At 39.2% G+C, this 115,343-nt stretch carries 100 protein-coding genes (1 of these 100 running past the window's edge); 44 read left to right on the top strand and 56 right to left on the bottom strand.

Annotated elements, in window-relative coordinates; translation table 11 throughout:
- The 4 genes from BGP15_RS00890 to BGP15_RS00875 all read right to left on the bottom strand — a co-directional run.
- Window positions 1–1,971: the 5' portion of a RagB/SusD family nutrient uptake outer membrane protein gene (locus tag BGP15_RS00890; RefSeq protein WP_286768461.1), read on the bottom strand. 27 nt of this gene lie to the left of the window's left edge; 1,971 of the gene's 1,998 nt are visible here — the first part of the coding sequence; the start codon lies at window positions 1,969–1,971; its stop codon lies off the left edge, out of view.
- An 11-nt stretch (window positions 1,972–1,982) separates the two neighbouring features.
- On the bottom strand, window positions 1,983–5,183 hold the full coding sequence (locus tag BGP15_RS00885; protein ID WP_286768460.1) for a SusC/RagA family TonB-linked outer membrane protein: 3,201 nt from the start codon (window positions 5,181–5,183) through the stop codon (window positions 1,983–1,985).
- Between the two features lie 727 nt (window positions 5,184–5,910).
- Window positions 5,911–7,125: a porin family protein gene (locus tag BGP15_RS00880; protein ID WP_286768459.1), complete on the bottom strand. Its 1,215-nt coding sequence runs from the start codon at window positions 7,123–7,125 to the stop codon at window positions 5,911–5,913.
- Entirely contained in the window at window positions 7,122–7,700 is a 579-nt protein-coding gene (locus BGP15_RS00875; RefSeq protein ID WP_236586116.1) for an RNA polymerase sigma factor, read from the bottom strand. The genes BGP15_RS00880 and BGP15_RS00875 overlap by 4 nt, the downstream gene beginning before the upstream one ends.
- A gap of 162 nt (window positions 7,701–7,862) precedes the next feature.
- Between BGP15_RS00875 and BGP15_RS00870 the strand changes: the two genes are divergently transcribed.
- Genes BGP15_RS00870 through BGP15_RS00855 form a run of 4 tightly spaced genes read left to right on the top strand, consistent with a single transcriptional unit; the run spans window position 7,863 to window position 10,658 of the window.
- Window positions 7,863–8,720 (top strand): hypothetical protein, encoded by an 858-nt coding sequence (locus BGP15_RS00870; RefSeq protein WP_286752542.1) that lies wholly within the window; start codon window positions 7,863–7,865, stop codon window positions 8,718–8,720.
- Window positions 8,721–8,742: 22 nt separating this feature from the next.
- Complete coding sequence (locus BGP15_RS00865; protein WP_286768458.1) at window positions 8,743–9,150, top strand: c-type cytochrome; 408 nt, start codon at window positions 8,743–8,745, stop codon at window positions 9,148–9,150.
- A 10-nt stretch (window positions 9,151–9,160) separates the two neighbouring features.
- Window positions 9,161–9,712, top strand: a complete 552-nt coding sequence (locus BGP15_RS00860; RefSeq protein ID WP_286768457.1) for a YceI family protein — start codon at window positions 9,161–9,163, stop codon at window positions 9,710–9,712.
- A gap of 16 nt (window positions 9,713–9,728) precedes the next feature.
- Entirely contained in the window at window positions 9,729–10,658 is a 930-nt protein-coding gene (locus BGP15_RS00855) for a DUF5777 family beta-barrel protein (RefSeq protein WP_115050753.1), read from the top strand.
- Window positions 10,659–10,810: 152 nt separating this feature from the next.
- Here the strand turns inward: BGP15_RS00855 and BGP15_RS00850 are convergent, their stop codons facing one another.
- Both BGP15_RS00850 and BGP15_RS00845 read right to left on the bottom strand, forming a co-directional pair.
- Complete coding sequence (locus BGP15_RS00850; RefSeq protein WP_046672091.1) at window positions 10,811–10,996, bottom strand: CsbD family protein; 186 nt, start codon at window positions 10,994–10,996, stop codon at window positions 10,811–10,813.
- A gap of 127 nt (window positions 10,997–11,123) precedes the next feature.
- Entirely contained in the window at window positions 11,124–11,519 is a 396-nt protein-coding gene (locus BGP15_RS00845; RefSeq protein WP_070565238.1) for a hypothetical protein, read from the bottom strand.
- A gap of 302 nt (window positions 11,520–11,821) precedes the next feature.
- Here BGP15_RS00845 and BGP15_RS00840 point away from each other — a divergent pair, with 302 nt between their 5' ends.
- From BGP15_RS00840 to BGP15_RS00825, 4 genes are read left to right on the top strand one after another with little or no spacing between them, the layout of a single operon-like run.
- Window positions 11,822–12,352, top strand: coding sequence for a sigma-70 family RNA polymerase sigma factor (locus tag BGP15_RS00840; RefSeq protein ID WP_286752538.1), 531 nt, complete (start codon window positions 11,822–11,824; stop codon window positions 12,350–12,352).
- A gap of 42 nt (window positions 12,353–12,394) precedes the next feature.
- Window positions 12,395–13,420 (top strand): FecR family protein, encoded by a 1,026-nt coding sequence (locus BGP15_RS00835; protein WP_286768456.1) that lies wholly within the window; start codon window positions 12,395–12,397, stop codon window positions 13,418–13,420.
- A gap of 25 nt (window positions 13,421–13,445) precedes the next feature.
- Window positions 13,446–16,802, top strand: a complete 3,357-nt coding sequence (locus BGP15_RS00830; protein ID WP_286768455.1) for a SusC/RagA family TonB-linked outer membrane protein — start codon at window positions 13,446–13,448, stop codon at window positions 16,800–16,802.
- 10 nt (window positions 16,803–16,812) lie between these two features.
- A complete protein-coding gene (locus tag BGP15_RS00825; RefSeq protein WP_286768454.1) occupies window positions 16,813–18,312 on the top strand; it encodes a SusD/RagB family nutrient-binding outer membrane lipoprotein in 1,500 nt (499 codons plus the stop codon).
- 225 nt (window positions 18,313–18,537) lie between these two features.
- Here the strand turns inward: BGP15_RS00825 and BGP15_RS00820 are convergent, their stop codons facing one another.
- Window positions 18,538–19,428, bottom strand: a complete 891-nt coding sequence (locus tag BGP15_RS00820) for a DUF6694 family lipoprotein (RefSeq protein WP_286768453.1) — start codon at window positions 19,426–19,428, stop codon at window positions 18,538–18,540.
- Window positions 19,429–19,517: 89 nt separating this feature from the next.
- Window positions 19,518–20,072 carry a hypothetical protein gene (locus BGP15_RS00815; protein ID WP_286768452.1) on the bottom strand — a complete coding sequence of 185 codons (555 nt, stop codon included), beginning with the start codon at window positions 20,070–20,072 and terminating at the stop codon, window positions 19,518–19,520.
- Between the two features lie 302 nt (window positions 20,073–20,374).
- Between BGP15_RS00815 and BGP15_RS00810 the strand changes: the two genes are divergently transcribed.
- The 6 genes from BGP15_RS00810 to BGP15_RS00785 all read left to right on the top strand — a co-directional run bounded on the left by BGP15_RS00810 (window position 20,375) and on the right by BGP15_RS00785 (window position 30,952).
- On the top strand, window positions 20,375–20,962 hold the full coding sequence (locus BGP15_RS00810) for an RNA polymerase sigma factor (protein WP_046672100.1): 588 nt from the start codon (window positions 20,375–20,377) through the stop codon (window positions 20,960–20,962).
- A gap of 56 nt (window positions 20,963–21,018) precedes the next feature.
- Complete coding sequence (locus BGP15_RS00805) at window positions 21,019–22,122, top strand: FecR family protein (protein ID WP_286768451.1); 1,104 nt, start codon at window positions 21,019–21,021, stop codon at window positions 22,120–22,122.
- A 180-nt stretch (window positions 22,123–22,302) separates the two neighbouring features.
- Window positions 22,303–25,785 (top strand): TonB-dependent receptor, encoded by a 3,483-nt coding sequence (locus tag BGP15_RS00800; RefSeq protein ID WP_286768450.1) that lies wholly within the window; start codon window positions 22,303–22,305, stop codon window positions 25,783–25,785.
- Between the two features lie 24 nt (window positions 25,786–25,809).
- A complete protein-coding gene (locus BGP15_RS00795; protein ID WP_286768449.1) occupies window positions 25,810–27,477 on the top strand; it encodes a RagB/SusD family nutrient uptake outer membrane protein in 1,668 nt (555 codons plus the stop codon).
- Window positions 27,478–27,488: 11 nt separating this feature from the next.
- Window positions 27,489–28,835: an alpha-L-fucosidase gene (locus tag BGP15_RS00790; protein ID WP_286768448.1), complete on the top strand. Its 1,347-nt coding sequence runs from the start codon at window positions 27,489–27,491 to the stop codon at window positions 28,833–28,835.
- Between the two features lie 353 nt (window positions 28,836–29,188).
- Window positions 29,189–30,952, top strand: coding sequence for an LVIVD repeat-containing protein (locus tag BGP15_RS00785; protein ID WP_286768447.1), 1,764 nt, complete (start codon window positions 29,189–29,191; stop codon window positions 30,950–30,952).
- A gap of 69 nt (window positions 30,953–31,021) precedes the next feature.
- Here BGP15_RS00785 and BGP15_RS00780 read toward each other — a convergent pair whose 3' ends face one another.
- From BGP15_RS00780 to BGP15_RS00765, 4 genes are all read right to left on the bottom strand, one after another.
- The gene (locus BGP15_RS00780; RefSeq protein ID WP_286752527.1) at window positions 31,022–33,436 is read right to left on the bottom strand and encodes a TonB-dependent receptor; all 2,415 of its coding nucleotides are present in this window, start codon (window positions 33,434–33,436) and stop codon (window positions 31,022–31,024) included.
- A 134-nt stretch (window positions 33,437–33,570) separates the two neighbouring features.
- Entirely contained in the window at window positions 33,571–34,686 is a 1,116-nt protein-coding gene (locus BGP15_RS00775) for a DUF4374 domain-containing protein (protein WP_286768446.1), read from the bottom strand.
- A gap of 94 nt (window positions 34,687–34,780) precedes the next feature.
- Complete coding sequence (locus tag BGP15_RS00770) at window positions 34,781–35,383, bottom strand: hypothetical protein (RefSeq protein WP_286752525.1); 603 nt, start codon at window positions 35,381–35,383, stop codon at window positions 34,781–34,783.
- A gap of 132 nt (window positions 35,384–35,515) precedes the next feature.
- Window positions 35,516–36,049 carry a sigma-70 family RNA polymerase sigma factor gene (locus BGP15_RS00765; protein ID WP_286768445.1) on the bottom strand — a complete coding sequence of 178 codons (534 nt, stop codon included), beginning with the start codon at window positions 36,047–36,049 and terminating at the stop codon, window positions 35,516–35,518.
- 155 nt (window positions 36,050–36,204) lie between these two features.
- On the opposite strand from BGP15_RS00765, the gene BGP15_RS26890 reads away from it, so the two are divergent.
- On the top strand, window positions 36,205–36,396 hold the full coding sequence (locus tag BGP15_RS26890; protein ID WP_353681971.1) for a GtrA family protein: 192 nt from the start codon (window positions 36,205–36,207) through the stop codon (window positions 36,394–36,396).
- A 97-nt stretch (window positions 36,397–36,493) separates the two neighbouring features.
- Here BGP15_RS26890 and BGP15_RS00760 read toward each other — a convergent pair whose 3' ends face one another.
- Window positions 36,494–37,429, bottom strand: coding sequence for a hypothetical protein (locus BGP15_RS00760; RefSeq protein WP_286768444.1), 936 nt, complete (start codon window positions 37,427–37,429; stop codon window positions 36,494–36,496).
- Window positions 37,430–37,679: 250 nt separating this feature from the next.
- On the opposite strand from BGP15_RS00760, the gene BGP15_RS00755 reads away from it, so the two are divergent.
- From BGP15_RS00755 to BGP15_RS00745, 3 genes are all read left to right on the top strand, one after another.
- On the top strand, window positions 37,680–38,276 hold the full coding sequence (locus BGP15_RS00755) for a porin family protein (RefSeq protein ID WP_201665801.1): 597 nt from the start codon (window positions 37,680–37,682) through the stop codon (window positions 38,274–38,276).
- A 72-nt stretch (window positions 38,277–38,348) separates the two neighbouring features.
- Window positions 38,349–39,386, top strand: coding sequence for a sensor histidine kinase (locus tag BGP15_RS00750; RefSeq protein WP_286768443.1), 1,038 nt, complete (start codon window positions 38,349–38,351; stop codon window positions 39,384–39,386).
- 9 nt (window positions 39,387–39,395) lie between these two features.
- Entirely contained in the window at window positions 39,396–40,124 is a 729-nt protein-coding gene (locus tag BGP15_RS00745) for a LytR/AlgR family response regulator transcription factor (protein ID WP_286768442.1), read from the top strand.
- On the opposite strand, the gene BGP15_RS00740 is transcribed toward BGP15_RS00745, so the two are convergent.
- The 10 genes from BGP15_RS00740 to BGP15_RS00695 form a co-directional block, all read right to left on the bottom strand.
- Window positions 40,125–41,033 (bottom strand): DUF6268 family outer membrane beta-barrel protein, encoded by a 909-nt coding sequence (locus tag BGP15_RS00740; protein ID WP_286768441.1) that lies wholly within the window; start codon window positions 41,031–41,033, stop codon window positions 40,125–40,127.
- 138 nt (window positions 41,034–41,171) lie between these two features.
- Window positions 41,172–41,933, bottom strand: a complete 762-nt coding sequence (locus BGP15_RS00735; RefSeq protein ID WP_286768440.1) for an SDR family NAD(P)-dependent oxidoreductase — start codon at window positions 41,931–41,933, stop codon at window positions 41,172–41,174.
- A 36-nt stretch (window positions 41,934–41,969) separates the two neighbouring features.
- A complete protein-coding gene (locus BGP15_RS00730; protein ID WP_286768439.1) occupies window positions 41,970–42,818 on the bottom strand; it encodes a TraB/GumN family protein in 849 nt (282 codons plus the stop codon).
- An 80-nt stretch (window positions 42,819–42,898) separates the two neighbouring features.
- Window positions 42,899–43,111, bottom strand: a complete 213-nt coding sequence (locus tag BGP15_RS00725; protein ID WP_201665811.1) for a hypothetical protein — start codon at window positions 43,109–43,111, stop codon at window positions 42,899–42,901.
- Between the two features lie 582 nt (window positions 43,112–43,693).
- On the bottom strand, window positions 43,694–44,137 hold the full coding sequence (locus BGP15_RS00720) for an SRPBCC family protein (RefSeq protein WP_286768438.1): 444 nt from the start codon (window positions 44,135–44,137) through the stop codon (window positions 43,694–43,696).
- 277 nt (window positions 44,138–44,414) lie between these two features.
- Window positions 44,415–45,320 (bottom strand): AraC family transcriptional regulator, encoded by a 906-nt coding sequence (locus BGP15_RS00715; RefSeq protein WP_070565230.1) that lies wholly within the window; start codon window positions 45,318–45,320, stop codon window positions 44,415–44,417.
- 201 nt (window positions 45,321–45,521) lie between these two features.
- The gene (locus BGP15_RS00710; protein WP_070565228.1) at window positions 45,522–46,511 is read right to left on the bottom strand and encodes a DUF5007 domain-containing protein; all 990 of its coding nucleotides are present in this window, start codon (window positions 46,509–46,511) and stop codon (window positions 45,522–45,524) included.
- Window positions 46,512–46,519: 8 nt separating this feature from the next.
- Window positions 46,520–47,203 (bottom strand): hypothetical protein, encoded by a 684-nt coding sequence (locus tag BGP15_RS00705; protein ID WP_286768437.1) that lies wholly within the window; start codon window positions 47,201–47,203, stop codon window positions 46,520–46,522.
- A gap of 17 nt (window positions 47,204–47,220) precedes the next feature.
- Entirely contained in the window at window positions 47,221–48,834 is a 1,614-nt protein-coding gene (locus tag BGP15_RS00700) for a RagB/SusD family nutrient uptake outer membrane protein (RefSeq protein ID WP_046671676.1), read from the bottom strand.
- 4 nt (window positions 48,835–48,838) lie between these two features.
- Window positions 48,839–51,976: a SusC/RagA family TonB-linked outer membrane protein gene (locus BGP15_RS00695; RefSeq protein WP_046671675.1), complete on the bottom strand. Its 3,138-nt coding sequence runs from the start codon at window positions 51,974–51,976 to the stop codon at window positions 48,839–48,841.
- A gap of 239 nt (window positions 51,977–52,215) precedes the next feature.
- On the opposite strand from BGP15_RS00695, the gene BGP15_RS00690 reads away from it, so the two are divergent.
- Both BGP15_RS00690 and BGP15_RS00685 read left to right on the top strand, forming a co-directional pair.
- The gene (locus tag BGP15_RS00690; RefSeq protein ID WP_286768436.1) at window positions 52,216–53,382 is read left to right on the top strand and encodes a purple acid phosphatase family protein; all 1,167 of its coding nucleotides are present in this window, start codon (window positions 52,216–52,218) and stop codon (window positions 53,380–53,382) included.
- A gap of 47 nt (window positions 53,383–53,429) precedes the next feature.
- On the top strand, window positions 53,430–53,966 hold the full coding sequence (locus BGP15_RS00685) for a GNAT family N-acetyltransferase (RefSeq protein ID WP_286768435.1): 537 nt from the start codon (window positions 53,430–53,432) through the stop codon (window positions 53,964–53,966).
- A 25-nt stretch (window positions 53,967–53,991) separates the two neighbouring features.
- Here the strand turns inward: BGP15_RS00685 and BGP15_RS00680 are convergent, their stop codons facing one another.
- The 4 genes from BGP15_RS00680 to BGP15_RS00665 form a co-directional block, all read right to left on the bottom strand.
- Entirely contained in the window at window positions 53,992–54,834 is an 843-nt protein-coding gene (locus BGP15_RS00680; protein WP_286768434.1) for an alpha/beta hydrolase, read from the bottom strand.
- A 187-nt stretch (window positions 54,835–55,021) separates the two neighbouring features.
- Window positions 55,022–55,243 carry a methyltransferase type 11 gene (locus tag BGP15_RS00675; protein WP_070565219.1) on the bottom strand — a complete coding sequence of 74 codons (222 nt, stop codon included), beginning with the start codon at window positions 55,241–55,243 and terminating at the stop codon, window positions 55,022–55,024.
- Between the two features lie 157 nt (window positions 55,244–55,400).
- Complete coding sequence (locus BGP15_RS00670; protein ID WP_256602545.1) at window positions 55,401–55,529, bottom strand: hypothetical protein; 129 nt, start codon at window positions 55,527–55,529, stop codon at window positions 55,401–55,403.
- Between the two features lie 214 nt (window positions 55,530–55,743).
- Entirely contained in the window at window positions 55,744–55,959 is a 216-nt protein-coding gene (locus BGP15_RS00665) for a hypothetical protein (protein ID WP_070565216.1), read from the bottom strand.
- A 321-nt stretch (window positions 55,960–56,280) separates the two neighbouring features.
- Here BGP15_RS00665 and BGP15_RS00660 point away from each other — a divergent pair, with 321 nt between their 5' ends.
- Together BGP15_RS00660 and BGP15_RS00655 are read left to right on the top strand one after the other, a co-directional pair.
- Complete coding sequence (locus BGP15_RS00660; protein WP_286768433.1) at window positions 56,281–57,186, top strand: YncE family protein; 906 nt, start codon at window positions 56,281–56,283, stop codon at window positions 57,184–57,186.
- An 81-nt stretch (window positions 57,187–57,267) separates the two neighbouring features.
- Window positions 57,268–58,740, top strand: a complete 1,473-nt coding sequence (locus BGP15_RS00655; RefSeq protein ID WP_286768432.1) for an alkaline phosphatase family protein — start codon at window positions 57,268–57,270, stop codon at window positions 58,738–58,740.
- Window positions 58,741–58,811: 71 nt separating this feature from the next.
- Here the strand turns inward: BGP15_RS00655 and BGP15_RS00650 are convergent, their stop codons facing one another.
- Window positions 58,812–59,408, bottom strand: coding sequence for an HD domain-containing protein (locus BGP15_RS00650; RefSeq protein ID WP_286768431.1), 597 nt, complete (start codon window positions 59,406–59,408; stop codon window positions 58,812–58,814).
- 181 nt (window positions 59,409–59,589) lie between these two features.
- On the opposite strand from BGP15_RS00650, the gene BGP15_RS00645 reads away from it, so the two are divergent.
- The 6 genes from BGP15_RS00645 (at window position 59,590) to BGP15_RS00620 (ending at window position 65,287) form a co-directional block, all read left to right on the top strand.
- Window positions 59,590–60,612 (top strand): LLM class flavin-dependent oxidoreductase, encoded by a 1,023-nt coding sequence (locus tag BGP15_RS00645; protein WP_286768430.1) that lies wholly within the window; start codon window positions 59,590–59,592, stop codon window positions 60,610–60,612.
- A gap of 12 nt (window positions 60,613–60,624) precedes the next feature.
- A complete protein-coding gene (locus BGP15_RS00640; protein ID WP_112373586.1) occupies window positions 60,625–61,746 on the top strand; it encodes an NAD(P)-binding domain-containing protein in 1,122 nt (373 codons plus the stop codon).
- A gap of 159 nt (window positions 61,747–61,905) precedes the next feature.
- Window positions 61,906–62,817: a hypothetical protein gene (locus BGP15_RS00635; protein ID WP_286768429.1), complete on the top strand. Its 912-nt coding sequence runs from the start codon at window positions 61,906–61,908 to the stop codon at window positions 62,815–62,817.
- 146 nt (window positions 62,818–62,963) lie between these two features.
- Entirely contained in the window at window positions 62,964–63,737 is a 774-nt protein-coding gene (locus BGP15_RS00630) for a helix-turn-helix domain-containing protein (protein WP_286768428.1), read from the top strand.
- Between the two features lie 176 nt (window positions 63,738–63,913).
- A complete protein-coding gene (locus BGP15_RS00625) occupies window positions 63,914–64,435 on the top strand; it encodes an anthrone oxygenase family protein (protein WP_286768427.1) in 522 nt (173 codons plus the stop codon).
- A 348-nt stretch (window positions 64,436–64,783) separates the two neighbouring features.
- A complete protein-coding gene (locus BGP15_RS00620) occupies window positions 64,784–65,287 on the top strand; it encodes a hypothetical protein (RefSeq protein ID WP_286767663.1) in 504 nt (167 codons plus the stop codon).
- A gap of 526 nt (window positions 65,288–65,813) precedes the next feature.
- Here BGP15_RS00620 and BGP15_RS00615 read toward each other — a convergent pair.
- Complete coding sequence (locus BGP15_RS00615; protein WP_286768426.1) at window positions 65,814–66,620, bottom strand: hypothetical protein; 807 nt, start codon at window positions 66,618–66,620, stop codon at window positions 65,814–65,816.
- A 338-nt stretch (window positions 66,621–66,958) separates the two neighbouring features.
- On the opposite strand from BGP15_RS00615, the gene BGP15_RS00610 reads away from it, so the two are divergent.
- Window positions 66,959–67,531, top strand: a complete 573-nt coding sequence (locus BGP15_RS00610) for a hypothetical protein (RefSeq protein ID WP_286768425.1) — start codon at window positions 66,959–66,961, stop codon at window positions 67,529–67,531.
- Window positions 67,532–67,681: 150 nt separating this feature from the next.
- On the opposite strand, the gene BGP15_RS00605 is transcribed toward BGP15_RS00610, so the two are convergent.
- The 3 genes from BGP15_RS00605 to BGP15_RS00595 are packed head-to-tail and all read right to left on the bottom strand — an operon-like array spanning window position 67,682 to window position 69,012.
- On the bottom strand, window positions 67,682–68,197 hold the full coding sequence (locus BGP15_RS00605; RefSeq protein ID WP_115049766.1) for a hypothetical protein: 516 nt from the start codon (window positions 68,195–68,197) through the stop codon (window positions 67,682–67,684).
- Window positions 68,154–68,531: a hypothetical protein gene (locus tag BGP15_RS00600; RefSeq protein ID WP_286768424.1), complete on the bottom strand. Its 378-nt coding sequence runs from the start codon at window positions 68,529–68,531 to the stop codon at window positions 68,154–68,156. The genes BGP15_RS00605 and BGP15_RS00600 overlap by 44 nt, the downstream gene beginning before the upstream one ends.
- Window positions 68,518–69,012, bottom strand: coding sequence for an N-acetylmuramoyl-L-alanine amidase (locus BGP15_RS00595; protein WP_286768423.1), 495 nt, complete (start codon window positions 69,010–69,012; stop codon window positions 68,518–68,520). Before BGP15_RS00595 ends, BGP15_RS00600 begins: the two co-directional genes overlap by 14 nt.
- A gap of 727 nt (window positions 69,013–69,739) precedes the next feature.
- Here BGP15_RS00595 and BGP15_RS00590 point away from each other — a divergent pair.
- The 4 genes from BGP15_RS00590 to nudK all read left to right on the top strand — a co-directional run bounded on the left by BGP15_RS00590 (window position 69,740) and on the right by nudK (window position 74,282).
- Window positions 69,740–70,630, top strand: a complete 891-nt coding sequence (locus BGP15_RS00590; protein ID WP_286768422.1) for an SIR2 family protein — start codon at window positions 69,740–69,742, stop codon at window positions 70,628–70,630.
- Between the two features lie 503 nt (window positions 70,631–71,133).
- Complete coding sequence (locus BGP15_RS00585) at window positions 71,134–72,363, top strand: hypothetical protein (RefSeq protein WP_286768421.1); 1,230 nt, start codon at window positions 71,134–71,136, stop codon at window positions 72,361–72,363.
- A gap of 31 nt (window positions 72,364–72,394) precedes the next feature.
- The gene (locus BGP15_RS00580; protein WP_286768420.1) at window positions 72,395–73,234 is read left to right on the top strand and encodes a helix-turn-helix domain-containing protein; all 840 of its coding nucleotides are present in this window, start codon (window positions 72,395–72,397) and stop codon (window positions 73,232–73,234) included.
- A 466-nt stretch (window positions 73,235–73,700) separates the two neighbouring features.
- On the top strand, window positions 73,701–74,282 hold the full coding sequence (nudK, locus tag BGP15_RS00575; RefSeq protein WP_115049759.1) for a GDP-mannose pyrophosphatase NudK: 582 nt from the start codon (window positions 73,701–73,703) through the stop codon (window positions 74,280–74,282).
- A gap of 24 nt (window positions 74,283–74,306) precedes the next feature.
- On the opposite strand, the gene BGP15_RS00570 is transcribed toward nudK, so the two are convergent.
- The 7 genes from BGP15_RS00570 to BGP15_RS00540 form a co-directional block, all read right to left on the bottom strand.
- Window positions 74,307–74,639 (bottom strand): hypothetical protein, encoded by a 333-nt coding sequence (locus BGP15_RS00570; RefSeq protein WP_286768419.1) that lies wholly within the window; start codon window positions 74,637–74,639, stop codon window positions 74,307–74,309.
- A 232-nt stretch (window positions 74,640–74,871) separates the two neighbouring features.
- Window positions 74,872–75,132: an Ada metal-binding domain-containing protein gene (locus BGP15_RS00565; protein WP_112373595.1), complete on the bottom strand. Its 261-nt coding sequence runs from the start codon at window positions 75,130–75,132 to the stop codon at window positions 74,872–74,874.
- 10 nt (window positions 75,133–75,142) lie between these two features.
- Window positions 75,143–75,856, bottom strand: coding sequence for a 2OG-Fe(II) oxygenase (locus tag BGP15_RS00560; protein WP_286768418.1), 714 nt, complete (start codon window positions 75,854–75,856; stop codon window positions 75,143–75,145).
- Window positions 75,857–76,025: 169 nt separating this feature from the next.
- Window positions 76,026–76,457, bottom strand: a complete 432-nt coding sequence (locus tag BGP15_RS00555; RefSeq protein WP_112373596.1) for a MarR family winged helix-turn-helix transcriptional regulator — start codon at window positions 76,455–76,457, stop codon at window positions 76,026–76,028.
- Between the two features lie 48 nt (window positions 76,458–76,505).
- The gene (locus BGP15_RS00550; RefSeq protein WP_046671708.1) at window positions 76,506–77,141 is read right to left on the bottom strand and encodes a nitroreductase family protein; all 636 of its coding nucleotides are present in this window, start codon (window positions 77,139–77,141) and stop codon (window positions 76,506–76,508) included.
- A 12-nt stretch (window positions 77,142–77,153) separates the two neighbouring features.
- Window positions 77,154–77,522: a DUF1304 domain-containing protein gene (locus BGP15_RS00545; protein ID WP_286768417.1), complete on the bottom strand. Its 369-nt coding sequence runs from the start codon at window positions 77,520–77,522 to the stop codon at window positions 77,154–77,156.
- Window positions 77,523–77,525: 3 nt separating this feature from the next.
- The gene (locus BGP15_RS00540) at window positions 77,526–77,951 is read right to left on the bottom strand and encodes an organic hydroperoxide resistance protein (protein ID WP_046671710.1); all 426 of its coding nucleotides are present in this window, start codon (window positions 77,949–77,951) and stop codon (window positions 77,526–77,528) included.
- A gap of 166 nt (window positions 77,952–78,117) precedes the next feature.
- Between BGP15_RS00540 and BGP15_RS00535 the strand changes: the two genes are divergently transcribed.
- From BGP15_RS00535 to BGP15_RS00525, 3 genes are all read left to right on the top strand, one after another.
- Window positions 78,118–79,032: a helix-turn-helix domain-containing protein gene (locus tag BGP15_RS00535; RefSeq protein WP_070565164.1), complete on the top strand. Its 915-nt coding sequence runs from the start codon at window positions 78,118–78,120 to the stop codon at window positions 79,030–79,032.
- A 93-nt stretch (window positions 79,033–79,125) separates the two neighbouring features.
- Window positions 79,126–79,887, top strand: coding sequence for an SDR family NAD(P)-dependent oxidoreductase (locus BGP15_RS00530; protein WP_046671712.1), 762 nt, complete (start codon window positions 79,126–79,128; stop codon window positions 79,885–79,887).
- A 192-nt stretch (window positions 79,888–80,079) separates the two neighbouring features.
- Window positions 80,080–80,817, top strand: a complete 738-nt coding sequence (locus BGP15_RS00525; protein WP_286768416.1) for a metallophosphoesterase family protein — start codon at window positions 80,080–80,082, stop codon at window positions 80,815–80,817.
- Between the two features lie 110 nt (window positions 80,818–80,927).
- Here the strand turns inward: BGP15_RS00525 and BGP15_RS00520 are convergent, their stop codons facing one another.
- The 10 genes from BGP15_RS00520 to BGP15_RS00475 all read right to left on the bottom strand — a co-directional run bounded on the left by BGP15_RS00520 (window position 80,928) and on the right by BGP15_RS00475 (window position 98,385).
- Window positions 80,928–83,084 carry an IPT/TIG domain-containing protein gene (locus tag BGP15_RS00520; RefSeq protein WP_286768415.1) on the bottom strand — a complete coding sequence of 719 codons (2,157 nt, stop codon included), beginning with the start codon at window positions 83,082–83,084 and terminating at the stop codon, window positions 80,928–80,930.
- Window positions 83,085–83,145: 61 nt separating this feature from the next.
- The gene (locus tag BGP15_RS00515; protein WP_312745637.1) at window positions 83,146–86,397 is read right to left on the bottom strand and encodes a TonB-dependent receptor; all 3,252 of its coding nucleotides are present in this window, start codon (window positions 86,395–86,397) and stop codon (window positions 83,146–83,148) included.
- Window positions 86,398–86,497: 100 nt separating this feature from the next.
- Entirely contained in the window at window positions 86,498–87,496 is a 999-nt protein-coding gene (locus tag BGP15_RS00510; RefSeq protein WP_286768413.1) for a fasciclin domain-containing protein, read from the bottom strand.
- Window positions 87,497–87,499: 3 nt separating this feature from the next.
- Entirely contained in the window at window positions 87,500–88,843 is a 1,344-nt protein-coding gene (locus BGP15_RS00505) for a fasciclin domain-containing protein (protein WP_286768412.1), read from the bottom strand.
- Window positions 88,833–89,954, bottom strand: coding sequence for a fasciclin domain-containing protein (locus BGP15_RS00500; RefSeq protein WP_286768411.1), 1,122 nt, complete (start codon window positions 89,952–89,954; stop codon window positions 88,833–88,835). The genes BGP15_RS00505 and BGP15_RS00500 overlap by 11 nt, the downstream gene beginning before the upstream one ends.
- Window positions 89,955–89,965: 11 nt before the next feature.
- A complete protein-coding gene (locus tag BGP15_RS00495; protein ID WP_115049744.1) occupies window positions 89,966–91,171 on the bottom strand; it encodes a hypothetical protein in 1,206 nt (401 codons plus the stop codon).
- Entirely contained in the window at window positions 91,171–92,805 is a 1,635-nt protein-coding gene (locus BGP15_RS00490; protein ID WP_286768410.1) for a DUF4397 domain-containing protein, read from the bottom strand. Before BGP15_RS00490 ends, BGP15_RS00495 begins: the two co-directional genes overlap by 1 nt.
- Window positions 92,806–92,908: 103 nt before the next feature.
- Window positions 92,909–96,373, bottom strand: coding sequence for a TonB-dependent receptor (locus tag BGP15_RS00485; protein WP_286768409.1), 3,465 nt, complete (start codon window positions 96,371–96,373; stop codon window positions 92,909–92,911).
- Between the two features lie 131 nt (window positions 96,374–96,504).
- Window positions 96,505–97,704: a FecR family protein gene (locus BGP15_RS00480; protein WP_286768408.1), complete on the bottom strand. Its 1,200-nt coding sequence runs from the start codon at window positions 97,702–97,704 to the stop codon at window positions 96,505–96,507.
- A gap of 60 nt (window positions 97,705–97,764) precedes the next feature.
- The gene (locus BGP15_RS00475) at window positions 97,765–98,385 is read right to left on the bottom strand and encodes an RNA polymerase sigma factor (RefSeq protein WP_286768407.1); all 621 of its coding nucleotides are present in this window, start codon (window positions 98,383–98,385) and stop codon (window positions 97,765–97,767) included.
- A gap of 198 nt (window positions 98,386–98,583) precedes the next feature.
- On the opposite strand from BGP15_RS00475, the gene BGP15_RS00470 reads away from it, so the two are divergent.
- Window positions 98,584–99,057, top strand: a complete 474-nt coding sequence (locus tag BGP15_RS00470; protein WP_286768406.1) for a DinB family protein — start codon at window positions 98,584–98,586, stop codon at window positions 99,055–99,057.
- A gap of 4 nt (window positions 99,058–99,061) precedes the next feature.
- On the opposite strand, the gene BGP15_RS00465 is transcribed toward BGP15_RS00470, so the two are convergent.
- Complete coding sequence (locus BGP15_RS00465; RefSeq protein ID WP_112374037.1) at window positions 99,062–99,448, bottom strand: winged helix-turn-helix transcriptional regulator; 387 nt, start codon at window positions 99,446–99,448, stop codon at window positions 99,062–99,064.
- Between the two features lie 167 nt (window positions 99,449–99,615).
- Here BGP15_RS00465 and BGP15_RS00460 point away from each other — a divergent pair, with 167 nt between their 5' ends.
- The 6 genes from BGP15_RS00460 (at window position 99,616) to BGP15_RS00435 (ending at window position 104,357) form a co-directional block, all read left to right on the top strand.
- Window positions 99,616–100,608: a quinone oxidoreductase family protein gene (locus BGP15_RS00460; RefSeq protein WP_286768405.1), complete on the top strand. Its 993-nt coding sequence runs from the start codon at window positions 99,616–99,618 to the stop codon at window positions 100,606–100,608.
- On the top strand, window positions 100,605–101,072 hold the full coding sequence (locus BGP15_RS00455) for a cupin domain-containing protein (protein ID WP_286768404.1): 468 nt from the start codon (window positions 100,605–100,607) through the stop codon (window positions 101,070–101,072). Before BGP15_RS00460 ends, BGP15_RS00455 begins: the two co-directional genes overlap by 4 nt.
- Window positions 101,073–101,174: 102 nt before the next feature.
- Window positions 101,175–101,741 (top strand): Crp/Fnr family transcriptional regulator, encoded by a 567-nt coding sequence (locus tag BGP15_RS00450; RefSeq protein WP_286768403.1) that lies wholly within the window; start codon window positions 101,175–101,177, stop codon window positions 101,739–101,741.
- 58 nt (window positions 101,742–101,799) lie between these two features.
- Window positions 101,800–102,381: an NAD(P)H-dependent oxidoreductase gene (locus BGP15_RS00445; protein WP_112373617.1), complete on the top strand. Its 582-nt coding sequence runs from the start codon at window positions 101,800–101,802 to the stop codon at window positions 102,379–102,381.
- A 122-nt stretch (window positions 102,382–102,503) separates the two neighbouring features.
- Window positions 102,504–103,778 (top strand): adenylosuccinate synthase, encoded by a 1,275-nt coding sequence (locus BGP15_RS00440; RefSeq protein WP_112373618.1) that lies wholly within the window; start codon window positions 102,504–102,506, stop codon window positions 103,776–103,778.
- 12 nt (window positions 103,779–103,790) lie between these two features.
- Complete coding sequence (locus BGP15_RS00435) at window positions 103,791–104,357, top strand: Crp/Fnr family transcriptional regulator (RefSeq protein ID WP_286768402.1); 567 nt, start codon at window positions 103,791–103,793, stop codon at window positions 104,355–104,357.
- Window positions 104,358–104,470: 113 nt separating this feature from the next.
- On the opposite strand, the gene BGP15_RS00430 is transcribed toward BGP15_RS00435, so the two are convergent.
- From BGP15_RS00430 to BGP15_RS00420, 3 genes are all read right to left on the bottom strand, one after another.
- Complete coding sequence (locus tag BGP15_RS00430; protein ID WP_286768401.1) at window positions 104,471–105,706, bottom strand: porin; 1,236 nt, start codon at window positions 105,704–105,706, stop codon at window positions 104,471–104,473.
- Between the two features lie 302 nt (window positions 105,707–106,008).
- Window positions 106,009–107,544 carry a RagB/SusD family nutrient uptake outer membrane protein gene (locus tag BGP15_RS00425; RefSeq protein WP_286768400.1) on the bottom strand — a complete coding sequence of 512 codons (1,536 nt, stop codon included), beginning with the start codon at window positions 107,542–107,544 and terminating at the stop codon, window positions 106,009–106,011.
- Window positions 107,545–107,555: 11 nt separating this feature from the next.
- Window positions 107,556–110,798 carry a SusC/RagA family TonB-linked outer membrane protein gene (locus tag BGP15_RS00420; RefSeq protein ID WP_286768399.1) on the bottom strand — a complete coding sequence of 1,081 codons (3,243 nt, stop codon included), beginning with the start codon at window positions 110,796–110,798 and terminating at the stop codon, window positions 107,556–107,558.
- 464 nt (window positions 110,799–111,262) lie between these two features.
- Between BGP15_RS00420 and BGP15_RS00415 the strand changes: the two genes are divergently transcribed.
- Window positions 111,263–111,571, top strand: coding sequence for a VOC family protein (locus tag BGP15_RS00415; protein ID WP_286768398.1), 309 nt, complete (start codon window positions 111,263–111,265; stop codon window positions 111,569–111,571).
- 103 nt (window positions 111,572–111,674) lie between these two features.
- Here the strand turns inward: BGP15_RS00415 and BGP15_RS00410 are convergent, their stop codons facing one another.
- From BGP15_RS00410 to BGP15_RS00400, 3 genes are all read right to left on the bottom strand, one after another.
- Window positions 111,675–112,367, bottom strand: a complete 693-nt coding sequence (locus tag BGP15_RS00410) for a TonB family protein (protein ID WP_286768397.1) — start codon at window positions 112,365–112,367, stop codon at window positions 111,675–111,677.
- 68 nt (window positions 112,368–112,435) lie between these two features.
- Entirely contained in the window at window positions 112,436–113,299 is an 864-nt protein-coding gene (locus BGP15_RS00405; protein WP_070565131.1) for a DUF1735 domain-containing protein, read from the bottom strand.
- Between the two features lie 12 nt (window positions 113,300–113,311).
- Window positions 113,312–114,886 carry a SusD/RagB family nutrient-binding outer membrane lipoprotein gene (locus tag BGP15_RS00400; RefSeq protein WP_286768396.1) on the bottom strand — a complete coding sequence of 525 codons (1,575 nt, stop codon included), beginning with the start codon at window positions 114,884–114,886 and terminating at the stop codon, window positions 113,312–113,314.
- Window positions 114,887–115,343: the final 457 nt, after the last annotated feature.

Genomic DNA, 115,343 nt, shown 5'->3' with positions numbered 1-115,343 from the left:
GATCAGTGACCATCCTGGATTTTGATAAATAACAGAGTTTTCTGCTGTTCCGTCATCCGAAGCCAACTGGAGATGCTCTGTGGCAATGGGTGCGAGGTAATGCGCCATGGCAAATTTTACACCGGTATAAGACAGGGCATTGCTTCGGATCTCCAATGGTCTGAGGTATTCACTCCGTGCGGGATCTGAAACGACAGATTTGTCATTGGTAGCACCATAAATCAATTGTTCGGGTGTATACCAATCTTTCATCGGCCCCCAGAGTTTAAAGCCTTCAAAATGGTCTGCTGTTGTAATCAGTTGATCCATAGCCCGCCAGCGCTTGAGATCCATCCAACGTAGACCTTCCGCCATGAGTTCGCTTCTGCGTTCGCGACGTATATTGTACAATGTAGGTGATATAAACTGTCCTGCAGAATACGCGCCCCAATCTTTCTTCTCTTTCTCCATTTGTGTTGCAGCAATGGTTGCATTGAAATCTTGGTCGACCTTAGCACGTGTACGCAATGAGCGCCAATAGGCCTGCGCCTTCGTATCTAAATTTTGATTCTTTTCGAAACAGGCCTCCATATAATTGAGGTAAGCTTCGGTAGCTCGGAAGGTAATACTACCCGTAAATCCCTGTCCGTTTAGCGTTTGTAAACCGTCGTATGAAATGCCTTTACGAATTGTATAACCTGTTGTGTAACGTCGTTCCCAATCGGTATCGTATACAGTCGGGGTGGGCTCTATGAGCGTGTAGTGAGTACCTTGTCCAATATTGACCAATACATTCTTTTGGCCTGGCTCTTTTAAAAACAATTGTAAACGACCATCGCGATTTTTCCGAACATCTGTGATGTAATCATCGCCCGCATAACCGCTGCCCGCGGCGTAAATAGGCAGTCCATTGGACATCAGGAAGCTTTCAACAAGGCCGCGTGTCAAACCAACCGCATAATTGCCACGCTGTGCATATACCGGTACATTGTGTGTCACCAAACTCTGGTTGTATTGTCGCCACAAAAGTACTTCGCCATAGCTGGACATATCCACGGCACCAAACATACTGAAGTAAGGATTCTCATTGTTGGCAGATTCTATTATTCCAGTGTTGCTCACCAGCGGCACATTGTCAGCAACCGCAGCTGCCGATTCCATGGCCTGCGTTAAAAAGTAGTCGATCTCTCCGGCAATACTTCCCGTCGGAAATGCATAATTGCTATTGTATGATTTTGCCGCACCAGGCCATCCTGGTCCTTTAGGGACGAATGCGGTTCCGCTAAAGTATTTGAGCCAGGTACCTTCGTACAAAGCTACTCGGGACTTGAACAGCTGAGCGACATTTTTTGAGATCCGCTGTTTCTTGCCATCGGGAGAACTTTGGCTCAGCAAGGTAATGGCCGAATCCAAGTCTGAAAGTATAAAACGCGCGACTTCATTTCTTGGTGAACGCTTGCTCGCTTCCACTAAAATACTCTTATCCTTATCCGACATCACATTGCGAATAATCGGAAAATCGCCCAAGGCCTGCAATTTCCCAAAGTAAACATAAGCGCGTAAAAAATAGGCTTCACCGATATAATGTGCTATGTTACTGGAATTTCCGAGAATACGATTTTCCTTCCATTTGGGAACCACCGTATTGATAAAATAATTCATCTGATAAATACTTGAAAAATCCCAGTCACCGCCGTTCGATCCAACGCGCCATTGGCCTGGAATAAACTTATTATCGAGTGTTGGAGTAGCCATATTGTCTGTATTTCCGTCGATGCCGAACGTGCCAAAGGACCAGTTGCCATGCGAAGGAAACAGTCCAGCATATTGATTTACGGTATAAGCAGCAAGTTGTGATTCCTCATCCAGATACGCTTCAGGTATGATGGACGAAGGGGGTGCAATATCCAAATATTTATTGCAGGAAGCTAGGCCTACCAAAGCGACAAGGCCCAATTGCATCAATCTAAAAATAGTACTATTGAATTTCATAATGAATCGACTTAAAATGTAACACTTAAACCTGCAGACCATACTTTTGTCAATGGATAAACCGTTCCGTTGCTTCCGCCATCAATAGTTTCGGGATCAAACATTCCCGCTACACTTGAGCCGGTCCAGATATTTTCTCCGGAAACGTATACACGCAAGCGCTCCACACCAAAACGTTTGGTTGTTTCTTTCGGTAAGGTATAGCCTAGCTGAATATTTTTTATGCGGATATAGGCTGCATTTTGCAAAAAGCGCGTCTGCGTCTGTTGATTTTTGGAGGTTCCAAAAACAGGACGTGCGTAATACGCATCAAGATTTTCGCCCAGGGGATTATCTGCAGTACGGAAATAATCAAGATGATCGACCAAGCCCGTTGACCACCATTTTGAAGTTGCTCCCCAAAAATAATAGCCACCTTGCCAATAGTCGCGTTTCATGACACCTTGCATGAAAACACTAAAATCAAAATTTTTGTAATCCGCATTCAGATTCAATCCAAAGGAGTAACGCGGCGTGCTGTTTCCAATCACACGACGATCACCAGGATCGGCCTCTGTATTGCTTCCACCATCTATTTTTCCGTCGCCATTCAAATCCGCATACATGATATCGCCTGCCCCCCATTGTGTTCCTAATGCATTTTGTCCACCATTGGGCAAGCTCGCCAGATGTTGACTCATCTGTTCCTCTGTCTTTGCGATACCAAGGGTTTGATATCCCCATATTTCACCTAACTTTTGGCCTTCCCGATAGTTTGATAATGACCCTATTGCGTTTGGATAGCGTGTTACTGTTGTGGTATAATCCGACAGGAGAAACTTTGCTCCATATGCGAAACCACTGGCTGTACGGTCATTCCAGCCCAGTGTAGCTTCAAACCCTCTTGTTTTTAAGTCGGTATTATTTGTTTGAGGAACCTGGGTTCCTAATGTATTAGGCAACTGTGGAGCTGGGCCGACCATATTAAATGTTTTCCGTTCGAAGACCTCAAAAGACCCAGAAAGACGGCTATTTAAAAAAGCAAAATCGACGCCTAAGTTTTTGGTATTGATGGATTCCCAGGTCAATAAGGCACTTACCAAGCCTGGAGCCGAAGCAGAATTTGGTCGAGCATTATTAATTAGCCAAGCGCCATTGGCTGTACCCGTTGGTTGCGTGACATAAGTCGGATACCAGACATCGGTATTTTGATTACCCAGTTCTCCGTAGGAAGCTCTTAATTTCAGCATATTAATAAATGGTGCCGACTCTGCAATAAAGTTTTCTTTGGCGATGTTCCATCCTGCAGAAACTGAAGGAAACCAGCCCCAGCGGCTATCGCTGCGGAAGCGTGATGAACCGTCATAACGCAAATTAGCTTCCAATAGGTATTTTTCTGCATAATTGTAATTCAATCGGCCGAAGAAACCCGCTGTTGCCCATTTTTGATATTCGCCAGATACAGAAGGCACTACTGCTTTTCCATTGATGTCTGTGCCGGAGGTCAGATTCAATACCGGTTGATCCGGGATAATGATTCCGTCGCGTTGCACACCGAGATTGCGATAGGCCGTGTGTTCAATCTGACCACCGACCATAACTTTAACATGATGGTCGCCCCAGCTCTTATCGTAATCAGAAAAGATATTAATGTTATAGTAGTTTTCCTTTAAACCAAATTCGTACACATTGGATGAGTTTTTATACAGATACGGATCACCATTCACGTCATGGTTGTAAAGACGCTGCGAGTCCCAATGACGAAATTGAGTTGTGGTTCTATAGTTAAAATTACCAGTTGTACGCCATCCTTTAATAGGTTCGAGGATGAGTTGTAACTGTTGGTAAATGTAATCCTTACTTGATTTATCCTGTCCGCCTTCTTTCATGGCAAGTGCAGGTGAGGGAGAACTGAACAAGTATCCATTTGGATCATACAGAGGCAGCGTTGGCCAGCCCTGTCTGCCTAAATCATCATAAAAACTATTGGTCAATGCAGCCGGACGGTCGTAGTCTTCACGCACCAACCTAGCGTTGTAATTTACCTGAAAGATGTCAGATACTTTAGAATTGATTTTAGCCGCAACAGAGTAACGGTCGTAATGATCCGTATTGAAGGCCATCAACCCTTGTTGTTTCATAATATTACCTGAAAGGTAATAAGTTGTTTTTTCGGTTCCACCATTGAGGCTTAGGTTGTGCTCCTGAGCAAAAGCCTGATCCCGATACATGACATCGAACCAATCGTTGTTGTCGTTACCATAGGCATATCCTTCAGCCCAATACAATTTATTGTTTGGATCGACTATCGTCGAATTTTTCAGGCTTCCGTTTTGATAATCCAGGATGCGCTGCAGATGCTCCGCGGAGAAATGTGGTGAACCACCTGCGTTGACTTCGGCCTGATTAAAGTATTGAGCAAAAGTGTAAGAGTCCATCATCTTCGGCATTAATGTTGGGGCATTCATACGAAAGCTATTATTATAATTTACCGATGTACGTCCAGCCTTTCCAGATTTTGTAGTAACTAAAATAACCCCAAAGGCAGCTCTAGAGCCGTAAATTGAAGCCGCTCCAGCATCTTTTAATACAGATACGCTTTCAATATCCTGTGGATTTAGTGCCGCCAAAGACCCTTCAGAACCATCGATTAAAATCAGTGGTGCCGAAGAAGAGGTTCCGATGGTGCCCGTCCCCCGGATATTAATGGATGGATTGGTTTCCATCGTTCCCGAGTTTTGGGAAATATTTAGTCCTGGTGCCAGTCCTTGCAGTGCCTGGATCGCATTTCTTACCGGCCTATTTTCTAGTTGCTTGGCATCCACCACCGCAACCGAACCGGTCAGGTTTGTTTTTTTCTGCGAACCGAAACCGACCACCACCACTTCATCCAAAACATCTCCTTCGGAAGCATCAAGTTGCACGTTAAGCTCGTAGTTCCCTTGGCTGATCTGTTTGAGCTGACTGAATTCAAAGCGCTGTTTCGCATAGCCTAGAAAGGTAAATTCTAATGCCGTGACTGTGGCAGCACTGATCGTATATTTTCCCTGTGTATCTGTTTGTGCTTGCACTGTGGAACCGATATTTTTGACGGTCACTCCGGCCAGTGGCCTATTATTTTCGGTAACCTGGCCCCGTACAGTTATTGACTGCGCATAAGTCTGCTGTAAGCTTAAAAGTAAAAAGCAGATACAACAAAGCCAGCACGGTGTGAATACTATTTTTCTTTTCATAAGTAAAACTGTTTAGTAATTAAAATATTTTGATGAAGCGTAGTACGGCAATATGAGGTAGCATTATTGCGTTTCATTGGGAATTCAAGGATCAAACAATCCACTTTTGATTAGTAAATTCATCATAATTAAACTTGGTTATTTAGCTGTTTTTGAGTTTTAGCCAGCTTACTTTTCCTACACCTATTTTTTATATGATTTGGAGCGGGTATTCAGCTAATCAGGCAAACACTCTTGGTTATTTAATATTGCCAACACCATAAAATGTCGTATTGACACTTGCAATATTATCAAAAACGTTACAACGGAAGGGGGGTAAAATCTTCTTATTTTAAGGGGCAAATTCGTCAAATCAGGCTTTTTGCCCTCAAAAAAAAGCCGCATCCCCCGACGCGGCTAAACAACCTATATATTTAATTATAGTGAATGACTAAAATGAAAATTGAACTTCAAAATGCATAAAGAACATAAGATCAATTTTGTTAGCTCCGTGCCAAATACCATACCATAGGGTCCTCTAGTTCATTTATACCTTCTGAAGCGCATTATAGCCTAATTTAGGATCTGCTTCAAAAAATGAAATGTACGTATGCGAACAGTTATTATTCGAATTGTTCACATACGAACAGCACATTAGAAATGAAATAGAAGATTAGTACGCCCAGAGGCGCTCCCTGATGCGAAGCTGTACCGAACATGCCCCAAACGAAAGCCGAGCGATTCCGCATTACAAACTCATTCCCAAGGTAAACGCGACGCCTTTAGATTCCAGATCTACATTTCCGTAACCTATCCCTGTCAAAGGCATTTTAACAAAAGGTTTTACGCCAATATTAATTTTATCGTTAATTTTCTTCTCAATGGAGATCGAGAAATCGGCAACACCAAAGATATGCTGGTTCTCTCCATTCACTTCATAGACGGCACTTTTCTGAGATCCGCCATAGCTACCTCCACCTTCGTAGTCGAAGGTATATTTTTCCTTTAGCATAAAATAGCTCGAAAGTCCCGCACTAACATTGAACTTGACTTTTTTACTTTTCAAAACCGTATAACTCGCTGTCAGTGGTACATCAAGAACATCACATACAGCGCTCACATTGCTCGGCAATTGTGCCATTTCCGGTGGATTTGATGGCGCATAAAATTTATACGCTGACGTATAATTCTTTTTAGCGTAGGTAGCACCCACAGACACACGCAGTGCTTTTGTGAGAGGATAGGAATAGGCCAAACCGATATTTTCACTAAGGGAGGATTTACCTGCCCCCCGCACGCTTGTCAGATCTGGCCCGGCCAAGAAACTAACAACCGACCGCTCTCTTTCCTGCGCATTGGATCCCATACTTTCTTTAGGCTGATAAATGGCTGCCAGACGCTCCCCTGTCCCTTCAACCGGTTCTTCTCTTAAGTTGAAATGAGGCAATCTTTGATTGTTATATTCCATGCTTGGAATTGTGAATACAGTATTTAGTTTTCTTTCTTGCCCGATTATCGGATTTGAATCGGCTATCTTCCCCAAGCGGATATCTTGCAGTACGATGGTTTCATTTGAAATCTGGAACACATTATTCGCACGTTTGTTCGGCTGAAATGCAATCCAATCTTGATCCCGTTTGGTTTCGTCTGGCGAATACTCCTTAGGTTGAACAGTTTTGTTCTCCGGAACCTCCTTTTCAGGCGAAATACCTGCTGTATTTATTTCACCTGGTAAATTATTGGTTTTAAATAACGCGCTATTCCAAACAAAAAAGATCGTTAAAACTGCTGCAAGTGTAGCTACCAAGCTCGTTAAGACGACGATCTTTCGTCTCTTTACACGCCTTTCATTGTCCAATCGCGATTCTATATCTTGCCAATTTGATTCATCAAAGTCAAAGTTAGCATCACTTAAGCCCGACTTAAATAGCTCATCAATCTTATTCTTATCCTTTTCCATCATCTTTTCTCCTCCGTTTTACCAAATTTTACCCCTTGAACTTCCACCATTTCCGCCAGTCTACCACGTGCTTTATGCAGATTAGATTTTGATGTTCCAATGGCAATTCCCAGCATGCCACTAATTTCTTCGTGTCCATAACCATCGATCGCATAGAGATTGAACACTGTCCTGTAGGCAGGTGGAAGCTGCTGTACCATCGCCAATAAATCTTCATAGTTTAACTTTTGACTGATGCTATCATCCTCAATAATGGTATGCTCATACATGGATACATCTACCAAGATGCCCTGTTTAATCTTTGCCCGATAAAAATCAATTGCAGTATTTGTCATGATTTTTTTGATCCATATGGAAAAAGGCTTCTGAAAATCATATTTGTTGATATTTTTAAAAACCTTGAAAAAGCCTTCATTTAAAATACTGATAGCATCTTCCCTGTTATTAGCGTAGCGCAGACATATCCCTAAAGACATAGCGTAGTAGATGGTGTAAAGATCTTTCTGGGCCCTGCGGTCCTCATCAATACATCCTTTAATAATATGGATAGATTTTTCGTCAACTTCTGTTATCGCCACTCGATATTGCTTCTTTCTTTTGATAAATATAGTATTAAGTCTTATACGAGAGGATAATCGAAAAGGTTGCCTCCAAAAAATATTTTTTTTCGACTCAATTTCCAAGCAACCTTTTCGCTGACCTGATCGTAATATCAAGACATTATTTTAAAACATACCATTATGAAATCAAACCAAAAACAAGTCAAATTAACTTTTATAGGTGGTCTATTGACCTTAACATTGTTTTCTGCATGTTCAAAAAGCGATGGTGAACCTGGCAATGTGGAAAATAAAAACAAGGGCGTGCAAATGTCTGCCAATACCCAATTTGGTAATATTCTGACCGATGCCGACGGTAAAACACTCTATTTCTTTTCGAATGATACAAAAGGAGCTTCGACCTGCAGCGGTAATTGTTTGGCCACTTGGCCGGTTTATTACAGCAGTGAAACAAGCACAGACCTAAAAATTGACAAAAGCCTGATCGGTGAAATAACACGTGAAGATGGCTCGAAACAAAACACATTTAAGGGCTGGCCGCTTTACTATTATGCAGGCGATAGTCAATCCGGTCAGGTGAAAGGAGATGCTGTCAATAAAATATGGTACGTGGCCAAACCTGATTATTTACTCATGGTTGCGAATGCGCAACTTATCGGACACGATACTAAAAACTATTTAGGCGACTATACCGAAGGAACCGGAAAAACAATTTACCTGACCGATGATAAGGGCAGAACGTTGTATGCCTTTAAACCCGACAAATTCAACAAAAACAATTATACTGCTGCAGATTTCAGTAATGATGCGATCTGGCCTATCTTTCAAAAAGAGACTGGAGCTCTGCCTTCGCTTGTTCGTACGGCTGACATCGCTGTCATTACCGTCTATGGAAAGAAACAATTAACGTTCAAAGGATGGCCCTTATATTACTTCGGCCAGGATACACAGCGTGGAGATAATAAAGGGATAAGTTTCCCACGCGTTGGCGTTTGGCCAATCGTAAACGACAACTCTGCCGTTGCCCCTGCTAACTAAACCAAACTAACTATTCAAACTTATGGCACAAAATCTAAAAACCGTAAATCCTTGCCTCAGAGCACATCGTTACTTAGTCATTTTATTCTTTACCTTAACGGTTCTCTCCTTCTCCGCCTGTACCAAAAAGCAGGCGCAAGAACTTACGAACAATCCGGATAACGGCACTGAACCTGTGACGGTACTAAATGTGTGTTACACGAATTTTTCTAAAGCACTCTTTGAAACGAAATGTAGTTCGTGCCACGCGACAGGACGTTCGGCAAGTGAACGATGGACGTTCAGTGGTTATATCTCCGTCAAAGACAATATTGCAAAGATTAATAATGCGGTACTGGTGACCAAATCCATGCCACTAGGCAGCTCACTCTCCGCAAAAGAAATAGAACTGCTGGATGCATGGATCAAAAGGAATTCACCTGAAAACTAATGTTAGGCATATGAAAAAAATCAACATGTACATAGCGCTCTTCATGATGCTCATCGCTATGACGACCTTTGCGCAGCAAAAGGCTTCTTTTGTTTCAAAAGAGACCAGCATCACCTTTTTTAGTAATGCGCCATTGGAAGACATCGAAGCCAAAAGTACCTTAGGCGCTTCGGCGATGAACCTTCAAACCGGAGATATCATCTTTCGGGTAAAAAATACATCTTTTCAATTTGACAAAAAGCTCATGCAGGAGCATTTCAATGAAAATTACATGGAAAGTGATCAATACCCCGTATCAGAATTTAAAGGCAAAGTCGACAACGCGGACAAATTAACAAAAGATGGCAGCTATACGCTGAACGTAAGAGGCACACTTCTGATCCATGGGGTTACTAAACCTTACAGTACAAAGGCAACATTTACTGTTACAGATGGCACGATAAAGGCGGTAGCAAATTTTCAGGTCAGACTTGCGGATCATAAAATTTCTATTCCTTCCATCGTTGGAAAAAAAATTGCTGAAGTAGTCAAAATCACCGTTGATGCGACCTACAAACCATAATACGAATTCATTACAAATGAGAAAAATACTACTTATACTCCTTTGCTTTCCTTTCGCAAAGTCATTTGCGCAGGAAGATCTCGATAAATTAATCCATATCGATGCACCCAAAAATGAAAAAGTCACGGCGACCTTTAAATCCGGCAATTTGATCAATCTTAAGACCACAGAAACAATTCATCGTAATGAAATGGACTTTAGAGTAGATCACCGCTTTGGCGATATCGCGGGCAGCGCGGGTGGAGGTAAAAATTTCTTTGGCCTCGATAATTCGACCGACATCCGAATAGGTTTTGATTATGGTTTATTCGATAACCTGAACATTGGAATCGCCCGCGCCAAGGGCGCAACGGCTGTTCGGCAGCTATTTGAGGGTAATGTGAAATACCGATTTATCGAACAAACCGTCGACAATAGCATACCTGTTTCCGTAGCTTTTTTTGGAAGCACTACCCTATCCGCGATGGAAGCTAGTACGGATAAGTCTTCAGCAGCAAGCTTTGAGAACTTCAATGACCGATTGAGTTATGTAACGCAGCTCATCATCGCCCGAAAATTCAGTTCAGATCTTTCGCTCGTTGTAGTTCCTTCTTATCTTCACCGAAATTATACGGCTTTTAATGATCAGAATGATGTATTCGCTATCGGTATCGGTGGGCGGGCTAAGGTTAGTAATCGAATTGCGCTAGTCGCAGACTATACATTGCCTTTCCGAAAAGCATCGAACAAGAAGTACCGTGAAGAAGTGGGTGGTCAACGTTACTATAATGCTTTGGGTGTCGGTCTAGAAATGGATACCGGAGGCCATATCTTCCACCTCAATTTTACCAATGCGACCGCAATACAAGAATCTCAGTTTATCAGCGAAACAAATAGCTCATGGGGCAAAGGGCAATTTCGCTGGGGATTTAGCATTGCGCGACGATTCAATTTTAACAAAAAATAAAAGGTATTGCGCTGTTGGGGATTTGTAACGAAAACAATCCGTACAAGGCAATAGGAATTCAACAAGCATAAAAGTTCATTGAGGAAATTGCTATCAAATTAAAAAAGCGGATAACAATGCTGTTATCCGCTTTTTATCACACAATACTAAACCTACAAATCGTTCAACCACTTATTTACCTCATCTTGTGTTTTACCGGTCTTCTTTTGAAGCTTACCTACCAATTCGTCTTCTTTGCCCTCAGCATACAATAGATCATCGTCGGTAAGGTCTGCATATTGTTGTTTTACTTTGCCTTTGATTTCGTTCCAACGGCCTTTCCATGTTAATTCGCTCATAATTACTTTGTTTTATTGTTTGTTAATAGAACAGTATCGCTCCGTAAATCGTTTAGAAAATAATGTTATAAAATGTTAAACTCACAACATTCACCTGGCAAACAGGCGCTTTCTATTTTTCGCAAGACTATTTCCGATTACAATTGGCCGTCCATGCCTTGCCGTCTTTTGTATAACCAATTGTCAATTTACCGGCATCAATACGGATAAATCCCGTACCTGCTGAGCCGATATTAACTAAGACGTTATCCTTTTTTTCAAAATCTACTCCATTGAGATTAGGAATGCCATTTCCAAAAGCAAAATTATAGGTATCGCCAACTTTTGTTACAGTAACCGTTCCTTCTCCCGAGGCAACATCGTTATCATTGTTGTTCATGTCATCAAAGCCAATAGTGCCTTCATATTTTCCAACAAAAAGATCGTTATCAGCCGGATCATCATCTTTGCTACATGATGTAAAGCCTACTAATACTGTTAAAATAAGCATACCTAGTCCCAGTGTTTGAATTAATTTTTTCATACGTCGATGTGTTAATGTGAATAATTTATGTATTACAGCAGGGTAAAATTCAAACTTTGTGCCAGTCCAAATACAAGATTCGAAACATACGTATCAAAACGCCCAAGAAGAGGTATAAATACAGTCTAAGGGTATTAATACAATCCGACCAAGACGAAACGCCCAATTGAGAGTCTATAACCGTACATCGAAGATCATTCAGAAAACAAATCTCATCCACTAAGAAAAGAGGCAAAATATTTTTTAAAAAACTTGGAGCGAAAGCGCATTATCGCTAAATTCATTTATTCCAAGCCTACACTATGGAAATCAATTATGCGTCTATTGTCCGAAGATTTGAGGAATACTTTGACCTATGGAGTTCCAAAGTATACCAATATGCGCTCAACAAAACCAAATCTTCTTATCTAGCCGAAGAAACTGTGCAGCGTGTATTTATCAAACTCTGGAAAAATATGCGTGACAAAAATATTGATTCCAGCATAGAATCCCAGATATTCTGTATCACCCGAACAGTAGTGATTGATTTGGTCAAAGCAGAGTATAATCGAAAGAAACTTTTGGATCACGATCAGACAGTTGTCTTGCGGCATAGTCCTCATGATGATTTTTATGCCAAACAACTTTCATCCACACTCCATGAAATTGTCGATAAATTACCAAAGAAACGCAGGGAGATCTTTATGCTAAGCCGGTTTTCCAATCTTTCGCATCAAGAAATTGCTAAAAAGCTAGCCATATCGACGAAAACCGTAGAAAACCAACTAACGCTAGCACTAAAAACCATTCGCAAGGCTTTATTGTTCAGTATACTGGTGCAAATTATTTTTTAATTTCTTTGGGGGCTACCTCATTTTCGATCGTAATCTTATTAGATGAAGATTACAAAAGAATTGATCGACGATTACCTAAGCGGTAAAGCCAATGCGGAAGAAATTGCGGCCATAGAAAACGCGCTAGCTAATAACGAGTTTTATTGGGAGGATCTTATGCCAGAGGCGGAATGGCAAGAATATGAGGTGAATTCGGATTTTAAAAACCAAAAAGAAATAAAAGCGCATATTTTCAAAAAAATAGGGCAAAAAAACAAGGATCGATTTAACTGGTTAAAATATGCTGCCATTATTATCTTCATTGGAATCGGAGCTTGGCTGGGGTTAACCCAAATCGATTCTCCTAAACATACCACCGCATACCGTAGCGCGAAGAAAGTCCAGCCCACATCGCAGGAGCAACCAAGTAATTTATATTATATCAATTCAGGTAATACCATTCAACAAATTGCAGTTCCAGACGGATCTACGATCGAACTATACCCCAATTCTGAAGTAAAATTCTGTTCAGATTTCACATGGATTAGCTCGCGAGAAATTCTATTAAAAGGCAAAGCCAAATTTACTGTGGCAAAGGATAAGACCAAGCCCTTCCGAGTTCATTCGGCAGGTTTGACAACAACGGCACTTGGCACCGTTTTCAGCGTCGACGAAGAGGGTACCGCGATTACGAAGATAAAACTATATGAAGGTCGTATTGAAGTCAAAAGCGATACGAGTTACCGAAATGAACAATCCTTAAATCTGCAGTTTTTACCCAATGAGGAAATCAGCATTGACCGGAAACAGCAACAGATTATTGCTGAGACCCGAATCAATGCTTCTCAATCCAGTAAACGGGGATCTTATCTAAAAACATCGGAACAATTGATCTTTAAAAACCTCCCCTTACAAGATGTGCTTCATATCATCAGCCATAATTATGCAGTGCGGCTGAGTTTTGATCCCAAAGATATTCAAGATAAATATTATAGTGGAACGTATAAAAATACAGCGTCAGCCTACATCAGTATGTTGACTGATATTCAAGCACTTCATAGCATAACCATCCATGTACAAACCGAATAAAATTCACTTAATTAACCCACAAATTATGCACATTTATTTACCTTCCAAGCATAGTATCCTGACTATGCTATTGTTGAGATCCAACATTCGAGCCGACGTAAACTGGGCACTGCGTCTTGGCCTCATGGGGCTTTTGTCAACAAGCTATCTTCTTGCTAATGCCCAACAAAATGCTTCTATTAATGGAGTAATCAAAGATGAAACTGGGAAGCCCATTCCTTCGGCGACGGTTACCATACGTAATGCGACGAGCGGAATGAAAAAAACAACAACCAGCAGGCCTGACGGAACTTTTTCACTCGACCAAATTCCCGCTGGACAGGGCTACCAGATCAGCGTATCGTCTATCGGTTTTAAAAGCAGAGAACTTTTGGATTACACCATTACAGAAAGAGACAAGCTAGCGATCAATATCAGTTTGGAATCGAGTGCGCAAAACCTACAGGAGGTTGTCGTTACAGCGCTTGGTATCAAACGCGAAAAAAAAGCGCTCGGTTATACGGTCGCTGAACTCAAAGGCGACGAGCTGACGCAGGGCAAGGAAACCAATGTGGCGAATGCTCTATCGGGTAAAGTTGCCGGCGTGCAGGTGAGCCGCGCGGCATCCGGTGCCGGAGGTTCATCCAAGGTCGTGATACGTGGTAACAACTCACTTATCGGTAATAGCCAGCCGCTCTATGTTGTTGATGGAGTACCGATTGATAATCAAAACATTTCATCTCCAAACCAATCTGGGGGAACCGATTATGGTGACGGAATCGGAAACATCAATCCCGAAGACATCGAAACCATGTCGGTATTGAAAGGCCCAAACGCTGCAGCCCTCTATGGTCAGCGAGGAAGTAACGGCGTTATCTTGATCACAACTAAATCTGGGAAAGCTGGTAAAACCCGCTTTAGTTATGGTACAGATTTTTCATTGGGCAATGGCTTGGTTTTACCTGATTTTCAGAATGTCTATGGCCAAGGCTTGAATGGTACATTTACACACTTCAGAAAAGATGACGGCACAATTGTCTCCATGAGTGAGGCCCTGAAAAATGGCTACAGTGGTATGCCTAAAATGAGTGCTGGACGTGACCGTACAACACGGGCTAGCTGGGGTGCAAAAATGGAAGGTCAGACTTATGAAGACGCTTATGGCAACATCTTACAGTTAACACCAAAGCCAGATACCTACTCGTCATTTTTTCAAACAGAGAAACAGTTTGTCAACAACCTTAGTATCGATGGCGGAACCGACAAAGTAAACTACCGTTTTTCATTTGCCAATACAGATGTAAAGGGGTATATCCCCACCAATACGTTAAAGAGAAACAATTTCGGTTTACGTACCCAAGCCAAAATAACCGATAAATTTCATATCGACATCAAGGCCAACTATATCGCCCAAAAGGGACAGAACCGGCCTACATTGGCCGATGCTGCAGACAACCCGGCTTACCTATTCATCAGCCAGCCGCGAAGCTTGGGCAACGACATCATGGCCCAGTATAAATGGACCGCACAGGAGATTAGTAGACAGCTCGGATTTTCTGGATTGACGGAAGGATTGGAGAAAACATATGCAACCAATAGTTCTACTGCCAACCCCTTTTGGACCATTCATGAAAACCACAACGAAGACCGGCGGGACCGTATTATAGGCTTGCTCCGTCTAAGTTACGACTTCGCTCCTTGGCTTAAGGTTACAGCGACTGGAGGGACCGACTTCTATACCGATCAACGGTTCCGCTACCGCCCCATTAATACCTACCAGAGTCTAAACCGAAAAGGCGACATCCGAGAAGAGGTCATCAGAGCCCGCGAAGACAATTTTGATGTTTTGGCCAGTTCTAACTTTAAATTGACCGACGATATTAAACTCAGTGCCAACTTAGGGGCCAGCCATCAAAGTAGGTATTTGCGTATGACCGGCAACTCGGGCAATCAATTTATTGTTCCCAATCTCTTTGTAATCAATAACACCACGACAAATAGTTACATATTTGACCTGATCGAGTCCAAGATTAATTCGGCTTATCTATCGGGTCAATTCAGTTACAAAGACTATTGGTTTGTTGATTTCTCCGCCCGTAACGACTGGTCTTCGACTCTTTCAAAGGAAAATAATTCGTTCTTTTATCCTTCGGTAAGCTCCAGTTTGGTCTTATCGGATGCTTTCAAATGGCAGTCTGAAGCCCTGTCTTTTGCTAAAATCAGGGCCTCTTGGGCACAAGCAGGGAGTTCAGGAAACCCTTATCAGCTGACAGGAGCCTATAGTCTCAACCAGTACACCCACGGTGGTGTACCGATGGCTTCGTATACAGAAATTATTCCTGATCCGAATTTGAAAAACGAATTGACCACGTCGATCGAAGCTGGGGCAGATCTGCGATTTCTGAAAAACAGACTTTCGTTCTCTTTTACCTACTATCAGGCCAAGACAAAGAATCAGATTCTGGACGTACCAATCGCCCCTTCCAGTCTCTATGTAAAAAACAGGATCAACGCTGGAGAAATTAGCAACAGAGGTATTGAATTTGTCTTGGGAGCAACACCAATCAAAAGCGAATCGGGTTTTGAATGGAATACCACCTTCAATTACAACCGCAACCGAAATAAAGTAGAATCACTCTATCCCGGGGTAGAAAGCTTCTTGCTTGCTACAGACCGCGGGATAAATGTGGTTGCGGAGGTCGGAAAACCATTTGGCCAGCTCATTGGGACACAATTTGCATGGATCAAAGATGAGCAGGGAAATAGATTGATCGATCCTACGACTGGGCTGCCTTTGCGCTCAGCTGGGCGTGTAGAAACTGATCTTGGCAATGCGCAACCCGACTGGCTGGGAGGTTTTGCCAATACCTTTAAATATAAAGGTTTCAATCTATATGCGCTTGTCGACATCCGCCAGGGCGGTGTGATCTTCTCCCAGTCCAACCGTGAGCAGATTATTTATGGTACTTCTAAAAAGACCTTAGAAGGACGTGATGGCAGCTACATTGCCGAGGGGATCGTGGGACAAAAAGATGGATCAGGCAATTGGACAAGCACAGGAACAAAAAATAGTAAGCAGGTCGCCGCACAAGATTATTGGAACATGGTTGCGAGTGACAAAGAGGTCATGGTATCCGAAGAAATGATCAATGATATGAGCTATATTGCCATGCGCGAAATCAGTCTTTCGTATTCTTTCCCGAAGAAACTGATGCCGCATAAACTCGTCAGCTCGCTAAAATTGGGCGTGTATGGACGTAACCTCTTTTACTTTCAGCGGAAAACGGATGGATTTTCACCAGAAGCTTCTGCTTTCAACGTAAACAATAGCTCCATCGGTATAGAATCAACGTCCCTTCCAATGATGCGCACATTCGGTATTAACCTCACTGTTGGCCTGTAAACCTATTATCATGAAAAAGAAACTATTTAAAAATACATTCATCGTCGGACTTTTTTCTGTGGCTGGACTAGGTTCCTGTACCAAAGATTTCGAACGAATCAACACGCCCCCAACATCTGTCACCACTGTAGATCCTTCCTTACTGATAGCCCGCGTTCTACGTGATGGTACTTTTCAGGAGTCTGGAGAACTACCCAACAACAAGTTCGGCTCTTGGATCCAACATTGGGCGGGGGGGCCGGTAGTACCTGTATCTCGATATTTTGAAGGACCCGAAAATCTTATTTGGTCACAGCATTACACCTTGCTCCGCAATATCGTTCAGATTAAACAGGAATTGAGCGGCAAGGAAGACAATGCAGAAGGCAGGAGTAAACTGGCTATTGCCGAACTTTATGAAGCCTACCTCTATCAACGCCTTACAGACTTGTTTGGGGATATCCCCTACTCCGAGATTACAAAATCCACTAAGGAAATTAACCGTACACCCAAATTTGACAAGCAAGAAGATATCTATCCGGCACTCATTCAAAAAGTCGATGCTGCTATTGCGAGGCTGACCAGCGGAGACCTGTCTTACGGCTCCTCAGATTTCTTTTACAAAGGCAGCATTGACAAATGGAAAAAATTTGGCAATTCGCTCAAATTAAAGCTCGGCATACGCTTGCGGTACGCCAATCCTTCTTTGGCGCAGAAAACGGTTACCGAAGCCATGACCTCCACAGTAGGTCTATTCAGTAGCAACAGTGACAACGCGGCTGTGCCGACTTACAACGATGCTCAAGCTGAAAACCAAAACCCTATCCTGCGTCAAATGACAACAGGAAGTGCCGATCTATGTTATCTTGCCAATACATTAGTCGATAAACTAAAAGAATACAACGACCCTAGGCTTCTACTACTTGCCGAACCAGTCAATGTCAATGGTACGGCAACCTATCAAGGTATTGGGGTCTCGCTGACCGATAATCAACTATCCCAATTGATTCGAGCCAATTATTCAACAGCGAATAAATCAACTTGGTTTAGTCTTAGCTTTGCTCCAATTCCGAGTTATGCTTTTACTTATTCGGATATCTGTTTCTACAAAGCCGAAGCGGCTCTATTAGGCTGGGGAGCTACAAGTGCCAATGCCCAAACATTCTTTACAGAAGGGGTGAAAGCTGCGTTGGCGCTTCCGCCCTACAATATGGCGGCAATTCCAACTTCCTACGAACCTATATTAAGTTTAAACAGTCTGACTGACGAACAGAAGATGGAGAAAATAGCGACACAAAAGTGGATTCACCTATTTGGCAGAGATATGGAAGCATTTGCTGAGTGGCGACGTACGGGATATCCTCGATTAACCCCCGGTCCTAACCCAGGTTCCACCAACGGACAAATACCACGTCGGGCGATTTATTCCAGTGAAGAGGCTGAGCTGAACGCGTCGAATCTCAAGGAAGCTGCGGCACGAATGACAAATGGCGACTCCTTCCTATCGAAAGTTTGGTGGGACAAGAAATAAACGTACACCTGTAATCGGAATTATAAACAAAAGGAGCTGTTTACGATTATTCCGAGAATTACGAATACATAGAGAGCTGATGTTACTATCGGCTCCCTATTTATTTCGTCTAATCTAAAATTCGTCAGGTTGTCAACGTTGACCGAATAACCTATAAATTAAAGGTGCTATCGGATCCTTTTAAATAATTTTCACAGCACAGAATAGGCGACTGGATGATAAAAACTAGGTCAATTGCAGATCGTCAAGGCTAATATTCTCCTTCTTTAATGCGGTGATTTCATCTTCCAATTTCTTTAAATTTTCATTGATCAGCGTTACACTACTTTTTGGAAGAACCGTCTCCCGATCATTGGATTTGATGGATTGTGTTGTCACAATCAATTCCAAATCGTAGTCTGCCAGGTTGATTCCTTTGACGGGATAGTTAGCGAAGTTCCAAAGTTTAGGATACTCTTTTTTTTGCTGATTAAAAACGATCGTGTTGACCCGGGATTCACCTGGCTGGAGTACACTGTCAGATTCGCCAAAAACAGATTGCTCGTCGCTGATAATAGCTTGTGAAGACCGTTTTTTCAGTACATACGAAAAACCTTGACTTCCTGTTAGCGGCTGTTTGCCTATATACTTCATACTTACAATGATTCTTGGGACAGACTCGCCAAAAAAATCTTCGAGATCCAATTCAATAGGTTCCAATTGAAAGACGGCCAGGTCTTTTTTTACCCGTTCAAATTCAGATTTCTGCTTTTGCAAACTATCTATTTCTTGTTGAAGATGCACTATTTTCCGTTCCTGCTGCTTTTGAAGGATATCATCGGCCAGGTCCAATACAGCACCGTAAGATTTGCCATCGATCAGACCTAACGATATATGGTTTATTGATTCTTCATGATACTTTTCAGGTTCATTCATTTTGAGCCACATCGCTTCGGATAATGCCACTCGCAAGGCCTTTTCCAAGTTCGCTTTTTCTTTATCATTCAGCTTTGCTTCTACTTTTTTACGAGAACTATCAAAGGACGATTGATCATTTCCACTTAGTTTCTCGCTACAAGAGCTTAAAGACAATGTCAAGAATAGTCCTATAAATACGATTTTTATTACTTGTTTCATTTTAAACATATGTTATTTTCGGATGAATTTTTACTACCTTATTTTCTTTCACCATCTCAGGATGGTTTCGCTTATTTATTGATGAAATTTTACTTTTTCTTGAGTAAAAGATACAATTTATCGTAATCTTCCCAATCACCGAAACCTGCGAAATTTGGTTTTTCGCTCCATGAAACCATAGCTTTACAATCAAAACAGATCTTAGCGATCCCCATGCATTGCTTATTTTTATAGAACACAAGGATATCTCGAAATTCATAAATACAAGAGGTGTCGACATGATCTGTTCTTGTTTTTAAGAAAAATAGTGAGTCGACAGCACTATAGAGAGATTGATCCAGTGAGCTCCTAACATAGCCTATATTCTTCAAATGAGATAAAAGGGAAAGATCCAACTTATCATCTTCTAATACTGATAACAAAAGACACTCCTTCTCAGATTTATTCTTTTTGTCCTCCAATTCACCTATTTTAAATAAATCAATATCCATAGAATAATACTCCAGTGAATCAAAATTAGATGGTATGGGGACCGAGGACTCTTTTCCCCGCTGTTCTATGGTACCTCCACTATTTATGCAACCTTGCAGATAAATAGCACTGAAAAGTAGGTAGCTAACGGTAAAACATATTATTCTTTGCATACAAATAATTTACAGGCTTTTGAATGGTTTAACTATCTTCAAAATTATCAATTTCATTTTATAATCTAATAATACACATATCGGTATAGAACTGAAATAAACGTTTTTTCTATTCAAGTTATTGGAAAGCGTTAGGAGAAAGCAATAAAAAGCTATCGCAAATATTGACTAGTAGAGAATCATATTAGTCTGTAAATGGGCATTCTTGAAAAACATCAAATATTACGCAATCGTGTGCATGCAAACAAAAACTGAATAGATTTGCTCAACTATGCATTGTTTACTAATATTGTCCATTGATCATGTACAATAAGCAAAAAATAGAAGAAAGGGATCTACTGCAAGAGCTAAAGAATGGGAACTCTCTTGCCTTTCAGAAGCTCTATAACACTTATTTTGCCTTATTATATCTTCACGCAACCAATAAGTTGCAAGATCGCGAAGCCGCTAAGGATATCGTCCATGACTTATTTGCTTCGATTTGGCAAAACAGGTATACGTTGGCTATCCAGGGAGAAATATCTGCCTACCTCCACAGTGCCATACGCTACCGTGTAATAGATCACATCGCCAAAGAACAATCAAAAACTAAGTATTTGGCCTCATTACCTCCTATTACAACACATCATACTGGAGGTACAGACCATTCCCTAAGGGAGAAATTGCTTCAGGAACAAATAGATCGTGTGCTTAATAAGCTTTCCCCACGCGTAAGAGAGGTCTTTGAACTGAGTAGGGAGCACTATCTCAGTCACAAGGATATCGCAAAAAAGCTTAATCTATCAGAACATAGCGTTCGCAGTTATATGAAAGAAGCCCTACGTCTGCTTCGCAGTAAATTAGGAAGCCTGCTTTGGGTAAGCTTACTGTTTTTTTGTAAAATTTTCTAATCCCCCCCCTCTCCCCCCTTCTCATCCGTCATATAGAAGTAACCAACTATATTATCATGATGAACCAAGAGCATGGAAATGGCCCGTCCTTACTTAAGAAATATCTAGAAGGGAAATGTACAACACAAGAACAAGCGCTTGTTGAAGAATGGTATCTTAATCTAGGTGAAGACCAAATTCCATCTGACAAGGAGCTAATTTCGGATGTAATCGAACTACAAAAAAGATTAAAGGGAATCTCTAAAGAGCAGCCTTATAATAATAAAGGGTACATTATAGCAATTGCTGCAATTCTCCTCGCTTTTTTTACAATTGGAACAATACTATATCTACAACGGAATAATAATCAAGAAAGCAAACATGAATTGTTTGTTGATGACATTGCGCCAGGCAAAAACAAAGCGTTATTATCAATAGATGGACAACCAGCAATTGCTCTAGACGGAAAAAATAGCAGCATTATCTCAAAAGAAGGCTCATTGGGATACAATAATGGAACGACGATCATTGAAACGGAGAATGTAAAAACAATCCGGCTTTCAACACCTGCTGCCGGTCAATTTGAAGTCGTGCTGCCTGATGGTACCAAAGCATGGTTGAATGCCTTATCTTCTATCACTTATCCAGCGGCCTTTATTGGTAAAGAAAGACAAATCCAGCTGACAGGTGAAGTCTACCTGGAAGTTACCAAAAATATACACAAACCATTTGTCATACAAACAGCACAACAGCGTATTGAAGTACTGGGGACAAGTTTCAACGTCAATACCTATAATGACAATGGCCGTTCATACACGACACTTGTCAGTGGCAGTCTGCGCATTATGGACACAAAGACTAAACATCAGGCCCTCTTAAGTCCGGGGCAACAGGCAATTGTCAATGGAAAAGATGCTATTGAAATAACAACCAGCGGTATTGAAGATAGTTATGCATGGAAGGACGGTCTTTATGTACTGCATGAGGAGCCTTTGAGCCAATATGCACGCAAGATCGAACGTTGGTATGACGTTGAAGTCGAGATGGGCCCCTATGGCGATCGTAAGTTTTCAGCCATTATCCCAAGGGACGCCAAATTATCTGAAGTGTTGCAGGCTATTGAGTTGAAGTCAAACGTAAAATTCACACGAGAAGGAAGGAGGATTGTAGCTATGCGATAACCTGACAAGAAAAGCTTTTTCATCGACATTCGAGAAGAGATCCGAAACCAATTATTGTGTTAGTTCCTCAGAAACCTGGAACGAAAACCTATAACCGCCAATGTAAATCTGACTAATATGGTCTCCGCAACCAAGGACTGTATAGATGTCAACCTGCATTGTTTATTAAACTTAAAAAATATGAAAAAAGATCATCCAAGGTATTATTACCAATACCTGAAATCTTACAAGACACACCTGTCTATGAAACTAACCTTTGTTCTATTATTGGCTTCCATTATGGCGGCTATGGGAAATGTTCGCGCACAGCGCATTAACCTCAACCAGCATAAAGCACAACTGAAAAATATATTGATTGAGATCAGTAGACAGTCTGGTTACACGTTCATTTATGACGAGAACGACCTGAAAAATATTAAACCGATCACGATCAGTGCTAACAATAAATCGATCAGCTCTCTATTGGATGAACTCTTAGTCGATAAATCGTTAGATTATCAAATAAAGGGACGCTCTATCGCTATAGGGCTTAAATTGGCGCCAAAGCTTATTGCTAAAAACGTCAATGACAATATTCAAAAACGGACAATCACAGGGCGAGTGACAAACGAAAATGGGCAAGCTCTTCCTGGTATAAATGTTCTTTTAAAAGGTAGTACCATCGGCACAAGTACCAATGCCCAAGGGGAGTTTTCCCTTACTGTACCGGAATCAAACAGCATTTTGATTATTAGCTCCGTTGGATATGCAACAGCAGAAATACCCACGCAGGGGAAAAACGAAATCAATGTTGTTCTAAAGGCAGCAAACAGTAACCTCGAGGAAGTCGTTGTTGTCGGATTCGGTACCCAAAAGAAAGAGAATCTGACCGGAGCAGTCGCAACTGTAAGTGCCAAACGTCTAGCTGATCGTCCAATTGCGAATTTAGGTCAAGGACTACAAGGTTTGGTTCCAAACCTAAACATCACTTCGGCCAATGGCAAACCTGGCACTGGTTCTCAATTCAATATCCGCGGTACAGGTTCGATCAATGGCGGTACCGCAGGTCCACTGATTTTAGTAGACGGGGTACAACGTGACCCCAATTCTATTGATCCTTCGGATGTGGAAAATGTAACCGTTTTAAAAGATGCTGCTGCGGCAGCTATATATGGCGGTAGAGCGGCCTATGGCGTCATCTTGATTCAGACAAAGAATCCGAAAAGCCAAAATCCACAAATCAATTATACAGGAGAATACACCATTTCCAGGCCTACCAAAATGGCCAAATACATCAATTCGATCGATTACATTAGGATGCACCGCCAGGCAAATCGAAACGGACAAGACGGCGGAACCACGGCGACAGAGTCTTTTACAGAACAAGATTCTATTCTTGCAAATGCCTACTTTAACGATCCTGCCAACAACCTTCCGGTGTATGTAGACCCTTCCAATCCAGCCAAGTATCGTTATGTAGGAAATACAGACTGGATTAAGGAACAATATCCAGGTTGGGCGCCGATGCAAAGACACAATCTATCATTACAGGGTGGCCGTGGTGCAACTTCGGTCATCACTTCTTTAGGATATCTACAACAAAAGGGGCTTTTTAAAGAGGCTGGCCAAAAGTATCAACGTTTGAATCCATCGATGAAAGTAAACTCTGAGATTACAGATTGGCTAACCTTAACAGGAAATTTCGCCCTCACTCATATAGACGATAAAGAAACCGCCGGAGTCGTTACGGGGGGAACATCATCTGGATGGATCTCTGGAGACTTGAGACCGACTATGCCAATTCGACATCCTGATGGCAACTTTTCAGGACAGGGCAGTTTTACCAATCCTTTCGCTGTAGCGGCTAACAATGGAAAAAGAAAACGATATTCTAATGACTTATGGCTAACCGGAGGAGTGAAAATCAAACCTATCGAACATGTGTCAGTCGTCGCTGATTATACCTGGAATGCCTACAACAACTTCTTACAAAGCCATCAGATTCCTTTTAAGGAATATGGTGTGAATGGGATTCTGCTTGGCACATTTCCTTGGACAAATCCTTCATCTGTATCAGAAACAACAGATAACCATAATTACTTTGCTTTAAATGCTTTTGCTACATACGAAAACACCTTCGCGGAAAAGCATTATTTTAAAGCAATGGCGGGTATCAATCGGGAGAGCAGCCGCTACAAACGATTAGGCATTTTCGCAAATAATCTTGTTGACCCTACCAAACCCGCTATTAATCTAAATAATGATCCTAGACCAAGTGTAACCGGAGCTGAAAACGAGTGGGCACTCTTTGGAACAGTTTTCAGACTGAACTATATTTTTGATAAGAAATACCTATTGGAAATCAATGGTCGCTACGACGGATCCTCCCGTTTTTCTGCAGATAAAAGATACGTCTTCACTCCCTCTGTTTCTGCAGGTTGGCGGATTTCTGAAGAGAACTTTATGGCGGGAATTAAGGATGTTGTCAATGACTTGAAATTGAGAGGATCATACGGTGAATTGCCTAACCAAGGCTTTAACAGTAATGATCTGTACTCTGCGACTAATTTCTATCCTTACCTGCCAACAATGCCCGTAAACAATAGTGTAGGTTATATTTTTGGTAATCAAACCGGTGTAAGTGTGGGGGCTCCAGGGCTTGTAAGCACAAACTTTACCTGGGAAAAATCGGCCACGACCAATTTCGGTCTAGATTTCGCCTTACTTAAAAATCGTCTTACCGGTAGCTTTGACGTTTACGAAAGACGTACACGCGATATGCTTGTTGCAGGGGTTCCACTGCCATCCGTACTGGGAACAGCCGCACCGAGCCAAAATGCTGGTACATTGGTTACCAAGGGATGGGAACTTAGTGTTGGTTGGAATGACCGCATAGGCGACGAGCTTTCCTATGACTTGATGCTTTCGCTATCGGACAATCATGCCAAGCTCACAAAATATCCGCTGAATACTACCAAAATATTCAATAACTGGTATGAAGGTAAATTAGACGGCGAGATATGGGGTTTTGAAACACAGGGTTACTTTCAAAGTCAGGAAGAAATCGATTCGACCCCAAAACAGACCCAAGTATGGGGTGGTACCTGGAGACCTGGAGATATCCGTTATGCAGATTTAAATAATGATGGTAAGATCGACTTCGGCAACAATACGGTCGGTAACCCTGGGGACCGAAAAATCATCGGAAATTCCACCCCTCGGTATTCGTTTGGCCTTAACATGGGGTTAAATTACAAGAACTTCGATTTCTCCGCTTTCTTACAAGGTATAGGCAAACGAGATACCTGGATCAGCAATAGTGCTTTCTGGGGATTTACGAGCGAATGGAATGTCCCTTTTGTCTATGCAACAGATTATTGGACACCAGAAAACAGAGATGCTTATTTTCCGAGGCTACGATTTGGTAATGGTGGCAACTCGCAACAGCAGACAAAATACCTTCAAAACGCTGCCTACCTTCGGGTGAAACAACTTACACTCGGTTATTCATTACCTAAAAAATGGACTGAACGGGCAAAACTTGGTCGTGCACGTGTGTATATTTCGGGACAGAATCTCCTTACGTTTACGAGCTTATTTGATGCCTTCGATCCTGAAGTTCTCAATTTTCAAGATGCTCCACAAAGTAAATCGGTGGCATTTGGACTACAACTTGGATTTTAATTGATAAGATTTAGCTTTTAAATTATGAAAACATTAAAAACACTACTCATACTCGGTTCATTGGCATTTATTGCTTCTTGTAAAAAAGATAGCTACCTAGACAGACTACCTTTGTCCTCGATCACCGAACCAACCTTCTTCAAGAACGAAAATGACCTGATGCTCTATGCGAATCAGTTTTATACTTCTCTGCCTACCCAAAATTTTATCCAAGACAATCAGTCAGACGATAAAGTCCCGAGTAGTATAAACGCTTTTTTAGCTGGCCAATATGTTGTCCCCAATACAGATGCCGGTTATAACTGGACAAATATTCGGAATGTAAATTATTTCTTACAGCGCTACAACAACGCCGAAGCTAGTCAGGCAATTAAAAATCAATACGCCGGTGAGGTCCGGTTCTTCCGCGCCCTTTTTTATTGGGGTCTCTCCAAGCGTTATGGAGATGTTGCCTGGTACAGTAAGGATCTTACGGAAAAAAGTGAAGAGCTCTATGCGCCGAGAACGTCGCGGAATATCGTGATGGATTCGGTCCTAGCCGACCTAAATTTCGCTCTTGATAATATTCCTGCCGACAACGTTTCTGCGGGTCGCTTGCATAAGTATGCCGCTGCTGCGCTCAAAGCCCGGATATGCTTATGGGAAGGAACCCGAAGGAAATATTTTGGCGTCGAAGGGAGCGAAAAATATCTTCGCGAAGCGGTCAGTGCTGCCGAACTTATTATGGGATCAAATAAATATTCTCTATACTCCACCGGGAACCCGACAACGGATTATTATAATCTGTTTATCCAGCAAGAACTCAATGGCAATACCGAGTCTATCCTTGGAAGGCGCTACCTCCAAAGCATCCTAATGAATGGTATCAGCAGGACTTTGGGCGAGACAGGAACTGGTTATAGTAAGGATTTCGTCCAAAATTATCTTTGCTCAGATGGACTACCTACCGCACTTAGCACAAAATATAAAGGGGACAATACGCCTGAGGATGAATTTGCCGATCGCGACCCACGGGCCAAACAAACAATTGCAACCAAGGGCTTCGTATTACTACAAAACAGCGATGGATCGAAAGACATTATCGATTTACCGAGAATTGGAACTAACACTGCCAATACAGGGTATCAGTTGATTAAAGGAAGAAGCTCAGACCCTGCTATGTGGCAAGCCAATCAATCGACTTTGGACTTCTTTATCTTCCGATATGCTGAGATATTGTTGATTTATGCCGAAGCTAAAGCAGAACTAGGGGATATCAAACAAACGGATATCGACAAAAGCATCAATCTGCTGCGAAAACGTGTTGGTATGCCTGATATGATTATTGCTTCATTAAAAAGAGATCCCAATTCGGTATTTCCAGAGGTTCCGGTTCTGATTGACGAAATTAGACGGGAACGCAGAGTCGAACTGGCTGACGAAGGTTTCAGATTTGACGATCTGTTACGCTGGAAAGCAGGAAAAAGAATCGAACGTCCTGAAACTATATTAGGGATGAAACTTACTCCAGCTTTGAGAGCCAAATATCCAGCGGCACAAGTCAATGGTATAACCGTCAATGGCGATTTTTATATTCGGATCTACACTGCACTAGAAAAAAGATCATGGAATGACAAAATGTATTTATTTCCAATACCGTTAGAGGAAATAAGTTTAAATCCTACATTGGGACAGAATACAGGATGGCAATAGTACGAATAAAAATGAAGAACTATATTTTAATGATCCACTTCCTTTTGTCGGGCTTACTTTGTAACGCCCAACAAAAGGAAGTGATCCCTTCTCCGGCCCATGTAGCATGGGCTGAAGCGGAGATCGGGGTGATTTTTCACTTCGATGTTGTAAATTATGTACCTGACTATAAATGGCAACAATGGGGCTCGCACCCTCCTGCCTCAGTCTTTAACCCTAGCAAATTGGACACAGATCAATGGATCAAGGCTGCCAAAGCTGCAGGTGCAAAATATGCTGTGCTCGTCGCAAAGCATTGTTCGGGATTCAGCTTATGGCCTACCAAAGCACATGACTATAATATCAGCAAATCACCTTGGAAAGCAGGAAAAGGCGATATCGTAAAGGATTTTATCCAATCCTGTCAAAAATATGGCATCAGACCTGGCATCTATGCCAGTGCTTCCGCCAATGGATATTTGCATGTGAATAATCCAGGTAAAGTTCAATCAGGAGGCCCACTTACGCAGCAACAATACAATGATGTTGTGAAAACGCAGCTTTCCGAATTATGGTCAAATTATGGTAAGCTGTTTGAAATTTGGTTTGATGGTGGGGTACTGCCCATAAAAGATGGCGGACCAGATATTGCTCCGTTACTAAAAAAACTACAACCTGATGCTGTGGTTTTTCAAGGTCCAAGTGATGCCAAAAATTTAATACGATGGATAGGAAATGAAGAAGGAAGAGCACCGTATCCCAATTGGAGCCGTTCGGATTTTACGACATCAGCTACCGGAACAATTGTGATCGATGGTTTGAACGGCAATCCAAATGGATCACTATGGTGCCCTGGAGAAGCCGATTTTCCGATGCGCACCGGTTGGCAAGGTGGATGGTTTTGGAAAGAAAATGGACAGAAGCTCCTTTCGGTGGATCAGCTAGTGGATTCCTACTATACCAGTGTAGGCAGAAATTCCAACATGTTACTGGGCATTGTAGTCGATACGAGCGGCCTAGTTCCTACGGAGGATGTTGATCGACTAGCGGAGTTTGGCAGAGCATTGGCCACTGTCATATCCCATCCCGTAGCAATCGTTAAAAACAAAGCAGCAAAAGACTTTACCCTAGACCTGAAAACGCCTAAAACTGTAAATCAGGTCATCTTTGGTGAGGTAATACAGCGTGGCGAGCGTATTCGAAAATACACCATAGCCGCCTGGATCGATAGTAATTGGGTAAACGTTGCTTCTGGTGAATCAGTTGGCAACAAAAGGATACATAAGTTTGACAAGATCAAAACATCTAAAATTCGCTTTCATGTCATCGAAGCGACAGAAACGCCACAAATCAAAAGCTTTGCAGTTTATGACATTTGAGCCTCAAGAAATCATTGCCCAAGGAGCAGCGATAAAGGAGTCCTTCTTTAAGCTGCTTTAATACGTTAAATTTCAAATGAGAATTAGAAAAAAAATAACTCCATATAAAAGGGGAACCACAACGACAAGAAGAAACAAAGAATTTCATCTTCAAAAAGTAAGGGTCTGAATTATGTCAGACCCTTTTCTATACATGTAAACTCAGTTGAGCATGTAATGGGAAAATTTATGTTCATTAAAAGTTTACACAGCTAAAATCTAGTAGTAAAACAACTACAGCTTTATAAAAATTAACTGCAACAAAACTTAACTATAAGATTTTTGGTTTACTTTTGCGATAGATATATAATATTATGAAACAGAAATTTTACCTGCCACTTCTAGCATTGACATTGACCGCAATTATTAGCTGTAACAAAAACAATGATAACATTGATGATCCTAAAAATCAATCTGTTGTTATTGACAATAATGCAAGTCAACTGAATGCACGTTTAGATCATCAAAATGCTGGTTTATTGCCGTTATCTAATCTTTTAGCATCCGGTAAGCGAGCAGCCAATGGTTCGACAGTCACTGCTACTCAAAACCCAGACTTCTCGTTAGCATTGGTCGCACAAGTCGCTCCTCCGGATTATGAAGGCAATAAGCTTCGTGCAACCCATGTTGCTGTTTCGGGCAACTACGCTTATGTAAGTTACAATACCGAAGGCGATCGATATCTTGGTGGTGTCGATGTCATCGACATTTCAGATATTAACAAGCCACGTCTTATCGTAAATGCCAAATTGCCGAATATCGACATAAGCTCATTAGCGGTTGATGGCAATAGCCTACTCTTAGCTGGAGCAGCAGATGAAGGTGTATTGGCAAAAATGACCTCCCCTGCAGTTCTTATTGTTTTACCGCTTCAGAATGGCTTACCTACCGATGCTTATCGTTATACAGGTCTACCAAGTTATGTGGCAACAGATGTTACTTTTAACAACGAAAGCCAGTATGCTGTTTCAGGTAATGCTGGTGCTATTTCTAAAATCAATAAATCTTCGGGTGCTATCGAAAAATCGGTAACTATTGCGGATCTCCTATCTGTAAGAACATACCAGAATCAAGTGTATGTGCTTTCAGGAACACAGGGGATAAAAGTTGTATCCAATAATCTTGATCCGGTTAAAACAATCAATGTGGGTCAAAATCCAAGTTCAGCAAAGCGTACTATTGATTTTTACAGCAGTTATCTTTTAGCTTCTGAAGGCGCTCAGGGCTTGGGTATTTATAGTATAAATACAGGAGCTTTGGATAAACGCATTAGTATTCCAGTAAGTCCTGATGACAGCAACATGGATCCGGAAGATATTGTGACCAATGCTGTATCCACAAACGACAAACGTGTGTTTGTTGCCAACGGTGGCGCTGGTATCGCAGCTTATCAATTTGACACACAAAACAACTTTAACTATATTGGTAGTGCAAGTTTCAATGCGATTGACAATAGTTCAAGTAATTTTGTCATCAGTAGAGATAACTATGTTTTTGTCGCAACTGGAAAAGGTGGCTTAAAAATTCTTAAACTCATCGATCTGAAACCAACAACTCCGAGCTGTAATGGTACTTATCCTGCTTTCACAGGCAGTACACAAGGAGACCTGAATGTTAATAGTGAAGCGAGCTACTCGGATACAAAAACATTTGCTTCAAACGTAAATATCAACAGGAATTTTAACTGGTGTGGAACACTTAATATCAATGGAAATTCTGTTAACATCAACAGCGGTGTATTCAACATGTATGGTTCAATAGCTTTGAAGCAAAACATTAACGTCAATTCAACGATGAATTTGGTAGGTTCAGGCGTTATTGGTGGAACCTTTACCGTGAACGGGAGTGGCATATTGAGCGTAACAGGTTCACTTTCTCAGGGAACTGTCGGATCAAAATCCACTTCATTTATCAATGGTAAAGTGGTTATTGACGGTGAAGTTGTCGTATACGGTAACTTGACTATTAATGGTAGCGGAAAGGTAGAATTTGCCAACAGTAAGTCTAAATTAATTGTTTATGGAAGTCTTACAAATTGGGGAAGCGTTACTAACGGAACAATTACACAAGTCAAATAAGACATTGTATAGCTATTAAGCAGATCATAAAAAAGCCACATCATCTGATGTGGCTTTTTTATGATCTAGTTAAAACCTCAGGCTGAGCTGCACAGCAAAATTACGTGGCATCTGAGCCACGATTACCCCCTGTCCTGCAAAATATTCGCTATTGGTCAAATTATTCATACGCACTGCAAATCGATATTTATCTCTTTCCAGAAAAAGAGATGTATTGACCAGCGTGTATGCCGGAAAGGTGAACCGACCTGTCGCTTCTTGATCTACAGTAATCTGCTCACCGACACGGTTAACACCAAGTCCGATTCCAAATCCATGAAGGGTTCTATTCTGAAATACATAGCTAAGCCAAGAGTTAAAGACATTTGCCGGTCCTGCAGATGCAGGTCTTCGCCCTTCAACTGAAGCATCAGCTTTCTGAAATTTACTATCGTTGTAAGTATATCCGGCCATAATATTTAATCCTCTCACCGGGTTAGTGATCAGTTCAAATTCAACACCTTTACTACGTTGTTCTCCATCCTGGATCGTGACAATAGCAGATTGTCCATCCTGGGTAACTTCAATATCCCTGCTCATATTATTCACCGTGATATCATAATAAGATGCAGTCATGTTGAAGCGATTTTTCCAAAGATTAGCCTTTAATCCCGCCTCCCATTGTCCAGCCATTTGCGGCTTTAAAATATTACTATAACCTACAATTCCTTTATTGTCAACCGGTGCAACATTACTAAAGCCATTCATGTAATTCGCATAAGCTGAAAGCTGCTCCTTTACCAACTGATAGACCATACCAAATTTGGGGGATAAAGCTGTTTGTTTATATTCTCCATCACGAACGTTCGTATTCAGATTGAGCTGTCCTCTGGAATCAAAATGGTCTAAACGCAGACTTAAAAGGGTAGTCCAGCGATCTGTCAGGTAGACAACATCGGAGATATAAGCGCCATAAACATTGTTAGATGCGTAGGTTCTGATCATATTGCCTTTTGATTTCTGAATACTTGCCGTTGCCAGTTCCCGGGAAATAAAACCATAGCCACTTGTCAGATTTTGGGCATTTACGGTATCGTACTTCACGATAGGTGAATGGTTATTACGTAAGGACTGATTGAGATAATCAATTCCAATTAGCAGTTTATTTTTAATGCTTCCCAACTGGAATGTCCCATTGAGATTGTGTTGTATGCTTGTTGAAGCAGCCTCAGAATTGTTCCATTGCACGTTGCGCTCAAGCAAAGCATCACTGGTATTCCCGCGGATGAACTGATACTGATAAAGGCCTTCCGTTTTACGAAAATTTCTAGAGATAATGGTCTGGGAAGTCCAGGTATCTGATATCCGATAATTGATCTCACCTTTGATATTAATTGCCGGAGCTTTCAATGTCATATCGTTATTAGAATAGGATCTTGTCCAGTCAAAACCTAACTCTTTCGGTGTTCTGGCAAAAAATTGGCGGTTTCTGCTCAAGAAGATAATAGGCGTATTAGTACCTTCGTAATTATAGATTTGTGCTCCAAGGTTAAATGTCAAACGGTCACTGACCTGATAATTGAACGTTGGCGCGACAAAGAATGATTTTCTGAATTCGGAATCCCTAAATCCATTCTGATATTGATAAGCACTATTCAATCGAAATAGTGTTTTTCTATTGCGATCTACAGGACCATAGACATCGGCAGTCAGTCGATTGAGATTAAAACTTCCAAATGTATAGGCTACTTCGCCACCAAAATAGTCACGGGGCTTCTTTGTCGTCACATTAATCAATCCGCCAAAAGAAGTCACGGCACCACCATACAAGGTTCCTGCTGGTCCTTTGATTACTTCTATACGTTCTATATCTGCTGGATCAATCTCCCCATTTGTCGTAGCGGGGACGCCATCCACCATAGAAACCTTCGTTGGAAATCCCCGCAAACTGTAATAGAAGCTACCGTCGCCACTACCTCGACCAGGACTACCCTGCATCTTAATCATACCAGGTACATTACGCAATGCATCAGAAACGTCAGTAGTCAATTGCTCCTTCATGATCGTTTGGTTGATGCTGGTATATGCCTGCGGATTTTCCATATAAGATAGTGGCATCTTGGCAATCATTGTTGTATCCTGATCCAAGAATTTGTTTCTTTTATATCCATACACGGTTACCCCATCTAAATTGTTCATTTTTTTGATCACATAAATGACAGGAAGGTTGTCTGCATTTTCCCTAATACTGATATTTTCACGGATAATCTCCACGTCATTGACAGAGGCCTGAAGAATGTATTTTCCCGGAGGTACATCATTAAAATAGAATTCACCAGCGGCATTGGTCCTAGTCTGGTAGGCCGTATTCAGGAGTCTCAATAGTGCATCTTTTGCCGGAATGCTTTCGGATATCATAATCTTTCCTTTGACTTTGTCCTGCGTTTGCGCCGTGGCAGCAAAGGATAATATGCAACATAAGAAAATTGATAAAACTGATTTCATAACTGAAAAAATAAAAAAACATGAATAATATATATACAACAACAAATATTTACACTAAACGAAAAAAACTAGTCAATAACATTCCCATTGCTGTTAGCAAACAGCATTTCAATTATTCGACAAATATTTTATCGTTATCTGATACGGGCGATATAGATACCACTTCCGCCAAGAGCCTCTATTCTAGTTTTGAAAATTTGGCCATCATCCTGTTCAAGAAAATGATAGGTACCATCTTGCGCTCCGAAATTGGAAAAATATTGTTTACCATCCACCTCACCCACTGGATAAATGGTTCCATATTTCTCTAAAAGAGGTTGATCCTTATAGGTCATTTTATGCAAATCAACCACCGCCAATTTGGTCGGGTAGTTAAACCAGGCCCCGGGATCTTCTGGAACTCTCCATCCCTTTTCAATATACTGCACCAGTACATCTTTACCTTTGATATAAATAACCGACACGATACGATGCGCATCAAGTACTTTCTGAAGATCGACAAAGAAGTCCGTATCAAAGTTCCCATCTTTCTGAACCTTCAACAAACCTCCTGTTGGCGGTGAATCTACTACAGGTGAATAATCCTGTGCTCGCGCGATATACTTAGAAGGTCTGTAATACAGGTCGCCATTCAAAATATCCACAGCAAAATTATTATACCCTAGCGACATACGTGAATCACTTGTATACTGTATTTTCTTTCCCTTGTAATTGAAAACAGCAACCTGGGCATTGGTCGGAAATTTAGCAAAGCTATTGGGATTTGTTCCTATAGGCAATAGTACGGTATGATCGTCCGTTACAAAGGAATAATAGGTGTTTGTATTGACTTCTGTAGCTTTTCCCTTCGGAAGTGGTTGTACGTTCAGAGATGCTGTAACACGCATTGTAGTTGGATTGAACTGGATAATCTTTCCGTCGGCAAGAAAGAATGCGTAAGCCTCTTGCTCGGAAATAAAGGCTAACGAACCAAACGATTCACTGTTAACTAAGCTTTTGAAATGAATAGAGTCAGTCGCCGTTATCTTCATCTGTTTATCTACATGATACTTCCTCAGCATAGCAGAGATACCATCCCAAATGTAAGGATGCTCGCCATAGGAATATATCGCATTTTCGCGCCCCAAGAGCAACATATCTTTGGGATCAACTTTTTGGGGTATATCCCGATAGGCTCCCAAATAGAACATCCGCCCTTTGGGGGTATTCACACGCGTTCCGATCACAAGCAATCCATTATCGTTATTCATCTTACTATTTGACGGACTGTTGCAAGCAGTCAGAAAGAGAGCTAGCAGACAGATCGTTAAAATAGCGTAATTTGTGATTCGAAATCTGTAAATTTTATACATTGTTTTTAGCTTTTCCCGCATATATTTTCACATCACCGCGGATGAAACGCGAACAATTATCTTCTGGTGAAAGATTGCTTTCTTGTACAATAGAATGTTTGCCATCGATGGTTTCCAGATAATAGGTCTCGCCTGGTGCCAAGGTGTATTTCTCGCCGTTGCTACATTCAATTGATTTAACTTTAGATGAACGGTTGAAGACCTGAAGGTATCCCGAAAATTGTAATCTGCAGTGGTCGTCCAAAATCTCAACATCACCCTGGGCAGAAGTAATGACAATGGCATCGGAGTAGCGCTGATCGCGTGAAGTCAATTGTTGGCAGATTAAACCTATTAGTAATAGTAATCCAAGAGCCGCTGTCAACGGAAGGTAGTCACTTTTTTTCCGTGTCCCCACAAGCTTGACTACATTTGTTCCTATTATATTTTCATGAACACGATCCCATACAGATGCTTTCATGGCATACAATTCATTCGTTGGGATAATACTAGTTTCAACTGAATGATCATCGAGCCATTCTTCAACTGCTTTGCGTTCGGCTTCGCTGGCCGTATGCTCATTATATCGTTTTAAAATATCTGGGTTAATTTCCAAAATACAGCTCTTGTGTAATACGTATTGTTGTTATATCAATTTTTCAAAGGAAACGTCAATTATCTAATTATAGCCCCTTTATTAGTATAGTTGGCCAAAGTACCTAATACCCTTAGTCTGTTTTGATTTTTTTTATATTTTTCGATCGATACTATTTTTGATCGCTTTCAAAGCTTTGGTCAGATGTGCTTCAACAGTCTTTTCAGCGATTGACAAACGTTGCGAAATCGTACGGGTATTAAGCCCCTGTTCTCTGCTCATAACAAAAACTGTTCTGCACTTGGGAGGTAACTGATCGGTTATTGCATGGATCCTCTTCTTTAAATCCCTGAAAAAGACAGTTTTCTCAGTGACATTATCGCTCTTTTCCTGCTCAATATAAAGCTGCTTAAGATGTATGTTCCGACGATTATTGGTTTTGAGGTAATCTAAAGCTGCGAGTTTAGCAGCACGATTCAAATAATGTTGTATAGGGATGGATAGTTGGATTTCAAACCTTCTTTCCCAAAGTCTGAGATAAATATTCTGTACAAGTTCTTCTGTGATCGCGTGGTCTCTTACCTGTTTAAAAATAATATTGAATAACTGCTCGGAAGTATTCCTATAAAGGACCTCAAAATCATTAGGAGTCTTAAAATCAACAATTATGGTATTTTCGCTCTTCACAGTTATTTAGAATAAATCTAATTTAATGCAATTATAAGAAAAGATAGCGATGTAATCCTAATTTTTTCTCAATTCAAACCATTTGTCAATCATCTACCCGCTATAGGTAGGCAGATTTATATATTTGTCAAGTTCTAGGATTTACGGTTTATACGATGTTAGGTAGATATCTATTCTCCAATCTCGGTTCTTTATTGATAAATTACCTTCTGTTGAAGTTATTTGTTGAGCAATTTCTTTGTTATCCTACTCCATCACAAATTCTCTGCACTTTTATTGTTACTATTTATAGCTTTTTAATGCAAAAGAAGTTTACTTTTAGTCTCTCGTTAAAAGAACCAAACTAACGGCGAATTTCAAGGTATTCTACAAAACAGAAAACCATGCACTACACGCCTCATGAAAGTAAATGCCTACATCGCTAGTTTAGTAGAATAAATAATCTTATTGCAAAATAGTCAGTGGGGTCAGCGGAACCTTTTGCTTCCAGGTACCCTTCACTTGGAATTCGTACCCGGATGTTTTATTCTTGATGGTGAAGATATAATTGCAAGTTCTTTCGAGGTATTTAAATTCACCTCTCACGGTCATCTGGGCATTGGCTTTGAGCAGCAATTCTTGTTTATCTCCAGATTTAATATAATTTTCAAAAGTTTTGCCTTTGCTGTAAGGAACTTTACCTTGCCAGCGAACTCCACCATTTACCATTAATTCATCCATGAAAATCGTAGAATCTGTTTTATTGAGCCAGTCAAAAGCACCGTAGCTGTCACTTATGAATTCGGAACTATATTTTACGTCCTTAAAAATGGCAGTGATATCGACTTTTCGCTCTCGATTTGAGCTATTTACCAGATTCATCGCAGTACACCCTTCGGTACTGACATAGATCTTCCGGTTTTCTTTTACTTCTTTGATTTCTTTTTTGACCAACTCATATCCATCAGCCCTAGTTTGAATAAAATTCACTTCATCCATTTTATCCGCTGACAATATGCCAATGGCAAAACTCCTGGGCTGATCACTAAAATTTTCCAATAAGGTCAATTTAAGCTCGTTATTAATTGTTTTTTCCAACTTTAGCCATCCACCGTCAACTCCAATCGAGCCCGTAAGCTCCAATTTGAGCTTTTTTCCAGTGGAATCTTTCAATATTTCTCCTGTAAGGACATCTTTGACATAGGACACATACCATAAATCCGCTTTGATCGGAATCACATTTTCCTTGATTCCGGTTTGTAAGTTGACAGCTTTAAAACCGGGATCTATTAGACCTCCTTGTGAATTAAGTCCTTCTTTAGAACAGGATGTTAGTATAAGCAGACAAAACGGCCATACCAGATAGGAAAAGGAAAACGTTCGCTTCAACGGATTTTTCATGAAATCGATTATTTGTACAACACAATTGACCAAACAAAATCTATCTTGTAAGTTAAAAAAAATAATAGACCTTTTCCCATCAATCCTAGAAAAAAGACGCTTAAGCCAGAAATCTTGACAAACAAATAGAAATCTTGACAGACTAATCATCCCTATAATAACCTTCGTCACTCCAAAAATGCCGTTCGTCAAACTCTTTTTGCCAAGGAATTGATCCTTTGTTCTTTTGGACAAATTAAAACAATATAAAATGAATAAAAACGCAATTTTATCATGCATCGTATTATTTGCCATGATGTTTAGCAAAAAACTGTTTGCTCAGGAGCAACCTTTCATTCAATTGGGTATTAAAGGGGGAAGTAGTCTCAACAAACTCAATACCGAATTAGCAGACTTAGATGACAAATATGCCATAGGATTACACGTAGGGGGTATGGCAAGAGTTAATCTTGGAAGAGCTTATATCCAGGGTGAAGCTCTTTTCAATAAACGCAAAGCAGCCCTTAAACCGCAAGGGCAAACCGAAAGCAAACTCAAATGGAATGCGATTGATATCCCCGTCGTTGCAGGCTACAAAATCTACCAAAATCAGGACATCAATTTCCGAGTATTAGCTGGTGCAATTTACAGCTATACGCTAAACGACAATTTGCCGCCTCTCAAAGCAATACAACAGGGAATCAAACATTTTGACAAATCGAACTTACAAGTTACCGGCGGTTTGGGAGTCGATATTCAGCGATTTACACTTGATGTTCGCTATGAACGCGGTTTTTCTGACCTTAACAAATCTTTTAAATCCAAACCACAGGCATTTTCTATTGGATTGGGTTACTTTATCTTCTAAAACAATGAATAAGTTTTACCTTTGGAGCTACCTAGGAATCAGGCTCCAAGGGTATTTTTTTTAAATCGTGATATGTTCAAAAAAGACTATTTAAATAAACATCTTTTCCTTAGCCTCTTTTGGCTTGTACTTGGATTTGCAGTATGGATTCAAATAAAAGATGAATTCAATGCGTTACAGGCCCTATTCCATACATCACTAATTATGGTTTCGTCCATTGTTGTATCACAATGGCTGAGTGACCGGGTTTTGCCTGAAGCGATCAAGACTCGACAAATGAAACCTTTTGTGCTGAAAGCGATCGCTTTTGTGATCATTTTAGCTATTTTAATTGGTGGCATAGATTACTACTTCATTCTCACCAAAGAAGGAATATCTAACCATGAACGGACAGATCTAATACTCACTCATTTCTATCAAGGTATTCCATCTTCCCTACTGATCAATGGTACGGCCTGCGGGATTAGATTTTATCAGGAAAATACTGATATTCAACGCATACACAGTCAATTGCAGCAGAATTTCCTTGAAAGTCAGGTGAAATTTTTACAGGATCAGGTCAATCCTCATTTTATGTTTAATGTCTTGAACCATATTCATATCCTCATGAAAAAGAATGTGGAAATGGCCGATTATTTGCTTCTGAAATTTTCGGACATTCTGAGGTACCAGCTCTATGAGTGCAACCAACCCCTCGTACTTTTAACACGCGAACTGCAATATTTACAGGATTTTATAGCCATAGAAAAAATGCGATGGGGCGACGAACTGGATGTAAGCTGTTCATGGAATCAATCTTCAAAGGATTTATATATTGCACCATTGATGCTCATCTGTTTTGTCGAAAACGCATTTAAACACGTAAACCGTCTTCCAAATCAAAAAGGAGGCATAGAGTTATCCTGTGTTGAGGAAGAAGGAAAACTTCAATTCAACATCAGTAATAGTTATCAGGACTATCCGCAATTAGCTTCGACTGGGCACTCGGGCATAGGGCTGGAAAATGTAAAAAAAAGACTGGAACTGCAATATGAAAACAACTATTCGTTAACAATCCATAAACTTGACAACAGTTTTACTATACAACTGACCATCGATCTTAACAGCTAACTATTGACAATGGAAGAAATTAAAATGAAATGTATCATCGTAGACGATGAACCTATGCTGCGCCAACATATTGCCGAAATGACCGAGCAGATCGATTTTTTGGATTTAGTGGAAACATTTCCTTCAGCACTAGCTGCAACTTCGAGGTTACAGCAGGGCGATATAGATCTTATTTTTTTAGATATTAATATGCCCTATCTCAATGGTATAGACTTTTTAGACTCCCTTGAAAACCCGCCTTTATGTATCTTCATCACAGCTTATTCAGAATATGCTTTGGAAGGATTCAGACTTCAAGCTGTTGATTACCTCCTCAAACCTATAATTTTCCAGCGTTTCTATCAGGCCAGCACCAAAGCTTATCAGCTTTTTCTACAGCGGAACAAACCCTTACAGGAAAGTAGTCCGAATGACAATATGTTATTTGTAAGACAGGGGGATGCTTTTGTTAAAATCTCCTGGACAGATATTCTGTACGCGGAAAGTATGCAAAATTATACAAAACTTCACTTTAAAGAGCGTACAATTACAATCCATCAAACCATGTTAGCTTTGGAAGAGGCATTACCCGGCAACCATTTTTTTCGTATTCACAAATCCTACCTAGTCAATGTAAACCACATTGACATCATTACTGGAGGGAGAGTATATATACAGGACCAAGAATTGCCAATCTCGCGCACAAAAAGGGAGGAGCTTCTCCAAAATATTGTTTTTAAGAAGCTCCTTAGCCGATGATTAAGGCATATTCCATTTAAATGCTACGGAAGTATAGAAAGTCGGTGAAAATCGGGGATCTTCCTGGGTTTTATTCTTGAATAAACTCTTTAAGGATCGATCATTTTCTACATACAATCTGGCAAGTGTGCTTCCGCCGGTCAGCTGGAGCTTCAGGCTCTTGCCCAAATTGAACTGAGGCTGAAGCCCAGCTGTCAATAACATAAAACCGGCCAAAGTAGATTTCCCATTCTTTTCTCGCTCTGCAGTCATACCATCTAGATTAACGACAACACGAAGATCAACCAATTCATTGAGGTGATAGGATGCGGATAGACCTTGCGGGAAATTCACATTGAACTTCACTTTTCCATTTGTTTTCCAATCAAAATACAAACCTGGCAGGATCATTGGCACGCCAAAACTATTGCTCAATACAGGTCCAAATCCAAACGCTAAATTCGGTCTAAATTTTTTAATAAAAAGCACACCTCCCTGCCCCAGTATATCCTTACCATTTACTTTAACGAGGTCTGAATAAATCCCAACGGAGGCGAAAGTCAATAGAGACCAATTTTTCCTTAATGAGGTCAGGTATTGAAGTCCCATTTCCGCATTGAGCATTTCAGTCGGGAATAAGGATTCTTCATACCCTCTATTTTCCATCTTTGCATAAGCTGCCCCTATCTTCCAGGACCAGCGTTTTATATTGCCAGAAGAGTCTATTTTGGTGGATAGTGGAACTTCCAGGTTAAACTGCATTCTCCTAAAATCGCTCTTTGAACCTGTCTTAACACTATCTTCAGGGCGAATATAATTTGATAGTGGGACATAATCCACAGCAACCTGTCCCGATACTGCATTTTGAGCATGTGCAGTCAGCGTAGTAAAACCGCTGAGTATAACTGCACATAATACTTGTTTCCTCATGTTTTTTCAACAAAGGAAGCTTTTGGACGGCTCAAGCACCAATCTTTTTGATATAGTGCATGTATACGTTGACCAAATGCAAATTTATCGCGATGTCAAAAAATTTATAACGGCAAGAAGTGCGGATCAAAAGCAATGTTATAGATTAAAATCACACATTGCTGGCATATTAATTTCCTTTACACAGCTTGCCGCCGAAGTAGAGATAATAAATCGTAATGCTTGGATTACATCTTGCAGGGGAATAAGATTACCTTGTGTTTGTACAATAACGTTTTCTATTGTTTCATTATGATCAAATTCTGTCGCTAAATAGCCCAAATTTAATATGGAAACACCTATTTTATCTTTTCTAAGGTTTTCTCGTAAGGAATGGACAACACCACGTAATGCAAACTTTGTCGCAGAGAATGCAACTTCTTTTCCACTGTGGTTATCTAAACCCCAAGTCGAACCAATCAATATAATCTTAGCGTTGGACGATTGTCTTAAATTATCTATTACCGACTGTACATTTAAAATGCAAGACGTAATATTCGTATTGATTAAGTTTATTATTTCGGAGGCGCTGTTATCTGCAAAATTATACGCTTCCGTAAATGCGTCTTTTTCCCATATCCCAACATTATAGATAAAATAATCAATCCGTTGATTTCCTATTACCGCCTTTATCGTCTCCGAAGATTCTTTCGGTTGGGATAGATCGGTAGCAATCCATCGGATGTCTGAATTGGCACTTAAATAATTTGGTTCATTCCTGGAAATACCAAATATTAGATCATTCTCATTTGGCAAATTCAACGCTATAACTCTGCCTAATCCCCTACTTATACCAAAAATCAAATATGTCTTGCCACCTGTTTTCAATATCTCTACTGTTTCGTTGTGCTCGGATGCCATTTTTCTCTTAGTTTTAAATAACCACTAAGATAAGATTTATTTTATAGCCTCCACTTTGAATCCCTTTTCTCGGAGTAAGGTAATCAGCCCCTGATCACCGGCCAAATGCCCTGCGCCAACGGCAATAAAACAGGATTCTTCATTGATCATAGGGGGTATCAGGTTACTCCAATTCAAATTTCTCCCAATTAACAATTTTTCTTTTTGTTCTTTCGTCATCCAGGCTGGATCTTGGAGCAATTTTGTCAACTCTTCCAAATTCTCTGATTTATAAGCTTGAACCATCTTGACTGTCAATGCAGGGTATTCGTCCAACTGAAAAACAGATTCCATGAACAATTTGGGTGTAATAAGATCCTTCAGCAAATTAAATTGAAAATCAGGTGTCTCCAACTCTCCTATTACCTTTCCTTGGCTGGTCGCAAGTGCTGACAGCTCGACCTCATAAGACTTCATCTTTGTCGGATCCGGGCAATTAAATCCTTTCATCGAGAACAAGGATATAACAGCAACAGGTGATACATAATCCAACAATTTGATTGAAAGCTGCTGTGCGATCAACACGCTGTCCATCTTTTTGATATCGTCTTCAGAAAATGACTTTATAAAACTCGGATCCGAAACAGTAAATGCCTGTAGAGATTTTGCATTTTCTGGTTTGGAAAGATCAACTTCAAAAACTACCTTTTTACTAGCATTGAGTGCATCTAAATTCTTCTGTTTGATGACAAAGTCGTCTGGACACAACATATGGATCGTACCGAACAAATAAGAATCTTGTTTTAGACCATTACCGGAAATTTTCCATAACATCGAACTGTCTTGGGCAAAGCTATTAATGGTTATACAAATCAGCAGCGCCAATAGAAGTAATGTCTTTTTCATAAGATCGTATAAATTGATTTTTTATATAAAAAAATATAATTTTTGGCTTTTCACCAAAATATTATCTACTGTTTATGGTATTAAATGCTAGTCCTCAAAAATTCTCGCTGCTGTTTTTCGCTTTTAATATCTTCAATATTTTTTTCAATCAACCAGGCTCTAAAATGCTCCGGATCTTGTGGTGTAAAATGGATTACTTCACCACATTTTAAAAGTAGGGAAAAGATTCCGCTAGCAGCAGCGAATTTTATGATTTCGTTAGAATGGTATCCAAGTTGGGAAAAATACTCCATTGTTCTTATTCAATTCTAGAAATAAATGCTTTCCACACTAATGTAGATCCGTATGGCCATTGATATTTCAGAAAGCATATTAATTTTTATTTCTTCACAGTTTTATAATTCATTCAAATATCGTAAATTATTTCAATTATTTCATCAAACAGATTATTAATTTAATTGTTATTTTCATAAATTAATCAAACAATTAACAAAGCTTCTACCAGAAATTATAGCTATCCTAGTTCCATTGAATTCAGATCCAATCAATTTTTCCACAGCGGAGAGGTTTTATTTCGACCGCATTAATCTACATAACATCAGGAGTAAATCTGAAGATGAGCTGGGATCCAATGGATATATGATAGACAGCTTAGAATCAAGGCTATGGTACTTTTTGGGGGAAAGAAAAATTATAGAGGCACTGTTTTAGGGATTATTAATCTCGGAGGAGAGACAGATACTGGAGCCCCCCAAGGGCAGGCTCACAGTTATATATTATTATGATAAAAAATCCATTCCGGAAGCTTGGTTGTCACATCCAACCCACTATGAAGATAGTAATATCTTAACAGAAGCTATATTTGCTAGCAAGGATCAATTCGAAAAAGGCTGTCCTTTACCTGTTTCAATATATGCTTCTAAACTTTTCACAAATTGTCGCCATCCATCTGTACAAATATCATAGCATTCGATTTCAGGGGATAAGCCAATATGTTCAAGTTTCAACACAATCCCGTTTTCTTTTTCTGTGATGTCCCAAACGATCGTTGTGTTAATCCATTCTTTTTGATTATTCAATCCGGGAAGGGCTATCAATGAATCTTCGACATGCCAAACAACTTTTGCATTTTCATGTAAGTCTTCCACTTGCATTACTTTGTAAATAAGATCTCCAAAGCGAATTGTAAATCTATCGTCCTTCTTATTGGAAGAGCCCTCAAACATGATTGTCCACCAAAATGGTATTTCATCGGTTAGTGCTTTAAAGACCCGATCCTTTGTTACATCCAACTGGATAGTTTGACTATAATTTTCCATTGCCAATTTTTTTTTATTAAATACGGCCTCGATTTTCCGTTATTATTAACGAATTTATAGATAGATTTTCCAATCGATCTTAGCATAAGACAAGTTTTTCTTTAGTTTTAGGTAGTAGCGGATAATAGCTGTATTACTTTTATACTCCAAACAACACGTTACTAATCAAATATAAAACCGTCTATGAAGATTATGCTTCAAAAATTAGGAATATTAGGATTTCTGATCGTACTAAATCTCTCCACATAAAAGCCACGTCTCACGACGTGGCCTTAAACTAAACATATGAAACAATTGTATTTTCTGTATAGCGCTGATCATAGCGCAAAATATACTCTTTCGGTGTGCAGCCGATAATCTGTTTAAATACGCGGTTAAAATTTGTAATGCTATTGAAGCCGCAGTTGTAAGCAATAAATGAGATATTTTCCAAATGTAAATGATCTTTTCCCAATTGACTACAAACCTCATTAATTCGTATCCGGTTTAGATAACCAACTAAAGTGATTCCACAGTGTTTTTTGAAATAACGGCAGAATGCCTGTGGCGACAGGTGTGCCCTTTCTGCAACACTTTCTAAAGTAAGCCCATGTTTAAAATGTGTATTGATATAATGACAAACCTTCTCTATGCGGTTATTTTTTCCAGTGGAACCGACTACAGTCTCCATCGGTTCGGGACAGAGCGCATCTGTTCTCTTTGAAATTTGGGCTAGTGTCCGGAGCAAATAGAAGAAATGCATCATTTTATCGATCTTTTCCGATTGTTTTAATAACAGCATACGCTTAGATACCATGTCGAAATCCACCTCCGGAATCTTAAATCCCCTGGAATCCTGACTTAAAAATTGCTCCAAGGATTCAAATTCACCCAACATAAAAAGTTGTTTCAACCTCCCTTCCGGATCAAAAAAGATCGAAATGGATCTAGCGGCATCACCAGCCTTATCCTCGGATACAGATTTAAATACATGTGCTTGGTGAGCAGCGATGAAAAATATATCGTTTTCCTTAAAGGGATGGAGGGTTTCATCCACAAGCAACACACCTTTTCCTTTCGTAATCCACATTAACTGGGCTTCTTGATGACGATGCAAATGTGGATAGAACGATTCCGAGATATCCTCCTGGACAGTGATGCTTTGTCCTTTAATTACAGGAATATTAAATTGTAACGTTTTCATAGCATGTTAGTATTAGGTTACTCAACATTGGTTTTACTAAATATAGACAACAAGCGTAACATATTGAGAAATGTCAATCGCACATCTAATAAAATGTCAAAATTTGCTCATAATTGGTTAATTTTCGCACTGTGGGCATCTAAGTTTAATATAGATCTGGGTTTAATAAAGTGTGGGGAACTTACTATGCTCCCCTAATCTTTATTGTGTAATACGCGTTACCGTTGGCAGTTTTACCTGAACCTCATAAGTACCTTCCATCAATAGCTGGAATCCAAAAACAGGGTTGACATTATTAGCACTTAAGCCGTCGATTTGGGCATACTTCATGGGGATGCGATAGTAATTGAGAAAACCCCAATCTGTTCCATCTTTTCCAATTAATTTAGCAAGCGGAAAAGGTGCAACCTCAAAATCACAGATCAACGAATTATCTGTCACTTGGACTGGATTAAACTTCACATGAGATTCAAACATCGGTCGATCCCCCCGTTTGATCACTTCTCCATTTTTAGGATTGAATGCATTTCCATTTTTATCGACGATCTTTAGGATAACACGAGCGCCATCGTTTGAAATTTTTGTACAAGTCACTTTTGGGGCTGTAATTCCGGTAAAAACTTCTGCAGCGCTCGATCCACTTGCCGCTTGATAGGTTACTTTAAACATATCATCAATCGTAGGTTCTACAATCTCGATGGTGGCCAATTTAGGGAATACACGCTCTCCTCTAGGGTTGGTCATTTTGACATCAAAATTAAAACGCCCTAAAGGTAGATTGGCAGAAGCTCGATTAAAAACCAGCTGTCCACTGACTGTATTAAATTCCATCGGGGCTTTCTTTACTGTTTCTCTCTTTTTATTGAGTAGTTCGACCGTGGTATCTGTCTCGGCATTGAACACTAAACCAGGCTTAAATGTTAGAATGTCAAATTCTTTAAAAAAGACATCCGGTGCGGGCTGACCTGTTGCTTCATCGTTTAAGTTTAACAATTCGAATGTATAGGGGGGCGTAGAACCATCTGTATTAATACGGTCAGACATCGTTAGGGACATTCCACGTTTGCAAAAGATGGTATTATCTTTATATCGTATACCTTCGCTCAAAAAGCCGTTTTCAATTTTCTTGCAGCCAGAAGTTAGCGCAAAAGCAAACAGCAAGCTATATAAAATTTTTAAATTCGTTTTCATATCAGTTTCTAATCAGCCATTTTTCCGGCGTTAAAAAATAAACGATGTGTGTTTTGCAATACATGCAATACACCTGTCGTCGTCCTAATTCCCGAGGTTTGACAATCATAGGATTTATCAAGTTGATCTTTTGGAATCGCATTATAATCGGGTTCCTCAGCATCAAGAGTACCGATCACCTTTGTGAAATTGAGATAATCTACATAATCCAGATAATCGCTGTAGTCACGTGTTCTGCGCAATTTGATATTGAACCTGACATTGGGAATTGCACCAAGCTTGCTTACAAAATATTTGTTGTCAGGGCTGAGATTTTCTCGTGTGATCTTTCCATCGAATAGGTAGATCATCATCGAATCACGTAATTCTTTGACTGGGATGTTATTGATCCCGAACTGAATATTTTCGTTTCCCACCTCAATGATCCTTTGTTGTTTTTTGGCGGCTACATAATCTCGTACGCCATAATCGCTCGTTGCAAAGAACGTGACATCTGAATTCACAATATCTTTAATACCGGCACGGTCTATAATCTTAACCAACGAATCAAAGCTACCATGCTGCCTCAAAAAATCATAAGTTGTCTGGTTCACGTTGGCATCGCTCTTTCCACCATCGACTTTATAATTATCCTTCTTACATGCGAAAAGAAAAATTAATATTGACGCAAACAATCCTGTTATCTTTTTCATAATTCTTTTTTTAGTGCTTACACCTTTCCTCTCCAGTATGAGGTCTGTGTCAACTTGTTATTATTTTTGAATAGGGCTGGATTAATTGGCCAATAGAATCCTTCCTGACGGAAGCGGGACTCCGAGAGCCATGGAACAAAATTGCTGTATTGCCTTGTTCGCAATAGATCATAAAAAATATGCCCTTCGAGATAAAGTTCTTTTCCTCTTTCAATAATATATTCGTACATGACATCGTCTTTACTCGATGTATTATCCACGAAGGCAGATTCATCGGCGCCATTCCTTTTTCTAAATTCATTGATGATGTCTATTGCTTTGGAAACTTGATTTCTATAAAGTGCAATTTCGGCTTTCAACAAGCGCATATCCGCTAACCTAAAGACAATCAGATTATTGCTAACATAAGCATCTTGCTTTTGTGAGGGATTACGGTAGACAACACTTTGATATTTTACGCAAGTAGGTTTATCACTGTTTAGATCGGTAAAATTACGTCTACAACGAATATCACTATCGTCGAAGACCTGTGAAGGCATCGCCTTCCACTCCCACTGCTGCAAACTTGTATTCCAATACCAGTCCCAAACCTGGTCTATTTTATAAAAATGATTTGTCAGATAATCTGCATTGACATAACACCTCGAATTTGTTCCAGAAGTTGCCAGCTGCGCAGTTCTCAAAAACATATTGGCAATATGTTGATTGGTTCCTTCGCGTGTATTTTCACTCATTGCAATTTCAAAAATACCTTCACTCGAAAGTCCTTCGAAAGTCTTATAATAATTAGATGTGTCGGTCAATGAATACATACCATTATTTAAGATTTCATCGATGGCTTTATCTGCTTTGTCTACCGTTTCGAGATCAGGTTGGTTTGAATTGACATCACTCATTGTTGCCTTCCAAAGGTAGAAATGAGCTAACAATGCATTCACCGCGCCTTTATTGGCTGTGACTTTGGCGTTCCCAACAAGTGAATATTGCCAAGGCAACAATTCATGTGCCTGCAGTGCATCCTTCTCGATCTGCGCCATAACCTCTTTTTTGGTACTCCGTGCTAATTCTGGAGCAGAAATAGGGTCGTCGTATTCTTCCGTTACCACGGGCACGTCTCCCCACACGCGTAGCATCATAAAATAAGTGAACGCCCGTAAAAAATAAGCCTCTCCAAGCATCTCATTTTTGAACTTCGTTGGATTGGTCACATCGGTCAGTAAATCGTCCGCCACCTTAGGAACTCGATTAATAATGATATTGCTCATCGTAATCGCTTTATAGTACTTGGTCCAATCTCCAAAATTCTCTACATTGTATTGAAATGTAAAATCTCCATTTTGGATCCCTTCGAGTCCATCACCATTATATTGGATTGTAAAATAATTCTTGGCAATTGCATCGCCATACATAAAGTATCGTGGACTCGGATTCCAGTTACCCGAATTCATCACATCCCGTACCAAAGCATAGTTACCTGCCATAGCACTCCGTAAATCCCCTGAGCTTTTCCAATATGCGCCCGCGAAAGTCGAATTGACGGGTTCTTCCACCAAAAACTTTTTACATGACCCTAGCAAGAAAACCAGCATCAATAGCACCGCTAGTCTATAATTTAAAAAAAATCTTTTCATCGTCTTAAAAAGTTAGTTCAAATCCTAATGTATATTTTCTTGGAATCGGATAACCACCACCGTTATACTCTCCATATGGGTTTACAGCCTCGGCATCCGGCAATTTTTTTGATTTTTGCCAACGGGCAACATTATCCACTATACCAAAGAATCTCACTTTGGAAATACTCCATTTCTTGCTGATCCGTTCAGGGAGGTTGTAAGAAAAAATCAGGTTCTTAAATCGCATATAGGAACCATTTTCTAAAAAGAAAGTCTGCGCAGAGGTGTAATAGTAACGATAGGTGCCGATATCATATTTTGCGTATTCGGCCTTGTCGCCGGGCTGTTTCCAGATATTGAGTTTGTCCAGATCCCGTATCGAATAGTAAGCAAAATTTGAAGTCGCATCGCCCGAAGTGGAGTTACTGAATTGATCTGATTCAAAAAGATTCAGTACATCCCTCCCAAAACCGTAGGTAAAAAACAAAGTAAGCGAAAAGTCTTTATAACTAAAGACGTTATTCCAGCCTCCGGTCCACTTAAAATTAGGATCTCCAATCGCCCTTTTATCTGGATTAATACCACTATTAAATACGTCTACAAAATAATCGCCATCTATATCTTCAAAATAAAAATCTCCGGGATTGAATGTTCCATTGGAATTTCGATAGCGTTCGCCTGTATATGGATTGACCGGAATATCGTCCAGGGTCGAGAAAACCCCCAGAGTTTTATAGAGATAAAATGCATTGATCGGGCTGCCCACCGAGAGGATATGAGATTTATCAAATCGATCGCCATCCATGACCATATCGCGGCCGCCATTTGGCAGATTCATGATCCGATTCTTGACATAGGAAATATTTAAATTGGACCGCCAGCTCAATGTGGAGCTACGTGGGAACATATCAGCAGACAATTGAATATCGACACCTGAATTGCGGATTCCTACCGAATTTGTTTTGGCGTAATCGTATCCGGACGTGACGGGAAGCATGACGTCAAATAGCCCATCATAGTTTTCCTTATTAAATACATCTACCATAGCTGTAAAACGTCCCTTGTACAATTCCATATCGACACCTAAATTCCATTGCCTATTGCGCTCCCAGCTGAGATTTTTTTGGGCAACGCCATTATTAAAGTTTGGTGTAATAGCCACTTGGCCATTATAGGAAGTTGCTCCGGAATTACCCTGATACCCCCCATTATTGACATTATAGAGATTATACTGCAAATAGTTACTTTTAGGGAGAGATCCGGTCAATCCATAACTTCCTCTAATTTTAAGTAAGGTGAATATAGGATTGTTTTTCAGAAAATCTTCTTCAGTTAAAATCCAGCCGACAGATGCGGACGGAAAATATCCCCATTTGTTGTTTTCTCCAAATCGGGACGATCCATCCGCACGGACAGCCCCTGAAAACAGGTATTTACTATCAAAATCATAGGAAAAGCGACCGAGATAGGACAGCTGTGACCACTTTTGCAAATCGGAGTTGGCACCGATGTTATTTTGCAGAAATCCTGTAACCACTTGGATCTGATCCGATACCCCCTGACTACCCCATGCGGATACGTTTTGCATTTTATTTTTTTCCGCTTCCTGACCCAGTAGTACATTTAAAGAGTGTTTTCCAAACTGTTTGATATAAGTTAAAAAGTTCGATATCCTGACTTGGCTATTCTCATAAGAATAAGCTGACGAATAATTACCGGCACCGCTCATCAAAGCTGATGGCCTATTATAAGCCCTATTGGCCATATCTTTGATATAGGCGGATTGGGAAGTAAAAGTTAATCCTGGTGCAATATTGAAAATCAGATTTAGATTGGTATTCAGATTAGAAGATTCATTGTTATCAAGACTACTATTATAGGTACCCAAAAGGTAAGTTTTTTTTGCATCTGAAAGATTAAAAAGTGATGATGGCATACTACCGGCACTCAAGGCAATTGGGCTCACGTCACTCCCGCTTCCTCGCGCTCGCTTATTATACGAATAGGCCACAATGGGATTGATCGTTAAACGTTCATTGATTGCCTTACTGGACAAATTGAGCCTTCCAGTATAGCGTTTAAATCCGGTTGCTTTAATGATTCCCGCCTCATCGTAATAGTTCCCACTAAAACGATATGAACTAATCGCTGACCCGCCGCTAACAGAAAGATCTGCACTCTTAATCTTTCCTTTTTGGTAGAATAGATCCTGCCAATCTGTATTCCCATTGAATGCAGGGTTCAACGAATCGGTAAGCATAAAGGGCAGATTTCTGAAATCGTTGGAAGAAAGCTGATTCTTTAGTATCCTCATCTTCTGCTCACGCTCGGTTCTTCCGAGTGTCACTTCACGGAGTTCGGGCCGTTGCGTTAGACCACCATATCCGGTTAACATAAAACGCGGATCTCCGTTACGCCCTTTTTTCGTCGTGATCATGATCACCCCATTTGCTGCCCTAGAACCATAAATTGCGGCGGCAGAAGCATCTCGGAGCACATCCACAGATTCGATATCATTCGGATTCAGACCTGCTAGATAATTTGTTCCTGTTCCTGTATTCGGGCCTACAAATTGTTCCGTTGGCTGCGGAACTCCGTCAATAACATAGAGTGGATTACTAATGACATTGTAATAATCGTCATTGGAGTAATTCAGGCTAACGGCCGATGTACCACGAACAGCCAATGTCGGCGAAGCACCTGGAGCGCCAGAAAAATTCTGAACGTTGACGCCGGCCAATCTTCCCTGAAGCAACATATCAAAACTGGCTGCCGGAAGATTTTCCAGATCTTTACCCGAAATACTTGAAATCGCAGCGGTCGCTTTTTTGCGGGAGGTACTCTGGTAACCGATCACTACGGCTTCATCTAGAATACTCAATGTTTCGACCAGGGTAAAGGTCATTTTGCCTGCCTCGGGAATGGGTTGACGAGCCCGCTCGTATCCGATAAAACTTGTCTCTAAGATATCTCCGGATTTACCTGAAATCTTAAAATTCCCCTGATCATCGGTCTGTGTACTGTTGGAAGTACTCGTGTTTCTCAAAGTTACTCCGGCCAATTGTTTACCATTTTTATCACGTACGGTTCCCGTGATCTGCTGGCCCAGTGCAATTAGTGAAGTTAGAAACACAGATAAAAATAAAACTATCTTTTTCATTTGTGTTTGATTAGGTGCTCTTACTTAGGTTATTCCAAATATAAGTGCCAAACACAGGTCACATTTTCTTAATTATTACCTGTTTACAGCACTTTTTTAGCAAAAAACAAAACGAGACATCTTTTAGTCTAGCAAGACTGTTACATTTCAATCCATAGCTTGTTCACACAATTTTATATCTTTAGCGCAAGAAAAAACCGATTTAGGTTCCAAAATCAATTATAGCCCCAGGTAATACAATGACTAAACTAAAATGCATCATCCTATTGTTGTTCTTCAATTGTTTTATGGCAGTTGGTCAGGATGCGATCAGAATAAATCACTTACCTTTCATTCAAGGATTAACAGAGCAATCTGTTTCCATTATTTGGACGACAGACAAGCCTGCTACTGGCTGGGTTGAGCTGGCCCCAGATGACTCCAGTCACTTTTACTTTAAGGAAAGACCAAAATATTATGCGGCTGCCTATGGCTTCAAAAAAGTAGGTACGTTGCATCAAGTTACATTGAACAACCTAAAACCTGGAACACGCTATAGATATCGTGTGTATAGTCAAGAAGTCCTCAAACATGTTGGCGTCAATGTACAATATGGAAAAGTAGTAGCCAGTGATGTTTATCAAAAGGCACCCTTATTTTTCCAAACCTTTGGCCATGCCAGCTCCACCCATTTTACAGTTGTCAATGATATTCATGAGCGCAATGAGGTACTCGATAAGCTACTGGATATCGGCAATCTAAAGACAAGTGACTTTGTGGTATTCAACGGTGATATGGTTAGTAATCTACTCAGTGAAACACAGCTGTATGAGGGGTTCATGGATACCGCCATTAAAAAGTTCGCCAGTGAAAAACCAATGTTTTATGCAAGAGGCAATCATGAAACACGTGGACCTTTTGCCATTGAATATCCCAAATATTTCCCAACACCAACAGGTAAACTATATTACCAATTTAAGCATGGGAATACCGGTTTTATCGTCTTAGATTGCGGTGAAGACAAGCCCGATACCGACATTGAATATAGCGGTATTGTAGACATGGATAACTATAGAAGCGAACAAGCGGCCTGGTTAGCTCAAGCAGTTGAGGACCCGTCATTTAAAGATGCTAAATATAAGATCGTAATCTGCCATATGCCCCCTTTTGGTGGCTGGCACGGGGAACAGGAGATTTTGGAGAAATTTGTTCCTATCCTCAACAAAGCAGGAACACAGATCATGTTATCAGGACATTTACATAGACACATTATCAAAAATGCGACAAATACAGTACAATTTCCGATCATTGTAAATTCCAACAACAATGTGCTCCGCGTAGATTTAGACGACGAAAAAGGAATCTTCAAAATTCTCGATCAGCAGGGGAAAATGGTCGATCAAGTAATCATTAAGCCGTTAAAATAAAGCGGTAAATTCGCGTATGAAATAACGAACACCATTTTTATGAAACGATGATCGATTTAAAGCCGCTCTCACTCGAAGATGTCTCTCCATTTTATGAATGGATCAATGATGAGATGTCTATAAAGTACTCCCTTTCTCTTTTTCAGTCGCTAAACACAAGGGATCAAATCGACAATTGGTTTCTCTCCGTTGTCAACGATTCTAAACATTTTAATCGTGGAATTTTCCTAAACGACTCTAATAAACTGATTGGTTATACAGGCATTTGTAATATTTCCAAAGCAAACAGATCTGGAGAGTATTTTATTTTTATAGGTGATCGCGAAGAATGGGGGAAGGGAATAGGCACTCAAGTTACCAAATTAATCTTAGCTATCGGATTTGGAAAACTAGAGCTCAACAGAATTATGCTGACGGTATCTGAGCCAAACTATGCAGCCATAAAAGCATATGAAAACGCCGGTTTTAAATTGGAGGGAAGAATGCGTAAAGCCTGTTTTAGAGATAATCAATTTCACGACAAGCTATTGATGTCAATCCTGGAAGATGAGTGGCGTGATCGCACAAAACTAAGTATAAAATAAAACTAATATCAGAATAGACATATTACTACTTTGAATAGACCGTTTTTGGATACAACTTCTTAAAAGCGTTGTAGACCGCTTGATGTATTACAGTCGAATGCAATTCATCGGGCATGTAATCAAATACAAAATGAATCTTCTTGTTTCGTTTAAGAATCTCCGATAACACTATAGCCTCATCATACATTCTTATGTCTTCTTCCTTGTTGGGGATACCGAGGTAAACCTTTATATTTTTTTTCAAATTAGTTTGCAGAAACTTCTCCCCATGCGTCAATAAAGACTCTTCTCCCCACCATAAACTTGGACTTATAATAATATAATCATCAAATAATTCGGGTTGTTTAAATAATATTTCTGATGAAAAAAGTTCTGCCAATGATTCTCCAATTAAAGTCTGTTTTCCGTTCGATTTAAAAATGCCATTTATATAAGGGATCAATTCATTTTTCAGGAATATCCGGTATTTTTCTGAACCACCATACGAAGGAAAGCTCGCTTTTTGAAAACCTTCCTTTTCTATAAAATCTGTGTTTTCAACAGGAAAGGTAAAATCTCTCCTTCGTGTGTTTCCACCGATTCCAACAACAATACTTTGCGGGAATCTATCGATCCAGGGTTGTGTACTGAAACGGACAATACCGGCTATATGAAAAAAATCTTCATCCATACTACCATCAAGAACATAAACAATTGGATAGCGAACAGAATCATTGGGGTTATAATTGTCGGGAAGATGAATGTTGATCATTCTGTCTTCAGCCAAAACTTTTGAATGCAATATCTCTGATGTGCCTATCGTTAACGGTGTTCCATTTTGTGCAAAACAGTGTGTATTAAGAATAAAGAGCATTAAAAAAATGAGCATGCTATTGCCTATCATATCCGATATATTACGCTTACCAACAATGTTTTTTTGAGTAATCTTATATTGAAATACTTGACTATTAGACATAACATCCTTAGGGACTGCCAACAGTTTTGTTCAACAAATTACCAGCGCAATTTACAACGAAAATTAATATAATAGTTAGCTTTTTATTTTTCATGAATGATTAAATGATTCTTTCGCAACGATAACCCCACTCAAACATCTTTCTAACAATGCTGTTGGTCTCAATTTCCAATTGCGAAGATTCAATTCTTAGAATACGTTCTTCATCTTCAAGATCGAAGTTAATTTTATAAGATGAAAACAGGCTGACAAGAGTTGCAACAATTTGCTGTGCATCTTTCATTCGATAAACATTGGTTTTAAATATTTCGACTCGTTTCATTAGATCAGATTAAGTTCCATTCAAGAAATACGGTATTAGTCCTATTCCGTTTACTCATTCTAAACTACAATACGGGGCGTGCAACAGCTACAAAATTTAGATAAAGACAGTAAAAAACTCGGTAAATATGGGAAATTAAACGGTGAACATCGAGTTGCTATTTAATAACTGAATTGTAACCGTTCATAAATCCCTGAATAAGTTCTGGTAGATTCAATAATAGAAATACGCAAATGACAATAGCAATAATGGCATAAAAAAACCACGACGAACTTTTCTTTTTCATAACAAGCTATTTAAGAATAATCAATTTAAAAATATAGGCTTCCCAAAGCTAGAAATTACGCTAGAGCTCTACACAAATGAACAGATGCCGTAACATACCCTTTGGATTTTTCACTATAACTCAATATACGAAATTAATCTATATAACAAAAAAGTAATTTAAAAATTATATTTTTCAAAAATAAAAACAGCAGCTTCAAATAAGAAAGTTCATGTTATAAAATGGAATCTTTGCAGTCGGTATATAAATGAATCTTATCTTGCCGCATACTGTGTAAGGTATTAGGCTTTACAGTGCCATTGATTGAAGATTTATATTCTACCATCGTGTCTCCAATATTGGCCTGGGAATCTTTAGTTTTCACATTGGTAGAGAGGCTTACCAATCCTACTATAGTTAAAATTGCTAATGAATTAAAGAAGTGTATCATAAATAAAGATTGAATAGTTTATCCGCCCAATTTCAAAAAACAAACTGTAAAACACCATAATTTTTCGGTGAAAAAACAATTTTCATCGGTAAACAACAGAGTTTTACCTATTAACCGATCACCCCTTGTTATAAACGATTACAAAGAGTATTCCGTGCAAAATTTTCTGATCAGTCCTGTATTACAGATTTTCAGAGGCCCTTGACCATACTAAAAAACAGCGCGTCATCACCTACACTAAGTTCGCGGTCCAATATTAAGTTTTCTTTAATTTTGAAGCTTCCTATTTAGTCTGACTACTCAATTTCGTAAATATGTCCCATGAAAAGAATAGGAACATTTATTTTGACAACGTGTATGTTTGCAACCTCACAACTCACATTCAGTCAAAACAATATACAAAATAGGATTAGTTCAATTTTGGAAAGCAATAAAGTTGGACTACCAAATGGCTGGACACTAACCCCTGTTGGGAAACAGATAGAGCTCGGAGATTTACCGCTGAACTTAGTTATCAGTCATCATAAAAAGCTTGCAGCTGTCAGCAACAATGGACAAAGTACACAAACAATAGATCTTATCGATCTCGCTTCACAACGAAAAATCGATAGTATTGCTATACCAAAATCTTGGTATGGATTGGCTTTTTCGAGCGATGATAATACACTGTATACTTCTGGGGGACATGATAACATGATCAGGATCTATAAAATCAACGGTGGAAAAATTGCATCCAAAGATTCTATTGTTCTTGGCAAGCCATGGCCCAATAAAATAGGAATAGCCGGATTGGCTGTAGATGATAAAAACAAACAACAATTATATACTGTCACCAGAGAAGATAAAAAACTATATGTCATCGACTTAAAAACCAAAGCAACGAAAGCAACTTATGATTTGGGAGCTGAGGGGTATACCTGCCAGCTAACACCTGATGCAAAACAACTCTATATCAGCGTCTGGGGCGGAGAAAAGATTTTAGTATGGGATGTTACACAAAATAAGATAACCAAAGAGATCCCTGTAGGTAGCCACCCAAATGAAATTACGTTTAGTAAAAATGGTAAATGGCTTTTTGTCGCCAACGCAAATGACAACTCGGTATCCATAATCGATACTAAAACAGGAGCAGTCGTAGAAACATTGAATGCAGCATTGTATCCTAATGCTCCAAGTGGATCGACCAGCAATGGTGTTGCTTTGTCCACAGATGGTAAAACCCTTTAAATAGCCAATGCAGACAACAATTGTTTAGCAGTATTCGACGTAAGCAAGCCTGGGAGATCTATTTCGAAAGGATTTATTCCAGTGGGCTGGTATCCAACGAATGTAAAAGTAGTCGATAAAACAATTCTGGTTACAAATGGTAAAGGCTTATCATCCAAAGCTAATCCACAAGGTCCCAATCCGACAGACCAAAAGGAAAAAGTCGATCGTCATGCAGGCGACCTCAACAAACCAAAAGAGATACAATATATTGCTGGTCTTTTTAGGGGAACGTTAAGCTTTATACCTGATCCTAAACCAGAAGAACTCGCCCTATATTCTCGTGCGGTATATCGGAATACGCCCTATTCGAAAGAAAAAGAGCTGCAAACAGAGGGTGAAGCCGGCAACCCTATTCCAATGAAAGTTGGAGCCCCCTCTCCGATCAAATACGTATTTTATGTCATCAAAGAAAATCGTACCTACGATCAAGTTCTAGGTGATGTTAAACAAGGAAATGGAGACGCTTCACTTTGTTTATTCGGCGAAAAAATCACGCCTAATCAACACAAAATTGTCAATGAATTTGCACTTCTAGACAATTTCTATGTCGATGCGGAAGTTAGTGCGGATGGGCACAATTGGAGTATGGGTGCTTATGCCACCGACTATCTGGAGAAAACCTGGCCATCAAGCTATGGCGGTCGCGGCGGCACTTATGGAGGAGAAGGGGAACGAGAAATAGCCAACAATAAAGGCGGATTTATTTGGGATAATGCCAAGCGACATCAGGTATCTTATCGCACCTATGGTGAATTCGCAGATAAAGGAAAACCCAACGTAAAATCTTTGGAAGGGCATGTTGCCACTGGATATACAAGTTATGACCTGAGTGTTGCCGACACCACACGTATAAGACAATGGAAAGCTGATTTTGATCAACTCATCCAAAAAGGAGAAATGCCCCAATTGACAACCATTCGAATCAGCAACGACCATACGGAAGGGATGCGTGCCGGCAAAAAGTCCCCTTATGCTCATGTAGCGGACAATGACCTCGCTGTTGGGATGTTTGTTGACCATATCAGCAAGAGTCCAATCTGGAAAGAATCTGCGATCTTTATACTGGAAGATGATGCCCAGAATGGTCCTGACCATGTGGATGCACACCGTAGTCCTGCCTATTTGATTAGCCCTTATGTAAAAAGAAGATCTGTAGATCACACCATGTATTCAACCTCAGGGATGATTAGAACGATAGAGCTGATTTTAGGGATGAAACCAATGACGCAATACGACGCTGCTGCAACACCCATGTGGCGATCGTTTAGCAATAACCCCGATTATACTCCATTTGATCATGTCGACGCAAATGTAGATCTCAATGAGCGCAATCCAAGTAAAGGGAAACTAGCTGTATGGAGTGACAAATATGATTGGTCGAAAGAAGACGCGGTACCTGATTTGGTATTCAATGAAATTCTATGGCAGGGACTTAAAGGTGAATCTGCTCCAGCTCCAAAAAGAGCCGCCTTCCTAAAGGTAAGCGAACAAAAAGAGGATGATGACGATTAATGTATATTTATAAAACCACAATGGTCAGCAATAGTATCGGGATTACTGCTGGCCATTGATGAGTATCCTACCTACTCTCCTTTTTTCAGAATCCCCCGAGCAACTCCAGCATCAATCAATTTTTCTGCATATTCCCACAATACTGCTGAGCCATCCTTAATGACAGATTTTTTTTCATAAACCTTTTCATAATTTACACCAGGTTCATTCCAGGTTCCACCATTATTGGAACTATTCTGTAAAAGTGGCTCCAATCGATCCATCGCTCGTGCGAACTGTGCTTCCGGCGTTTGACCAGCTTCAAATTCTTCCCAGATCGCAATGAGTTCCTCTGCTTGCTGCCCAGGCAAAATTCCAAAAATCCGCTGAGCTGCCAAACGCTCCGCTATTGTATTGGTATGGTTTTTTCCTGTATCATAGATAAAAGTATCACCTGCATCGATTTCGACGATATCATGTATCAATACCATTTTGACTACCTTCAATAAATCCACTGATTGATTTGCATGTTCTAAAAGCACAATAGCCATTAGGGCAAGATGCCAACTGTGTTCAGCGTCATTTTCGGGACGGTCACTATTGAAAAGTTTTGTCCTGCGCTGGATATATTTAATCTTGTCGATCTCCTTAATAAACTCGATCTGTTGTAATAATTTGTCTGAAAGCATCACTCTGAATCACTTATACAATTGAATAATACATAAAATTACTCTTTTTGAGCCACAGCCTACTTGTCATTTAGCAAATTCATTCAAACCATATATTATTGACACCCATCGGACAATCCAAACTACCGATATAATCGCAACATTTATTAAATTTGATTGACATCAAATCCCATTGTGATTTATGAAAAAAATAGGCTTTTTATCTTTTGGCCATTGGTCCAAGCATCCCGCATATAGTACGCAGACCGCAAGCGATACTTTATTGCAATCCATAGATCTAGCAGTAGCTGCTGAAGAAATAGGCATAGATGGTGCATATTTCCGTGTACACCATTTTGCGAATCAGCTAGCATCTCCCTTTCCTTTATTATCGGCCATTGGAGCCAAAACCTCAAAAATTGAGATCGGCACCGGTGTCATTGATATGCGCTATGAAAACCCCCTTTATATGGTGGAAGACGCTGGAGCTGCAGATCTAATCTCCGGGGGCAGATTGCAGCTCGGCATCAGCAGAGGATCGCCTGAACAAGTAATAGATGGTTGGCGTTACTTTGGTTACGATATCAACGAGGGCGAAACAGATGCTGATATGGGAAGGCAAAAAGCATTGGAATTTTTAGAAAAACTTAAAGGAATTGGTTTCGCTGAACCAAATCCCTATCCAATGTTTCCAAACCCGCCCGGTCTGCTGAGGCTCGAACCCCATTCGGAAGGGTTACGTGATCGTATCTGGTGGGGAGCAGCATCGAACGCCACGGCTGTATGGGCTGCTCAAAACAGAATGCACCTGCAAAGTTCCACTTTGAAATATGATGAAAATGGCAAACCTTTTCATATTCAGCAGGCCGAACAAATACGTTTATATAAAGAGGCCTGGAAAGCAGCAGGGCACCCTGGTGAACCCCGCGTTTCAGTCAGTCGATCCATATTCGCTCTGGTCGATGATTTAGATCGTTATTACTTCGGGCAAGAGGCTGACAAAACAGATAAAATTGGGGTAATCGAATCGGACAAGCGGACGATTTTTGGGCGAAGTTATGCCGCAGAACCAGATCAACTCGTGAAAGAATTAGCGCAAGATGAAGCAATACAGGAAGCAGACACGCTATTATTGACCATTCCAAATACGCTAGGGGTCGACTACAATGTCCACATTCTTTCAGCCATTTTGGAACACGTAGCTCCCGAACTTGGTTGGCGTTAACTCCTCTTTCGTATGATAAAGAACATTCGCTACAAAACAAAAATTGCAGTCATTGGTGCGGGTCAGGCTGGACTTTCTGCTGCTTATCATTTGAAGAAGCTCGGACTTAAAATCGGGCCGGATTTTATCATCCTGGATGAAGCCTCTACACCAGGAGGAGCCTGGCAATTTCGCTGGGACTCCCTTACCTTAAGTACAGTCAATAAAATACACGATTTGCCCGGCATGTCGTTTGAGGAGACTTTATCAACAAAAGGGGCGGAAGTTCAAGCCAACACCGCTGTTCCCCATTATTTTAAACTTTATGAAGAAAAATTTGGACTTCAAGTATATCGACCAGCTAAAGTAGAAAAAGTCTACATGTACCAAGATCGCTTTCATATCGATACGGCAGAAACTCTTTTCTCAGCACTCGGTATTATCAACGCCACTGGAACATGGGAAAACCCCTATATTCCTACCTATCCAGGTGCAGAATTATTTCGGGGCGAGCAACTCCACACAAAGGATTTTAAAACTGCAGAGTATTTTCGTGGCAAACATGTTATTGTTGTTGGAGCCGGTATTTCTGCCATTCAGCTATTGGACCAAATTTCCCAGGTTACAACGACAACCTGGGTAACACGACGACCGCCTTTATTCAGAGAGGGGCCATTTGATGACATGGCCGGGCATAATGCGGTTGCTATGGTAGAGGAACGTGTACGATTGGGGCTTTCACCTTTGTCTGTCGTTTCCGTTACGGGCCTCCCCTATTCTACAGAAATCCAGGAGATGGAAAAACGGGGTGTCCTTCAACGTTTTCCAATGTTTCAAGAAATAACAGAAAAGGGGATCAAATGGGCCAATGGAACAGAACAACAAGCAGATGTTATACTTTGGAATACAGGCTTTAAAAGTTCATTGAGCCATCTAGACGCAGTGCTACCAAAAGAAAAACAGGGTGGCATTCAAATGGCAGGCAGACTAGCGACCATGGTCGCAAAAGAACCAAGAATTCACCTCGTGGGTTATGGTCCATCAGCATCGACAATCGGTGCAAACCGTGCAGGTAGCGCCGCAGCTAGAGAACTTCTAAAAACGCTTTCAGCTGCCGACCTGAACACAAATAAATTTAGTGGGAGCCAACTATAATGGTAGTTTCAATTTTGAGTACAATAATAAAAAGTCAATTTATTTTGTACGCTATTTAACAACAATACAAATCATAATATTAAAACCATTATTGTCAAAGTTCACTGAACAAAAGTATTTCAGACGATCAATAATATGCACCGGCACAGTTTAATTAATATGAGATATGTCAAACAGCAACTCCGCACAAAAATAATAAACCAGAGCTGGAAATTATTATTGGAGCTATTCGCAATAACATTTTATAGTTGCAATTCTCGAAACGATAATACGCATATAACTGACTCTTTTTTACTCTACCAAAAAATCGATAGCTTAAAAATTCAGGATTATAACCTCATAGAACAGGACTGTTCTTTTATAGCCGAAAAACATTATAGATTTTCCATCTTTAAGAACGACTCAGCGTGTTTCTTTCAGGTAGAAAAGTTAGAGGATAATCATTGGCACCTCATTATGCGAGATATGGATTATGGGACCAATAATTCAGGATTATCTTTTACCGATCAAAATAAAGACGGTTTTGAGGATATTGTATGGAACAAAAAGTGGCAAGAACATGCTTATTTGTTTAATCCTAAGGTTGAGAACTTTATTGAGATAGGTGAATACCACAATAGCCAACCACTTAAAATCAAAGGGAAAACCATGCTTTATAAGCATAGTTTTCCTATTCAGTATTTCTGGAACGAAGAGAAATCCAGGAACTCAATTTGCGGAGAAATCATCGAAACACATTCAGAACTCTTTGCGATTGATGAAAATTATCAGAAAATCAGCATTGCAACATTGGATAATTTCGACAGTTATGATTATCCCTCGGTTGACAGTTGCGTGCAGGCTATTAAATGTTATACCCCTCCCTACAGGGGACGTTACAGCAAAATAAGCATTTGGAATGTTGGAACAGCAGTGGATTCAGTCGTTTTAAAAAGTGACCTGAGTCATTACAACCCTTCATTGGATTCAAATTGGATTGCCAATTATTGGCAAAATAATTATGTTAAATTACTGGAACATGCACAATTATTTCAGGTGAGAAGAAAAAAACCGCTCTACTATTTCAAATAAGTTGAATCAACGACATATACTTTAAACACTACGGGTCACAGTAAATCCACTAATCGAAATCCAACGATTATCCATATATTCTTATTTCATATTTCTGTATATTTAAAATTATAAAAAGTCGTAAAGCAAAGCCAAACAATTTATAAATGAAGCCTCAGATTATCAGTCCAGATACATCCATTGCATTATTCGTAAAGGCGATCCTAGTGTTTGAAAGTCAGACGAATGATTGCGTAAACTTACCTTTTTATGCTGATGGTTACCCTGGTTTATTGTTTCAACGATGCTATGGTGATTTTACAATCAAGCCTCATGATAAAAAAATGTCAAAGATTTTCCTCTATGGTCAGACAATAAAACCGATTTCAATCGATGTAAAAGGCCCTTTTCAGATTATCGTTTTTCAATTTTACCCATTTGTATTACGGACATTTTGGGGCATCTCGCCCGAAAGCATAAACGACGACTGTTATGATCTAGATACTCCTTCAAATACAACCTTCCACCAACTTACCGGCACATTATCCTCATTTTCAACCACTGAAAACAGCATCCAACTATTGACACAATCGCTTCTCAGCTTTTTCGATAGCAAGAAAAATAAACTTGATTTTTCGATTCAGCGAGCAATCCTTGAAATCATCGAAAACCAGGGCCAAATCATTATTAAAGAAATTGCAAAAAGAGAAGCATTGAACATCCGAACTTTTGAAAGAAGGTTTCTCAAGGAAACTGGGATATCCGCTAAACAATTCGCTAAAATGGTACAATTTCAGGCCGCTTTTAAACAGCTCAATAGCAAAGACTTCCGAAAGATAACGGAAATTGTTTATGAATATGGATTTTCCGACCAATCGCATTTTATTCGTGTCTTTAAGACTTTCACAGGCACAACTCCAGCGTCATTTAACAAAAAATAGATTACTGTCGTTTTTATTCTATATTGACTCCCTGATTATCACAACTTTTGTATTGTCTTAGGTCGAGAGCAACGAAAGTGTGTATTTTTTTTAGCCTCAACTCCTTCGAAAAATTTACGATAAGAAAACAATGCTTTGATAAATCAGAACGCTTAGACAATTGATTTCAGCAAAACATGATACATCAAAAAAATATAGTCATGAAATTACAAGACATCATTTTAGCGCTGGCAACAATATGTTCGGCTATCATATCAGGCTTATTCTTTTCGTATACCTTTTCGGTCAATTTGGGGCTACATAAACTCAACGATAAAGCCTATCTGACCGCCATGCAAAATATTAATAAAGAAATACTAAACTCAGCTTTTTACTGCTGTTTTCTGGGCGCCCCAATTTTATTATTGATGGCTACAATATTATTTTTTGATCTATCGTCACCAAAATTTTATCTAATACTAGTAGCATGCCTAAGCTATATCATTGGTGTATTTGTAGTCACAGGCACACAAAATGTCCCCTTGAACAATCAATTGGCCTCGATCGACCTATCTATATCTCCAGAAAAATCTTTAAGACTTGCACGTGATGCCTTTGAAAAACCCTGGGTATTTTGGAATAACATCCGAACTTGCTGCTCTTTACTTACACTCACTTGTTTAATTATTAACTTGGTATTTTTTAAAGCAAGAAACTGATCATAATATGAGGTAATAGTTTAGGATCAAATACCATATAGCCCGTTTACTGGCATTTCCACCGAAAAAAACTTGCTATTATTTACCGACCTCTTTTAGACGAAAAAAAGTCCAATGTATGCGAATTTAAATCGATTCCCCCGAATTTAAATCAAGTGCTAAAACCTCTTCCTCAATACCTTACTTTTATAAAAATTGATCGACGGATGTTATTGAATGTGAGTGTAAATCAGCATGAAGGCAGGTATATCGAAGATTCCAAAAAATCTTCGATAGATTACCAAAACATAAATAAGCAGAAGTTGTCTATCAATAAAAATAGTCTTTACAATTAATGAAATTTTTCCCATGAAACCAAAACACTTAATTTCAACATCACTGTTGGTATGTTCCGGCATCGTGTTGTTCACATCTTGCAATGGCAGTTCTGTCGATACGGTAAAAGCGATCGAATCAAACTATGACAATCAAAACAAAACCATCACGTTAACAGGTGAATTTGATGCGCCTTCTTTTACATTCTCATCAGGAAAATCAAAAACTATGGCCATGAATTTCGTAGTTAAATCCCATGCATTTAGTTCTGAAAAATTCACTGCATTCAGCGTTATATTACCTGTAGGGACAGAAAAAAACAATGTTTTATTTGAAATTCCCGAAGACCAGAAAAATTATACGCTTAAGAACTTTTATGTATTTGACGATAAGGGAGAAAAAATCAACCTAGATTCTCATACAACATTCAAGATGACGGGAACAGTACACTACAATGAGATGGAAAAACCTGAAAATGAACGGGAAAAAGATAATTTTTCCTATAAAATAACTGATGTAAGCTTTGTAAAAGATTAAAACTGACAACAATTGATTGCATAAGAAATAAAAAAGCCAGATTTCAACACCTGGCTTCAAAAATAAACATATGATGATTAGTAAATGGCAAGTCCATAGGTACAACTCAGTAAATAGTTGGTTTATTCGAAAATGCCTCAACCCCGTTCTGATAACCTAAGCACATGTACCTATTATTTCAATTGAACGCCACGGACATGCCTGAATAATGAGCAACCAATATTCTCGTCACGTTATCAGCCTTCTTAACGTTAAATATATACTAAGAGCGCCAAGGCAGCAAGCAACAACATGTCCGCATACGTTCAATTTATAGCCAAATATAGAAACAAAAACTAATATAATTAGTTTTTGTTTCTATATTTTTTAGCATAACCCTAGTGACTTAATACTGAGAACTTTCAGCTTAACAGCGTGTGATTGGGTTAATTTATCGCACATATAGCTGAAACAAAAAGGTCCACCTATTAACTTTGGTGTGAAAAGATGAACTGTCAAAACGAAATTAATCTGAGCTAGGCTATTCCTAAAGCGAACGGCTGATATCTACAACATTAAAAATTTGGTCAACATCATCCAAACTTACCTCAAAATCTGGGTACCTTGTTTTATCAGCATTTAGCGAACGAAGGGTAAGAATTCCGTTATTGACATCATGATGAGCAATTTCTTTAATAATAACTCCTTCATATTTATGTACAACAACCCAATACCGATATTTGTGGGTATGAAATTTTGATTGCCATAACTCTCTTTTAATCAAACGTCCCGTCACAATATCGCTATCCAATACACTTGCGTCTGTTCCATCGGTCATACTATCACCACTAACTTCAAAAGAACGATAGGCACCTTTATGAAACTCAGTGACTGTAATAAAATGTGCCGGTAAATCGTCCATATATTCAGCATCAGAAAAGCCAGAAAGATACCCGGCTTTAGCTTTCTCTGTGACAAGTTTTGTCTGCATCAAATATCGTCCTGGGGAAACTTCAAAAAATATATTATTCTTATTTTCGTCAATAAACTTGACGTCCTCCGAAAAATATCCTATTGACTTACCATTACCAATACTAAGCATGGCGATCGTGTCGGGTTGCACTAAAGGAGCTACCTCCATTCTTTCACCTTTTCCATACAGCAACCAGTCATACTGAACATGAGGAAAAGCCGCTTGAATACGTGTTTTCATCGTAAGTCCAATAGGATACTCTCCTTTTTTAATACGCGAGTACACCTGCTCGCGTACCCCTAGTAAAGACGCGAATTCACGGTTAGTAACGCGCATCTCCAAGCGTAAAACTTCAAAGTTATTATTTGGATAAGTTTTCATAGTCGATCGGGTATTTAACAAATGTTACACAAATATATAACAATCTGACACTAAGTTACACAACTTATTAAACCTAAACAAATAGACAATCAAAATAAAACAATAATAATCTAATTATCAATATATTACAGTTAAACAAATAAGTTTACAATTTCATATAAAAAGTAAAAATTAGGTTTTAATAAACTTGCAAGATTAACAAATTTGTTTAACTTTGTTAAACAATAAAAAAAATATAGACCCCTAGAATAGATAAGCCGGGCAGTAAGCAGATCAGCTATTCGTAGGATTTGCAATTTGCGAGACGAAAATCAGTTCATACTTAAAGATAAAAGAAAATGGAACAGCTCATGTCACAACAACTCAGACAACCCACTGTATACACAGTGGATTATTATCAACTACAAAAAACCAGCAATATTTTACGAAAAGAGGAAAGCAGTATAGTAACCGACAAAAATCGTTCACAACGTATGAACACATTATATTATTCATTCATCATGAGTTTCTTAAAAGAAAATCATCCCGAGATACTAAAATCCATCGATAAGATCTATGAATCTGATCTTTCCAAAATCAGCCAAGTAATTGACTGTTATTGTCAATTTGTGGGCATTCCTTCTCAGCAAATTATGGGAGAATATATCAATTACAAGGACATACAGCATCGTTACAAAGCTATCGCCGTTGTTCTACGTATCTTTCAGCCGGAAAAATTAAATAATCTGAAAACAAAAGTAAAAAGTAGCATATACAAGGAACTTGGTCCTTACTTAAAAATAAACAATGACACATTACAGAAATCTATCATCTGTGCTTGCAATCAATTTGACCTCTATCGTGATTTCAAAAAAGAGATTAAACAGATTGCCAATTATTACCTTATTGACCGGCATTTCGATGGGGATTAATATTATTTTATACAATCACAGCAGCTCTGCTCATTCAGCAACTGTATCCAGCTCTACAAAATAGTCCTTGAATTTTATACTCAAGGACTATTTCGTGTTATTTACTGAATTTTACTAAAATATAATGGTAACGATCTTTTTAATGGGTAACTACCAAATTCTGATCAACTTACGTTTATTTATCCACCAAATAATCAAGCCGACCAATATACTGCACCCCATTAAAAAATAAAGAAGACTTGACACTGCTGGTTTTGCAACCTCTTTTGATTGTTCTTTAGTTAGCTCCGTTTTCGTTTCAATTTGCTGACTACTTTTTGCTTTGTGATCTTTCCAATTGGTATTTAACCTTCTTTCAAGCTGCAGCTTTTCAGAATAATGTTCCTTTTTCGCATAGACTTTCCCCTTATGTAGCTGAACAACGCCATCCTGCATAATCTGAATCCCCTCACCTTCAACTTGCATCACATATTCATCTGTTACCAAAGCCTCTTTAGCTAATCCAACAACTTGTATATGTCCTGTCTTCTGTGCTATAGTAGCAGACTCTGTATTTTTTTCTTTGATGCCAAACTCTTGTGATGCATTGGTTTTCTCAACCTTTTTAAACAAACCGCAGCTGCTAACTAGTAGCAGCATTGCGATTATCTGTAGTGTATTTTTCATTTTTAACGCGCTTTAATTCAATCTGTAGCCTATTATAAAGTTTCATAAGATCATCATATTTTACCTGCAAATCCGCTAAAGTCTTAGCACAAGACATACGTTCATCATTTGCCAAATGCAACCCTTCATTAAGATCTTCAATGATCGTCCGTAAATGCTCAATATCTTTTTCTAACCTATTTGCATAGCCTTCCCATTTTTCAATTACCTTTCCGGCATTCTCAACATTTGTCGCCTCCACCTCGGCTTGCTGCTTAGGCCTTCCAACAAGATACCCCCCTACAGCTGTCGCTACAGGGATAATCAATTTCTCTAAAATCTCAAGTAATTCCATTATAATTTCCTTTTGTTAACGGTTTAAATTTTTCCCAGGGAAATTGTACCCCTGGATCCTCCTTTCTTCCAGGTGCAATATCCGAATGCCCTAAAATCTCTCGAATCGGATAATTACGGATAATTGCTTTACATACTGCTATCGCCGCATTGATCTGCTTTTCAGTGTAACTCTCCATCCCTTTATTTTGCAATTCGATTCCAATGCTACAGTTATTCAAATCTTTTTGACCGGCCCAAGTACTAAGGCCTGCATGCCAACATTTTGTATTAAAAAGCGCCAATTGCGTTATGATACCATCACGACTAATATGAAGATGAGCGGAAACCCTGCTCCGGGAATCGGTCATCCAATCAATTGCACTTGTAGCATTGGATGCACCGTCGTAATGCATAATAATATAAACGGGTTTAATAATCCCACCTTTGTTTGGTGTTTCTCTATAAGAAACACCGATAAGTTTGTTTTCTTTAATTTCCATATCACGATTTTTTATGAATTAATCTGTTCTTACACTAAAAAACTTGTATTGAGAGAAGGGAAACACACTTTATTACGAGTTATTTAGCTTCTATTTTATACAAAGTTAAGCGTGATCCTGCGCAGTGAAGCGCACTATTAGCTGGATGTAAGCGGTAGGTTACAGATACCGAATATTGTGCAAAATTTTCATCGATGTACGTATACACCAAAAGCGAGCTTAACAGGACTTGCTCTTCATAGCACTCGCAAAAGCAGAGAATAACATAACAAAATATTACTAAAATTTATGGGAATATGTTGCCAAGACCGTGATATCATTGTCAAGCCATATCACAACAGACCATCCTTGAAGAGACATCAAACATTTCCTGTATTCCTTTGTTATTTGTTTGTTATAGCATAGGATGAGTTATACCGTGAAGGCTAGGAAGTTGGTTCGCCTAGCCTTTTTTGACGAATAAAACCAACATATTTGACTGATCCATCCATCGCAATGACGTAGTCATTTTTCACAGAAGTTTCAATTTACATCACATTGTTTCCATGCAGCATATAATGAGATTAAGAACCCATTCATCGCTGTGGTCATGTACAAAATCCTTCGATTTTTTATTAAATTCGTATGGAAGAAATCTAAATTCAATCGATTAAATGTTATATCCAAAGATGCGATCGATTGACATCTTCATTTAACTTTACAAACGTAAATCTTGATTTACAATACAATGAACAAGTTTGCTTTATTAGTCGGAAACGACATTAATAATATTTCACCAGGGATAAGCTGGAGTGATTTGCTACACAACATCAAAGAAAAGTATAAAGTTAGCTCATTGGAAAATGGACAAAAACCATTCCCTATGTTGTATGAGGAAATATTCCTTAACGCAATTCGAGAAAAGCATATTAATGAAAGAGAACTTAAAAGCTATATATCGGATTGTGTCTCTCAAATCAATCAAAATGAAATCCACCAATTAATTCGGGATCTCTCGATCGAAAATATCATCACAACTAACTATGAATTCAGTTTAGAAGGAGAAACCGCAACAGCAAATGCTGGCCTTATCCGTGAAACAACTTACAGTGTATTTCGTAAACACCAAATCGGCAACACGAACTATTGGCACATCCACGGCGATTGCCTAAATCCCTCTTCCATTAACCTCGGTTATGAACATTACTGTGGTCAATTGCAAAAAATGAGGGATTATGTCGTTAATGGGACAAATTATAATTCGCAAACAGTCTACAAGGCTGCACTAATTAAAAGACTAAGTCGAAAAAAGGATACTAAACTCCAATCATGGATTGATTTATTTTTTACAAAGGATATCCATATCCTAGGCCTATCGCTTGATTTTGTAGAAATAGACCTTTGGTGGTTGCTAACCTACCGCGCCAGAAATAAGTTTTATAGACGAAGTACCTTTATTGAAAATAAACTCTTCTATTATACAACAAAAAAATGGTACGCGCTCTCCAAAGATAAAATGCAATTACTTCAAGCAAACGATGTTGAAATTGTTGTTATTGACGAAACCGATAAAACAAAATACTACAAGAAAGTCCTCGCCAGCATCAAAAAAAATATAGGTTATCCAGCAAAATATTAAGTTGAACCTCAAAGCAATTTATAGATTTCTAGCTTGTTATCATGTCATTAATTGAAAAAGAATTTCGCGTTGCCAAACAAAATAAATTTAACTTAAGCATTGAAAGCTTGGTGAATCGTCCAAAATCTGAACAGCAAGCTAATTAGGCACATTATCCACTAGTTTATTTCATCTAACGAGCCCCAAATAATGAGACATCCTTACGCAACCGTTATTTCATGCTGAAAACGATTGGCGACCAAAGTCAGTGAAACTACGCAATCAGGCCTTTACCAACTGATGGATCAAACAGGGGGATAAAGCCGGGAACAGCCTTCATCAACACAAGTCAAAAAGACACTTATAAATCAGAAAACCAAATATTTACAACATATAAAGTATTTTATTAAATTGATTTTGAGAAATAAAAAAAATAAATCATTTTTGCTATCATTTAGCTAAGATTAACAGGAAAAGTAAAACCGTAAGGGATTATCATTCATATTTTATTTTTATTGATCTATATGTCATTTAAAAGAATTACCTATTTCTTTTTGGGACTTTTATTATTTATTGGTTGTAAAAGAGATATTCATCCAGGAATTATACCACAGGATCCAGAAGTCATTGAAAAAGATAAATTACCCATACCTACAGGTTTCACAAGCGACCTCGGTTCAATAAAAATCAATACAACTGCCAATGCAAACCAACCCGGCGAAGAGCTGCCAGGCTGGATACGCGATATCTCTGGCAATAGTGCGAGTTATTGCCACCCAGATGTTGAATATTTCCCTACCGGTTTTAAAGGATACAAATATTGGATGGTATTTACGCCATATTTTGGCATAATCGGGTCAGACCGTACCGCATCGCTCTATGAAAATCCGACTGTGGTAGTTTCTAATGATGGAAGAGAATGGATCACTCCGGCAGGATTAATAAATCCTATTCAACGACGTCCGGCACTAGAAGATTCTTTCATCCAAAAGGATGGCAGCCCCAATCAAGGTTACTGGTCCGATGTAGACTGGAATTTCAACGGTGAGGAATTCGAACTATATTATAGAGGTTGCTTTTTCTCAAGCAAAATTTTAAAAAAATGGGGTGCCAAAAGCGCAAACAACAATAAAAAATTAAATGAAGAAGCTGAACGTGTGATTGTAAGACAAACATCAAAAAATGGGATTGACTGGACACCGCTGGAACTCGTGTATAATAGTAATGAACCAACGTCTTTCCAAGATAACCACATCCTTTCACCAACATTTGTGAGAAATTCGACAAACCTAACGACCAGTTACGAAGTGGATTTCATGCCTAGCTACAAAGCACCAATTATGACCAATATCCTATCGCGCATTTCTACAAATGGATTAGATTTTACAGCATATCGCGACTGTAAAAAAGTTGAATTTATGAATAAACCTTGGCTAGAATTCAACAAGGGATATTCGACTTGGCATCTGCAAGGTTCCTATATTGATGGATATTATTTTTTATGTCTGGCAATTGGAAACGTAGACCGATTTACCTCAGATATGAATTATCTCGCCTATTCAAAGGATGGCATACACTTTCGTGTCTTCGAAAAACCTTTAGCTGCGGCCAATGTATACCGCTCTTCTGTATTTCCAAAGACATCTTCCTCAAAAAACATTGAATTTGGTGCTGTAATTGGTTATAAATCCGGAGCCTTTGGTTATCGTGAATTCACCATCAGCAAACAGGTATTGGAAGATGGTTTAAAATAAAATAGTTATATTTAGGTTCAAAATCATTTCGATGGAGTTATTTCCAACAATAGATATTCAAGAATTTAGAAAAGACCAGCTTGCGGGTAATCAAGGATATTTATACTCGGAATTACGTGGTGAACATCATATATCGCGTCCACACCAGCATCATTTTTTTTTATTGGTACTTTTTGACCAGGCAGAAGGTGTTCATACGATTGATTTTAAAGATTACCATATTGATCGTCATCAAATCCATATCCTGTTTCCAAAGCAAGTTCATAGTTGGAAATTAGGGGCCAATACAACTGGTTTCCAATTGATGGTCGATAGGGAACACTTCGAGAAATTTTCGCCCAATTTCCATTTTTCATTTGCTTACTATCAACGTACTCATGTTATCTCACTCTCTAGCGAAACATTTGCTCTGCTTTATTATGAATTTAATGCAATAAGAAAAGAACTTGAAGATCACAATTGCGTTCCTGCAATTATCTACTCTCGCACAGCTGTCGTCGCATCGATATTAAGCAAAGAGGTACAGAAAATAGTACAAAATGAACAAAATAATGACTCCAATCCACGTCTTTTAAAGTTGCAAGAGTTAATTGACATCCATTTTCAGCATGAGAAGTCGGTATCTTTCTATGCGAAACAACTTAATATTTCCACCCCACACCTTACTAAAATATGTCGCCAGAAGCTCGAAGTATCTCCGAGCCAGCTCATTCAACAACGAACTATCTTGGAAGCAAAACGATTGTTAAAAGCAACCGACTTATCTATCAAAGAAATTTCGTTCAAACTTGGTTTCGTTGACTCCCCTTACTTCTCTAATTTCTTCAAACAACACACAGGTCTGAATCCAAAACAATTTAGAACGGACTGAGATTCACCAATACTTCGTATATTTTGCGTCAATACTTCTTCGTTAAAAATCAACAGCAAGTCCATTTGCGCGACAAAAACTTGTTATTTTTACATAAAAATACCATTATCAATGATTTCTGAGCTTATAAACCTTGTAGTGGACACAACTCTTTTCATCTTTGGCCAAGGTTCCAGTAACGACCGTCCTGAGAAAGAAAAAATGATTTCAAATTTGGGCCTGTCTTTGACGCTAGTTACTGCGTTGGTTGTTACGCTACTTCGCCACAGTCGGATTGTACCAATTGATTTCTTTTGGATTATACCTGTTAGTTTATCAATGGGTTTTATCCTACTTTTTATCCCGCTTCGACTACGCTGGGTAGCACCATGGAGAATCGCGACTTACATCAAAGCTTCTCTTAGTTTTTCCTGCTTAGTTTGGATTGCAATTCTTATTTTTATCTTTTGACTTTAACGCGCTAAAAATGGCAATAAAAGATATTAAAATTGTAAAAACTGAAATTCTATCAGACAACTGGTACACTTTAAAAAAAGTGACTTATCAATACAGCAAACCCGATGGGACGGTACAGCAACAAAGTCGAGAAGCTTATGATCGTGGCAATGGAGCCGTCATTTTACTCTATAATACCAGTGCTCAAACAGTCATATTAACAAGACAATTTCGAATACCAACTTACATCAACGGGAATGAGTCAGGCATGCTTATCGAAGCTTGTGCAGGTCTACTTGATCAAGATTCTCCCCACGACTGTATACGAAGGGAAACAGAAGAAGAAACAGGCTATCAGATCAAGGAAGCAAAAAAGATCTTTGAAGCTTATATGTCTCCAGGTTCTGTAACTGAAATTCTACATTTTTTTATAGCAGAATACACCAATAACATGAAAGTTGGTGACGGCGGTGGTTTAGAAGAAGAGGAAGAGCATATTGAAATTCTAGAAATCAATATTGAAGAAGCACTACATATGATTGATACAGGTGAAATCATAGATGGAAAAACCATTATGCTACTACAATATATTCGATTAAAAAATATACTGTAGACGCCTAATTTAGATGATAAGAGGCTAGTGATTAACTTTCTCAAAGATAAACTTTGGGTCTTGGAAATTGATGGTTGAAGGTATATAATGTGGAATTCCCATATACACTTGCTCCGTACCTGTACCTAAAATATACAGAGACCCTTTTTTTAATAAAGCAAAGGGTCTTCTTTTTTTCTGTCCCCAGCCAAATGGCGTATAATAATAGTCCCCAAGTAAAGTGTCTTTTTGGATATTGCCGCGAATGTCTCCCGAATCAATCTCACCTCCAGGTCTATAAAAGAACAATTTACCATGAAAACGGCTCTCAAAAAGATTAAGATTCAAACGGGCACTGTCACGTTCACTATGAGCCATATAACTCAATACTTTAGTATCTCGCCTCCCCTCTTCACAGCTTATCAACAGCAGAGTCGAAAAAATAAAATAAACAGCAATCGAATATAAACGCATTTTTCTTTTGATCTACGATAATTAATCCCGTCTCAAGATAAACACAAAATTCAACAATATACAAGGAATTTGACATAAGATGCTTTTTCCAAATTTGATTTACTTAGATTCTCTATATAATCAAACTTAATGCGAACTACACTTTATCAAATCTTTTATTTTCTTCCTTCCATTCAACATAGTTCGCTTTTAAGCAGTGCCCACAAGGGCGATATTGATGTTTTAGCGCTTCTTGCTCAGTGGAAAAAAAGACCCTGTTCTCCCGCTTCATCCGTTTTCCCGAAATACAGCAAAGCAATCCATAAATTTTTAGCTTTTCATTGCCACCAAAGTGAATTTCTCCCGCTCGAATCTTGGCGCGCAATGAAGCATCTGTAATATTTTTATGCCATTCCATTGTGTGGGATTTATTTCTCGGCATCATGAAAAATAATACCCAACGCATGGCGTTCACCGGCTGTGACTTCACTCACCCCATGTTTCATATTAACCCTAAAATAACCCGTTCGTCCTTTCTCAGGCCTAAAATTTGTTGCGAATAAAACGAGATCACCTTTTTTAGGTTTCAAAACAATTGCCTTTGATTGAGCCCTCGGAACTTGTTGTGTTAATACAAATTCTCCGCCCATAAAATCGACTCCTGGCTCATTTAACATCAAAACCACCTGCATCGGAAAGTAAACCGCTCCATACAAGTCTTTATGTAGCGTATTGAAACCTCCTTGACCATATTTCAAAATCAATACTGTTGCTTTTTCTTGTCCTTTCAAACGGCAATCCGTCAAAAGGTCTTCATGTTTCAATGAAAATGATATATCGATTTTCAGCGCACGAAACCAGGCATTAGCAATGACGGTAAGATAGGGATAAAGTTGAGATCGAATCGTTTGAATCAACTCAGGTAGAGGGTAGTCAAAATATTTATACTCCCCTAATCCGAATAGATGCCTTTCCATAACGACAGTTTTACGGTAGAGCGTCGAATCGCTATACCCTTTTTTTAATAGATCGCATTGTAAAGCTGTCAACAGGTTTGGTATAACCACATAACCATGCTTATGCATCTCTTCTGTAATCAAAGGCCAATTTAGATCTTCTATCTTTTGAATGATATTTTCCATACCACGAATCTCCACATTACAGTCGTATGAAAAAATCCGAAATATGCTAATATGATGTATAATAAAAGGAACGAGAACATGTATCGCTCAAGACAATCCATAGCACAAAAAAAGGATTAAATACAGGCAGGTGTATTTAATCCTTTTTTGATTTCATATCGTATAAAAACTAGCTATTCCCAACATTATCCACGATTTTTTCTGCCAAAGCTTTAAGCTGAACCATATCAGTATAGTCGAGCTTAAGGGCTTCAAAAATCTGCATGGGAATACAGCTCGCCTTTTCCTTCAATTGCAATCCTTGTGCTGTAAGCTGTATCTTCACGACGCGTTCATCTTCTTTGCTTCTTGTTCGTGTAAGCAAAACTTTAGCCTCCAAGCGCTTCAATAGTGGTGTAAGCGTTCCATTATCTAGAAATAACTTAGCCCCCAATTGATTTACTGTCTGCTCATCATTCTCCCATAAAGCCATCATCGTGATATACTGTGGATAGGTCAAGTCAATCTCTTCAAGAATAGTTCGATATTGCTGCATAATTTCTCTATGTAGCACATACACGGAAAAACAGAGTTGTTTGTCTAATTTTAATAAATCATCCATCTTGCAAATATATTGAGTTTCTGAGGGATTGAAAAAGTTGTTTGCGGTTTATTTGAATTCAACAACAAACTCTTCCTTAGGAACCCGAACCTTCTTCATCGTCGAAATCCAATCTCTCGAAGAGTCCGCCACGCCAACATACATCAATGAAACGCTTTTTAGTCCATGCTTTTCTAATTGTAGAACCTCATCCACGACTTGGTTATCAAAACCCTCGGCGGGTGTGGAATCGACACGAAGTTCAGCTGCCTGAGCCAACGCCAAACCTAAAGCAATGTAAGTTTGTCTTGCAGTATGTGCAAAATTTCTTTCGGCAGCTTCACTCAAATAAATAGATTTCAACTTGTCCGTATAAGAACCAAAGCGTCCCCTTGGCAAATCCCGCTCATCCGTTGTAAAATCATAAACTTTATCAATACGTTCTTCCGTATAACGATCCCAGGCAGCGAAAACAAGCACATGTGAACATTCACGCATACAGTCTGGATTTAGTGCTCCTTTTGCCAGTTCTTCTTTCAATGCCTGATTTTCAACAATCAATATCTTAAATGGCTGTAAACCCGAAGAAGTAGGTGCAAAGCGTGCAGCCTCAACGATTTTATCTACATTTTCCTGACTAACTTTTTTTGTCGGGTCGTATGCTTTCACAGCATGACGCCATTGTAAATCTTCTATTAATGACATATAATTATAGTTTTATTTTAAGAGAATAACGGATAACAACGCCAACAATGCAGGAACTCCTTGTACAAAAAATATCTTTTTGCTCGCTGTAATTCCGCCAAAAATACCGGCAACAAGGACACATCCTAAAAAGAACAGGCATACATTGTAACTCCAGATGGGGTCATTGATTAAAAAAGACCAGGCTAAACCTGCAACCAGAAAGCCATTGTAGAGCCCTTGATTTGCAGCAAGCCCCTTCGTTGGCTTAAATAATTCTGCCGGAAGAGCCTTTCCAAAACTACGTTTTCCTGCAGTTTCCCAAGCAAACATTTCCATCCATACAATGTATACATGTTCTAAAAGTACGAGTGCTGTAAGCACGTTGGCAATATAATTCATATATTATTCGTTAGTTGATACCGTCAATTTGACATCCATATTACCCCTTGTTGCATTTGAGTAGGGACAAACTTGATGTGCTTTTTCAATCAATTGTTGCGCTAATTCCAGGCTTACACCAGGTATATTTGCATGTAATTCTGCTGCCAAACCAAAACCACCATTATCCAATTGTCCGATACTCACATGGGCTGTTACCGAAGTTTCGCCCGCTTTTACTTTTTCTGATCTAATCACTAAATTCAAGGCACTATCAAAACATGCCGCATAACCAGCCGCAAAAAGCATCTCTGGATTGGCATAATCATCATTGGCCCCTCCTAGACCTTTTGGCATACGAACAGCTAAATCCAATACACCATTTTCGCTTTTTACCTGACCATTTCGTCCTCCCTTGGCTGTCGCACCGATGTTATATAACGTTTTCATATTTTAATTTGTTTTGTTTGTACAAATGTATGGCAAGGATTTATATTGTGCAAAATATAATTTTGCAATTTACATTAAAATGAGAATAGCAAAATCTCAAAAAAAGTACAGTGTTACCGAATGTAATCTAAAAGCACTAAATTTGATTATTGCAAATAGGGCTTAAATGAAAACAACTTCCATCGAACAATTTTATCGGGAGATCAATGCGAGTATCCCAAAAGAGATCGCAAGAGAGATTGGTCATTTTAATGTGTTCAGTTATGAGGAACTTGCCGCTAAGTTGAAAGATAAACCGATCATGCCCTACAATAAGCGAACGTATTATAAAATCAGTTTAATCACAGGAAAAAACACGGCCGAATATGCCGACAAAGTAATCGAAATCGATGAATCGGCACTTGTATTTGCTACTCCTAAGGTTCCTTACCATTGGATACCGAAAGATGAGCATCAAAAAGGTTATTTTTGCGTTTTCACCGATGAATTTCTGGCAAGGAATAAAAGTGGTGTGATCATAGATGATTTGCCGATCTTTCAACCAGGCGGCCTTCCGATTTTCCAACTATCAGAAGAACAACGCATTGAAATAGAGGGAATCTTCCTAAAAATGAATAAAGAGCTATCTTCAGATTACGTTTTTAAATACGATCTGTTGCGAAATTATGTGCTTGAAATCGTCCATTATGGCCAAAAGCTGCAACCCAAAAGTATAACAAATCCTACACACAACGCCTCCAATAGGATTACTTCATTATTTGTAGAATTGCTAGAAAGACAATTTCCACTTGAATCTCCGATGCAACGCCTACAACTACGAACAGCTAATGATTTTGCGGAACGACTGGCCATACATGTCAACCACCTGAATAAAATTTTAAAGGAAAATACTGGAAAAACAACCAGCCATGTCATCGCAGCCAGAGTCACACAGGAAGCAAAAATTTTACTGCGACAAACCGATTGGAATATATCTGAGATTGCTTATTCACTTGGCTTTGAGGAGATCGCCCATTTTTCCAATTTTTTCAAAAAGCAAACCAGCTTTGCCCCAAACATTTTTCGTTCCCAAACGTTATAATTTGAATTTCGCAAACATCCATTTGCATTTCGCAAGGAAAGGCTCAACTTTTCGGCGGATCTTTGTGCTATTGAATCTTTAAAACAAATTAAAATGGCTACAAACAAAATAGCATTGGTAACAGGCGGAAGCCGTGGTTTAGGTAGAAACATGGCTGTTAGCCTTGCAAAAAAAGGAATCGATATCATTTTAACCTACAATAGCAATCAGGAGGAAGCGGATCATGTGGTTGCTACGATACAATCTTTAGGGCAACATGCAGCTGCATTCCAATTGGATGCAGGAAATGTGCAGTCCTTTAATGGCTTTATTGAACGGGTTACGCAACATTTGCTACAACAAACGGGAAAGTCTAATTTTGATTTTTTGATCAATAATGCGGGCACTGCCTTATATGCACCCTTTATAGAAACCACAGAAGAACAATTTGATACAGTTTATAATATCCATTATAAAGGGGTATTTTTTCTCACGCAGAAAGCTCTTCCCTATTTGAATGATGGCGGACGTATTATCAATATTTCCTCTGGCCTCGCCCGTTTTGCATTTCCGGGATCATCTGCCTATGGCTCGATGAAAGGGGCAATCGAGGTACTCACGAGGTATCTTGCCAAAGAACTCGGTCCTCGAGGTATTGCAGCAAACGTCGTTGCTCCTGGCGCAATCGAGACTGATTTTGGTGGCGGGCATGTGCGGGATAACAAAGAAACAAATGCGCATATTGCAGCTGTTACAGCTTTAGGACGTGCTGGTGTACCCGATGATATCGGTGGAGTGGTGGCCTTCCTTTGTACAGAAGATGCAAGATGGATCAACGGACAACGCATTGAAGTATCGGGCGGGATGAATCTTTAGTAACGTATCACTTAAATAAGCACATATCTGAGGCTATTCGATATGTGCTTATTTAACAGTATTTCTTCACCAATCCCATCCAGTTCCTCCTCTTTTAGAATAAAAATTATAATGCTATTATCATTTTCTTCTTTACCTCTTAAAGTGTACGTTGACTGACTATCCGAATGATTATGTTTGTAGCATAAGAATATGATACAACTTGCCATAATAAGTGACATTCATGCCAATTTAATTGCATTGGATGCGGTATTAACAGATATCAAAAATAAAGGATTAACACAAATTTACTGCTTAGGTGATCTTGTTGATTTCGCTCCCTGGGGCAATGAAGTCATTGACAGAATACAAGAAAAAAACATTCCATGTCTACTGGGAAACCATGACCAAAGAATTGCTTTTGACGAAGCCATTATCCCTTTACCACACCATGATGTAATAGAGACTTCAAATCGAGAAATCGCCATCAAGCTAAGTAAGATGGAGATATCGGCCCCTCATAAAAAATGGCTAGCAACATTACCCTACACCATTGAACTAACCTTCAAACTTGGAACGAGTTTTAGGAAAATACTTCTTGTCCATGCCAGCCTCCAAAGCAATGACGAATACATCCATGAATCAACCCAAAAATGTGCTCTATCAACTCAATTAAAGCAAAAAGCAATCGATATTCTGGTGATGGGACATACACACCATTCTTATATTCAACAGGATGGAGATGTCTTGTTTATCAATTGTGGTTCCGTCGGACGTAGTAAAGAAAAAGACAGAAAAGCAACTTACACAATAATAACCTTATCTGAAAAAGAAATTAATGCCGAGATCGTTAAAGTAAACTACCCAATAACAGCTGTCGCAAATGCAATTTACGACAGCAATATCCCCGATTTCTACGGAGACTTTTTACTTGCGAATAATACACTTTAATCATTGTCAATTTGCTAGAATAGCTAAATCCCCGACATATACTCTGCATTATTTTCAAAGAGAGGGTCTCCTAAAAAACAATACGGTTGCATCGGGGATTTGTATAGTTATTATTTCAGAAACAGTTTCCGAATAGCTTTATTACCAACATCCAGAAGATAGATATTACCATCTTTATCTACGACTATGTCTTTTATTAGACCAAACCGCGCTGTAGACAAAGTTCCATCCACATATCCATTCGTTCCCTTTATCAAAGTAGTCACTTCCCGTGTTGACATATTGACCTCCCGAATAGCATAGTTGTAGTTATCAGCAACAATCAATCTGTTATTTAATCCTGCTGTGATACCGCCTATTCCGTTGAAATATGTGTTCGTTCCAATCCCATCTTGATAACCTGCATCCGAACCTCCTACCCAACGTTCCCCACGTGTAACACCCGGTCTTACAATTTCAATCCCGTTATTGCTGCTCGTATTCTGATCCGAATAATACAAAACTCCTTGACTATCTACAAAGGGCTTTGCCATTACCCAACTAGGTCCAGGTACCTTAGTATAACCTCCAGCCAGGTTGACTTTGTTTATTCCCTGCGCAAAACCAGCTACTGCCACATATAAATTCCCTGACAGATCTAAACACATTGCACCCGGAGAAAATCCTTTTGCGTGTATAGTGCGTTTGCCCGCAGCTGTAATTTTAAAAATCTGATTTGATCGCTGATCGCTGACATAAATATTATTTTGCGTGTCAACAACTATTCCTGTAGGATAGTCGAATACAGCATTGGCACCATCTACCTGCAAAATAGATACACTTCCAGTCGGAGATACCTTTTTAACTTGTTTATTCTCTGGATCTGCGACATATAAATTTCCCTGCGCATCTATCGCCATTCCAGCTAGGTTATTGCCGAATACCGTACTTCCTGGCCCCCCTACGAATGTCATTACACCTGCGCGACGGAACGGTTGCGGTGCTAAAGCATCCTGACCGCCAACGATTACCTTTACCTCGCCTGTTGCAACACCCTGTGGTGCTTCTATAACCAACTTATTCTCACTAGCACCTGTCACAGGGGCCAAAACACCGTTGAAATAAACCCTATTTTCGGCAGCATTTGTACTAAATCCAGTGCCCAATAACGTTACACTTGTTCCCGCCAAACCATTGTCCGGACTTATAGAACGAATACCAAGCGTCTGATCTTTAAACTGTGGTCCTTCCACGGATTGATCGTTGACTACAACCCTTACCTTTCCAGATCCAGTTCCGCCAGGAATGATCAACTTCAGCTGATTTTCACTACTTGAAGAAATAGCAACTTGCTTCCCATTTATAAAAACCTGATTTTCGTCAAGTTCTTTACTAAATAATAGCCCGCTTATTGTCATTTCAGCCCCTTTTGGGCCACTCAAAGGAGAGACTGCGCCGATTTCAGGCTTGCCTACAACCGTAAATTTCGGACCCGAAATCTTCTGTTCATTGATATTCACGGATAAAAGTCCTGTACTGACACCAGCTGGAGCCACTACCACAATTTTTTCAGGACTAGACTCCAATACGACCGCGATCTTTCCATTGAAATCAACGATATTCCCCGAACTGACTTTTTCGAAGCCTTCACCCATTAGGGTAACTTTGGTTCCAGCCCCACCTGTTAATGGTTTAATACTGCGGACCACCTGATAAGTAAAATTCTGTCCTTGAGACTTTTTACCATCCACACGAACTTCTACAGCACCATACCCTGCATCTTCGGGAATTTCTGCAACGATTAATTTATCTGTAACACTCACAACCAAAGCTTTTTTGCCATTAACATAGACTTCTGCAGGTTTATCTGTACTACCAAACCCCTCCCCATCAATCCGTAGCTGGGTGCCTCCTGTACCATTTGTCGGAAAAATTTTTGAGACTGAAAGATCTTGATAGGTATACGTACCGACATCAAAACTATTACTTCCATACTTCAAGACAATTCCGCCACTTTTGTCCCCTTTTGGCACACGTAAAACAACCGATGTTGAAGTAGCGCTAATGACCTCTGCTGCCCCCCCTGCAACTGTTGCAGAAAATTCTGTAATTGCCCCGCTGAAGCCCTGTCCTTCAATCGTAACTAGTGTGCCAGCTTTACCAGAATTAGGGTAATAACTATCCACTTTAGCCGGAATTTTATCGACCAATTCTTCCTTTTTACTGCAACTGATCGTCGCAATAGCCATCCATATAGATATGATGACTAGATTAATTGTATTTTTCATTGGAATAAATTCTTATAACTATATATCCGCTATCCTTTTAGGTTTTTCCCAAATGACCAAATTAGAATGTATATCGAACCCCACATTGTATTTGTGCTCTTGAGTTAAAATAATCGATGCTATAAGGCTGCCCAGGATCACTAAAGGTAAATACGGGCCAACTATCAGCATTTTGCCTCGGCGGAAATAATGATGGGGTAAGCCCCACACTACTCGTCGAATTAAATGTATTGGGCGAAAAATATTGAATACCCCATTTCTTGGAGATTAGATTAGTCAAGTTCATAACATCCACCGAAAATGTTATAAATTGTTTCTTTGACTTCTGAAGAAAGAGATCATGTGCAATTCGTAGATCTGCCTGTACATTCCATGGCGTACGTCCCATATTACGCTCTGTAAAATCTCCTCTACGAGAGCTCAGATAATCATTACCATCAATGAACCGATTAAAAGCATCTGCTTGCTGCTGAGCAGAAAGACCATTTGCAAGATCTTTAAAGTAATGAATTGTTTCTGTCTGTCTTGGAATATAAACCAAACTTACTTGTTGTGGCAAGCCTTGTATGCTATTATTGACGATACCATAGGTAAATGGACTTCCAGATTGCGCACTGATATACAAGGTAAAATTCGTACGTCCTGCATTACGCCAAATTTGTTCGTAATTTATACTCGAAACGATACGGTGACGGATATCGAAATTACTGTAAGCTAACTTTGGATTATTAGGAATAAGTGACTGATTCAGTTGCCAGTTACTTTCCATAGAATTACGTACGCCATTACTTAAATCCTTTGATTCTCCATAGGTATAACTCAGTGTAGCATTCATTTTTTCTTTGATCGTTTTTCCAATGGTCCCTGTTATACTGTAGCGGTAGCCTTGATTGGTATTACTCAGAAGATATACATTCGAGAAACGATTATCCACATTACCGCTATAAACAGGTTGTTGTTTATTGACGTCATATCCATACCATAATGGGTTATCCTTGTTGTTCAGCTGCTGAAATAGAACATCTTTAATATTCTTTGTATAAATACCTTCAACCGTAAATTTCCAGCTTTCAACCTTGTAATCTATACCCAAGCTAGACCGCAGCACCTGCGGCAGTACAAAATTGTTATCGACCAGATCAACCTGCGTTTTTCCGGTACTTGGATCATTAATGACAGCGCCATTCTGCGCTATAAACTCACCTATTCCATTCGGACTTGGCTTTATAGGGTCAGACCCAGGTGCAAATGGTTTCTGATCTGCTTTTTGATCGAAAGCGCCGTAACTGTTCCCCGTATTATAGTATGCATAAGCCAGCCAAGCAAATGGTATACGCCCTGTAAACAAACCGGCACCACCCCGGACAGTCAGTTGTTTATTGTCCATTGCCTCCCATCGAAAGCCAATTCTCGGAGACAACTGTATCCTATTTAGAAACTCATTTCTTAACCGATTCGGCGGTGTATAGGTGTAGGTTGTACCAAAAGTGGGGTCAGACCACATGTCATTGACTTTATCACTTCGTGTCGGCATTGTTGGCAAAGCTGCCACATCCGCACGGAGTCCAGGTATGATTTGGAAACGATCATTTATACGGATTTCATCCTGAATGTAGAAACTATACATATCAACAGAGAAGTTAGCCGCGGGATGATCCAAAATGTAAGAGTGTGAATTATCCTTATAGTTGTAACTTCCTCTTACGCGATACGGAACATTCGCGACGAAATCTGCAATACTATTGTAATCAACCCGGCCATTCCAGCTGTTAACAAACCCATACCGAATGCGATAAAGCTCATTATGTGTTCCAAATAACAATTTATGCCTGCCTTTTGTCCAATTTAGATTGGCCGTAATCTCCCAGGTACCTTGTCGCATGTTAAATATACTAGCTTCACGATCAGTTCCAAGATAAATTGTTGTGCCCGGTGTACGCCCTTGTATCTGTACCTGAGGTAAGGAAGGATCACTTAAAGGGTCGCGTCGATCATTTACCTGTGTATATCCCAACACAATATTGGAAGAAAGATTATTACTAAATCTACTTTTCAATTCTGCAACGGTACTTGTTTGGTTGTTCTCTTGTTCAAAGGCCATACTACTGAACCGAAAATCCTGTTGATCCCGATCCATATGAGTTGCCTTACTAAAGATTGTATTGTTACGGATTGCCAACTGATGTTTGGCATTTATATTCCAGTCTAAACGATTGAAAAACTTGGTTGACCGGGACCAATTTGTATAATTACCTGCGGTTCCAATATTAAAAATATCACCATAGCGTGAACGAGCGGCTTCGGCTATTGCTTCTACATCGCGCTGCTCCAAAATATGAGCTGTTTCGATAGTCCCAACACGCAACTGCGTAGGATCTTGGCGCCTGGTAAACTCCTCATTACTGAAAAAGAATAATTTATCTTTTATCAAAGGAAACCCTATTCGGAAACCTGTTTGATAATCATAAAAATCTTTATTCATTTTCCCCAAAGTTCCCACGCGGTCCTTACCCGTTAACGCGGCATTCCGCCCATAGGCGTAAACCGAACCTTCAACTTGGTTTGTACCACTTCGCGTGACAGCATTGACCGAACCGCCTGTAAAATTTCCGATCTTGACATCGTAGGGTGCCAAATATACTTGCATATCCTGAATGGCGTCTATTGATATGGGGTTTGTTCTTGTACTGCTCCCCGCCATTCCTGAGGTCCCGGTTTGTCCGCCAAGAGAGGGGCTAAAACCTATTGCATCATTATTGATGGCACCGTCTATCGTGACATTATTATACCTAAAGTTTGTACCACCGAAACTATTATCGCGACTTCCTTGCGGTGTAAGCCGAGTTACATCGGTAATCGAACGGTTGACTGTAGGCATATTCCTTACTTGCGCGCCACTGAAATGATTTCCTGTCCCTACTGTCCCAGCCCTTGTATCACCTTTCCGGCCAGTCACAACGACCTCACTAAGTGTTTCATTACGCTGTTGCATAATAAAGTCCGTCTGCAAGGTTTCTCCCAAACGCACAAATATATTTTCTTTACGTTCTGTTTGTAATCCAATGCTACTTACATCAACTGTATATGGACCGCCAATACGAATATTATTTAAAGTAAAACGTCCATCTTTATCAGTCGATTGCACATAACGGGTCCCTGTTGGTGTGTGTATCACAGTAACGGTCGCCTTCTCCACAAGAGTTCCACTGCTACTTTGCACCTTTCCGTTAATTGTACCCGAAGTTTCCTGCGCAAAAGAATTGAGCGCTTGCAAAAGAAACAAAAAGAGTAAAATTAGCTTTAGTATTGACATTATAGGATAGAAAGTCATGGTTGATCTTCCTATGCATATACTGTCATTTTGATATCTATTCATTGCTATGTTTCATTAATTCGTTAGATAAATCTTCTTATTACTGTGTTAGCCGGAGCCCCTGATCAACAATATGTAGTACCCCATCTCCGGTAAGGATATCCTGTTTCTGTAATAAGACATCATTTGTATTCCCCAAACCCCGAAGTGTTATGCCGCTGAAAGAGCCCGGAGAACTGGTATTTGGAACCAACATAATATCAACACTGTTACCATCTAGCATGGTTTGCTTAGACATATTTGTATTACCCGTACTCAAGATATAGTCGTACACAAAACGACGGTCATGGAGAATATGATAGCGGACTATTTTTTTCAGATCGTCTAAATTGGCCAGCTCCACATCCTGCACGGATTGAAATCCCAGCAGATTCATAGCAGCATTATTCGGTGCAAAAACCGTATAGGCTCCCTGATTTGTTTTTTCGGATAAAATGCCGGTCCTTTTTATAGCACGAGCAAATATGCTGATACTCGCATCTGCGTTGATAGCATCGACAATCTTATCATGTACATAGGGAGTCATAACGCGGTCGAGCACTTGAATCAGTCCATTAGATGCAGGCAAATTTTGTGTCAATATACGTGCTCCATTCAGTGTCAGTACTGTATCGGCGCCTTTGACCCAGTGTGTGGCATAGACCTTACCGCGACGTGTTTTCAATTCTTGATTAAACAGAAAAGGAAGCTTATTGAGCTCATATTTTCCATCCAGTATGTGATAATTAGCGATATTAGAAACTATTGCTGCGCGTTCAGACAGCATGCTCACCACAGTTGGATAACCCGCCTTTCCAAAGGCATTGTCGGATGGAACAAGCAAAGTATAGGGACCTTCGCCCTTTTGCAGCTCTTTATCCATATTACTGACGCGCAATGCAGCATTAAATACCGATAAATTAAAATTATCGGCAACGACCAAGTTGACCTTATTATTGTCAAAATTCGTCGTGTTTTCTTCCTTTTTACAAGCAAATAATAGATTGATCGTCAGCAAAAATAGGCTACACTTGCTATAACTAAAATTATGTCGTCTCATCTTTTATTTAAGTTTAAATCCTTTTGGAAGCAGTAGGTTATCAACAACGTGGATCGGTCCATTGACCGTATTGATATCTGTCTCAATAATATTGATCGGTGCTTGCTCGGCTTCTTTGATTTTCATTTGGATCTGGTTTCCATTTTTAGAAAAAGCTAAAGGCATCTTATAAGCGTATCGAACCTGACTACTCCCCCCTATATTCACATAATAATCGTTTAACAAGGCAGGATCCAGATCATTACTATAAAAGACTGTATTATTGGACATCGCTATGCCATAAGCAGGATCCTCAGTTGCAAACACTCTGCCCCAATTGCGATGAAAACTGAATAAAGTATCTGTCGGATATGATCCACGTGGTTCAAAATACAAGTCGTCGTATCTTACATCTCCCCGTTTAGCATTAAAAGCTAAAATATCGGCCACGCTATTAAACCCTGCTTTTCGAAAGGCATCATCTGTTGGTGCAAATGTGGCTGTCAGGTTGAGATTAGGTAACTCATTGTAAAATGGATCCCTATCGATATCCCATCCTCGTTGATAGGAAACTCTGGCCTCTGGATAATAGCTCAAAAACTCCTCTTTACTCATACGATATCCCCATAGAGGCTCAATATCATCCAACATTTTTTCATAAAACATTTCCTCGGATAAACGTTGGGATTCCACAAAAAAAGTAAACCTTCCGTCAGCTATTAGCGCCTCCAATATGGTCATAGTAGGCTTTTCGATCACTTTTTCCAACATATAGATACCGCCATTTGTCGCGGGCTCATAAGTTAATTTTCCTTTAGACTTACCATTGACTAGCAAATCGCCATCTTTCACAGCGAGATAATGACGATAAGCATAGATGTCGTAACGTCTGCCGACTGGCTCGGTATTATCATAAAAAGGTACTCGATAATTTTGATTTTTTAACATCGATCGAACCATGAGACTATATTTACCAAGTTTAGTTTGGTTAAGATCTCCTAAAAAACTGTAAAATTGAACGAAATCGGCAGCTTCCTCAGTAGTCATTTTTTGAATAGTCTCTAGTGTTATTCCAACTTGCTTTAACGCATTATCGGTTGGCGCCAATACGGTCACTTTTGTATTGACTCCAGCAGCCTTAATCAGTGCTACAATGTTACTTTTCTGCCATGCTGCTAAAAAAACTTTTGCTTCGTTATGCTCTGTCAATAGTTGCGTAACATCCTGTGAAGCTTCGTTTTTATAGGGAACTTCCTCCCCCACAAGCTCCGGCATGAACTCAGTTTTTTGGCAAGATAGCAGTACAAACACAGCAGTAGTACATAACAACAGCATATACCAAACGGCATTTATTGATTTATTTTTCATCTTTTCCTTTTTTTATCGCTTGATCTGGGCTTACCAGCCCTTGATCTAAATCATGTACCAGACCATTACTACACAAATAGTCCATTTTAGCGCCAACAGCATACGTTACATCAGCGAGTATAATCGAATAGAAAGTATCATTGTCCAGGAGTCTCATATTATAACTCAATTTCCAAGTCGGATAGACTTCATTGGCAAAATATTCCATATAATGTACCTTATCTTTCAAGTGGTACTTGTAATTACCGTTCGAATTAATGATCGTAAAAACCTGTGAATCCGATATAAAAAAATGTTTATCGTACATGATGTAGGCACCAAACAATACCTCAGGGACGTAATTCTGTGGAACAGCACTATCCAAAAATTCCATCGTAATCCCTCTCTTTTCTAGGGCCTCATTTGTTGGTGCAAATACTGTAAAAGGGCCTTTTCCAGCAAACTGATCCCACAGACCAAATTTCTTCAGTCCAGCCACAAAAACGGTATAGTCTTTCTTGTCACTGAGCCAATCCTGAATATTTTTTTCAAATTGTGGTTTCATAACCTTATCCAGCACATGCAACACCCCGTTGGATAAAACCACGTCTTTGCGGATCGCTTTCGATCCGCTAAAAAACAGCATATTCACGGGATTAGTAGCCCCAGGTGAGACAGAACCGATTGAGGCATACAATTCGGAACCTTCCAGTGTTGCATACCTAAAATCCACTGAGTTACTCGGAATATCGCTCACATAAAGTCGCCTCGGGAGAATATGATAAGAAATCAGTCTCCGCAAGCTATCCTTATTCATTCGATCAAAATCGGTTGGACGAAACACACCGATCTCATTAAAAGCGAGATCGTTTGGAACGAGAACTGTAAATGGACCTTTGCCATTTAGTTCGACATTCAGACCAGTTCTCTCCAACGCTGCATCAAAGAGGCGCATTTCATAATTATTACGAATAAAATCGGCTGCCGGTCGTATATTTTCATTAGGTTGGGGCACCGTGAGATTATCATGTTTGCAGCCTTGTAGCAACAAAATAAATAAGCACGCAGAAAACCAGCCTGTAGCATGAAGCAGTGAAACCTTCTGTTCTATTTTGCTATTATATTGAATCATTTCTGCTAATTTTAGTAAATAGGTGGAGCATATTTTCGTTGTATCGTCGTTAGGTAGACGCGACCATTGACAATTTCGATCGTATTGACCGTTGCGAAAGTGCGTGGATTATCCTTTCCCGAATGTACGTTGACCAACAAATTTGGAAGCAGTGTTCCGTTTTCATTACTGGTCAATCCTACTTTTCCGTTTAGGAGACAATTAAGTACAGCCCAATTGCCACCTGTATTTGTCTCGCTGTCATAAAATGGATTCGCGACGGGATCCATTCCAGGTGTAAAAAAGTCAAATCGTTGCCAAATAGCTGTGCGGATACCGTTGGATTTACTACTCGCCCATAACGGAAAACTTGCATAGGCGTTCACTTCATTTGAACTTGTATTACGTTTAACGGTCGTCAAAAAACGCCCTTGGTAACCATTTACTTTTGCAGCATAATGGCTGAGCTCTTCCTGACTTTCATAAAGTGACAAAAATACATTCATATCATCCTTAACACCATTTTTGAAGCTTTTCAACCGATAATCATCATCTTTTAAGCTTGCATCGGCTTCCCAGAACCCTTTTGCACTCATATTGTAAAAGTTTACGTACACCAATGAATCTGATAAAGGGAGTTTATAGAAATTTTCATGTCTCAATAAGACTCCATGATCCTTCTTTAAAAAATCCCTTTGCAAAAGATGGAGTGTATAAACTTCTTTGCTTTGAAGATTGATCACCGTGTCAATTAGAATGTCATTTTTCAAACGATCTTCCAATTCGAAGAAGGGTACCGTATTTTTTGGACGATACGCAAATACGACCCTTACTTCGCCTGAAGGCACCTGAGCCCAGCTACTTAAGTCAAATCCGTTTAAAATAGGACCGACTAGGACATTTTCCTTTCCTGGATATTCGGGATTGCTTGGGTCTGTACTGTTCCCGATGTGAGAAGGATATGGGGGAGCATAAGGATCTCGTTTATCCAAGAAATCACCTATAATTTCCGCTCCTGTAAATTTTCCATCAGAACCTATTTTTGGATTGATAAGCATACAGAAATAGGGTACTTTATCATCTTTGCTACCCATAGTCTGTACGTAATTGACATTATTAAAAACACGTAGATAAGCCGGCTCGGCAATCTGTGTATATTCAATTTTCGTACAGGAAGCAAGCAATAGTATAAAAATGGCCAGTAGCCAAATACGACTTGATATATTTTGCTTTTTCATTATTTATTATGTTTGATAATGATCATTCGCGCTTTTTCTTTATCGGACGATACCGAACCACTTTTTCCAATCAATGCTACAGTATAAATCCCTGGCTCAAATGCTGGCAGAGGCCTTCCAATGGTTGTATACAGCGATTTATTTGCTATAAACTCCGTCGATTGCAATACGTCAATATCGTCGGCCCAGATACCTGGTATTACGTCTGGTTTAGAACGATAAGCCATTATTGCGTAGGGATTCGCCATAATATTTACATTGGTATAAGGCATATTAATCGAAGGGATCCCAGGTTGCAGATTTACATTGCCACTGTTTCCGAAAGGCTGTCCGTTAGGTAGCGTAAAGGTGATATAAGGATTGCTTGCCGATAGATTTAAAAAGCGATTAAAGAAGAAGAATTTAAAAGCTAGCCGGCTGTATGTCCCATCGTCTTCAGCCGGTAAAGGGAGCGTACCACTCACATCATTGGAAATGAGAAGCAATTGAGCCTTTCCATTTCGATCAGGATAGAGCCATAACGTATAATTTTGATTGCTCCGCAATTCCTGTTTAATCGTCGCAAGTACGTTTCCAGTTACATCTATAGCCTCAATATCATATTGCTTCTGGGTAAACACACTATAATTACTTCCTTTTCCAAATCCGATACCACTGGCAATAACCTTTCCATCGACCCTAAACCCTATCGATTGATCCTTATATGCATTTACACCTTGTATCCTCAAATAACTTTGATTCGTTGGCGCAGCAATATCTGTAATGATCTGAAACGAATTTTGATAGGCTGAAACTGTCTCATTCAGCTCATTGGAGAAATAATTAAATCGCTGTGGGGTGACTACGATCGTATAAACACCACCAGGTTGAAAATCCTGAATCGGAGCATAAGTAAAATTAGTAGACTTCGCATAATCTTTTGGGATGGTGGAAGTCGGTAAATCAATGAGCCCGTACTCAAACCGACCTGAGCCCAAAGAAGGAAGGGGTCTGCCATCTGCTACCAATATCTTGAATTGATAAGTCCCATAAGGCAACTCGATGTAATCAGAACTAATCTGAGAAGCTGCTATTGCACTGGTTTTTTGATTCACCAATGTACCATCTGCATAGGCTAAAGAAATTGGACCAACGAGATTTTCTTGCGGACCATTCATTCCAGTAGCTGGATTTTTAATTGTCCCACCGAGATTAACAATGCGGATTTTAAAATGGTCTGGCTTAGTGGGACTAGTCATAGCACGCGTTAGTGCAACAACTTCCGGTTGACCATTCATGAATAAGGAAGGAAGCAAAAAATAATCCTTGGGTTGCTCATAACTATTGTCAACCTTGACTTTAAAATCATGGTTCAAACCAAAACCCTGATAAAAGCGAGCTGCAAACGTAAGGTCTGCCTCTTCTTTCTGGTCAAAAAGATCTTGTGGAACTGTCCATATCTTTGTCAAACGTCCGTCTGTTGGGAAATATGAGGTTCCAGGATATTTATGATTCCCCGGATTTAACGGATGCAACACAACAAAACTTGTCAAGCTGTCGCCATTAGCAATAACCTGATTAAAGTCAGATAGATTAACAATTCTAGTATTTGAATTTGGCCGGTTTTCAGTTACAGGACGATTGTCATTAATCACATCCAGTTTTTCCTTTTTACAAGAAACAAAGGATAAAAAACATAAAGCTGTAACAGCAAAAAACCGACAACTCACGCGTTTACACATACTGATTTTCATTGGATTAAAATAAGTTATAGGTAAAACCGATCATAATTTCCGCACCGCGCTTATAACTTCTGTTGATATACTCATTTCCATACCACTTTCCTCCGGTTTGCGGATTCGCATAAACAGTTTTAATAGCAGGATTCATTATATTTTTGGCATAGCCTTTAAACAAGATCCGTTTATTTAGCTTTTGGGAAAAAACAAAATCAAGGTAAGGCACGGGCTGTGTATACAGATCCGGTTCCCCTGTCAGATTAATTTGGACTAAGCGTTCCCCAACCATATTAAAGGTCACAGTGAGATCGGTTCCTGATTTGTCGTTATCGTAGTTTAACCAAGCATTAATCGAATAAGGAGCCTGTTCAAACAACGGACTATTTTTTGGGGTATATCTATCCAGTGAACGATTTGCTTCATAACGCTCCGCAGATTTCTTAATTTCACTTTGAGCCAATAAAAGATTGGTACCCAAAAACAAGTTTTTTAAAGGATCATATAATGTTCCCAAATTCTTGACAACTTCAAATTCCAATCCCCATACCTTACCAATATTACCGTCATTCTGAAATTGGATGGTTGGAAATTCAGGATAAGTAGCAGCTAACCCTTTGGTTTTTAGATTAAAGACCTTAACCAATTGATTTTCTATACGCTTTCCAAAAGCCGATACGGCAATAACCTCTCCTTTAGCAGGAAACCATTCCCATCGAAAATCCGCATTTTGGGTATATTGATTTTTCAAATTGGGATTACCAACAACTAAGCCCATTTGAAAGGCATCAAATTCAAATACATTGGTAATCTCACGCAATTCGGGTCTCGCCAGAGTCGTGTTGAAGGCCCCACGAAAATTCATATTGTCATTCAACGTATAGGTTGCATTGACAGAATAGAATGGTTTATATTTTGTTTTATAGACAGAATTGGGATTAATCGGATCCAGAGGAATACGTGTACCATCTGGAGATGTTGCGGTCAGTGCAGGGTCTAAAAATACATTCGCAGTATCCACTGTCGAACCAATATTTGTCATCTCAAACCGAACTCCTCCGGCCATGCGGAATCGTTCAGCAATCTTGAGATCCAGCATACCATATAATGCATTGGTTTCAAAATAACCTTTGTAGTTATTTGGCGATTTTTGGCTATTGTATAGAAAACCACCTACTGGCATCATACCTTCACCCTGCCCCGCTTTTGGTAATACAACACCTACAATTTCATTGCTTACCAAACGGTCTAAATTACCCTGAACATCATATAATGGAATTGATTTATTTCCAGTGAAATTAGACCCTGGCAGAAACAGCTGGTTTTCTGTAAATTTACGATCCCTAAATAAATAATTGAATCCCGTTTTAAACAACTGCTTTTCACCCAATAGCCTGAAAGGAAAACTCAGATCAGCTTTTGCATTAAAATTATCTTCGTTCAAATTTCTCCATCTCCGACCATTAGGTTCAGCTTGAATAATACCATAATTTCCGAATCCGTTTACATAGCCCGATGTAAGTGCATAGAGATGTTCAGAATATACATAGTCGTCAAAATGAGCCTGCTCACCTATAATGGGACGCCGATACCATCCTCCACCCCGAGGTTTGTAGTCTACAAGACTAGCAAATCTAAAATCCGGATCATTCTGTGTGGACTTTGAAGTTGCAACATTATAACTCAAACGAGGCGAGAGCTCATTTTTCAAAAACTTATGTTCGCCCTGTAGGTTAAAGGTATTCAGATTACGGAAAGTCTGTTTAAGCGAATGAATAGTACTTCTGACTTCGCCAGGCAAACCCGAATACTCATAGCGTCCATTTAAATTTGTTGCGATAGACTCTCCTCCCCAGCTTCCCAAATATTGCATACTGACCTCATGCTGTGGATTAAAACGGTAGGTGACCCCTACAAGTGTACCATAGTTTAGTGTTTCGGTTCCTGTATTTTCACGATAAGTTTGATACTTCCCCATAAAAAGACTATTCGGTGTAATATAATTAGGGATATTTCTAAAACTAAAAATATCAGGGTTACCAGTCACTATCCCTTGATAGATGCTATACTGGGTCAGTTCGCCCTGATAAATATCAGCGGTTCTTCTATAATAATTTCCTCCGACAACAAGCCCCAGTTTGTGTTTTCCAAAAACATCATAACTATTACCGAATGTTGCCGAGTAAAGTTGATTCATGGGCGCGCGGCGGTATCGAGTTGTCATAACGGGATCAAACCCTTTCATAATCGCATTAACCCGGTTTACCTCCTGGTATCCTGAGGGACTATAGTTGCTATTGGCGATCATATCCTGGATAGAACTTAATCCATTGGGATATTGCGTTGCAAGATTTAGAAAATCCGAGGAAAGGTCTTTTTTATTGATTCGTGTTCCCAATAATCCCATCTCACTGTTCCAAAAGCTGTTATAATTCCCACCCAAACCAATGTTGGAATTGAGCCCGGTTTGAGCGATAAGCTCAAATGTCATTTTCTCAGGTACAGATTTCGTTTTCAGCTCAACGATACCCGAAGCAGCATCGGCAGGTTTGTCTGGTGTTACTGTTTTATAAACGGTAATATTATCCAATAAGGAAGCCGGAACAAGGTCCAATGGGATGGCACTACGGTCAGGATCAGAAGAAGCCAATCTTACGCCGTTCAACTGACCGATCACAGATCGATCACCTAGCCCTCTTACTGCAACATATTTATCATCAGTCACCGTAACACCAGTAACGCGCTGTAACGCCTGTGTAGTTGTGATACTGGCCGTACGCTCAATCAATTCAGCCGAAATAGCATCCTGTACAATAGAAGCGCGTTTACGTTCTTCCAGCACGGCCGTTTCAGTGTTCATTTTACGCCTTGCCTGAACGGTGACCTCTTCCAATGCTGTAGCAAGAGGGCTCAATCCAATAACAAGGTTTTCCTTTACATCATTAATTTCAATTTCCTTGGTCTGATAGCCCAGATAGGAAAGAACGAGAACAGTAGGAATTTTAGAAATCGATAGCGAAAAGTTTCCATTTGTATCAGAATTCGTTCCTCCAGATGTCCCTTTAACACGGATAGAAACACTGGCCAATGTCCTTTTTGTCTGTTGATCAATAACTCGACCAACCAAGCGCTGCTGCAATACATCGGCGGGCTCTTCCAGCACAGTCCGAAGCGCCGTAACAACAACCAGTTTATTTTTCACAACATAACCGAACGGTTGTCCTGCAAAACATATATTCAATGCTTCTTCAACAGTTGCATTGTTTAGATTGACATTAACGGGTTTTGCTCGGTTAAAGAGCCCATTATCGTAAAAAAAGTCATAACCGCTCTGCTGCCTTATTTCTTTTAAAATAGCTGGGATATGACTATTTTGTTTGTTAAGTGTAATACGTTGACCGTAAGTAAACGCACTGACTTTCACCAACAAACAAGTTAAAAATACCATGGTGATTTTCATAACACGCATGCATTGATAAAAACTCATATATTTGTTGTTGTTAATATTATTTGATGATCATTGAATCGCAACATGATCGATAAGCTTAACACATTGACCAAAGGTGTTACCAGCACCTTTGGTTGTTTTTATCCGGCTTATCGTAAAAATTAGATAGGTCAATCTATCACAATAAGCCTCCTTCCATTTAGCGTTAATTTTACTTTTCCTGTTGTTTGCAACATATCAATAATGGTAGATAGCGGCTGAGAACGCGATACCATACCATCAAATTTCAGCTTTTCAAGTCGTTCGGGACATGCTACATCCACGTTGTACCACCTTGAAACTTTACGCAGCAGACTTACTAACTCCTCTCCTTTAAAAACAAAGTCACCATTTATCCAAGCTACTTCCTGAGAGATATCGACATTTTCTACACGCAGGGCTTCATTTAACAAGGCCCGCTGCCCTGGTTTTAAGAGCACCGATTCATTTCTTTTTTTCGAACTAACGCGTACAACTCCCTCCAATAAAGTTGTTGTTGTATAAGGTTCGTCATCATATGCGTTCACATTAAAATGCGTACCAAGCACCTCAATTTTTTGATTTGCTGTCTCCACGTAAAAAGGAATTCGCCTTCCCACTCCTATTCCCGTCTCAATTTTTGCAATTTCAAAGTAAATCTCTCCGGTCATATGGACATGCCGTTCGTTTTCACTAAATTTCAAAGGATAGGTCAACGTCGAATTTGCATTGAGAAATGCTTTGGATCCGTCGGGCAATATAATTTGATATTGGTTTCCGCGATTGGTCGTTATTTTATTCACAGCAGTGCTGGCTGCTTCCCCTTGTTCAACGGCTTTATAAACCAATTCACCGTCTTTATTCTTTTGTATTTCTACCCCGCCTTGAAGTGCTACCACACTTCCATTTTTTATATCAGCTAATGAAACAACGGAGCCATCTTTTAGTGTTAATAGGGCATCATCCTTTCCTGGAGCACCAATATGCTGCACGTTTTTTGGCTGTTCTTCAGCAAGCTGTTGTTTAAATAGAAACAGTGAGATAGCGCCAACAGCGACTAGGAGCGCCGCAATTTTTAACCAGACAGCCATACCAATTTCTGTAAAGCGGTGTTGGTTAGCGCGCTTTTTTATTTGAGACTGCAAACGATCATAGTTTGTTTGAACGGATAGTTCACCCGCATAATGTCCCATTGCCACAATGGTCTCCTGCAACTCCGCTATGGACGCTTTATGTTCAGGATATTTTTGTAACCATTTTTCCCATTTTTGGATATCCTCTTTATTCGTTCCCTTGCAATAGTTCACAAAAGATTCGTCCAATAATAACGCTTGCAAATTAAGTTCGTTCATATCACTCTAATCGTAATTTATACAATAGAGTGGTCAGGGTCATTTTTTCACTACTCGTTTTTAAGAAAAAATCAACAAAAATGAAGAAAGTAGCCCTATGGCAACTTTAAGAAAGATTTCTTGTTCACTAGAAAGGTTATTTTTTATTTTTTCTAGGGATTTATAAATGGTATTATAGATCGTATGGATCGAAACCTGATTGGCATCAGCGATTTCCTGATAAGAAAGATCCAAAAAAAATCGTTGGTAAATCACCAGCCGTTGTTTTGTTCCCAATTGCTCCATATGCTCCTCAACCAACTGTGTTACGGTATTTGTTGTTACCGCACGTATATGTTGTTCTTCAACAGAGTGATGGATTGACGGATCATGGATTTCTTCCACAAAATCCAAATCTGTCAGTTGCAGTGTTTCCTTGCGAAAAAGTTTTTGAAAGAAAACCGTAATAATATAATTATGATGATTGCGTATTTTTTGATTGTCAGTCTTCTTTTCCCAAAGGTGTAGAAATACATCATTCACACTATCCTGAATACGCTGTACCGACATTTTCTTTTTCGTTCCCAAATAGGAAAGATAATGGTAATAATGTTTGTATAAAGCATAAAATGAATCTTCACAGTCCTCTTTCACAAATTGGTCCCAAACATTTTTTAGATCTCTTCCGGTTAGTGTAAACATAGTTTCGTGGTAACAATGACTTTATACAAAAAAAGAAAAGTCTTATTAACAAGAGGTTAACTGAAGATGAAGAATCGGAAAATTGTATGTAAATTGGACAGATAGTCGATTATAATTCCTCGACGATGCTGTATAGTGTAAACGTATAATAAAACAAAAGCAGTAAAACAACTGATTATTAGAAAGATAAATTACAAAATGGAAAGACGTATATTTATAGCAGACCGGCTTCGCGAAGTTTTTTTGAATGGACGTTGGATTGCCAACACCAACTATCAGGAACAACTATTGAATACGACCTGGGAACAGGCCATATTCAAAATAAATGATCTGAATTCCATCGCTGCGCTAACCTATCATATCAATTATTACCTAGAAGGTCTACTAGCTGCATTTACGTATGGAAAATTGGAAATTAGTGATAAATACAGCTTTGATATCCCGCCTATCCAATCCAAAGCAGACTGGGATACACTAGTAGATCGATTCCTGAAAAATGCCAAATTATTTTGTGACTGTATCGCATCGTTCGATGAAAACCTCTTCGATCAGCCATTTATTGATAAAAAGTATGGATCTTACCTCAGAAATATCGAAGCTGTAATCGAACATAGTTATTATCACCTTGGTCAGATTTCACTGATCAAAAAGTTAATTCTTCAATCGGAATAAATTGTTATTTCGTTAATGCAGCGAGTTCTTGTTTCACTTTCTCTCGGTATTCCAACCCCCAACTGACCAGTGATTCGGTAACGGGGAATACACTTTTACCATAGGCGGTAATTTTATAGAACACTTTCACGGGGTCTTCACTGGGCTGGCGGGCGACTAACAAGTTTAATTCAAGGTCTCGAAGTTCTTTTGTCAACACTTTTGCAGAAATTCCCTGAATCTCCCGTTCCATTTTTTTGAAATAAATTTCCTGCAACTCCCGATTAGCCAAATAACGCAATATCATCAATTTCCATTTTCCGCCCAAAATATCCAGCGCGTCACGTATAGCGCGCAATTCTTCTGTACAACTCGCCTCCCGCATTTGATTTCCTTCCAAAACTTGTCCCATATTGATTTCCAACGACTAGTTACCACTTGTTAACTACCAACAAATATATAGCAAACGAAACGTAGATTTGTCATATCAACTATATAAGATGAAAGAATGCTGATATAACATACATTATTTCGGCAGGAATTTTTCATAGGGATGCCATCATTTAAATAAATAGCGATATGAACGCGGTTATACTGGATAAAGACAATCAATTGATAAATGCGGAGGTTGAGCTTCCTCAACTGAAGTCCAACGAAGTGAAAATTAAAATATTAGCTTCAGCACTCAACCCCATAGACTACCAGATGCGTGAAAATGAATTTGAACGACGTTATATATTTTCACCCATACTTGGTAGAGAAGGGGCAGGAATTGTCACAGATAAAGGTTCAGATGTAAGTGAATACGCAATTGGAGATGAAGTATTTTTTGCCTGTGGCAGCATGGGCAGTAACGGAACCTATGCAGCATACATTCAATTACCAGCCGGCCTCGTTGCCCCTAAGCCAAAAAATATTTCGTTTGAGCAAGCAGCAGCACTTCCTACCGCTGGCATCACCGCATTGCAGGTTTTCGACCGAGCAGCAATTAATCCGCAAGATCATATTTTCCTAACCGGAGCGTCTGGAGGCGTGGGTCTTTTTGTATTAAAATTACTCCTGGCTAACGGCATTAAAAATATCGTTGCAACAGCAGGAAGTATGGGCAGTATTGAAAAATTACGCCAACTAGGACTGCAAAAAGACAGTATCATCAATTATCGAAAAGAGAATTTAACGGAAATAATCAAGCTTAAAAGTAATCAGCAAGGTATTGACGTCGCTATTGATGCGGTGGGGCAGCATCTCTCGGAAGTTGCCGCCGCAGTATTAAAACCCTATGGAACTTATATCGACATCACACATTTTACGACCGCGGCAGCAAGAGACCAACTATTTAGTTCGGCCGCACAGATCATCAATATATCCAACTTTATCCACGCCCAAAGACTGAATTATCCCTATTTCAAAAAGGGGTTGGATCGAATCAGACACACTATTGAGCAAGAAATTATTCAACCTGCCCCTATTTATCTTATCGGTAACTTAAGCCCCGAAACAATCGAAAAAGGGCATCTAATGCTCAAAAACAACCAGACTCAAGGCAATAAATTAATTATACAAAATCAATGAGAACTATACCTAGACGAATCGTGACAGGCATACGTGCCGGCAAATCCTTTATCGAAGCGGATGCATTGGTTGATAATGTATCAGAGCACTATCCCAATCTTGTTATTTCCGATATCTGGCAAACCAGCCAAATGCCGGCCAAGTTTGAGAAAGAGCATCCCATAGAAAACAGCGCTATACCCCAAGTCATCAAAAATGGCACGTACTTCCGCTATGTACAGATCCCACCCGATCGGGAACTTGGTATAGAAACGACGATTGGTACCCCTCATCCCCTCATGCATCAGACCGCTAGTTTGGATTACATCATTATTCTTTCAGGGGAGATTTACTTGATTACAGACACAGAAGAAACGCTTTTACAAGCCGGCGATATTGTCATCCAACGCGGCACCAATCATGCTTGGAGCAATCGCTCCGATCAAATGTGCCTGCAATTGGCCATTCTAATTGATGCGAATTAAAAATCTACCCTGTTGCTCAATCGGCAAACTAAACATTGAGCCGATTAAAACACATCGAATTTATCTTGTAGGAACACCGCAATTTTTCTAAGTTTGGACTTCATGATAGCAACATATTTTCGGTCTTTGCGTCTGTTCGACGAAGAAGAGATCAATCAGATTGCTCAGCTTTTTGAATACAGAAAGCTGAACAAAAACGACTTTTTTGTTAAAGAGAATCAACCTTGTCATGAGGTTGCATTTATACAATCAGGGATCTTCCGTTCTTATTATAGCAGTGCGAATAGGGAAGATATTACCTATTGTTTCCGCTTTCCCAATACATGGATAGCGGCCTACTCCTCCTTTATTACAGGCGGGCCAAGCGTGGAGACCATGCAGGCCCTTACCCCTGCCGAACTGTGGACGATCAAAAAAAATATGATTGATAAGCTTGCTACGAATAGCCTAAAATGGACAAAATACCTTCAAATGATTGCCGAGGAACAATATCTTGAACTTGAAAAACGCGTCTTTCAATTACAAAAAGAAACCGCATCACAACGTTATGCCAATTTACTCAAAGATCATCCTGATTTTATCCAACAGCTTCCTTTACAATACCTCGCTTCCTATTTAGGCATTACACAACGTCATTTAAGTCGTATTCGCAGCGAAATTTCTTTTTAGACATTTGTCCTGTAAAGACGGTAGCCCTATTTCTATTTTTGTGATGTAATAAAACATCATGGAGAAAAAAATACTGATTATCAATGGCCACCCGAATCGGGAATCTTTCAATTTTGGCATCGCAAATGCCTATCAAGAAGCTGCGGCAGCGTCCGGAGCTACAGTACGAACAATCCATATTATTGACCTAGATTTCAATCCAAACCTTGAATTTGGTTATCGTAAACGGACAGAACTTGAGCAGGACCTACTTCTTGCCTGGGAAGACATCTTATGGGCCGATCATTTGGTCTGGATACATCCCGTTTGGTGGGGCGGTCTTCCAGCCTTGATGAAAGGCTTTATCGATAGACTTTTTTTACCTGGACGGGCTTTTCAATATCGCGAAAACTCTCTTTTTTGGGACAAATTACTCAAAGGAAAATCTGCTCGGATCATTACAACACTCGATCAACCAAGTTGGTATTATGCTTTAGTTTACGGCAGACCAAGTGTTAATCAATTAAAAAGATCAACCCTCCAATTTTGTGGAATATCGCCTGTGAAAGTCACTTATATCGGTATTATCAAAACTTCCGATCCTATTAAGCGAAATAAATGGATACAAAAAGTACAACAGCTCGGACACAAACAAGCTTAAGCGCAATCCAAACGCATTAAGACTGCTGGCCAAATGATAATGAGGAGCACTTTTTGCCAAATGGCAATTGGCCTCCGCCTTGCAAGCCCTAGCTTTGACCATAATTTCAAAACAAACGCAACATGGACATTCTAATTGGGCTCCAATGGGGAGACGAAGGTAAAGGAAAATTCATTGATCTGATCGGAAGCGACTATGATATTATCGCTCGGTTTAATGGCGGCGCGAATGCCGGACATAGTATTTACTATCAAGGTAACAAAGTTACGCTTAAACTACTCCCATCAGGCATCTTTTCACCGCATGTCAAAAACATTATCGGCACCGGTGTGGTGGTTGACCCATTAGCATTTAAAGCAGAAATCGAAGAACTAGCGCACATTATGCCAGATCAAGATCTCGTTGATAGAATTTTGATATCCCAAAAAGCGCATCTCGTTTTACCGACCCATCGTTATTGGGATATCTATATGGAACAGTCCCCACTGTATCGCACGATAGGAACGACCAAAAATGGAATTGCGCAAAGTTATTCCAATAAAATACTCAGACAGAACCTTCGCGTTGGTGATATTCACTCGGATAGTTTTGATACTGACGTCTATCAAAATTTAAACCGTCAATACAAAGAACTACAGTTTTTGGGGCAAGAAATGCCTGCATTCGAAGAGCTCTACCACACTTTTATTCAAGGATGCACTTCCTTAAAACAAGTGCCAATTATAGATACCGAAATCTTTCTGAATAAGGCAATCCGAGATGGGAAGAAGGTATTGGCGGAAGGCGCGCAGGCAACTCTGCTTGATATCGACCATGGAAGTTATCCCTATGTGACCTCATCAAATACGATAGCCTCCGCAGCCTGTGTAAGCTTGGGTGTGTCGCCTAAAGTGGTGGACAAAATTTATGGCGTTACAAAAGCCTATTGCACCCGTGTGGGGAATGGCATTTTCCCAACAGAGATCACAGGGCAAGCTGCCAATGATTTACGGGACAAAGGAGCTGAATTCGGTTCCAATACCAAACGTCCCCGTCGTGTCGGCTGGCTGGATCTACCAGCATTAAAATATGCCATCATGTTAAACGGAGTTACGGAACTCGTTCTTACGAAAGCCGACATTTTGAACGAAATGGCTGACATCCCCGTCTGTACCCATTATGAAATAGATGAACAAAAAATTTCGTTAGCATTTCCCCAATCTTCTGAACAAAAAATTAAACCGATCTGGAAATATTTAAAAGGTTGGAATACCGATTTCTCTAATATCAAGCAGGCAGACTTACTTCCAGAAACCTTGGGTACATTTATCTCCTTTTTAGAAGAAGAGTTACAAGTTCCCATAACGTATCTTTCAACAGGACCACAACGTGAAGATTTGATTAACTTAGCGAAGTAATACAAAGGTAACATGGAGCAATTACTGGAATACATCCGAAAATTTGGACAGCTCGATTTGCGTGAAGAGAATTTAATTCGACAGGCATTCGAAAAAAAGAATATTTCAAAGTCAAGCTATTTTGTCGCTTGCGGTAAAGTAAACAATAGCATTGCTTTTGTGGAATCGGGGGTATTCCGTTCGCTCTATTACAACAGTAAAGGCGACGATTTTACGCGTTATTTTATTTATGAAGGTCGTTTTATTGGGGATCTTCAGAGCTTCTTGGATCGAACACCTTCCAACGACTATATAGAATCCCTCACAGATAGCGAAATCTGGAGCCTTGATTTTGAGAATTTTACGCTTCTTGAAAAGGAAGTTAAAGTTTGGCCGTTGTTGATGGCCAAACTTTATGCTTTTGTGGTGGAAAGTAAGTTAAAAACGGCAAATACCATGATGAATCTCGATGCCAAAGAACGCTATCTCCTGTTCTTAAAGCTTTACCCGGGTTTAGCCAATCGTGTTCCATTAGCCATGTTAGCGTCCTATTTAGGGATTACCGCATCATCACTGAGCCGGATTCGGAAAAACATCTAAGTGTCGGGAGATCTCTAAATCAAATGGCCTAAACAACCTACTATATTGGTCAAACTAAATATTGATCCTCCCCCTTAACACCGATACTCGCGAAAAAACAGCACTGAGCCAATTTACCAACGATAAAGCAGCCTTGTAGTGAAAACATTATCTTTCAGATCAGCCGAAAAGTTTGGTAAACTTGTGGTTTCGTTCGTTACATGCTCATTATATACAGTCAGTTTAATCCTATTGTTAATCTGATATGCAAGACCATAGCCCAGCGTACTAAACTTAACATCGCCATCGGCCGTAAAATTATCAGGCATGCCGATTGTCATGCCACTTGCTTTCGTATTTGGATCATATACGTCATACGCTATCAATGCAGTAATACCGGTCTTCGCAATCTCCTGCGTAAACCAAAGATAATATCCATTAAATTTACGTTGATAAAGGTCTGTTGTCGGCTGGGTTGTAAAACTTCTGCTGGCGTAGGGTCCTTTAATATCGACACCACCGGCAACTCCAGGCTGGTCTCCTGCCACATATTCGGTTTTGAAACTGGATTTCCCGAAGCTATTATCAAACTCTACCTGTAAGTTTGCTCCATAATAGTTCCTGCCGATGGCTTTACCTTCATTCTCATCACTGGTATGTGCGGTGTACCCATTGCTATTAGGCGTATAGTAGGTTTTCGTATCATTACGTACCGAACCTTTATAGAACGAGCCACCAAATCCCAAATGCAGTTTTTTATCCGCTAGGCTATCAAATTTAAAAGCAAGATTACCGATGAGATCTTTTTTGGAATCATAATCTTTAGCCGAATGGCCACTGCCATTCACCAAAGCTAAATCTAAGTTTAAGAATTTAGCTTTACCGCTAGGATGATAACTTACCATCCCTCCAAGATCACGTTCGCGTGGCATTAACGTCTGGAATACACGTGCCCGTTCCGGAAAGTCACGATAGCCCGATGAGTATACAATGGAATATCCAAAAGGTCTATTGAAAAGTCCCGCAGTTAAACTAAGGCCTTTTTGACTTGGGTGACGCAATTGAATAAAGGCATCCATTAACTGCACGCCATCTTGCGTAGCATCCAATTGAAAGACAATACTCGAGTAAGTATCCACCCGATCAATTTTAAGACGTCCCCTGCGGATCATAAATCTGTTATCCGAATTCTTTGAAAAATCCCCACCTGAAAAGGACGTAATTCCAGGAGATTGCGCCTTTTGAAACTGTGTTTGAAGGTACCCCGTAATCTTGATATCATGTGGATCATAGCTGGAGGGCGCATTATTATTTTGCGCAAGTGCTACAACGGGTCCTATCAGAGCTAAGAGTAAAAGTGCTTTTTTCATGAGAATTTTAAATAAATTATCTTTTTCGCTTTTGATGATATGATACGAGCAGAATCATTTTTCCTTCTTCTATTCCATCATCTTTCAACGGCGTAAAAATAGATTCTCAATATTAAGTTAATATTAATAAATTGTTAGTCTATTAATTTATATACATAAAATTAATGATTTGGTAATATATCGCCTTGGAGGTCGTTTCCAGACATTGAGAACTCATACGATCTCGATTATATTTTAAAATAAAAATGGCCGATACATGAAATTCACGTATCGGCCACCTAACTATTGATTCCTTCTTAAAATTATTCCAACCCCTTATTATAATCGCTTTCACGAAGAGGTATAGCCCAAGTCCATTTATTTTTATCTTCTGGCTTAATTGTAGTAACCAATGAAGTCAAGAAATTACCACCGTTAGCAAAGTCTTTTCTCACAATAGTATCTCCCCATCGTTTCATATCAAACCAATCGAATCCTTCGCCCCATAGTTCAACCGCGCGATAAAGTTTAATTTCATTAAGTAGATCTGTTCCTGTTTTTGTACAAACATAATTCACATCCCTTCCTGAAGTAGCGTTTAATGCATTAAGAACACCTTGAACTTCGCTTGCTGCCTTATTTTGGAAAAATTTCGCTTCAGCCTCAATGAGATACATTTCGGAAGCCCTAAAATGATTCACATGACCGATACCAGGTATATCATTCGCTTTAAATTTGAAATTCATATACGCAAAAGGAACTGCAGTAGCTTGTAAATCTGGGAACAACTTAAATGCTCTCGCTTTCATAGCTGTCCCCGCAATACCCGTTGCGGTAGTATATGCTTCATTCTTTGGATCCAAAAATAAATCTCTACGAACATCTGTCGTCGGTATCTTATCGAACAATTCTCTACTGATACATTTTGGTGTTGTTCTTACGGCACTAGCTGTTGAGTTATAGGCAATATAAGACTGGAATGAATAGAAATATAACGTTTCATCAGAGGCTCCATAACTACTCCATATCCATTCGCCATTCTGAGTAGAAAAACCGTTTTTATAATCAGCGTTACTCATCAATTTATAATTTTTACGAGCAAGAACTGCATATTTTTCTGCGTTAACGTAGTCCTGTTTGTTTAGTGCTGCCCTTGCGTAAATCGCGTAAGCCACATCCTCATTCACTTGGAAATTTTTGTCGGATTCTCTATCCAATTTAGACGATTCATATAGCGCTATTGCGTCATTTAAATCTTTATAAATTAAATCATATGTCTGCCCTAAAGTAGATAAAGGCATGTCTCCTGTTGATACGTCGGTTCTTAGAACTAAGCCTCCAGTTTGACCATTATTGGAATCCTTCCATCTATTTCCGTAAATCTGAGCTAACATCATATAACTGTATGCTCTAAAGGTTAATGCTTGTGCTTTTATGAAATCTTTTTCAACGGCTGGTCCCTCCGCTCCATCAATACTTATTACAATTTGATTTGCATTACCTATAATCTTGTAATAATAATACCAAGGATAATAAAGGTAAATACTTGTTAAATTTTGATTGTAATTTGCATTAATGATATCGGCCCAACCACTTAAGTTGACAAAAAAATTGTTTCCAGGATAATTCCCGTAATACATTTTGATTGTTCCTTCTCCATTAAAGCCCTGGCTTCCCAAATATTGTTGGGTCATCATCTTAGCTAAGCCATTTACAGCTAACTTGGCATTTTTTGTTGTTTCAAATACCGTAGGAGTACTTACAGAGTCTGTAGGAAGTGTCTCTAAATAGTCCTTTTTACAGGAAGCTAGCAACAACACTCCTGCAAATAATACTTTAATATAATTTATATTTTTCATCCTTTTATTTCTTATAGTCCAACTTTTACTCCAAAAGATACAGTACGCGGAGTTACCCAAGCATTTGTACTAGTACCATTCCATTGCTGTTGCGGGTTCATTCCTTTGCGTTTCGTCATTGTTGCCAAGTTTTCGATCCCCGCAACAATTCTTACTGAAGACAAATCTATTTTACTAACCAATGTTTTTGGCAAACTATAGCCCACCGCAATATTTTTGATAACTAAATAAGAGCCATCCGTTAAAAAACGATCACTTGAATAGTTGTTCATATTGCTCTGTGAAAAGTTAATTGCTGGAATACCATTCGGATCCAATCTATTTACAGAAGTCGCAGTCATACCTTCAGGAATTCCATTCCATGACTTCATAATATCTGTATGCATAGCACTTGGCGTACCAGACATAGACATTAAACCTGCATAAGACGAATCAAATACTTTACCTCCGATAGCGTAAGTAAATAAAGCCGAAAAACTAAAATTCTTATATTCAAAGTTGGTATTAAAACTTCCATTCATCTTAGGAATAACAGATCCCGACCAATCCCTTACACCATAATTGGATGGATTGGTAACATAATATTTTCCGTTAATCTCGATTAATTCAGCAGTTGGTATAGCTGCCTTATCAGGAGCTGAACCATTTACATTAAATCTTTGTGTATCTGGAAGATACAGAGAACGCCCGGTCATTTGATCTACACCTGCAAATTTAAACATCCAGAAATCATATCTTCCACGTCCTTCCATCCATTTAAAATTACCAGTGATAATACCATTTTCTCTATTCTCTTCTGGTAATGCTAATATTTTGTTGGTCAACCATGTTGCATTCGCTCCAATATTCCATTTCCATCCATCACCTTTCAAAACATCGACATCAAATGTTAGCTCAAAACCGCGATTTGACATTGAACCGATATTACGTGTAATTGTGGAAACAGCAGAAGAAGTAGATGTCGCACCGGCAGATAGCGGCAAATTAACGTCAAATATCAGATTTTGTGACTGCTTATTAAAGTATTCAAAGCTTAAATTTGCACGCTGGAATAAACGTGTCTCAATAGCTGCAGAAAAAGAACTTGAAGTTTCCCAAATCAGATCCGGCGACGCATTTTGTTTTTTATAAAGAGCCGCCATATTTGCATTTTGATCTATATCATACAAAGCTAAGTGCGCATATTTATTAGCACTTTCATCATTTCCAACTTCTCCATAAGATGCTCTTACTTTCAAATCATTGACGATATGAAGTGCATCTTTGAAAAAGTCTTCTTTGGAAACTATCCAACTTCCACCTAATGACCAAAAGTTACCCCAACGATTTTCAGGACTGAATCTAGAAGATCCGTCTCTTCTAAAGGAGGCCTCAGCAAAATACTTACCATCATAATTATAGCGAGCGCGAGACAAGAAACTTTCGACGCGATAGTCCTCTTGGTAATCATACAAAGAGGTAATCTTGGTAAAGTTAACCATGTCAGTTTTTCCCGCAAACGTCTCATCTGTTTTATAACCATACAAGTAGCTCCAATTATCGGAATAATTTTCATGGCCCGCTAAAACATCAACGTGATGCTTTCCAAAGTCCTTATTCCAACTTAACAGTTGTTGAAGCGTATAATTTTTGTACCGATAAATATTTCTAGCAGCGCGACCTTGTCCATTACCATCTCCTATCACTGCATTATTATAGGTACGGCGTTCCGAATTACGAAGATTCAAATCACCATTTAGCGTGAACGTAAAATCTTTCAGGAATTTAAATTCGAGGAATCCTCGACCGTTTACAGTATTTCTAATCGTTTGATCACTGTTCAATTCATTTTCCCAAATAGTATGCCTTCCAACATATTGTAATCTTGTGGATTCACCATTATCGAATTGTTTATCTCCTAAAGCATCTAATGCATAGGTACCATCAGGATTATGTAGATGAATCGGATAAATTGGTGCAATTGAGCGTGCATAATTAAAAGGATTTGTGAAAGAACCAGCATCATCCGTGGAACCGCTTATTCTATCTGAAATTTGGTGTGATCCTGCTAAATTGAAGCCGTATTTAAACCAATTTTTAGCTTGCAATTCCGCATTTAAACGACCTGTAAACCTCTTTAAACCTGAATTTTTAATATAGCCCTTTTCGTCCAAATATCCAGTAGAATAAAAAACTTTTGCTTTATCCGTGGCTGTATTCCCATCAATATTATAATTTTGACGATGTCCTATACGATCTACTTCACTAAACCAATCCAAGTCATCTCGATATCCACTTTTAATTTGCGCATCGGAAACTAGCTTACCATTCGCGTCGAATAATTTATCATCATCTTTATCATAAATGTTTAGTTTAAGATAGTTACTTACCAATGACTTTGAAGCCTCATCATTTGCAGATTGGGTTGTCGGATATTTGGTTGAACTACTTGTCAATAAGTTATTTCGATACCCCATCCACATAGCCTCCATGAATTGTCTATCATTCACTCGGCTATATTCTGCAATACCTCTTGAATAAAACCCTTGATCAGTGGAAACATTCACTTGTGAGCGTCCAGCTTTTCCTTTCTTTGTTGTAATGATAATAACACCATTACTTGCCCTACTACCATACAAAGCTGAAGAAGAAGCATCTTTCAATACCGATATACTTTCTACGTCATTCGGATTTATATCGGAGATATTACCACCAAAAGGAACACCATCGACAACATAAAGAGGGTCATTCGAACCATTTAGTGATGAAAATCCACGAATCCTTATACTAGGTTCTGCACCTGGCATACCAGAAGTATTGTTCAGTTGAATACCAGCAGCAGATCCCTCTAAAGCTGCAAATGCATTGGTAACCGGTCTTTTTTCGATATCCTTCGCAGAAACAGATGTTACTGATCCAGTTAACGATTCTTTTTTTGCAGTACCATAAGCGACTACGACAACCTCATCTAACGCTGTATTCTGATCCTCCAATGATACATTGAATAATGACTGTCCTTCTTTAACGATTATAGTTTTGTCAGAATGACCGACATACCTGAAAACCATAACTTTACCAACAGGAACTGATAAAGAATATTTTCCATTTGCATCTGTTTGAGTAGCAATGTTTGATCCTTGAACAGCAATTGTCACACCGACTAATGGTTTACCATCAGCTCCAGTTACACGACCGCTTACTTTCTTCTCTTGCGCAAAAGCAACGGAAGAAAGGATCATACTCCCCACGAAAAAACTGAGTAATTTGTGTTTCATATGTTTATGTTTATTTAAATTAAGTAGCTTACTTGCATGTTAAATGGACGAAAGTTCTGTTGAACCTGTCAATATATGTTTTTCTAAAAATGATGAGTCTATTAGACTAATACAGTTAGTGTACAAAACCGGACATGAAATGTTAAGGTTTTGTTAAAAGCAAAGATAAAACAAACTTTTAAACCTGCAACAGAGAGTTGAAAATAGAGGCAATAATACTCGAATTAGTTCACACAAAACACGACGTCTTATATAAAATAAAACACTAACTATCAAACTATTACACAATATAAAACACATAGACAAAAAAAAATAAAATATTTTTGACAAAACAACAACATCCACTACATTTTTTGTAATTTTCACCCTAGAACCGGTACTAAAATCAACAGCAATAAAGAAAAACATAAAAAAACTACCAAAAAGACAAAAACAATAACATCCAACATTCAAATACAAGAAAAATGAAACTAAAATGCGTAAATCCGATATTATATTCAACAAATTTAGATCAGACAATTCAGTTCTATAGTGAGAAGCTGGGATTTACGTGTATTGAAAAAAATGAAACATTGGACTGGATTTTATTGCAAAACGGAACGATAGAAATCATGTTCTCCCATCCTGTTGAAAGCATTGCTTTTGAAACAGCACAATTTACTGGTTCCTTTTATTTTAACGTAGATGATATTGATAATTTATGGGAAGAATTGAAGGAGAATGTCAGAAATAGAAACTTTCGAATGGGGGATGCGCGAATTTGCTATATATGACAATAATGGATATGTGCTTCAGTTTGGGCAGGAAACTACATAAAAAGACCACTTTAGGATATAAATGAACTAAAGTGGTTTTTTAACAGTAATCTAGCGTACTTTACATATGGCCTTTGTAAGATTTAAAGTCAAGAGACAAGGGATAAACTACTTCAGACACAACAGCTACACCATTTTCTTTTGCTGGAATCCATTTCCCTGATCTCAAAAGGGCTCTTTTTGCGTTTTCCAAAACCTTATAGCCCGGGTCATTTTCGAAATTAACATTGGAAATCACACCCTTTGTATCTACAGTAAAACGCAAATTAAACTTTCCTTTTACCCCAGCGTTTAATGCCTCCTTAGGATACTCAAAAGTATTAGAAAAATTTTCATTAAAAGCGTTCATTCCTTTCTCTGGAATAGCGACATGGTCTTGGCTATCTGCAATTTCTTCTGATGAAAGAACATGATATGGCAATCTAACCCAAGAGGCTACTTCTTTATTATCCTTAACTGCAGGTGTCCATTCTCCCGAAACCTTCAATATACGAATAAGACGCAGTGCAATTTGGTCTCCAAGATCTTTAACGATATCTGCAGAATCTATCTTCCCTTTTTCATTTACACGAAATTCAACGATTATATCTCCAGAAATATTCTTATCAATTTCGGATGTTGTCAACACTAGGTTCTTACTTAGATCTTTTACCAAATTATCGTATCCAATCTTTGGTGTAGCCTCTTTATTTTGCCCCTTGCATACCAGCACCACCCCAAAACCCATGAATAAAGTTAAAAAAGACTTTTTCATAAGATAAAAATTAAATAGTAAAAGCAGAGGAAAAGACATTACTCTTCCTCTACTTATTAATTGATTAACTAATCTCTCGGTCCAGTGTAGACAAATTTCTCTTCAAAAGTACGTCCGCCTCCATTTGAAGTCCAGTTTACTGTAAGTGTTTTAGTCGCTGGATCGTATTTACTTGTTGGCTTAGTAGCAATTGGTAATAAAGTTGTCATTTCTACTGTAATATTGTTCGTAGCTTGATCAATAGTATAATTTACAACATTTGAATATGTTCCCAAAAGTCCTGGTTTCAATTGACATTTATTTCCGCCAATTGTTACAAGTGTTACTGTCTTATTTGCATTTGGAACAAGAGCAGTGTTTGCAGAAGTTGTATAGGCATAAGTTCCGTCGAAGAAATTTTTACCAGAGATTCCAACAACCATTTTACCAAAGTTTCCAGAGATATTTCCAACGGAAGCAGATTCAATAGAAAATCCAAGCGCATAGCTTTTATCAAAAGTAAACATACTGGGCTTTAAATCAACAACAAACTTACCTACTCGTTCCCCCTTCTTTATGACAACATCGAATGAAGAAATACTATACTGTGAAGTAGGAAGAGCTACAAACTCATCGTCCTGATCATCATTGTATTCGTCAATTAATGAATTATCTAGCTTAACCTTCACATTAATATCATTCGGGGCAGTATTTGAACCTGCATAATTTACTTCTAATACCAACTGCCCTGTTGGATTCATATCAAATGATAATAAATACAAGGGTAGCTTACTAGTAGTACTTGATTGAATAAAACCAGGATTCTTAAATTCGATAATATTTGATATTGCCCCTGGAGCATCTGGCCCAATCAAAACTTCATCTTTCAAACAAGATGAAAATATAGTGGTAATAACCAATGCTAAAGAAATATATTTTAATATTTTTTTCATGTTATTTTAAATTTATCTAGCCCAAAAAATCTTCGAAGTATATTTATCTATTGAAGGAATATTTGCACTATTATAGTTAAACTCAGTATTAGGATACATCACTCGCGTAGGCAACTTATCTGTAGCTGTAGCTTCAGAAGTTATTGAAACAAATGTATTATTTCTGTTTGCAATATTATTAGGATAATATGCATTTGTATTCGGGTTAATCAATGAAGGATACCCTGTACGGCGATATTCGTTCCATGCCTCATGTCCAAACAAAAAATTGAAAGCAACATATTTCTGTGTAATTATGGCTTGCAATTTTTGTACATCCGAAGAGGCGCTTGCTATATTTACTAAATAGTTACTGGCATTTTCTGCTTTATAATTTGTTAAATAAGCTGTTAAATCAGCTGCAGAAACAGTTGTTGCATCCGCTTCATTTCTATTTAAATAATTATACGATGCTTTAATCCCCTCATCAAATAAAGTAGCCACAGTACCAGAAGTTATCCCTTTCAAAGCAGCTTCCGCTTGTAAGAAATAACTTTCCGAAGCCAACAAAATTGGCTGACCAGCCGCGGGGCCTTTTAATATTCCTTTTCCTGTATAGGATGTTGAAGAAGTGCCTAAAAACCAAGAACTTGGTGCTTGACCACGACCAGCATCAGATTGCTGGTATCCCAACTGATTTACAGGCGTAGACACCCCTGTCTTATAAATTAAATTAGCGCGAGCTGCATCAGATATTTTAGTACCATTATAAAATGTCATAATATAGGGCGTTGGCGCATATTGACTTGCAGCTCCTACAGCCGCTCCATCATAGGAATAAGCCCAAGCATTCCACATTGGATTTTGCTTACCGTCATTTTTAGTAAAGCCAGGATTAACAATCACATCAGCTGTTACAAACCCAACATCATCTAGTGTTGTTTTCGTAAATTGAACTTTATCTTTAGCACGCAATAACATTTTTAATTTCAACGTATTGCCTAATTGCGCCCATTTAATACCATCTCCTTTATATAAAAAGTCTGTATTTTTAAATAAAGTTGAAGATGTGCTCGTCTTAAAATAAGCTACCACGCTATCTAATTGTGTACCCAAATCCTTATAGATATCCGTTGCTTTATCATAGGCAGGAGTAAGACTTGCTTTCCCTTTTAAGGCTTGTGAATAAGGAATATCATTATAAGTATCTACCAGATTCACATAGTTATAGACTTTCAATAGTTTTGCAGCAAAATATAAATCCATTTGACCCTGTGGCTTGGCCGTATTTTCAACATATTGAAGATCATTCAATATATCATAACTTGTTGACCACAAGGAATTAAAATCAGTCGTAGTAAAATTATAGGAGATAATTGATCCCCAACCAGAAACTCCACCACCGTTTGCACGATAACCGACCAGTTGTGTACCATAGCTATTATATGTAGGTACAAGGCGTGCTGTAGCTACTAAAGCCTGTGGAAAAACAAGTTGAGGAGTAGACTCTGTAGGATTATTGGGGTTATCATTGATATCCAATGCCTTGGAACATGAGGCTAAGCTCAATCCCAAGCAAGCGTATAGTAAAAATTTATTTCTTTTCATTTTAAGATCAAATTAGAGAGTTAAGTTCACAGAAAAACCGACATATCTTGATGGAGGCGTTTGACCCAAATTAGTCAAACCAATTGCATTACCATTTGACGAGCCATTTCCATCAGAATATTCTGGATCGGTATAAACATTTGATTTTGGCGTCCAGATAAATAAATTACGTCCTTGAACACTTACACGAGCCCCTTTAATTACGTTTTGACCTGCCAAAAATGATTTTGGGATACGATAACTCACAGACATTTCGCGAATTTTCCAAAATGCCGCAGAAGTAATATAATTTTCTTGGATACCCGTACGAGGCCCAGCAATTGACCAATATCCTGGTCCACCGTCGCGTACTGTAATATTTGTATGTCTCGTCCTGAAAAAACTTTACAGATTTAACCATTAGTCCTAAATAGATCTTACAGCATTTTTTGGTAATCCTGAAAATCCTTTACAATTA

Source organism: Sphingobacterium sp. 40-24 (assembly GCF_001899705.1).
In the GTDB taxonomy this organism is placed as follows: domain Bacteria; phylum Bacteroidota; class Bacteroidia; order Sphingobacteriales; family Sphingobacteriaceae; genus Sphingobacterium; species Sphingobacterium multivorum.
Note: the sequence above shows the minus strand (reverse complement) of the source record. Positions and strands in the feature narration are given on the sequence as shown.

What these genes read in the sequence shown, in the direction of transcription:
- BGP15_RS00785 (WP_286768447.1), top strand. Translation starts at nt 29,189, where the DNA reads ATGAAACAGAAATTTTACCTGCCACTTCTAGCATTGACATTGACCGCA.
- BGP15_RS00645 (WP_286768430.1), top strand. Translation starts at nt 59,590, where the DNA reads ATGAAAAAAATAGGCTTTTTATCTTTTGGCCATTGGTCCAAGCATCCC.
- BGP15_RS00730 (WP_286768439.1), bottom strand. Translation starts at nt 42,818, where the DNA reads ATGAAAAAGACATTACTTCTATTGGCGCTGCTGATTTGTATAACCATT.
- BGP15_RS00820 (WP_286768453.1), bottom strand. Translation starts at nt 19,428, where the DNA reads ATGAAACAAGTAATAAAAATCGTATTTATAGGACTATTCTTGACATTG.
- BGP15_RS00440 (WP_112373618.1), top strand. Translation starts at nt 102,504, where the DNA reads ATGGACATTCTAATTGGGCTCCAATGGGGAGACGAAGGTAAAGGAAAA.
- BGP15_RS00855 (WP_115050753.1), top strand. Translation starts at nt 9,729, where the DNA reads ATGAGAAAAATACTACTTATACTCCTTTGCTTTCCTTTCGCAAAGTCA.
- BGP15_RS00825 (WP_286768454.1), top strand. Translation starts at nt 16,813, where the DNA reads ATGAAAAAGAAACTATTTAAAAATACATTCATCGTCGGACTTTTTTCT.
- BGP15_RS00675 (WP_070565219.1), bottom strand. Translation starts at nt 55,243, where the DNA reads ATGAAACGAGTCGAAATATTTAAAACCAATGTTTATCGAATGAAAGAT.
- BGP15_RS00705 (WP_286768437.1), bottom strand. Translation starts at nt 47,203, where the DNA reads ATGAAAAAGATAACAGGATTGTTTGCGTCAATATTAATTTTTCTTTTC.
- BGP15_RS00745 (WP_286768442.1), top strand. Translation starts at nt 39,396, where the DNA reads ATGGAAGAAATTAAAATGAAATGTATCATCGTAGACGATGAACCTATG.
- BGP15_RS00725 (WP_201665811.1), bottom strand. Translation starts at nt 43,111, where the DNA reads ATGGAGTATTTTTCCCAACTTGGATACCATTCTAACGAAATCATAAAA.
- BGP15_RS00520 (WP_286768415.1), bottom strand. Translation starts at nt 83,084, where the DNA reads ATGAAAAATACAATTAATCTAGTCATCATATCTATATGGATGGCTATT.
- BGP15_RS00430 (WP_286768401.1), bottom strand. Translation starts at nt 105,706, where the DNA reads ATGAAAAAAGCACTTTTACTCTTAGCTCTGATAGGACCCGTTGTAGCA.
- BGP15_RS00595 (WP_286768423.1), bottom strand. Translation starts at nt 69,012, where the DNA reads ATGGAAATTAAAGAAAACAAACTTATCGGTGTTTCTTATAGAGAAACA.
- BGP15_RS00435 (WP_286768402.1), top strand. Translation starts at nt 103,791, where the DNA reads ATGGAGCAATTACTGGAATACATCCGAAAATTTGGACAGCTCGATTTG.
- BGP15_RS00545 (WP_286768417.1), bottom strand. Translation starts at nt 77,522, where the DNA reads ATGAATTATATTGCCAACGTGCTTACAGCACTCGTACTTTTAGAACAT.
- BGP15_RS00510 (WP_286768413.1), bottom strand. Translation starts at nt 87,496, where the DNA reads ATGAGACGACATAATTTTAGTTATAGCAAGTGTAGCCTATTTTTGCTG.
- BGP15_RS00810 (WP_046672100.1), top strand. Translation starts at nt 20,375, where the DNA reads ATGTACAATAAGCAAAAAATAGAAGAAAGGGATCTACTGCAAGAGCTA.
- BGP15_RS00550 (WP_046671708.1), bottom strand. Translation starts at nt 77,141, where the DNA reads ATGTCATTAATAGAAGATTTACAATGGCGTCATGCTGTGAAAGCATAC.
- BGP15_RS00715 (WP_070565230.1), bottom strand. Translation starts at nt 45,320, where the DNA reads ATGAAAACGTTACAATTTAATATTCCTGTAATTAAAGGACAAAGCATC.
- BGP15_RS00555 (WP_112373596.1), bottom strand. Translation starts at nt 76,457, where the DNA reads ATGGATGATTTATTAAAATTAGACAAACAACTCTGTTTTTCCGTGTAT.
- BGP15_RS00500 (WP_286768411.1), bottom strand. Translation starts at nt 89,954, where the DNA reads ATGATTCAATATAATAGCAAAATAGAACAGAAGGTTTCACTGCTTCAT.
- BGP15_RS00600 (WP_286768424.1), bottom strand. Translation starts at nt 68,531, where the DNA reads ATGGAATTACTTGAGATTTTAGAGAAATTGATTATCCCTGTAGCGACA.
- BGP15_RS00405 (WP_070565131.1), bottom strand. Translation starts at nt 113,299, where the DNA reads ATGAAAAAAATATTAAAATATATTTCTTTAGCATTGGTTATTACCACT.
- BGP15_RS00515 (WP_312745637.1), bottom strand. Translation starts at nt 86,397, where the DNA reads ATGTCAATACTAAAGCTAATTTTACTCTTTTTGTTTCTTTTGCAAGCG.
- BGP15_RS00425 (WP_286768400.1), bottom strand. Translation starts at nt 107,544, where the DNA reads ATGAAAAATATAAATTATATTAAAGTATTATTTGCAGGAGTGTTGTTG.
- BGP15_RS00750 (WP_286768443.1), top strand. Translation starts at nt 38,349, where the DNA reads ATGTTCAAAAAAGACTATTTAAATAAACATCTTTTCCTTAGCCTCTTT.
- BGP15_RS00760 (WP_286768444.1), bottom strand. Translation starts at nt 37,429, where the DNA reads ATGAAAAATCCGTTGAAGCGAACGTTTTCCTTTTCCTATCTGGTATGG.
- BGP15_RS00590 (WP_286768422.1), top strand. Translation starts at nt 69,740, where the DNA reads ATGAACAAGTTTGCTTTATTAGTCGGAAACGACATTAATAATATTTCA.
- BGP15_RS00460 (WP_286768405.1), top strand. Translation starts at nt 99,616, where the DNA reads ATGAACGCGGTTATACTGGATAAAGACAATCAATTGATAAATGCGGAG.
- BGP15_RS00475 (WP_286768407.1), bottom strand. Translation starts at nt 98,385, where the DNA reads ATGTTTACACTAACCGGAAGAGATCTAAAAAATGTTTGGGACCAATTT.
- BGP15_RS00670 (WP_256602545.1), bottom strand. Translation starts at nt 55,529, where the DNA reads ATGAAAAAGAAAAGTTCGTCGTGGTTTTTTTATGCCATTATTGCTATT.
- BGP15_RS00445 (WP_112373617.1), top strand. Translation starts at nt 101,800, where the DNA reads ATGGAGAAAAAAATACTGATTATCAATGGCCACCCGAATCGGGAATCT.
- BGP15_RS00535 (WP_070565164.1), top strand. Translation starts at nt 78,118, where the DNA reads ATGAAAACAACTTCCATCGAACAATTTTATCGGGAGATCAATGCGAGT.
- BGP15_RS00795 (WP_286768449.1), top strand. Translation starts at nt 25,810, where the DNA reads ATGAAAACATTAAAAACACTACTCATACTCGGTTCATTGGCATTTATT.
- BGP15_RS00620 (WP_286767663.1), top strand. Translation starts at nt 64,784, where the DNA reads ATGAAACCAAAACACTTAATTTCAACATCACTGTTGGTATGTTCCGGC.
- BGP15_RS00450 (WP_286768403.1), top strand. Translation starts at nt 101,175, where the DNA reads ATGATAGCAACATATTTTCGGTCTTTGCGTCTGTTCGACGAAGAAGAG.
- BGP15_RS00790 (WP_286768448.1), top strand. Translation starts at nt 27,489, where the DNA reads ATGAAGAACTATATTTTAATGATCCACTTCCTTTTGTCGGGCTTACTT.
- BGP15_RS00685 (WP_286768435.1), top strand. Translation starts at nt 53,430, where the DNA reads ATGATCGATTTAAAGCCGCTCTCACTCGAAGATGTCTCTCCATTTTAT.
- BGP15_RS00610 (WP_286768425.1), top strand. Translation starts at nt 66,959, where the DNA reads ATGGAACAGCTCATGTCACAACAACTCAGACAACCCACTGTATACACA.
- BGP15_RS00710 (WP_070565228.1), bottom strand. Translation starts at nt 46,511, where the DNA reads ATGAAAACGAATTTAAAAATTTTATATAGCTTGCTGTTTGCTTTTGCG.
- BGP15_RS00580 (WP_286768420.1), top strand. Translation starts at nt 72,395, where the DNA reads ATGGAGTTATTTCCAACAATAGATATTCAAGAATTTAGAAAAGACCAG.
- BGP15_RS00800 (WP_286768450.1), top strand. Translation starts at nt 22,303, where the DNA reads ATGAAAAAAGATCATCCAAGGTATTATTACCAATACCTGAAATCTTAC.
- BGP15_RS00470 (WP_286768406.1), top strand. Translation starts at nt 98,584, where the DNA reads ATGGAAAGACGTATATTTATAGCAGACCGGCTTCGCGAAGTTTTTTTG.
- BGP15_RS00805 (WP_286768451.1), top strand. Translation starts at nt 21,019, where the DNA reads ATGATGAACCAAGAGCATGGAAATGGCCCGTCCTTACTTAAGAAATAT.
- BGP15_RS00740 (WP_286768441.1), bottom strand. Translation starts at nt 41,033, where the DNA reads ATGAGGAAACAAGTATTATGTGCAGTTATACTCAGCGGTTTTACTACG.
- BGP15_RS00775 (WP_286768446.1), bottom strand. Translation starts at nt 34,686, where the DNA reads ATGAATAACGATAATGGATTGCTTGTGATCGGAACGCGTGTGAATACC.
- BGP15_RS00690 (WP_286768436.1), top strand. Translation starts at nt 52,216, where the DNA reads ATGACTAAACTAAAATGCATCATCCTATTGTTGTTCTTCAATTGTTTT.
- BGP15_RS00480 (WP_286768408.1), bottom strand. Translation starts at nt 97,704, where the DNA reads ATGAACGAACTTAATTTGCAAGCGTTATTATTGGACGAATCTTTTGTG.
- BGP15_RS00755 (WP_201665801.1), top strand. Translation starts at nt 37,680, where the DNA reads ATGAATAAAAACGCAATTTTATCATGCATCGTATTATTTGCCATGATG.
- BGP15_RS00680 (WP_286768434.1), bottom strand. Translation starts at nt 54,834, where the DNA reads ATGCTCATTTTTTTAATGCTCTTTATTCTTAATACACACTGTTTTGCA.
- BGP15_RS00415 (WP_286768398.1), top strand. Translation starts at nt 111,263, where the DNA reads ATGAAACTAAAATGCGTAAATCCGATATTATATTCAACAAATTTAGAT.
- BGP15_RS00870 (WP_286752542.1), top strand. Translation starts at nt 7,863, where the DNA reads ATGAAATCAAACCAAAAACAAGTCAAATTAACTTTTATAGGTGGTCTA.
- BGP15_RS00640 (WP_112373586.1), top strand. Translation starts at nt 60,625, where the DNA reads ATGATAAAGAACATTCGCTACAAAACAAAAATTGCAGTCATTGGTGCG.
- BGP15_RS00635 (WP_286768429.1), top strand. Translation starts at nt 61,906, where the DNA reads ATGAGATATGTCAAACAGCAACTCCGCACAAAAATAATAAACCAGAGC.
- BGP15_RS00865 (WP_286768458.1), top strand. Translation starts at nt 8,743, where the DNA reads ATGGCACAAAATCTAAAAACCGTAAATCCTTGCCTCAGAGCACATCGT.
- BGP15_RS00835 (WP_286768456.1), top strand. Translation starts at nt 12,395, where the DNA reads ATGAAGATTACAAAAGAATTGATCGACGATTACCTAAGCGGTAAAGCC.
- BGP15_RS00885 (WP_286768460.1), bottom strand. Translation starts at nt 5,183, where the DNA reads ATGAAAAGAAAAATAGTATTCACACCGTGCTGGCTTTGTTGTATCTGC.
- BGP15_RS00605 (WP_115049766.1), bottom strand. Translation starts at nt 68,197, where the DNA reads ATGAAAAATACACTACAGATAATCGCAATGCTGCTACTAGTTAGCAGC.
- BGP15_RS00585 (WP_286768421.1), top strand. Translation starts at nt 71,134, where the DNA reads ATGTCATTTAAAAGAATTACCTATTTCTTTTTGGGACTTTTATTATTT.
- BGP15_RS00815 (WP_286768452.1), bottom strand. Translation starts at nt 20,072, where the DNA reads ATGCAAAGAATAATATGTTTTACCGTTAGCTACCTACTTTTCAGTGCT.
- BGP15_RS00410 (WP_286768397.1), bottom strand. Translation starts at nt 112,367, where the DNA reads ATGAAAAAGTCTTTTTTAACTTTATTCATGGGTTTTGGGGTGGTGCTG.
- BGP15_RS00845 (WP_070565238.1), bottom strand. Translation starts at nt 11,519, where the DNA reads ATGAAAAAATTAATTCAAACACTGGGACTAGGTATGCTTATTTTAACA.
- BGP15_RS00850 (WP_046672091.1), bottom strand. Translation starts at nt 10,996, where the DNA reads ATGAGCGAATTAACATGGAAAGGCCGTTGGAACGAAATCAAAGGCAAA.
- BGP15_RS00615 (WP_286768426.1), bottom strand. Translation starts at nt 66,620, where the DNA reads ATGAAAACTTATCCAAATAATAACTTTGAAGTTTTACGCTTGGAGATG.
- BGP15_RS00630 (WP_286768428.1), top strand. Translation starts at nt 62,964, where the DNA reads ATGAAGCCTCAGATTATCAGTCCAGATACATCCATTGCATTATTCGTA.
- BGP15_RS00625 (WP_286768427.1), top strand. Translation starts at nt 63,914, where the DNA reads ATGATACATCAAAAAAATATAGTCATGAAATTACAAGACATCATTTTA.
- BGP15_RS00420 (WP_286768399.1), bottom strand. Translation starts at nt 110,798, where the DNA reads ATGAAACACAAATTACTCAGTTTTTTCGTGGGGAGTATGATCCTTTCT.
- BGP15_RS00505 (WP_286768412.1), bottom strand. Translation starts at nt 88,843, where the DNA reads ATGAAAAATAAATCAATAAATGCCGTTTGGTATATGCTGTTGTTATGT.
- BGP15_RS00695 (WP_046671675.1), bottom strand. Translation starts at nt 51,976, where the DNA reads ATGAAAAAGATAGTTTTATTTTTATCTGTGTTTCTAACTTCACTAATT.
- BGP15_RS00720 (WP_286768438.1), bottom strand. Translation starts at nt 44,137, where the DNA reads ATGGAAAATTATAGTCAAACTATCCAGTTGGATGTAACAAAGGATCGG.
- BGP15_RS00530 (WP_046671712.1), top strand. Translation starts at nt 79,126, where the DNA reads ATGGCTACAAACAAAATAGCATTGGTAACAGGCGGAAGCCGTGGTTTA.
- nudK (WP_115049759.1), top strand. Translation starts at nt 73,701, where the DNA reads ATGGCAATAAAAGATATTAAAATTGTAAAAACTGAAATTCTATCAGAC.
- BGP15_RS00700 (WP_046671676.1), bottom strand. Translation starts at nt 48,834, where the DNA reads ATGAAAAGATTTTTTTTAAATTATAGACTAGCGGTGCTATTGATGCTG.
- BGP15_RS00880 (WP_286768459.1), bottom strand. Translation starts at nt 7,125, where the DNA reads ATGATGGAAAAGGATAAGAATAAGATTGATGAGCTATTTAAGTCGGGC.
- BGP15_RS00660 (WP_286768433.1), top strand. Translation starts at nt 56,281, where the DNA reads ATGAAAAGAATAGGAACATTTATTTTGACAACGTGTATGTTTGCAACC.
- BGP15_RS00840 (WP_286752538.1), top strand. Translation starts at nt 11,822, where the DNA reads ATGGAAATCAATTATGCGTCTATTGTCCGAAGATTTGAGGAATACTTT.
- BGP15_RS00735 (WP_286768440.1), bottom strand. Translation starts at nt 41,933, where the DNA reads ATGGCATCCGAGCACAACGAAACAGTAGAGATATTGAAAACAGGTGGC.
- BGP15_RS00860 (WP_286768457.1), top strand. Translation starts at nt 9,161, where the DNA reads ATGAAAAAAATCAACATGTACATAGCGCTCTTCATGATGCTCATCGCT.
- BGP15_RS00495 (WP_115049744.1), bottom strand. Translation starts at nt 91,171, where the DNA reads ATGAAAAAGCAAAATATATCAAGTCGTATTTGGCTACTGGCCATTTTT.
- BGP15_RS00485 (WP_286768409.1), bottom strand. Translation starts at nt 96,373, where the DNA reads ATGAGTTTTTATCAATGCATGCGTGTTATGAAAATCACCATGGTATTT.
- BGP15_RS00780 (WP_286752527.1), bottom strand. Translation starts at nt 33,436, where the DNA reads ATGAAATCAGTTTTATCAATTTTCTTATGTTGCATATTATCCTTTGCT.
- BGP15_RS00455 (WP_286768404.1), top strand. Translation starts at nt 100,605, where the DNA reads ATGAGAACTATACCTAGACGAATCGTGACAGGCATACGTGCCGGCAAA.
- BGP15_RS00525 (WP_286768416.1), top strand. Translation starts at nt 80,080, where the DNA reads ATGATACAACTTGCCATAATAAGTGACATTCATGCCAATTTAATTGCA.
- BGP15_RS00830 (WP_286768455.1), top strand. Translation starts at nt 13,446, where the DNA reads ATGCACATTTATTTACCTTCCAAGCATAGTATCCTGACTATGCTATTG.
- BGP15_RS00400 (WP_286768396.1), bottom strand. Translation starts at nt 114,886, where the DNA reads ATGAAAAGAAATAAATTTTTACTATACGCTTGCTTGGGATTGAGCTTA.
- BGP15_RS00650 (WP_286768431.1), bottom strand. Translation starts at nt 59,408, where the DNA reads ATGCTTTCAGACAAATTATTACAACAGATCGAGTTTATTAAGGAGATC.
- BGP15_RS00570 (WP_286768419.1), bottom strand. Translation starts at nt 74,639, where the DNA reads ATGGCTCATAGTGAACGTGACAGTGCCCGTTTGAATCTTAATCTTTTT.
- BGP15_RS00560 (WP_286768418.1), bottom strand. Translation starts at nt 75,856, where the DNA reads ATGGAAAATATCATTCAAAAGATAGAAGATCTAAATTGGCCTTTGATT.
- BGP15_RS00565 (WP_112373595.1), bottom strand. Translation starts at nt 75,132, where the DNA reads ATGGAATGGCATAAAAATATTACAGATGCTTCATTGCGCGCCAAGATT.
- BGP15_RS00465 (WP_112374037.1), bottom strand. Translation starts at nt 99,448, where the DNA reads ATGGGACAAGTTTTGGAAGGAAATCAAATGCGGGAGGCGAGTTGTACA.
- BGP15_RS00665 (WP_070565216.1), bottom strand. Translation starts at nt 55,959, where the DNA reads ATGATACACTTCTTTAATTCATTAGCAATTTTAACTATAGTAGGATTG.
- BGP15_RS00540 (WP_046671710.1), bottom strand. Translation starts at nt 77,951, where the DNA reads ATGAAAACGTTATATAACATCGGTGCGACAGCCAAGGGAGGACGAAAT.
- BGP15_RS26890 (WP_353681971.1), top strand. Translation starts at nt 36,205, where the DNA reads ATGTTAGGTAGATATCTATTCTCCAATCTCGGTTCTTTATTGATAAAT.